Origin of the sequence: Corynebacterium heidelbergense, assembly GCF_028609845.1 — a bacterium.
Lineage (GTDB): Bacteria > Actinomycetota > Actinomycetes > Mycobacteriales > Mycobacteriaceae > Corynebacterium > Corynebacterium heidelbergense.
The window spans coordinates 57,672-173,014 of sequence record NZ_CP063191.1; the positions used below are offsets into that span (position 1 = coordinate 57,672).

Annotated in this window: 88 protein-coding genes and 3 rRNA genes (2 of these 91 cut by a window edge); 54 read left to right on the forward strand and 37 right to left on the reverse strand. The window is 64.5% G+C overall.

Going from position 1 to position 115,343, the window contains the following annotated elements; genetic code table 11:
- From CHEID_RS00250 to CHEID_RS00265, 4 genes are all read left to right on the forward strand, one after another.
- Positions 1-423, forward strand: partial view of a pyridoxal-phosphate dependent enzyme gene (locus tag CHEID_RS00250; protein WP_238599314.1) — the end only. The gene continues 621 nt to the left of window position 1, outside the view; the window shows 423 of its 1,044 coding nt (coding positions 622-1,044); the start codon falls outside the window, past its left edge; the stop codon is at positions 421-423.
- Positions 424-426: 3 nt separating this feature from the next.
- Positions 427-3,687, forward strand: a complete 3,261-nt coding sequence (locus CHEID_RS00255) for an FAD/NAD(P)-binding protein (RefSeq protein WP_238599315.1) — start codon at positions 427-429, stop codon at positions 3,685-3,687.
- 179 nt (positions 3,688-3,866) lie between these two features.
- Positions 3,867-4,568 carry a hypothetical protein gene (locus CHEID_RS00260; protein ID WP_112769471.1) on the forward strand — a complete coding sequence of 234 codons (702 nt, stop codon included), beginning with the start codon at positions 3,867-3,869 and terminating at the stop codon, positions 4,566-4,568.
- A 348-nt stretch (positions 4,569-4,916) separates the two neighbouring features.
- Entirely contained in the window at positions 4,917-5,246 is a 330-nt protein-coding gene (locus tag CHEID_RS00265) for a transglycosylase family protein (RefSeq protein WP_112769462.1), read from the forward strand.
- Between the two features lie 76 nt (positions 5,247-5,322).
- Here CHEID_RS00265 and CHEID_RS00270 read toward each other — a convergent pair whose 3' ends face one another.
- Positions 5,323-6,075 (reverse strand): PaaI family thioesterase, encoded by a 753-nt coding sequence (locus tag CHEID_RS00270; RefSeq protein WP_112769463.1) that lies wholly within the window; start codon positions 6,073-6,075, stop codon positions 5,323-5,325.
- 120 nt (positions 6,076-6,195) lie between these two features.
- Here CHEID_RS00270 and CHEID_RS00275 point away from each other — a divergent pair, with 120 nt between their 5' ends.
- The 4 genes from CHEID_RS00275 to CHEID_RS00290 are packed head-to-tail and all read left to right on the forward strand — an operon-like array spanning position 6,196 to position 11,324.
- The gene (locus CHEID_RS00275) at positions 6,196-7,194 is read left to right on the forward strand and encodes an alpha/beta hydrolase family protein (protein WP_112769464.1); all 999 of its coding nucleotides are present in this window, start codon (positions 6,196-6,198) and stop codon (positions 7,192-7,194) included.
- 10 nt (positions 7,195-7,204) lie between these two features.
- The gene (locus CHEID_RS00280; protein ID WP_238599316.1) at positions 7,205-8,575 is read left to right on the forward strand and encodes a TrkH family potassium uptake protein; all 1,371 of its coding nucleotides are present in this window, start codon (positions 7,205-7,207) and stop codon (positions 8,573-8,575) included.
- Positions 8,568-9,260, forward strand: coding sequence for a potassium channel family protein (locus CHEID_RS00285; RefSeq protein ID WP_112769465.1), 693 nt, complete (start codon positions 8,568-8,570; stop codon positions 9,258-9,260). The genes CHEID_RS00280 and CHEID_RS00285 overlap by 8 nt, the downstream gene beginning before the upstream one ends.
- A gap of 60 nt (positions 9,261-9,320) precedes the next feature.
- Positions 9,321-11,324 (forward strand): glycosyltransferase 87 family protein, encoded by a 2,004-nt coding sequence (locus tag CHEID_RS00290; protein WP_112769466.1) that lies wholly within the window; start codon positions 9,321-9,323, stop codon positions 11,322-11,324.
- A gap of 33 nt (positions 11,325-11,357) precedes the next feature.
- Here the strand turns inward: CHEID_RS00290 and CHEID_RS00295 are convergent, their stop codons facing one another.
- Positions 11,358-13,019: a glycerol-3-phosphate dehydrogenase/oxidase gene (locus CHEID_RS00295; RefSeq protein ID WP_112769467.1), complete on the reverse strand. Its 1,662-nt coding sequence runs from the start codon at positions 13,017-13,019 to the stop codon at positions 11,358-11,360.
- Positions 13,020-13,200: 181 nt separating this feature from the next.
- Between CHEID_RS00295 and CHEID_RS00300 the strand changes: the two genes are divergently transcribed.
- Together CHEID_RS00300 and CHEID_RS00305 are read left to right on the forward strand one after the other, a co-directional pair.
- Positions 13,201-14,895 carry an FAD-binding oxidoreductase gene (locus CHEID_RS00300; RefSeq protein WP_112769473.1) on the forward strand — a complete coding sequence of 565 codons (1,695 nt, stop codon included), beginning with the start codon at positions 13,201-13,203 and terminating at the stop codon, positions 14,893-14,895.
- A gap of 3 nt (positions 14,896-14,898) precedes the next feature.
- Positions 14,899-15,894, forward strand: a complete 996-nt coding sequence (locus CHEID_RS00305) for a diacylglycerol kinase (RefSeq protein WP_112769468.1) — start codon at positions 14,899-14,901, stop codon at positions 15,892-15,894.
- A gap of 42 nt (positions 15,895-15,936) precedes the next feature.
- Here the strand turns inward: CHEID_RS00305 and CHEID_RS00310 are convergent, their stop codons facing one another.
- Positions 15,937-16,236 carry a hypothetical protein gene (locus CHEID_RS00310; RefSeq protein WP_112769469.1) on the reverse strand — a complete coding sequence of 100 codons (300 nt, stop codon included), beginning with the start codon at positions 16,234-16,236 and terminating at the stop codon, positions 15,937-15,939.
- Positions 16,237-16,728: 492 nt separating this feature from the next.
- On the opposite strand from CHEID_RS00310, the gene CHEID_RS00315 reads away from it, so the two are divergent.
- A complete protein-coding gene (locus tag CHEID_RS00315; RefSeq protein WP_337956030.1) occupies positions 16,729-17,295 on the forward strand; it encodes an HNH endonuclease family protein in 567 nt (188 codons plus the stop codon).
- A gap of 83 nt (positions 17,296-17,378) precedes the next feature.
- Here CHEID_RS00315 and CHEID_RS00320 read toward each other — a convergent pair whose 3' ends face one another.
- Positions 17,379-18,014, reverse strand: coding sequence for a DNA-3-methyladenine glycosylase (locus CHEID_RS00320; RefSeq protein ID WP_112770003.1), 636 nt, complete (start codon positions 18,012-18,014; stop codon positions 17,379-17,381).
- A gap of 163 nt (positions 18,015-18,177) precedes the next feature.
- Here CHEID_RS00320 and CHEID_RS00325 point away from each other — a divergent pair, with 163 nt between their 5' ends.
- Positions 18,178-19,329 (forward strand): cystathionine gamma-synthase, encoded by a 1,152-nt coding sequence (locus CHEID_RS00325; protein WP_112770004.1) that lies wholly within the window; start codon positions 18,178-18,180, stop codon positions 19,327-19,329.
- Between the two features lie 26 nt (positions 19,330-19,355).
- On the opposite strand, the gene CHEID_RS00330 is transcribed toward CHEID_RS00325, so the two are convergent.
- The 11 genes from CHEID_RS00330 to CHEID_RS00380 form a co-directional block, all read right to left on the reverse strand.
- Positions 19,356-20,339, reverse strand: coding sequence for a hypothetical protein (locus CHEID_RS00330; RefSeq protein WP_112770005.1), 984 nt, complete (start codon positions 20,337-20,339; stop codon positions 19,356-19,358).
- A 308-nt stretch (positions 20,340-20,647) separates the two neighbouring features.
- The gene (locus tag CHEID_RS10510; protein ID WP_420536379.1) at positions 20,648-20,983 is read right to left on the reverse strand and encodes a hypothetical protein; all 336 of its coding nucleotides are present in this window, start codon (positions 20,981-20,983) and stop codon (positions 20,648-20,650) included.
- A 74-nt stretch (positions 20,984-21,057) separates the two neighbouring features.
- A complete protein-coding gene (locus CHEID_RS00340; protein ID WP_112770006.1) occupies positions 21,058-22,071 on the reverse strand; it encodes a hypothetical protein in 1,014 nt (337 codons plus the stop codon).
- Positions 22,072-22,177: 106 nt separating this feature from the next.
- Positions 22,178-26,725 (reverse strand): AMP-binding protein, encoded by a 4,548-nt coding sequence (locus tag CHEID_RS00345; protein ID WP_112770007.1) that lies wholly within the window; start codon positions 26,723-26,725, stop codon positions 22,178-22,180.
- Positions 26,718-26,948, reverse strand: coding sequence for an acyl carrier protein (locus CHEID_RS00350; protein ID WP_112770008.1), 231 nt, complete (start codon positions 26,946-26,948; stop codon positions 26,718-26,720). The genes CHEID_RS00345 and CHEID_RS00350 overlap by 8 nt, the downstream gene beginning before the upstream one ends.
- Positions 26,945-28,675, reverse strand: a complete 1,731-nt coding sequence (locus CHEID_RS00355) for an AMP-binding protein (protein WP_273661155.1) — start codon at positions 28,673-28,675, stop codon at positions 26,945-26,947. The genes CHEID_RS00350 and CHEID_RS00355 overlap by 4 nt, the downstream gene beginning before the upstream one ends.
- The gene (locus CHEID_RS00360; RefSeq protein ID WP_273661156.1) at positions 28,672-29,394 is read right to left on the reverse strand and encodes an FcoT family thioesterase; all 723 of its coding nucleotides are present in this window, start codon (positions 29,392-29,394) and stop codon (positions 28,672-28,674) included. Before CHEID_RS00360 ends, CHEID_RS00355 begins: the two co-directional genes overlap by 4 nt.
- A complete protein-coding gene (locus tag CHEID_RS00365) occupies positions 29,391-30,317 on the reverse strand; it encodes a TauD/TfdA dioxygenase family protein (protein WP_112770294.1) in 927 nt (308 codons plus the stop codon). Before CHEID_RS00365 ends, CHEID_RS00360 begins: the two co-directional genes overlap by 4 nt.
- 78 nt (positions 30,318-30,395) lie before the next feature.
- Positions 30,396-31,211 (reverse strand): ABC transporter ATP-binding protein, encoded by an 816-nt coding sequence (locus CHEID_RS00370; protein ID WP_112770293.1) that lies wholly within the window; start codon positions 31,209-31,211, stop codon positions 30,396-30,398.
- On the reverse strand, positions 31,208-32,269 hold the full coding sequence (locus CHEID_RS00375) for a FecCD family ABC transporter permease (RefSeq protein ID WP_112770292.1): 1,062 nt from the start codon (positions 32,267-32,269) through the stop codon (positions 31,208-31,210). The genes CHEID_RS00370 and CHEID_RS00375 overlap by 4 nt, the downstream gene beginning before the upstream one ends.
- A 91-nt stretch (positions 32,270-32,360) precedes the next feature.
- Positions 32,361-33,488, reverse strand: a complete 1,128-nt coding sequence (locus CHEID_RS00380) for an ABC transporter substrate-binding protein (RefSeq protein WP_146743858.1) — start codon at positions 33,486-33,488, stop codon at positions 32,361-32,363.
- Positions 33,489-33,620: 132 nt separating this feature from the next.
- Here CHEID_RS00380 and CHEID_RS00385 point away from each other — a divergent pair, with 132 nt between their 5' ends.
- Positions 33,621-34,385, forward strand: a complete 765-nt coding sequence (locus CHEID_RS00385; RefSeq protein WP_112769601.1) for an SDR family oxidoreductase — start codon at positions 33,621-33,623, stop codon at positions 34,383-34,385.
- 15 nt (positions 34,386-34,400) lie between these two features.
- Here the strand turns inward: CHEID_RS00385 and CHEID_RS00390 are convergent, their stop codons facing one another.
- Positions 34,401-36,623, reverse strand: coding sequence for an acyltransferase family protein (locus CHEID_RS00390; RefSeq protein WP_112769600.1), 2,223 nt, complete (start codon positions 36,621-36,623; stop codon positions 34,401-34,403).
- Positions 36,624-36,935: 312 nt separating this feature from the next.
- Here CHEID_RS00390 and CHEID_RS00395 point away from each other — a divergent pair, with 312 nt between their 5' ends.
- The 4 genes from CHEID_RS00395 to CHEID_RS00410 all read left to right on the forward strand — a co-directional run bounded on the left by CHEID_RS00395 (position 36,936) and on the right by CHEID_RS00410 (position 40,238).
- Positions 36,936-37,517 (forward strand): flavodoxin family protein, encoded by a 582-nt coding sequence (locus CHEID_RS00395; protein WP_112769599.1) that lies wholly within the window; start codon positions 36,936-36,938, stop codon positions 37,515-37,517.
- Positions 37,518-37,656: 139 nt separating this feature from the next.
- Positions 37,657-38,700, forward strand: coding sequence for an NAD(P)H-dependent flavin oxidoreductase (locus CHEID_RS00400; protein WP_238599330.1), 1,044 nt, complete (start codon positions 37,657-37,659; stop codon positions 38,698-38,700).
- Between the two features lie 208 nt (positions 38,701-38,908).
- Entirely contained in the window at positions 38,909-39,208 is a 300-nt protein-coding gene (locus tag CHEID_RS00405; RefSeq protein WP_112769597.1) for a GlsB/YeaQ/YmgE family stress response membrane protein, read from the forward strand.
- Positions 39,209-39,551: 343 nt separating this feature from the next.
- Positions 39,552-40,238, forward strand: a complete 687-nt coding sequence (locus tag CHEID_RS00410) for a DNA-3-methyladenine glycosylase I (protein ID WP_112769596.1) — start codon at positions 39,552-39,554, stop codon at positions 40,236-40,238.
- Positions 40,239-40,248: 10 nt separating this feature from the next.
- Here CHEID_RS00410 and CHEID_RS00415 read toward each other — a convergent pair whose 3' ends face one another.
- Complete coding sequence (locus tag CHEID_RS00415; protein WP_112769604.1) at positions 40,249-42,597, reverse strand: NADPH-dependent 2,4-dienoyl-CoA reductase; 2,349 nt, start codon at positions 42,595-42,597, stop codon at positions 40,249-40,251.
- A gap of 402 nt (positions 42,598-42,999) precedes the next feature.
- Here CHEID_RS00415 and gltB point away from each other — a divergent pair, with 402 nt between their 5' ends.
- The 4 genes from gltB (at position 43,000) to CHEID_RS00435 (ending at position 50,594) form a co-directional block, all read left to right on the forward strand.
- Entirely contained in the window at positions 43,000-47,589 is a 4,590-nt protein-coding gene (gltB, locus tag CHEID_RS00420) for a glutamate synthase large subunit (RefSeq protein ID WP_112769595.1), read from the forward strand.
- Positions 47,589-49,127: a glutamate synthase subunit beta gene (locus CHEID_RS00425; protein WP_112769594.1), complete on the forward strand. Its 1,539-nt coding sequence runs from the start codon at positions 47,589-47,591 to the stop codon at positions 49,125-49,127. The genes gltB and CHEID_RS00425 overlap by 1 nt, the downstream gene beginning before the upstream one ends.
- A gap of 301 nt (positions 49,128-49,428) precedes the next feature.
- On the forward strand, positions 49,429-49,767 hold the full coding sequence (locus CHEID_RS00430) for an RNA-binding S4 domain-containing protein (RefSeq protein WP_238599331.1): 339 nt from the start codon (positions 49,429-49,431) through the stop codon (positions 49,765-49,767).
- The gene (locus CHEID_RS00435) at positions 49,767-50,594 is read left to right on the forward strand and encodes a VOC family protein (RefSeq protein WP_112769592.1); all 828 of its coding nucleotides are present in this window, start codon (positions 49,767-49,769) and stop codon (positions 50,592-50,594) included. Before CHEID_RS00430 ends, CHEID_RS00435 begins: the two co-directional genes overlap by 1 nt.
- Before the next feature lie 64 nt (positions 50,595-50,658).
- Here CHEID_RS00435 and CHEID_RS00440 read toward each other — a convergent pair whose 3' ends face one another.
- Entirely contained in the window at positions 50,659-52,734 is a 2,076-nt protein-coding gene (locus tag CHEID_RS00440) for a M13 family metallopeptidase (RefSeq protein ID WP_112769603.1), read from the reverse strand.
- A gap of 108 nt (positions 52,735-52,842) precedes the next feature.
- On the opposite strand from CHEID_RS00440, the gene CHEID_RS00445 reads away from it, so the two are divergent.
- From CHEID_RS00445 to CHEID_RS00455, 3 genes are all read left to right on the forward strand, one after another.
- Positions 52,843-53,775 carry a hypothetical protein gene (locus CHEID_RS00445; RefSeq protein WP_273661158.1) on the forward strand — a complete coding sequence of 311 codons (933 nt, stop codon included), beginning with the start codon at positions 52,843-52,845 and terminating at the stop codon, positions 53,773-53,775.
- Positions 53,772-55,196: a PrsW family intramembrane metalloprotease gene (locus CHEID_RS00450; RefSeq protein WP_112770339.1), complete on the forward strand. Its 1,425-nt coding sequence runs from the start codon at positions 53,772-53,774 to the stop codon at positions 55,194-55,196. The genes CHEID_RS00445 and CHEID_RS00450 overlap by 4 nt, the downstream gene beginning before the upstream one ends.
- 108 nt (positions 55,197-55,304) lie before the next feature.
- Complete coding sequence (locus CHEID_RS00455; protein WP_112770340.1) at positions 55,305-56,753, forward strand: glycoside hydrolase family 25 protein; 1,449 nt, start codon at positions 55,305-55,307, stop codon at positions 56,751-56,753.
- A gap of 283 nt (positions 56,754-57,036) precedes the next feature.
- Here CHEID_RS00455 and CHEID_RS00460 read toward each other — a convergent pair whose 3' ends face one another.
- The 3 genes from CHEID_RS00460 to CHEID_RS00470 form a co-directional block, all read right to left on the reverse strand.
- Complete coding sequence (locus CHEID_RS00460) at positions 57,037-60,576, reverse strand: arabinosyltransferase domain-containing protein (protein ID WP_420536380.1); 3,540 nt, start codon at positions 60,574-60,576, stop codon at positions 57,037-57,039.
- Positions 60,577-60,652: 76 nt separating this feature from the next.
- Complete coding sequence (locus tag CHEID_RS00465) at positions 60,653-62,713, reverse strand: galactan 5-O-arabinofuranosyltransferase (RefSeq protein WP_112770174.1); 2,061 nt, start codon at positions 62,711-62,713, stop codon at positions 60,653-60,655.
- Positions 62,714-62,796: 83 nt separating this feature from the next.
- Positions 62,797-64,200 carry an NYN domain-containing protein gene (locus CHEID_RS00470; protein WP_112770173.1) on the reverse strand — a complete coding sequence of 468 codons (1,404 nt, stop codon included), beginning with the start codon at positions 64,198-64,200 and terminating at the stop codon, positions 62,797-62,799.
- A 251-nt stretch (positions 64,201-64,451) separates the two neighbouring features.
- Between CHEID_RS00470 and CHEID_RS00475 the strand changes: the two genes are divergently transcribed.
- Positions 64,452-64,814 carry a GntR family transcriptional regulator gene (locus tag CHEID_RS00475; RefSeq protein ID WP_112770176.1) on the forward strand — a complete coding sequence of 121 codons (363 nt, stop codon included), beginning with the start codon at positions 64,452-64,454 and terminating at the stop codon, positions 64,812-64,814.
- A 376-nt stretch (positions 64,815-65,190) separates the two neighbouring features.
- On the opposite strand, the gene CHEID_RS00480 is transcribed toward CHEID_RS00475, so the two are convergent.
- The gene (locus CHEID_RS00480) at positions 65,191-65,475 is read right to left on the reverse strand and encodes a hypothetical protein (RefSeq protein WP_273661161.1); all 285 of its coding nucleotides are present in this window, start codon (positions 65,473-65,475) and stop codon (positions 65,191-65,193) included.
- 32 nt (positions 65,476-65,507) lie between these two features.
- Between CHEID_RS00480 and CHEID_RS00485 the strand changes: the two genes are divergently transcribed.
- The 3 genes from CHEID_RS00485 to rrf all read left to right on the forward strand — a co-directional run bounded on the left by CHEID_RS00485 (position 65,508) and on the right by rrf (position 70,869).
- A 16S ribosomal RNA gene (locus CHEID_RS00485) occupies positions 65,508-67,038 on the forward strand.
- Between the two features lie 322 nt (positions 67,039-67,360).
- A 23S ribosomal RNA gene (locus tag CHEID_RS00490) occupies positions 67,361-70,485 on the forward strand.
- Positions 70,486-70,750: 265 nt separating this feature from the next.
- A 5S ribosomal RNA gene (gene rrf, locus CHEID_RS00495) occupies positions 70,751-70,869 on the forward strand.
- Together the 16S, 23S and 5S rRNA genes form the textbook arrangement of a ribosomal RNA operon.
- Before the next feature lie 242 nt (positions 70,870-71,111).
- On the opposite strand, the gene CHEID_RS00500 is transcribed toward rrf, so the two are convergent.
- The gene (locus CHEID_RS00500) at positions 71,112-71,837 is read right to left on the reverse strand and encodes a pseudouridine synthase (RefSeq protein WP_238599408.1); all 726 of its coding nucleotides are present in this window, start codon (positions 71,835-71,837) and stop codon (positions 71,112-71,114) included.
- Between the two features lie 9 nt (positions 71,838-71,846).
- Here CHEID_RS00500 and CHEID_RS00505 point away from each other — a divergent pair, with 9 nt between their 5' ends.
- From CHEID_RS00505 to CHEID_RS00520, 4 genes are all read left to right on the forward strand, one after another.
- The gene (locus tag CHEID_RS00505) at positions 71,847-72,146 is read left to right on the forward strand and encodes a hypothetical protein (RefSeq protein ID WP_238599409.1); all 300 of its coding nucleotides are present in this window, start codon (positions 71,847-71,849) and stop codon (positions 72,144-72,146) included.
- Between the two features lie 29 nt (positions 72,147-72,175).
- Positions 72,176-72,340 (forward strand): hypothetical protein, encoded by a 165-nt coding sequence (locus CHEID_RS00510; protein WP_181645966.1) that lies wholly within the window; start codon positions 72,176-72,178, stop codon positions 72,338-72,340.
- A gap of 165 nt (positions 72,341-72,505) precedes the next feature.
- Positions 72,506-73,441: a universal stress protein gene (locus CHEID_RS00515; protein WP_112770194.1), complete on the forward strand. Its 936-nt coding sequence runs from the start codon at positions 72,506-72,508 to the stop codon at positions 73,439-73,441.
- A gap of 106 nt (positions 73,442-73,547) precedes the next feature.
- On the forward strand, positions 73,548-74,261 hold the full coding sequence (locus CHEID_RS00520; protein WP_112770195.1) for a TetR/AcrR family transcriptional regulator: 714 nt from the start codon (positions 73,548-73,550) through the stop codon (positions 74,259-74,261).
- A 78-nt stretch (positions 74,262-74,339) separates the two neighbouring features.
- On the opposite strand, the gene yidC is transcribed toward CHEID_RS00520, so the two are convergent.
- From yidC to CHEID_RS00540, 4 genes are all read right to left on the reverse strand, one after another.
- Positions 74,340-75,260 (reverse strand): membrane protein insertase YidC, encoded by a 921-nt coding sequence (yidC, locus tag CHEID_RS00525; RefSeq protein WP_112770196.1) that lies wholly within the window; start codon positions 75,258-75,260, stop codon positions 74,340-74,342.
- 102 nt (positions 75,261-75,362) lie between these two features.
- On the reverse strand, positions 75,363-75,707 hold the full coding sequence (locus CHEID_RS00530; RefSeq protein ID WP_112770197.1) for a histone-like nucleoid-structuring protein Lsr2: 345 nt from the start codon (positions 75,705-75,707) through the stop codon (positions 75,363-75,365).
- 223 nt (positions 75,708-75,930) lie between these two features.
- Positions 75,931-77,754 carry an alkaline phosphatase D family protein gene (locus CHEID_RS00535; RefSeq protein WP_273661162.1) on the reverse strand — a complete coding sequence of 608 codons (1,824 nt, stop codon included), beginning with the start codon at positions 77,752-77,754 and terminating at the stop codon, positions 75,931-75,933.
- 112 nt (positions 77,755-77,866) lie between these two features.
- Positions 77,867-78,496: a DUF6474 family protein gene (locus CHEID_RS00540; protein WP_112770199.1), complete on the reverse strand. Its 630-nt coding sequence runs from the start codon at positions 78,494-78,496 to the stop codon at positions 77,867-77,869.
- A 160-nt stretch (positions 78,497-78,656) separates the two neighbouring features.
- Here CHEID_RS00540 and CHEID_RS00545 point away from each other — a divergent pair, with 160 nt between their 5' ends.
- Both CHEID_RS00545 and msrA read left to right on the forward strand, forming a co-directional pair.
- Positions 78,657-80,708 (forward strand): ribonuclease H-like domain-containing protein, encoded by a 2,052-nt coding sequence (locus CHEID_RS00545; protein ID WP_238599402.1) that lies wholly within the window; start codon positions 78,657-78,659, stop codon positions 80,706-80,708.
- A 96-nt stretch (positions 80,709-80,804) separates the two neighbouring features.
- The gene (gene msrA, locus CHEID_RS00550; protein ID WP_112770148.1) at positions 80,805-81,500 is read left to right on the forward strand and encodes a peptide-methionine (S)-S-oxide reductase MsrA; all 696 of its coding nucleotides are present in this window, start codon (positions 80,805-80,807) and stop codon (positions 81,498-81,500) included.
- 21 nt (positions 81,501-81,521) lie between these two features.
- Here the strand turns inward: msrA and CHEID_RS00555 are convergent, their stop codons facing one another.
- Positions 81,522-82,124, reverse strand: a complete 603-nt coding sequence (locus CHEID_RS00555; protein WP_112770149.1) for a superoxide dismutase — start codon at positions 82,122-82,124, stop codon at positions 81,522-81,524.
- A 335-nt stretch (positions 82,125-82,459) separates the two neighbouring features.
- Here CHEID_RS00555 and CHEID_RS00560 point away from each other — a divergent pair, with 335 nt between their 5' ends.
- The gene (locus CHEID_RS00560; protein WP_112770150.1) at positions 82,460-83,410 is read left to right on the forward strand and encodes an L-lactate dehydrogenase; all 951 of its coding nucleotides are present in this window, start codon (positions 82,460-82,462) and stop codon (positions 83,408-83,410) included.
- Between the two features lie 8 nt (positions 83,411-83,418).
- Here the strand turns inward: CHEID_RS00560 and CHEID_RS00565 are convergent, their stop codons facing one another.
- Positions 83,419-84,327, reverse strand: a complete 909-nt coding sequence (locus tag CHEID_RS00565) for a patatin-like phospholipase family protein (protein WP_238599403.1) — start codon at positions 84,325-84,327, stop codon at positions 83,419-83,421.
- A 236-nt stretch (positions 84,328-84,563) separates the two neighbouring features.
- Between CHEID_RS00565 and CHEID_RS00570 the strand changes: the two genes are divergently transcribed.
- Both CHEID_RS00570 and CHEID_RS00575 read left to right on the forward strand, forming a co-directional pair.
- Positions 84,564-85,397, forward strand: coding sequence for a glycerophosphodiester phosphodiesterase (locus CHEID_RS00570; RefSeq protein ID WP_112770152.1), 834 nt, complete (start codon positions 84,564-84,566; stop codon positions 85,395-85,397).
- Positions 85,390-86,304 carry a DUF5926 family protein gene (locus tag CHEID_RS00575; RefSeq protein WP_112770153.1) on the forward strand — a complete coding sequence of 305 codons (915 nt, stop codon included), beginning with the start codon at positions 85,390-85,392 and terminating at the stop codon, positions 86,302-86,304. Before CHEID_RS00570 ends, CHEID_RS00575 begins: the two co-directional genes overlap by 8 nt.
- Before the next feature lie 47 nt (positions 86,305-86,351).
- Here CHEID_RS00575 and CHEID_RS00580 read toward each other — a convergent pair whose 3' ends face one another.
- Positions 86,352-87,878 (reverse strand): LCP family protein, encoded by a 1,527-nt coding sequence (locus CHEID_RS00580; protein ID WP_273661163.1) that lies wholly within the window; start codon positions 87,876-87,878, stop codon positions 86,352-86,354.
- A 21-nt stretch (positions 87,879-87,899) separates the two neighbouring features.
- Positions 87,900-88,718, reverse strand: coding sequence for a CPBP family intramembrane glutamic endopeptidase (locus tag CHEID_RS00585; protein ID WP_112770375.1), 819 nt, complete (start codon positions 88,716-88,718; stop codon positions 87,900-87,902).
- 82 nt (positions 88,719-88,800) lie between these two features.
- Between CHEID_RS00585 and pheA the strand changes: the two genes are divergently transcribed.
- Together pheA and CHEID_RS00595 are read left to right on the forward strand one after the other, a co-directional pair.
- Complete coding sequence (pheA, locus tag CHEID_RS00590; protein ID WP_273661164.1) at positions 88,801-89,778, forward strand: prephenate dehydratase; 978 nt, start codon at positions 88,801-88,803, stop codon at positions 89,776-89,778.
- On the forward strand, positions 89,775-90,764 hold the full coding sequence (locus CHEID_RS00595; RefSeq protein ID WP_112769747.1) for a histidine phosphatase family protein: 990 nt from the start codon (positions 89,775-89,777) through the stop codon (positions 90,762-90,764). Before pheA ends, CHEID_RS00595 begins: the two co-directional genes overlap by 4 nt.
- Here CHEID_RS00595 and CHEID_RS00600 read toward each other — a convergent pair.
- From CHEID_RS00600 to CHEID_RS00610, 3 genes are all read right to left on the reverse strand, one after another.
- Positions 90,758-91,147 carry a DUF1877 family protein gene (locus CHEID_RS00600; protein ID WP_112769748.1) on the reverse strand — a complete coding sequence of 130 codons (390 nt, stop codon included), beginning with the start codon at positions 91,145-91,147 and terminating at the stop codon, positions 90,758-90,760. The two genes, CHEID_RS00595 and CHEID_RS00600, sit on opposite strands and share 7 nt — an antisense overlap.
- A gap of 77 nt (positions 91,148-91,224) precedes the next feature.
- Positions 91,225-91,575: a metallopeptidase family protein gene (locus tag CHEID_RS00605; RefSeq protein ID WP_112769749.1), complete on the reverse strand. Its 351-nt coding sequence runs from the start codon at positions 91,573-91,575 to the stop codon at positions 91,225-91,227.
- A gap of 32 nt (positions 91,576-91,607) precedes the next feature.
- The gene (locus CHEID_RS00610) at positions 91,608-92,591 is read right to left on the reverse strand and encodes a septum formation family protein (RefSeq protein WP_420536387.1); all 984 of its coding nucleotides are present in this window, start codon (positions 92,589-92,591) and stop codon (positions 91,608-91,610) included.
- A 196-nt stretch (positions 92,592-92,787) separates the two neighbouring features.
- Between CHEID_RS00610 and serS the strand changes: the two genes are divergently transcribed.
- The 3 genes from serS (at position 92,788) to CHEID_RS00625 (ending at position 96,001) form a co-directional block, all read left to right on the forward strand.
- Positions 92,788-94,062 carry a serine--tRNA ligase gene (gene serS / locus CHEID_RS00615; protein ID WP_112769751.1) on the forward strand — a complete coding sequence of 425 codons (1,275 nt, stop codon included), beginning with the start codon at positions 92,788-92,790 and terminating at the stop codon, positions 94,060-94,062.
- A 124-nt stretch (positions 94,063-94,186) separates the two neighbouring features.
- Complete coding sequence (locus CHEID_RS00620; protein ID WP_238599349.1) at positions 94,187-95,146, forward strand: lysophospholipid acyltransferase family protein; 960 nt, start codon at positions 94,187-94,189, stop codon at positions 95,144-95,146.
- 6 nt (positions 95,147-95,152) lie between these two features.
- On the forward strand, positions 95,153-96,001 hold the full coding sequence (locus CHEID_RS00625) for an HAD family hydrolase (protein WP_112769752.1): 849 nt from the start codon (positions 95,153-95,155) through the stop codon (positions 95,999-96,001).
- Between the two features lie 77 nt (positions 96,002-96,078).
- On the opposite strand, the gene CHEID_RS00630 is transcribed toward CHEID_RS00625, so the two are convergent.
- Both CHEID_RS00630 and CHEID_RS00635 read right to left on the reverse strand, forming a co-directional pair.
- Positions 96,079-97,158, reverse strand: a complete 1,080-nt coding sequence (locus CHEID_RS00630; RefSeq protein ID WP_112769753.1) for a hypothetical protein — start codon at positions 97,156-97,158, stop codon at positions 96,079-96,081.
- Positions 97,159-97,384: 226 nt separating this feature from the next.
- Positions 97,385-98,296: a flagellar basal body-associated FliL family protein gene (locus CHEID_RS00635; protein WP_112769754.1), complete on the reverse strand. Its 912-nt coding sequence runs from the start codon at positions 98,294-98,296 to the stop codon at positions 97,385-97,387.
- A 213-nt stretch (positions 98,297-98,509) separates the two neighbouring features.
- On the opposite strand from CHEID_RS00635, the gene CHEID_RS00640 reads away from it, so the two are divergent.
- From CHEID_RS00640 to CHEID_RS00670, 7 genes are all read left to right on the forward strand, one after another.
- Positions 98,510-98,983, forward strand: a complete 474-nt coding sequence (locus CHEID_RS00640) for a TIGR02611 family protein (RefSeq protein WP_238599350.1) — start codon at positions 98,510-98,512, stop codon at positions 98,981-98,983.
- Between the two features lie 21 nt (positions 98,984-99,004).
- On the forward strand, positions 99,005-100,174 hold the full coding sequence (gene glf, locus CHEID_RS00645) for a UDP-galactopyranose mutase (protein ID WP_112769755.1): 1,170 nt from the start codon (positions 99,005-99,007) through the stop codon (positions 100,172-100,174).
- Between the two features lie 1,004 nt (positions 100,175-101,178).
- Positions 101,179-102,231, forward strand: a complete 1,053-nt coding sequence (locus tag CHEID_RS00650; RefSeq protein ID WP_146743865.1) for a vWA domain-containing protein — start codon at positions 101,179-101,181, stop codon at positions 102,229-102,231.
- Between the two features lie 102 nt (positions 102,232-102,333).
- Positions 102,334-103,476 (forward strand): hypothetical protein, encoded by a 1,143-nt coding sequence (locus CHEID_RS00655; protein WP_273661167.1) that lies wholly within the window; start codon positions 102,334-102,336, stop codon positions 103,474-103,476.
- Positions 103,477-103,743: 267 nt separating this feature from the next.
- Positions 103,744-105,240, forward strand: coding sequence for a SpaH/EbpB family LPXTG-anchored major pilin (locus tag CHEID_RS00660; protein ID WP_112769758.1), 1,497 nt, complete (start codon positions 103,744-103,746; stop codon positions 105,238-105,240).
- A 127-nt stretch (positions 105,241-105,367) separates the two neighbouring features.
- On the forward strand, positions 105,368-106,402 hold the full coding sequence (locus tag CHEID_RS00665; protein ID WP_238599352.1) for a class C sortase: 1,035 nt from the start codon (positions 105,368-105,370) through the stop codon (positions 106,400-106,402).
- Between the two features lie 2 nt (positions 106,403-106,404).
- Positions 106,405-107,868 carry a SpaH/EbpB family LPXTG-anchored major pilin gene (locus tag CHEID_RS00670; RefSeq protein WP_273661168.1) on the forward strand — a complete coding sequence of 488 codons (1,464 nt, stop codon included), beginning with the start codon at positions 106,405-106,407 and terminating at the stop codon, positions 107,866-107,868.
- Between the two features lie 72 nt (positions 107,869-107,940).
- On the opposite strand, the gene CHEID_RS00675 is transcribed toward CHEID_RS00670, so the two are convergent.
- On the reverse strand, positions 107,941-109,152 hold the full coding sequence (locus CHEID_RS00675; protein WP_238599445.1) for an LssY C-terminal domain-containing protein: 1,212 nt from the start codon (positions 109,150-109,152) through the stop codon (positions 107,941-107,943).
- Positions 109,153-109,556: 404 nt separating this feature from the next.
- Here CHEID_RS00675 and CHEID_RS00680 point away from each other — a divergent pair, with 404 nt between their 5' ends.
- The 5 genes from CHEID_RS00680 to CHEID_RS00700 form a co-directional block, all read left to right on the forward strand.
- Positions 109,557-110,225, forward strand: a complete 669-nt coding sequence (locus tag CHEID_RS00680) for an arsenate-mycothiol transferase ArsC (RefSeq protein WP_112770364.1) — start codon at positions 109,557-109,559, stop codon at positions 110,223-110,225.
- A 125-nt stretch (positions 110,226-110,350) separates the two neighbouring features.
- Positions 110,351-112,492: a glycosyltransferase gene (locus tag CHEID_RS00685; protein WP_112769197.1), complete on the forward strand. Its 2,142-nt coding sequence runs from the start codon at positions 110,351-110,353 to the stop codon at positions 112,490-112,492.
- A gap of 44 nt (positions 112,493-112,536) precedes the next feature.
- Positions 112,537-113,151 (forward strand): phosphatase PAP2 family protein, encoded by a 615-nt coding sequence (locus tag CHEID_RS00690; protein WP_273661435.1) that lies wholly within the window; start codon positions 112,537-112,539, stop codon positions 113,149-113,151.
- A complete protein-coding gene (locus CHEID_RS00695) occupies positions 113,109-114,164 on the forward strand; it encodes a decaprenyl-phosphate phosphoribosyltransferase (RefSeq protein ID WP_112769196.1) in 1,056 nt (351 codons plus the stop codon). Before CHEID_RS00690 ends, CHEID_RS00695 begins: the two co-directional genes overlap by 43 nt.
- Positions 114,165-114,619: 455 nt before the next feature.
- On the forward strand, positions 114,620-115,343 hold the 5' portion of the coding sequence (locus CHEID_RS00700; protein WP_238599277.1) for an alpha/beta hydrolase. It continues 185 nt past the right edge of the window; only the first 724 of its 909 coding nucleotides appear in the window; the start codon lies at positions 114,620-114,622; its stop codon lies off the right edge, out of view.

Below are 115,343 nucleotides of genomic sequence, written 5' to 3' on the forward strand. Positions count from 1 at the left end.
ATCGTCGGGGTGGACGCGGAAGGCTCCGTGCTCTTCGGCGGGAAACGCGGCGATAGGCACCTGCCCGGGTTCGGGGCTGGGGCCGTGCCGGATCTCTCCCTGAGCGTGAAACCCGCCCGGGTGGATCGGATTGACGACGTGTCCAGCGTGGTGGGTGCCCGCGTACTCGCGGCGACCGAGGGCATCCTGCCGGGGGCTTCCGGGGGCGCGGTCATTACCGCGGCTCTGCGGGCGGTCGAGGCAATGGATCCCGGCAGCTCGGCGGTCCTCATCTTCCACGATGCAGGATCCGCTTACTTGGACACCGTCTACAACGACGAGTGGGTGCAAGACACGTTCGGCGTGGCCCCGCAGGAGTTGCAACGCCGTGTCGACACCGTGGTCGCCGAGTGCGCCGGCCCGTCGCAGGTAGTGAGGAATTAGGACATGGAGAAGGCTGCGGAATCGGCAATGGAACGCCACGAGGGAACTACCTTGGGGGAGCCTTCGACCGCCTGGCGGGTGGGCATTATCGGCGGCGGTCCCCGCGCGCTGTGGGCCGTGGAGGAGTTGGTGGGCCAGGCCCGGCGGCGCGGTGTATCGCTGCAGGTGGAGGTGTGGGATCCGTTCCAGCCTGGCGCGGGCCGGGTTTACCGGGAGGAACAGCCGAGCTACTACCGGTTGAACGTGCGCTCTGATGTGGTTTTCTCCGCCCTGGGGACGCTTAACCAGTGGCGGGGCAGCTCCACGTTCTTCCCGCCGCGCCGCGAGGTGGGTGCTTTCCTCAGTGCATCCTTCCGCCATGCCCAGCGCACGGCACCGCCGAATTGCCGCATCGAACACATCCCCGAGTACGTCTCGGATCTCTCCCCCATCCCGGTGGGGCTCGGCGGCCAGACTGCGGCAGCAGAGGGAACACACGAGACCGCCGAGAGGTCGGGGCGCTGGCAGATCACCGGGGCCTCCGGGCAGCGTCGCTATGACGAAGTCTTGTTGTGCACCGGCCATGCCGATCGTTGGCCGGGCGCGTTGAGTCCCGGTGTTGTTGGGGGTCCCGGTCTTCTTGACCTTGGGGACGCCACCTCCCCGATCGTGGGCAGCCCGTATCGCGGGGCCGCAACTGGGGGTGACCCGACGGATTCGGGGGCGCCATCCCAAGTGCCCCTAGAGTTGATCCCCGAGGGCGAAGCGGTGGGCGTTCGCGGCGCCGCCCTGACATTCATCGACACCTGCATGGCCCTAAGCGAGGGTCGCGGGGGAGCGTTCCGCGAACGTGCGGACGGCAGCGGCCTGCTGGACTATCACCGGTCCCCAGATGCCGGTGGGCCCCGGGAACCCAACGTCATCTATCCGGTTAGTCGGGGTGGGCGGTTCATGGAGGTCAAACCGGACCCCAGCGGAAGCCTGAACGGGTTGTGCACCCGCGAGTTAGAGGGCTACAGCCAGCAGATTCGGCAGGCCAAGGGCTTCGCGGATGTTCGGCAGGCCCTGGCGCGGGCGGCCGTGGATCTCCTGTGCGTGGGTCGCCTCGTCAGCCCGCGGGAGGGTGAGCAATTGACCCCCGCCGCGGCCCGCGACCAGGTGGAGGCCGTCCTGAACGGAACGGATACCGATCCGCAGCAGCACAGCCCGCTCGAGGAATTCCGGCGCTCCTACCTGGTGGCCATCGGCAAGGCCCCGGCGTCGGCGGCCTGGGCGGTGGGGGAGGCGCTGCGAAGGCTCTACCCCGCCCTCGTCCAGCGGGCCTCCTACGGGGGTCGCCGCCTCCTGGAGGGCGAGGCCAAGGCCTTCACCGGATTGACCCGGAGGCTCGAGCGGGTGGCTTTTGGCCCGCCACCGCAGACGGCGGGCGCGGTAATTGCACTGGCGGATGCGGGCCTGGTAGATGATCGATTTATGGGTTCTGCGGAGGTGATCGACCACTGGATGGACGGGAAGGCCGAGCCCGGCGAGGGCATCGCGGTCACCGCGCTCGTGGATGCCGTCATCCCCCCGCCGGGCCTCGTGGAGGGCACGCTCACACAGCGGCTGAGCGCCCGTGGGCTGCTCGAAAAGGACGAGCTCACCGGGAGTGTACTCACAAACCCGGATGCCTCCGTCCCCGCCCAGCCCGGCCTTGCGGTGGTCGGGCGCGATGTAGAGGGCACGGTTCTGGGCCACGACACCCTCAACCGCACCATGCACCCAGAAATACCCAGGTGGGCCCATGCTGTCGGCCAGCGCGCCGCTGCACAGACAGGCACGCAGCAGGGCACCTTGGACCGCCGCATGCAGGCCCTCCAGCCGCTGACGGCCCGCCTGGAACCGTGGGCCGAGGATCTGTGCGCGAACCAGGAACTGTGCGCGGAGCTCGTCGAAAAGTGGGGAAGCCCGGTGAACGTGCTGCACCCAGAGGTACTGCCCGCCAACGCCGTGGAACTCGTACAGGCTGGGGCCGATGCCGGGGTTGATGTCCGCATCTTCTTCGCCCGGAAGGCCAATAAGGCCCTGGGGTTTGTGGACGCCGCTCACCGCGCGGGGCATGGCGTGGATGTAGCCAGCCAACGGGAACTCACCCAAGTACTGGACCGGGGTGTCCCGGGGGAGAAGATCATCCTGTCCGCCGCGATTAAGCCGGATGCGCTACTGGATATTGCGATCCGCGCCGGGGCTGTGATCTCCGTGGATAGCGTGGCCGAGCTCCGCCGCATCGAGGAAAGGGCCCGGGCCTTGGCCAAGGGCTCCCCGGAGCTTCGGGCGAAGATTGCCCCACGCGTAGCCCCGGAACCCGACACGCTGCCGCCCACCCGCTTCGGGGAACGCGCCGGGGTCTGGCTCGCGGCCCTGTCCCGCGACGGCCTGGACTCACACGTTTCCCTCGTGGGCGTGCACCTGCACCTGCACGGGTATTCGGAAGGGGACCGGCGCATCGCGCTCGGCCAGGCCCTGGGCCTCATCGACGAGGTGCGTGAGTTGGGCCACCGGCCGGAATTCGTCGACCTCGGCGGAGGCGTGCCCATGAGCTACCTGGATGACGCCAACGAGTGGCATCAGTTCTGCGCCCGCAGGCAGAACCTCCAGGACCGGCTGGACGCCGGGGTGGCCATCCCCGGCGAGGAAGAATTCACGTGGAAGATGGACCCCCTGCGGAACACCTACCCCTTCCACCAAAGCCCGACACGGGGTTCCTGGCTGGTCCAACTGCTGGCCGGCGAGCTGCCCGGTGCCGTGTCGGCAGCCCAGGCGCTGAAAGACCGGGGGCTGCGCCTGCACCTCGAACCAGGTCGCAGCATCCTCGACGGGGGAGGCGTCATCCTGGCCCGCGTGGCCTTCGTCAAGACTCGCAGTGATGGCGTGGGCCTCGTGGGGCTCGAGATGAACCGCACCCAGTGCCGGACCACGGCAGATGACATCTTGGCGGATCCACTCCTCATCGCGCCCGGTGGGGTGGCGTCGCCAAGAAAACGAGACAACATTGGCCTGGAGGCATACCTCGTCGGTGCGTACTGCATCGAAGATGAAGTGATTGTGCGCCGGAAAATGGTCTTCCCCCAAGGGGTCTGCGCGGGGGACATCGTGGCCATCCCCAACACCGCCGGGTACTTCATGCACATCCTGGAAAGCGCCTCCCACCAAATCCCGCTGGCGAAAAACGTGTTGCTGGACGGGCGCGGGACAGCCAGGCTGGACGATATCGACAGGCCAATGGCACACGGTACCGGCAACTGACTAGGTACCCTGGGCTGCACGACCCGATCGACCGCACGATCCGATCGGCTGTGCGGCGCTGTGGATGCGAGCCCACTGGTTTTCGCTCCTTGTTGTTCACCTCCCCCCGGTGTTTGTATCGAGAGGTAGACGCGCCGCCCTCCCCCATCCCAGCCGCGATGATTACGAAGGATGAACCGATGAGCTACCGCAACGGAAATCACGACAATTACGACGATCAAACCCGCCAACTGAACATGAACGACTACCAGGGCGGGCGCAATAGTTACGGCAACTCCGGTGGTGATTTCTACCGGGACGAGGATTACGGGCGTTCCGGGGAATACGGCTCCCGGGACAGCCGCGCCCAGCAGGGTTACCAGAGCTACCAGCAGGGCTATCAACCGGAATACGCCGCACCGGCTGGCAACGCGGCTCCAGCTCCCTCGGCCACCCCGCCTGCGGCGCCGAAGCAGTCCCTCATCGCGGGGCGGTTCGATACCAAGAAGGTCATCGTCAACCTGGTGATGCTCGGCCTGCTGTCCGCCGTGGTGACCTTCGCCCTGGTGTACGTGGTGGACCTTTTGGTCGGCCTGCTGCCGGGCATGGTGTCCCTGGGGATGGGGCCGGCGGTGATGTCCGGGGTGATTGCCGGGGTTCTAGGCGTGGTCGCTGGTCTGCTCTACATCCCCGTCGCCGGAACGGGCAACGAGCACCTCTTCGGCCTGGCCGTCATCGCGCTCGCCGTGGTGGCGATCGTGGTGTGGGTGGTGCTCGGCGGCCTGCTCAACGGGGACTGGCGCACCCTCGTGACGCTCACGGGAATCATCTGCACCGCCGCGACGGCATACGCTACGCCCTCCCGCATCGAGTCCGCTGACGTGCGGGGATACGCCCGCTAGACCCGTCTCCATGGCCCGGGCGCACACCCTGGCCGGAGCGTGAACCTTTCCTGGAAATCCTTTCAGCTACGCGGTCTTGGCTTGACCGCAGTGGGGGAGGCTTGCGTAGGTTGGCGGGCCGTGGGTGGCCACCGGAACTTCCGTGGCCGAGATCTCAGTGCCGGAGTTGGGCGTACCTATCCGCCCAGGCGGATAAAGAAATCCCCCTCCCTGGCACGGCAGACACCTTGTACATCGCCCCAGCTTCGTAGCACTTGCTGCGCTGCGGCCGCACGCGCCGAACCCGACGTTCGAGTCCCGCGAGGGCCGCTTCAAAGCGAAATAAGTACTCGAGCAGGAGTTTCTTTCATGCGTAAGTCCGTTAAGACCACCTTGACCCGCTTTGCCCTGGCCGCCGGAACCGCTGGTGCCGTGGCCGCTGCCGCCCCGGCCGCGAACGCCAGCCAGTGGGATCAGGTCGCAGCCTGCGAGTCCGATGGTAACTGGTCCACGAACACCGGCAACGGCTTCTACGGTGGCCTGCAGTTCACCGCCGAAACCTGGAACGGGTACGGCGGCGGGCAGTACGCCCCGACTGCGGACCAGGCGTCCAGGGAACAGCAGATCGAGATCGCGGAGAAGGTTCTTGCCGGGCAGGGCGCAGGTGCCTGGCCGGTGTGCGGCGGCCCGGTCGCTTAACTCGGTCGACTAAACCGTTCACTTCATCGCCCGCCGAGCCCCCCGGGGGCCACCGCAATCCCGGGCGAACCCAGACCTACTGGGGCAGCAGTTCCTGTGGAATGCCCATCCCCAGTAGGTCTTCGCGCGTCATCTCGGACTTCTCCAACGCAGCGGCGGCCACATGCCGCATCTGCTCCTCCGGCGCAGGGATGCGGCGCTGCTCGCTCATGAGGACCGTCAGGGTCTCCGGGTGATCCCGGAAGGCTTGCCACACCAGGGACGTGGCCAGCGCCTCCAGCACCAGCCCCCGTGGGCGCCGGGCCTGCTCCGGGACGGGGGCTCGCTTCCCGCCGCCGCGGGGGCGCACGTGCAGATCTTGCTGCCCGATTCCAACGACCGAGCCATCGCGGTTACGCACCACGGTGGTGTAGGGGACATTGCAGTAGCCGTCCTTCGCGATGCATTCCTTGATCCAGGCAATGAGCTCATCGCTGACCTCCACCTCCAGGTAGGCGCCGTTGCGCCCGGGCGTGAGGAACTGGAAGGTGCCGGTGCGGGTCCAGGCCTCGAAGTCCTTGCCCATACGGCGGTTGACCAGGGTGCCGAAGAGCACGTCTGTCATGGAGAAGAGCGTGCCGCCGAAGGCAGCCGCGTGCATGTTGAGGTTGAGGAAGTTCAGCCGCAGCTCCAGCCGCCCCCCGGACCAGTCCGGTTCGATGTGGGTGATGCGAATACCGGAGCCGAACAGCGGGGTCCAGGCGCTCATCATGCGGCGGGCTAACTGTGGGGAGGACAGGGCCTGCGCGGCGAGGCGGGAGGGGTGTAGGAGGTTTTTGACGAATCCCATACTGCTGATTGTGTCACAACTCACTTATCGCTCGAGTGCAGATAACTATAAGTGCAGCACTGTCGCCGGAGTCGGCGAAACCGGCGTTCTCCCCGTCCACCTGCCATTACCCTCGAAGCCATGGCGAACACGGAACCGCGCAGCGATGCTCCCCGCACGGAGAAGGTCACCTTCAGTGCTACCGACGGGCACCCCTTGGTCGGTGAGTTGTTTCTTCCGCCCGCACTGGAGGTCCCTGGCGTCCCGAAGAACATGGCGGCGGACCCGACCAAAGCAACGTCCGCGTCTGCACAGTCCCGCATCCCCGCCGCGGCCGCAGTGATCCACCCGGCGACCGGCGTGGACATGAACCTGTACCGCAAATTCGCCGCCTACCTGGCCGAGGAAAAGGGCTGGCCTACCCTCATCTACGACTTCCGGGGGTGCGGCTTCAGCGAGAGCCCGGGGGATCGCGCCGACCCGGACATGGTGATGGCCGATTGGATGCTTAAGGACGTCCCCGCCGCCACCGGGTGGATCCGGCGGCGATTCCCGGACATCCCGATTCTCGCCGTGGGGCACTCGGTGGGGGCGCATGGGCAGGCTGCGGTGGGGCAGCGGGAAGCCCCCGTGGACGCGCAGGTCATGATCGCCAGCCACGCGGGCATCACGAACCTTGTGCGCGGCCGCCGCGAGCGCGTCAAAGTGTGGACCATTTTCAACGTCATCACGCCCCTTACGGCTCGCATTTTGGGCCATGTGCCCGTGGCTCTCTTTGGGATGGGGCGCAACATTCCGCTCGGCGTGATGCGCCAATGGGCGGGGTGGACGAAAAAGCCCGGTTATTTTTTTGACGACGCCACCTACGATTTCGCCGCCCGATACGAACAGCTCCGCGGCCCCGTCCTCAGTGTCGTGTTTAGCGATGATCCGTGGGCTAATCGCCGGGCCGTTGATGTGTTGACGGATCGCATGACCAACGCGGACGTGGAAAAGATGAACGTGCAGGTGGGGCCGAATGGTCAGATCGCCGGCCCGGTGGACCATATGGGTTTCTTCCGGTTGAAGAATAAGCAATTGTGGCCCAAGGTGGGGGATTGGCTGGAGGCGCAGATAGACACATCCCCGCCTCGGTTCTAGTGTGTTGCGGGTGAAAGAACGCAACGGCGCCCCACGGGTAAAGCCGACCCAGTTGGTGACGGGCGGCTTCTTCGGCCTCATCATGGTCGGCGCCTTGCTGTTGAGCCTGCCGGTCGCCTCTGCGTCGGGGGAGGCCACCCCCTTCTTTCACTCCATGTTCACGGCGACCTCCGCAGTGTGCGTGACGGGCCTGGTCGTGGTGGATACGGGCACGCACTGGTCCACATTCGGTCAGGTCATCATCGTGCTGCTCATCCAACTCGGGGGATTCGGCATCATGAGCCTGACCTCCCTGGCGGGCATGCTGCTCACCGGGAAGTTGGGGTTGCGCCAGCAGATGAACGCAGCGGCGGAGGGGCGCAGCGGCAACATCGGGAACGTCCGGCGCACCATCAGCGCCACCCTACGGCTGACGGCCACCGTGGAGTTCATCGTCGCGGTGATCCTCGTTATCCGGTTCAGGCAGGAATACGGGATGAGCCTGGGCCGGGCGATGTGGGAGGGCCTCTTCCACGCCGTATCCGCGTTCAACAACGCGGGGTTCGGGCTGCGCTCGGACAGTCTGGTGCCGTATGTGGGGGATGCCTGGATCATCATCCCCCTGGCCGGGGCGCTCATCATCGGCGGCCTGGGGTTCCCGGTGTTGGCGGAGCTTGTGAGCAAGGTCAAGCGGTCCTGGCGGTTTCGCCGGGTGGGCGGGCACCCCATGCGGCTGAGCGTGACCTCCCGCATCACCCTGTGGTGTACGGCGTTCCTCATCGTCGTTGGCTCCGTGGCGGTGGGGCTGGCGGAGTGGACCCACGCCATGCAGGGGTTGCCGGTGCATACAAAGGTGCTCGCCGCGTTCTTTCAGGGGGTCAGCCCCCGTACCGCCGGGTTCAACTCCTTGGATTACGCCGAGCTGCATCCCGCGACATTGATCATCACCGACATGCTCATGTTCGTGGGTGGGGGGTCCGCCGGAACGGCGGGTGGTGTGAAAATCACCACGGTGGCCATCATGCTGGCGGCGGCGTTCGCCGAATTTCGCGGGGACAATGCCACCACGATCGGCGGCCGGCGGATCGAGGATACGGTGGTTCGCCAGGCCATGACGGTCGCCGCAGCCGGAGTGATTCTCGTGGTGTTTTCCGTGGTCGCAGTGGAGATTATGGATGTTCAGTTCACCAGCGATCAGATTATGTTCGAGGTGATCTCCGCCTTCGGGACAGTGGGGCTGTCCACGGGCATCACCGCCCAGCTCACCGCTGGGTCCCAGGCCGTGTTGATGATGTTGATGTTCCTTGGCAGGGTTGGTCCGATTACGCTGGTGACAGCGCTGGCCAGCCGGAACCGCAAGCGGCGCTACGATCTACCGTCTGAGAGGCCTTTCATTGGGTAACTTCCTTGGCAACGCACTGCGCGGCAAGCGTCAGATCGATATCCCGCCCGTGGCGGTGCTAGGGCTGGGCCGATTCGGCGCCTCCCTCGCCGCTGAGCTGGCAGAGCATGGGGTGGAGGTGCTGGGGGTGGATAGCAGCGACCGCCTGGTGCAGGTGTGCTCGCAGGAGCTCACCCAGACCGCGAAGGCGGATACCACCGACATCGAGGCCCTGCGGCAGTTGGGCGTGGACCAGGTGGAGCGGGTGGTGCTGGCCATCGGCTCGAAGTTGGAGGCCAGCATCCTCACCGCCTCCAACCTCGTGGAGCTGGGCATTCCCCACATTTGGGCGAAGGCCGATTCGAAGGCGCATGCCCGGATTCTTACCCAGGTCGGGGTCCATCACGTCGTCCGCCCGGAGCGCGATACCGGGCGGCGGGTGGCCCACCTCCTCGGCGGACGCTTTCAGGACTTCGCGGAGTTCGACGAGAACCACGGCATGATCAAAATGGCCCCGCCCACGTACTTCACCCGCGCTCGCTTCGACCCGGATCGGCTGATGCGGGATCACGGCGTGTTCGTGGTGTCCGCCCGGCACCCGGATGGCTCCTGGGAGCCCTACACTCGGGAGCTGAACCTCGACGATGTGGACGAGATCATCCTGGCCGGGGCGCCCCAGGACCTGGAGAGCTTCGCCCAGTCTTAGCCTCGCGGGTTGTGGCCCCCGTGTCCGGTGGTTGTCCCGGAGCCGGGATATATTCACCACATGTCCACTGCCGCCCCCACTGGGGTTTCCCGCGATGGGTTTGCCTCGCACGGGTCCCCGACGAGCCTGTTGCAGCCAATCGACCGGCACCACCAACTGACCTTCCCGCCGTTTACCCGGGGACTGTTGACCATAGGGCAGTGGGTGGTTTTCCTGCTTGGCCTGGCGGGCCTGCTGGGTGGGGGGTATTTCGCCGTGCAGCATGCGCAGGAGAAGTACCTGCTGGACGTGGGGGTTTTTCAGGACGCCGGTTCCGCCCTGGTGCACGGGCAGCCGTTGTATTCCGATGCTTTCCCCACCCGCTCGGGTTTCCGGTTCATCTATCCACCCTTTGCCGCGCTGCCCTTCGTGCCGCTGCAGTGGATCCAGGAAAAGCACATGCAGGTGGCCTGGACGCTGCTGACCGTTGCCGCGGTATGGGTGATCCTGGCGATGGTGTGCCGCCGGGTGGGCTTGCGCAACTGGGTGTTGTGGAGCATCGGGTTGGCCGGGTTCGCGATCAACATTGAGCCCGTGCGAACGCACCTCATCTACGGGCAGATCAACGCGTTCCTCATCCTGCTCGTCACGGCGGATGCGCTGGGTTACGTGCCCCGCAAGCTGCGGGGTGTAGGGGTGGGCATCGCCACGGGCATCAAAATCACCCCGGCGGCATACGCTTTGGTGTTCCTCGCCCGCAAGGACTGGTGGTCCGTGGCCCGCTCGGCGGGGTTCTTCTTTCTCACGGCGGCCATCGGTGCGCTTGTGCGCCCGGCGGAGTCCCTCTATTACTGGACGGACGAGTTCTTCAAGTCCGATCGCGGCGGACCCCCGTCGTATCCGCCGAACCAGGCTCTGAGCGGCCTGCTGACCCGCGCAGGACTGTCGGATCACGTGGTGGGGTTGATCATGGTGCCGGGCTTCATCCTCGTCGCTGCGGCGGTGTTGTGGGGGGCTTGGAAGTTGGAGAAAAGCGGGCATCGGGTGGTGTCCCTGTTGCTGGTGGTATTGGGGGTTTGCTTGGCCAACCCGATTGCCGTCACCCACCACTGGACTGGGATTGTGCTCGTTTTCCCGTTGTTAGCGGCGCTGGCGGTGGGCACGGAGCGGTTGCCGCAGCGCCGCGTCTTGGCCGCTGTGATCGTCGTGTTCCTGGCGGCGAACTTGTTCGGCCCGCATTACGTCTACCCGCATGCCGAGCACTACACCTTTCACCTGCAGCAGTGGCTGGTGGGTAATGCGCAGGGGTTGAGCGGTTTCCTACTGTTCCTCGTCTTGCTCGTCGTGGCCGCCCGGTGCACTGCTAGCGTGGTGGCCATGACAGCAAAAAGTGCTGACCAAGCGAGAAAAATGCAGTCTTCGGGGGCCGCCCAGGAGCAGCGGGCCGTTATCTTCCCGGATGCCGATCTGTCCCCCGATAAGCCCCATTTCCAGCGGTTGTTTCTGCAGCAGGAGGCCCTGTTAGGTGTGGACGCCAACCCCGCCGCGTTTGCCGCACTGACCGAGATCGGCGATTACCGGGTCCTGGATCCACGGGGCAAAGTGGGCCTGCAGGTTACGTTGTTCACCGATGGTCAGGCCACCGTCCAGGTACCCCTGGCCTACTGCGAGGCCGACCAGGAGGGCGCCAAACGCCCCGGGTTCTTGGGGGAGATGAGCCACAGCGAGCTGGGCCGACGCCACATCTTTGATGCCCGTCAGCGTCCCGAGTTCGCCGAGGCGATCGGCGCTCTTATTACCTCCGCGGGTCGGGGGCCGGTGAGCGAGAGTGCCAAGGACGGCAGTGTCATCCAACCCAAGGTTCAGGTGCAGGGTACCGGCACGCGATCCGGGCACGGTTCCGTCGAGGTCGAATTCCCCTTGGTGGTGGACCTGCGTGCCTCGGATTCCGCGGCCCAAGCTGCAGCGGAGGAGCCGGGGCTTATGCTGGGAACCTGGCAGCAGCCGTCGCCCACGGCGGCAGCGCCGGAGGCGAAAACTTTAGGCGGGGAGTCGGTCACGGCGATCCTCGCTCAGCTCCGCTAGCCGAACCACCGCTACCGGGGATTTTCTCGCCGGTTACGCCGGGGTGGGGCCGACGCCCTCCACGCGGGCAGCGCGGAGAACTTCTTCTGCGGCTGCGGTCGCGGCGGCGCGGTCCTCCGGGATTAGCCCGATGCGGGTTCTGCGATCCAGAATGTCGCCGACCGTCCGGGCGCCCTCGTGGGTGACAGCGAAGCTCATCCGGGCTCGGGATATGGACGAGCCGGGGAGCGCCGGCTGGCCGGGGTCCGGTATCACGCACTGCTCCGTGTACGCTGCGGAATCCGGAGCGACATCCGGCAGACCGGGGGCGCCTAAAAGAGGGGTCCGCTCTGTCACGCAGGGCCCGTACTTGCCCGTTAGGCGGGAGCCAATGGTCGGATCCGCCAGCACTGCATCCACCGTTTGCTCAGCCATAAGCCGGTATTCCGTGAGCTTGCCGCCCGTGACAGTGACCATGCCGTCCTCCACCAAGATGGCGTGCTCCCGGGACAGGTCGGCGGTGTGCTCTTTGTTCTCCGCCAGCTCGATCAGCGGGCGTAGCCCGGCGAACGCCCCGTCCACGTCGCTGCGGGTTAGCTTCTTGTCCAACGCTTGGTTGATGACGTCCAAAATGAAGTGGATATCGGTCTCGGGGGCCTCCGGTTCGTCGGCGAGCGGCGCTGCTTCGTCCGTAATCCCGACATAACACCGGCCCAGCCCCGTGGGCAGGACGAAGCAGAACCGGTTGGTGGCATGGGGAACCGGGACGGTCAGTGCCCCGGTGGGGTTGCCCAGTTTTTCGGAACGGATGACTAGGTGGGTGCCCCGGCTGGGAGTGACGGTCACGCGCTTATCCAGATCCCCGGCCCACACGCCGGTGGCATTGATCACCCCGGCTGCGGCTACCGTGACTGTGTCCCTGGTATCGGGCCCGAACTGCAAGGTGACGTGGCTCAACCCCTGCTCGGAGGTCACCTGCGTGACGGGGGCGTGGGTCAGCACATCTGCGCCATAGCCCGCCGCGGTGCGGGCCAGGGCTGTGACCAGGGCAGCGTCGTCGGTGAGCTGGCCGTCGTAATTGACGTACCCGAATTTCACTTCGGCGCGATCCACAGCGGGACAGAGCTCGGCGACCTTTCGGGCGCTAATTGTGCGCGATCGTGGGAGGGTCTGTGCGGAGGTGCCGGCAGCAATGCGTAGGGCATCCCCGGCGAGGAAGCCCAGGCGGGGGAGGACGTTGTTGAGCACGCCAAACTTGGCCATGACCGGGACCACCTGCGGCAGCGCCCGGGTGAGGTGGGGGGCCGTGGTCTCCATGAGAATGCCCCGCTCTTTCGCGGAACGCCGCGCGATCCCTACATTTCCACTGGCCAGGTAGCGCAGCCCCCCGTGGGCCAATTTGGAGGACCACCGAGAGGTGCCGAAGGCCAAGTCCACCTTGTCCACCAGCAACACGCGCAGCCCGCGGGTCACGGCATCGAGGGCCACCCCCGCACCCGTCACCCCCGCACCGACGACAATCAGGTCGTAGGGTCCGCCCTTTCGCTGGCCCCCACGCAGTTGGTCAAGTAGATCCGCCCGGCGTTGCGGGGACAGGGCCGCCCGCTCCGCGCGGAAGGCCGGACGGTTAGAAGCCTCCGCCACGTGGTGGGCACTGCGGGTCGTGGCGTTGGCGATGGCGGTGGCGCGATCAATGGCGGAGTTGCGGCGGCTCATGAGTGCGAACTTACTACGGCCGCCGGACATACGGTCGGCGATGCGACAGAATTGCGTGGCGGGCGCAGGTATGCCACATTATCCCGAGAAAGTGTCAGCGGGCGCATATTGTGGGGGTATGACCGATCCCAGTGCGCCTACATCCGCCGCTCTCACCGAAACCGCCATGCCCACCCCTCCGATGGAGTTCAATCTGTGGGGCACGCCAGACGAGGCCAAGGACCTTTCGGCCTCCGTAAAAAAGATGCTGCACAAAATGCTGGGGGTGACGGAACCCAGTCCGCGCCGAGAGCTCTCGGAGGTGCGCCTAAGCCCCATACAGCTCAGTGACGCGGACCTCGCCGAGTTGCAGGGGATCGTCGGGGCCGAGTACGTGTCCACCCAGCAGGAACAGCGAGCCCCGCGGGCCCGCGGGAAGAGCTACCTGGACCTGGTGGATTGGCGCCTGGACCAGGTCATCGCGGCCCCGGATGCGGTGGTGGCCCCCGGCAGCGAAGAGGAGGTGCTGGCGGTTCTGCGGTGGTGTTCCCAACAGTCGGTGGCAGTGGTGCCGTTTGGCGGGGGTACCTCCGTGGTGGGGGGGTTGAGCCCGCTGGCGGGGGATCATCGCGCGGTCCTCAGTGTGGATCTTGCCCGCTTCGATCAATGCGAGGATGTGGATGAGGAATCCGGGCTGGCCACCCTCGGTGCTGGCCTGTCCGGACCCCACGCAGAGATGCTGCTAGCCCAGCACGGCTTGCAAATCGGGCACTTCCCGCAGTCCTTCCCCTATGCCTCGATCGGGGGGTTTGCCGCCACCCGCTCCTCAGGACAGAACTCGGCGGGGTATGGCCGTTTCGATGAGATGGTCCGGGAGCTAACGGTGGTTACCCCCAAGGGGATTCTTCACCCCGGCCAGGCTTCTCCAGCCACTGCTGCGGGACCGCAGCTCAAGCAGCTGTTCTTGGGCTCGGAGGGGCTGTTCGGCATCATCACGAAGGTCCGCCTGCGGGTCCACCCCATCCCGGAGACGAAGCTGTACGAGGCTTTCAGTTTCGCCACCTTCGCCGACGGTGTGCGCGCCCTGCGTACGGTGGAGCAGACGGGGGCGGGACCGACTGTGCTGCGCCTGTCCGATGAGATTGAGTCCAGCGTCAACCTCACGAGCACTGACAAAATCGGCGAGCAGGACGAGTCGGCGCACACCGGGTGCCTTGCCATCACCCTGTTCGAGGGCACCACGCAGCACGCGCAATCCCGCCACCAGGAGACCCGTGCGCTGATGCAGCGGCTGGGCGGCGAGTCCTTGGGGGAGGGCCCGGCGCGCAAGTGGGAGGAGGGCCGGTTCGGCGCGCCCGTGCTGCGCGATTCCCTCATGGACGCCGGGGCCCTGTGCGAAACGCTGGAGACAGCCACGGACTGGTCCAATGTGCCTCGGCTGAAGAAGGCGGTGGGGGAGGCGCTGGCGAAGGCTCTAGTCCACGATGGCACTCCGGCGCTGATCATGTGCCACGTCTCCCACGTCTACGCGGAGGGGTGCAGCCTGTACTTCACGATCGTGGGGGCCGCTGGCCCCCAGCCTCAGGCCCGGTGGCGGGCGGCGAAGCAGGCTGCCACTCAGGCCATTGCGGATAACGGCGGGACAGTCACACATCATCATGCGGTGGGGACGGATCATTTGCCGTGGATGGACGCCGAGATCGGCGCGCTGGGCATTGAGATCCTCCGCGCGGTCAAGAGGGAGGTGGACCCGGAGGGGATTTTGAACCCGGGCAAGACCTTTGATCTTTCCGCGCAATCCCGGGTGGGGGCGGGCAACGGCCCTGCGGTTAGCCCCTCGGGGAGCGCTGCGAGTACCGTCAGCTCCGCTATCGACGAGGGTGGAGAGGGCCAGTAAGCCATGAGTTTTTCAGTGGGAACCGCCCCGATCAGACGCGTGGCCATGCTCACGAACCCGGCTGCGGGCAAGGGGGCCGCGACTCGTATTGCTGATCGAGCCCGGGGGCACCTTAACCAGCTCGGCGTGGACGTGGTGGCGATCCAGGGTTCCAGCGCCGCGGCCTCTCGGGAATTGGCGGCGACCATGGTTGCCGACGATCGCATCGATGCCCTGGTGGTGTGCGGCGGCGACGGCCTTATCTCGTTGGCGCTGCAGGAGCAAGCTCAGTCTGACAAACCCTTGGGAATCATTCCTGCCGGTACGGGTAATGACCACGCCCGGGAATACAACATTCCCACGGATCCCCTCAAGGCAGCCGAGGTGGTGGCGGCGGGATTTTGGACTACCACGGACCTGGGCCGAATGACGCAATGCAAGGCCGGCGCTTTTGGATCGCGCGGGGATATGGCGTCCTTAGATGTATCGGGAATTGACGCCGTTTCGAACTCCTGGTTCGGCACCATCGCCTGTGCTGGTTTTGATTCGCTCGTAAGCGATCGGACGAATAAAATTACCTGGCCAAAGGGGCGAAATCGCTACAACCTGGCCATCGTCATGGAGTTCCTGAACTTCCATTCCATTCCCACTCGGCTGGTGTTGGACCCAGGTATGGATACTCAGCGCGTGTTGGATGGGAGAATTACCCTATGCGCAATGGGGAATACGCGGAGTTATGGTGGAGGAATGAAGATTTGCCCGGACGCGGATCACCACGATGGACTCTTGGATGTCACCATCCTGGGCCAAATGTCCAAACCCAAGGTTGCAACGAAGTTCGGGAAAATCTTCTCCGGCGCTATTCGCGGCGAGGAGGGCATTGATCTGCACCGGGCCCATTCGGTAGCTATCGATATGCCGGGGATCAACGGTTACGCGGACGGCGATCTTTTCGCCCCGCTGCCGATGCTTGTGGAAATCGTGCCCGGCGCCGGGCGGTACATCGTCCCGCGGCCGTAGTGCGTCGCGGGCACGTCGTGGGGGGGATCCTCGCCAGTGGCCCTAACTCTTGCAACTCGCTGCGTCGGTCGGCAATTGTGCGGCCGCCGCCTGGGCATAGGCGATGCCGGAAGTTCGCCCGTTTGCCGGGGCCTTGGGTGCGTAGCGTGGCCCTGGGTTACCGATCGTCACGCCGTAGTGGTGCCGCGCGCCGAGCCCACCGGAGGTGGGCTGGCCGACCTTAGCCGACTGGGATCCGCCGCTAGTTAGTGAGCGGACAATCCTCGCTGCGACCGTAGGGGTGTACACCTGCGGAAAGGTGATGGCCGCGTTTTTAGCCCGGGTGGTTAGGGAGGTCAACATGCGTGGATCCTTTTTTCAGTCCAAGGAGGGGGAGGGGTTGGGAAGCGGTTGGGGTTCATGGTCAGTCTAGGCCACGGTGGGGGTCCAGGTCCCTCGGATCGTTGCGGTACTTTTCGACATGCGTGGCTGTAGGTGAGGGCGCCATGTCCCGCGCGCTAGCTAGCCTGTGAACTCATGAGAACGTACTCCTCCCCGAAGTGTCGAACCCCAACCGCAATTGCTTGGAGCGCGGTGATGGCGAGTTGTGTTCTGATTGGCGCAACTGGGTGTAGTTCCGTCCCGGGGGGTTCTGGGAACTCGCAGGATAGCGCGGTTGGTGAACCGGCGGGTGCGGCACCAGTGGTTGGGGATGGCGGCGACGGAGATGGCGGTGACGGGGATGGCAGCGGCGGGGATGCCACGGGGGCGGGGTCCGCGGAGCAACAGCAACCGCAGGGCCCGGTTCCCCCAGTTCCGGTTCCGGGGGCTCAGGTTCCCGTCCCCTTGGGCCCGGTGCCACTGGGGGCGCCCAATGTCGTCGCAGCTCAGGGGGAGTTGGGCTCCTTGCAGGTCAAGGGGCGTGCCCCGCAGACGGGTTACTCGCGGGAGCAGTTCGGTCAGCGCTGGAAGGACGTGGACCGAAACGGCTGTGACCAGCGCAATGATGTCCTGGGCCGGGACTTGGTTGACGTGCAGCGCAAGGGGCCCTGCAAGGTCACCTCGGGTTTGCTGCACGACCCCTACTCCGGGCGGGATATTCGTTTCGAGCGGGGTCCGCAAACCAGCGAGGCCGTTCAGGTCGACCATGTCGTGGCGCTCGATGATGCGTGGCAGAAAGGGGCGCAGCAGTGGGCTCCGGAACAGCGTGAGGTGTTTGCTAACGACGAGGAAAACCTGTTGGCGGTCGATGGCTCTCTCAATCAGCAGAAGGGGGCGGGCGATACGGCCACGTGGTTACCGCCCAATGAGTCCTATCGCTGCGCGTACGTCGCCCGACAGGTGCATATCAAGGCGAAGTATCAATTGTGGGTGACCCAGGCGGAGCGCGATGCGATGGTGCAGTGGCTCGGGCGATGCTAATCAGCCGGGCCTACCCGGGAGAGGGGGGCGGCCGCTGCAGGCAGGGTCACTCCTCGGGGTCACACGGGCGTTGAGCTGCACCGTTATCGGCGGCGGCTCACCGTTGGGTTGCCCGGGATCCAGAACCGCAGCGGGGCTTCGGCGTTCTTCGTGATTCCGACCCGCGGGCCCGTCTGGTAGGGGATCGGTGAGCCCGGGAGGCTCAGCTCAAAAGCGGTGGATGCTTCATCGCCACTTGGGGCGGGGAGGCCCGTCGTAGTGCTCCCGTACGTGACTTCACTCGGCGCGGCAAGAGCGATGGTGGCACCGTCCAGGTGCAGGTCCAACCCCAGTGCCCGTCCTAGGTTCCCCGGCCCGCGGGCTAGCCCGGCGTCGGGGCATGTGAGGCCGCGCCGGGTGCGGGTGGCGTCGTAACCATCTACCACCTCCCCGGACCGCAACAGCACCGCGCTGGCGGTACCCGCCGGGGAACACACCACATTGCCTGCCCGGTGGATGCCATAGCTCGCGTACACGTACAGGTGGCCGGGTGGACCGAACATCGTTCGGCACCGTGGGGTTGGGCCGTTGGCCGCGTGCGAAGCGGGATCAGCTTCGCCGAGGTAGGCCTCGACTTCGGTGATGCGGATAGCCACCGGACCGTGCCGCAGTACCGCGCCCAGGAGCAGGGGGGCGACGACGTCGGCGGGGGAGTTCCAGTCGAAGGTGGGATTGGGCATGGGGCCTTCACGGACGAGATGGGAAACGGCGAGTTGAGATGCGACGGGACCAGCGGATTAGAGCAGGTCAGTTGGGTACGGGGAGGGGCACCTTCGCCCAAAATGGACAGCTTGGTCTATTCTGGTCCAGTCCACTGAGAACTGTAGACCGCGAGGATCCCCCATGACTACCCCACGCCCCGGCTTCGACACCGCCGCCATCCACGCCGGTTACGAGCCCGACTCGCACCTGGGCTCTATCAACGTCCCCATCTATGCCTCCACCACCTTTGCTCAGGAGGCTCCCGGGCAGCTCCGTGGCGGGTTCGAATACGGGCGAGTAGCAAATCCGACGGTGGCCTCACTGGCGCAGACCATTGCCCACCTGGAGGGTGCCAATTTTGGCAAGGTTTTCGCCTCCGGGATGGCGGCGACGGATTTGCTGCTGCGCGCTCTGTTGCGGCCGGGGGACCATCTCATTTTGGGTAACGACGCCTACGGGGGCACTTACCGCCTCATCGCCTCGGTGTTCGCTGCCTGGGGGGTGCAGTTCAGCGTCGTGGATACTTCCCGGCCCGCTGAGGTCGCAGCCGCTGTTCGCCCAGAGACGAAAGTGGTGTGGCTGGAAACCCCCACCAATCCCATGCTGGCGGTCAGTGATATCGCGGCGATCGCAGCCTGCCTGGATGGCCCCAAGTTGGTGGTGGACAACACCTTTGCTTCCCCCTATCTACAGCGGCCGTTGTCCCTTGGGGCGGATGTGGTTTTGCATTCCACGACGAAGTACCTCGGGGGGCATTCGGATGCCATCGGTGGGGCCGTTGTGACGGACGATGGGCAATTGGATGCGGACCTAAATTTCTTGCTCGGCGGCGTGGGTGCCGTAGCCAGTCCGTTCGACGCCTACCTCACCGCGCGCGGCATCAAGACTCTTGGTGTGCGGATGGAGCGTCATTGCGGCAACGCGCTGCGCGTTGCCGAGCACCTGGAGCAACGTCCAGAGGTTCAGCAGGTCCTCTACCCTGGGTTGGCCAGCCATCCCGGGCACGAGACCGCTCGGCGCCAAATGGATGCATTTGGCGGTATGGTTTCCGTGCGGTTCGCCGAGGAGCGGGTGGCTGCGGACTTCTGCTCGGCCACCCGGTTGATCTGCTTGGCTGAATCCCTGGGTGGGGTGGAGAGCCTGGTGGAGCATCCGGCCACGATGACGCATGTCAGCGTTCAGGGGTCTCAGTTGGAGGTGCCGCGGGATTTGGTGCGCCTGTCCATCGGCATTGAAGACGTCGATGATCTTCTGGCGGACATTGACCGAGCCCTGGATCGTATCGGCAGTTAGATCCAGGGCCAGGGCTGCATTCGGTTTTAGGGTACTTGGTACCCGAGAGAACGGAGGACCGTCTTCGCAGCCTCCTCGCCCCCGGCGACCTTCTCTATCTCCATAGTGTGTCCCGCTGTGGGGTTCACGACATTGAGCCCCCAGTCTCCCGGATCGGTTTCGGCGTAAGCCGCGAAGTCGTCTGGGGTATCGGAGACAATAATTCCCCCTTGAGACTTGAAGAACCCGATGTTGTCGTCGCCGTAAGCTCTGTAGTCGACAAGATCGACTTCCTGGAAGGCAAGGGGGGAACCGGTTTTGCCCGTGCACTGTTGACCGGGCATTTGCTCGTTGGGCTTGTCCGGGCGTTCCCACGTGTAGCGCATGAGGCGGCAGCTCTCGAGATAGCCTGTAACCCCTCGCGGGATGGAGTTGGCAAACTTTGTATCTGGGCTTTGGCCCAGGGGAACAGGGTCCGAGAGCGATGTAGTCGTTTCGTTCGTCTCCAGGGAATCGCTCATGGCTCCAGCACTGGTGGTAGGAGAATTCGATGGGTTCTGGGAAGCCGAATCCTCCTTATCGCGGTTGAGGAGGAAGAAGATCCCACCGACTAGCAGGATCGCCAGAATGAGCGCCCCGATGATCAATAGCGGGGTCTTATTGCCCTTGCCATTGGAGGGGTTGGGGCTGCCGTAGGGGGCCGCTGGACCATTGCCACCTTGCACCCACGGCCCGGGTTGCCCCGGTTGGTTCTGCTGGCCCGGTTGGCCGTAGCCTGCCCCGTACTGGGGGCCTGGTTGCCCGCCTCTGCCGTACTGCTGGCCCTGTTGACCGTAGCTTTGCTGGCCGGGGCCCTGCTGCGGGTAACCCGGCTGCCCATACCCCTGACCATAGCCTTGTTGGTGCGAATGACCGCCGCCGTAACCGGGTCCCCCGCTGTTGGAAGGGTTGTAGGGGGCGTTACCGCCGCCGTAGTTGTGGTTCGGGTAGCCGCCGCCGGGGCTACCGTTGCCGGAGTTGCCAGATGTCATTGCAATTCTCCAATATCCCGGAGGTCGCTACCGTCCAGGGCTGAGCCGACAGGAGTACGAGGAGTCCCGGGCCGGGAAAGGTTTCCCAACCCTAGGCGACACCATAAACTGCCTGGCCGCCTCATGCACGCTAACTGGGCAAACCGTCAGAGCTGGGGTGGGGTTCTTGCCGGGGGGTGGATGGGTGCGGCCCATTCAGTCGCCGACCCTTTCCGAGCGGAAGGTGAAGGTGGAGTTGGAGGCTGCGGATTTTAGAGTGGGCTGCGGGGCCCATCATTAGTGAGGAAATTTAAGCCCTAGGTCGGAGTCTATTTGGATGATTGGGACGTCCGAGGATCGTCTTCACGGCACCGTCTTGACCGAAAGTAGGCAAAGCCATTGGCAGCACGGGCGCTGACCCCAGCCGTCGCGCCGGTGAACACCGACCCCCGGCTGTTCTCTGACCCGGACAGCACATACCCACGCACCCGCCGGGCCATGGTCTGCCGATCGCGCTGCGGGGGCATCTCCGGGCTGCGGTGATCCGCCCCGACCGCCTGAGCCACGTTATAGGCGTACTCGTAGGCGTCGATGATCTTCGCGTCCGTCATCCGCTGGCCGGCCTCCCGTAGCCGGTGGGCGGTCGCCAACGCGTGCCGGAACACCGTCTCTTCACGGGCAGCCCGCCCTACTACTCTTCGTGAGTTTCCCTGGGCCCCGGGCGGGCGTGCCTGTCGATCTAGATATCCAAGTACTCCACCGGGGGGTGGTTGAGGGCACGCTCGGTGGCGGTGACGAAGCTCGCCGGAACTTGGCCCACGTAATCGCCGCCGTTTCCGGACCGGTCCGCAGCAGAGTTGGCTTCCCGGAATGCAGCTTGTCGGAGGGCCTCGGTGTTCTCGAACACTTCCAAGGTGCTGTCTATCAAAGGAACGTGGGTAGCGCGGGGTGGGTGCTGCGCCGAGTCGTCCTGAAGCTGCGGGTCATTTGCTGCATCGGGTGCCGACGTGTCATCGGCTCCGAGACCTTCGGAATCGTCATTGGTGTGATCGATGACGTTGCTGAAGCCCCGACCCTTCCCGGAGGAACCTTCCCCTTCCCGTTGGGCTCGCCCGTCCGCGCCAAAGCCCGATTGTTGGCTGGAGGAAGTTCCGGAGCTGAAGAATCGGTCGAGCTCGTCCAACAACCCACCGAAGTTTGAGGACACCCCACTACTCAACCGGTGCGGGTCGATTCCAAATCGGCGGGCCAGGTCATTGGCGATGTCCACGGTGAATTCCCACTCTGGGGCCGTGGTGAAACTGTTCCGCCGACCGTCGGCGAATCGGTGGTTCGTATTGCCCAGGAAATCCCGCGCAGCGCGTCGGAGGTGTTGAAAGTCATCCCGTTCGGTGGTGCCGCGAATCTCCCCCGGACCAAGGGTTTGTACCAGCCCCAGGAAGTCCTTCTTGTGGGTTCGGACAACGGCAAGGGCTCCCTTGGGGGTGGCGTAGCTATTCCATGTCGTCCGTTGCCCCTTTTCGGAGACCTCTAGGCGTGCGAGCTGTCGGCCGTGGAAGATCCGAGTCGTTGATGCGCCATCGCGATCGTCGCGCACGTGGATTTCTTCGAAGCCCTCGGCTTCGGCATCTCGGCGCGCTACCAGCAGTTTGAGGCCCTCGACGACCGCGGGGGACAGGCCGCCGGAAAGCTCGGCGGCCCGGTCGGCCAGGGGAGCGTCGGCGTCGGAGATGTAGATCGTCTTATTGGGCATACATATAAGTATGCATAGAACAGCGTGGGCGTGCAACGCTCCTAGATGCTGATCGCAGAACAAGGTCCTGACGACAAAGCCCGGGCTCACCGGGGAGGCGGGTTTGCTAAGAACCAACCCCGGCAAGGCGCAGGATGTCCGGAACGCGCAGGTCCGCCCCCACCGGTAGAGACCTCCAACCAGCGTACCCCAGCCGCCGAGCGGGAATACCCGCCCAGGGGCGCCGCTGGAATACCTCCACGAGCGCCACCCATTCATCGAGCAAGCCCCACAATTCCGGTTCCTCTTGAGCAAGCCCACTGCGATCGAGTCTGGACTTCCATTCCCGCAGTTCAACGCAAGCCACGTCGGGGTCGGCAAATTCGCGCACATCATTGGCGCCCTGCCCGTGTAACGCAGAATGCGACGGAAGCATAGGAGCACGAGGTGAAGCATCGGGCAACAGCGCTGGGTGAATGGCGCTGGGCAGGATGTCCCGATAGCTCACTCGCAACCCCCGATGAACCACGAGGGTCGCGCCACCTCCAGGCGCCGACCCTAAGCCCGCTCCAGCCGCCGACTTCAAGGCCCCTCCGGCCAGCTCAGGGCCCCTCACCCCCGCAGGCAGGTCGTCCTCCCCGCCCTCATCGTGCAGTTGACGAACCATTCGCCAAAGCCATTGCGCCACGGCGGAGGCAGTCACAACGTCCTCCTCAATATCCACCTCCGGGTAGCACCCCAAGCGGGAACACACCCGCAGAACGCCCAGTAGCACATCCGCATGCGCACCAGCAGTGGAAGGCAACACCCGCGGCAAGCGCACAACTATTGCGCTCGAATACGAATTCAGCGCGATCTCGCCGATGATTTTGGATTCCGCATAGGCAAAATGGGCCCACCCGGGCTCGGTCACACGGGGCTCCCAAAACTCCTCCGCAACAACCGTGGAGGATAACTGCACCAGCCGGGCTCCGGTCTGTTTGCAGCACTCCGCCAACCAGCGGGGAAGCTCCACATTCACAGCATCCAATTCTGCCCGCCCCGCCGTTGTGCTCACGCTTCCTGCGCAATTGAGCACGGTGGTGATGTGGTGGTCCGCCAATATCTTGAGGACGCCCCCAGCCCCCGCGCTCCATGTACCGCAGCAAGGCAGTAGGACAACGTGCGGGTGTTGCCGCGCCATGGTCCACATGCCCCCTCTCGGGATGTCCCCGCGGAGGGCGACGATCAGCTTTCCGTAGGGCTCAAGCAGCCACCGCTGCAACACGGCCGAGCCCACACTGCCGGTAGCCCCGAGCAGCAGCGTGGCGGGGCCCGCCATCCCAGCGGTCCCGCACACATCGGGGTAGGTGCCGGGCTCGCTGGTCTGCGAAGTGTCGTAGCGCCGACCTGCCTCCAGCACGCTCGCGCCAGTAGTGGAAGTACTCGCGCTGATAGTGGAAGAACTCGAGTGAATAGTGGGAGAAGCAGATAGGTGGATCTCGGACGACTCACCCGCCTGATCCAGGCTCCGGGGTGTGGCCGCGCGGTCCGTGGCACCGCTTGCGGGTTTGAGTCCCGCGAGTGCTTCCGCGCTGTCCGCTGCCAGCAGATCCCGCACCCCCACCGGCCACCCCAGGATGGACCGGGTTTCCGGCAATAGGCGGATGAGCTCAAGGGAGGGCACCGCTTTATCCGTTAGCGAATCCGACGGTGCGATAGCCCAGCCCAACCGTCGTGACCAGGCGGTAGCCAGGCGTGCGGCAACCCCGCCCTCTTCCGTCGCAGGGCCCTGGTGGGCAAGGCCCACCCCGGTCGACTCCGTGGCCTTCTCGTTCACAGGGTGAAGAGGCGCCAGCGATTCCTCTTGTACCCGGCCGCGCTCGTCCCGAGTGATGGGCTTTGCTGTCTGCACGACGGCAGCGGCGGGGATCCGCAGTTCGGCGAGCCGCTCGCGAACCCTTGCTTTCAGGTCGACGTCGATGTTCGCGGCGCCGGAAAACCATACCGATAGTCGGCCCTTCTGCGCCCGGGCGTGGACTTCCGTGACCCCCTCCATTGCCCCGACCTGCTGGCGAAGGTCGAAAAGATCCACCCGCTGGCCGGCGACCTTCGCCACCTCGTCCCACCTGCCCGCGAACACGTACTGACCGCCTGCCTTTTCGCAGCGGACGCGGTCCCGCGTCGCGAAGACCGGAACCCGGGGACCCTCCGGCATTGCGAGTTCCCCAAAGCTCGGCGCTGGTGAGCCGACGTAACCCGGGCCCACCGCAGCCCCCACTAGGAGGAGCTCGCCGAAAGCCACGACGGCGCCACCCCGCAGCAGGGGTTCTCCGACCGCGGTCGCGACAGTGGTGCCCGCCCCCGCCTCGCGGGCCGCATCACCCACCGCCTCCTGGCCCGAAGCGGCAGAATCCCCGATTCCGCCGAGCGTCACCGCTGTGGCCACAACGGTTGCCTCAGTGGGGCCGTAGGTGGACAACAACTCGATCCTGTGGGCGCGGCCCCCATCCCCGTCCCGGCCCTCACCCGCTTGCATCACCGCTTCCCACCGATCAAGCGCTGCCGGATCCACCGCCTCCCCGCCAATGACGAGCTGCCGCAGCCCGCTGGTGCGCAGAGCCTCCAGCAGCAGTGGGTCTGCGGTCATCGCATGCCACACGGAAGTAGGCAGGTCCAGGATGCTCAGGCCCGCGCGCCGGGTGGCGTCCACAAGCTCCCATGGGTCCGCCAAGATGCCGGGGGATAGGGGCACAATCCGGGCCCCGCACACGGTCGCCAGGAAAATCTCCTCCACACTGATATCCGAGGTCAGCGCGGCACACTGCCCCACAACGTCCCCTTCCTGCCATCCGTAGCGGGCCCGCGCCCCGGAAAGGAAGGCAGCGAGGTTGGCGTGGCTGACCCGAACGAGTTTCGGCGCGCCGGTTGTGCCGGATGTCGGCAGCATGTACGCGGTGGGCTCCGTGGAATTGGGCGCGCCTCGGGGCGGGTCAGGATGGTAGATGCGCACATGTGCGGTGGCGGGGTCCAAAGAGTTCATGTGGACGCCAACAAACCCAGCGTTTCTCAGCGCCTCCAGCCGAGCCGCCACCTCCTCCGATCCGGTACAGGGGGTGTACCCGCAGCCGTGGACGTGCGTGGCCAGCAGCAGGTCGACGGGCCGCGCCTCGGAAGTTGGGCTCGGGACAACAACGATGGCTCCGGGTGGTACCTCCGCGCGGTTCATGGCATACAGCCACGCCCGAACGCCGGGGCGCTGGTCTAGCAGGCGGGGAAGGTCGATGAGATTTGGCCAGGTTGCGGCCGGTTCGGGGGCGTGCCCGCCCGGCAGGACGGTCCAATCGTCGGCGAGCTGGGCTGCGGGAGACTTGGGATCCGCGGCGAATGTGCGCAGGTACGCGGCGATCTGCGGTGCTAGCGGCGGGAGAGGGTCGGGCGCGGTGGACGAGTAGCTGGATGCCGTTTCTGCAGGCGAGGCGGGCGTGGGCCATAAGTCAGAGACGTCGGGTTCCCACACCCGGATACTCAATTGTTGTGCCGCCGGATTGTTGATGACCTGAACTGTGGTGCCCTCCACCGGCCCGATGTCGGTGACCTCTGGCATGCCCTCGAGTGCCCAGTCCAGTTCGGGGGCCACCGGTTCCGGCAACACGTTCATCGTGACTGCTAGCCCGTGGCCGCAGGGATGGCGCAGAAGTTCCCGGCGCAACCGCTCCTCCCGCAGCCATAGGCGCCGCCGGGAACGGACGATCCCTCGGTCGCAGGCCCGAGCCAGATCAGCACCGCTGACGAAAGCCGGGAAATCCAGCGGGAACCACAGGGTGTTGACCAGGCAAGTCGCGGCAGCAAGATCCCCGGAGAGGAAGCGGGGGTCCACGGTGTGGAAGACGTGGATGCTTGAGGTTCCGGCCCGCGCGGCGAGAACGGCCGCGGCCGCTGCGGTGGCCATGCTGTCTAGGCCCAGGCCCATGTTCAGGCCCAGGAGGTCCACGTACTCCGCGCCGCTGAAAGATGCCTCGGAGGTCAGCCGACCCCGGCTTGCGCCCGGCCCATCCGTCGCTCCGGCGGCGAAGTTCTGGGGAAGTCGGTCTAGCTCCGTTCGCAGGGCCGCCAGCGCCTGCGGGCCGCCCGCTGCAACACTTGCGGCGCGTTCGGCCTGGTTCGCCGCGGCCAGGGCAGCCGGAGCGTCCTGCGACTCATCCGCCGATGCAGCTTCTTGGTGGTCGCCGCGCGCCCTCTCCTGCAAGGCTGCACCGAGGCTGGCCTCCACTAGGGCCACGGCTCCGCCGTCCAGCGCGACATGATGGGCATGCAACTCCAGGCACACGCGGCTAGTGGCCTTCTCCACGGTGACGGTGAAGCCCACGAGCGGTACCGCCTGCGCTCCGGTCAGGCCGTGGCTTTCCCACCCAGCCAGCAGGTCCTCGCACCGAAGCCCCACCACCCGGGCGGGTTCGAACTCGCGCCGCAGCACATAAGTAGTGCCACCATCAGCACCGGGGACCCGGCGGACTGCGCACAGCACGATGGGATGTTCCCGGCACACCCGGTGCAGCCCCTCGCGAACCGACTCCTCACTGACCCCAGCGGCGAAGTCATAGCGCTTGCCCACCAGGTAGGCCCCCGGATCCTCGCTGGTGAAGGACCCGGCTAGGATGTTCTCCTGCGATGCGCTCAGCGGGATCTCACGCATGGGTTTCGGCCGCCAGCTGCTGCAGCGTCGCAATCGTCGGGGCCGCGGTCATGCGCTCCACAACCCCCGGCCGCTCCGCTAGGCCTAGTTGCTGCAGGATGAGCACAAGGCGCACCGAGTCCAGCCCGAGTTCGCGCAGATCTGTGTGGTCCCCGTTGGCGAGGTCCTCCTCGTCGATGTAGAGGGCCTGGAATACAACGTCGCGGGCAGTCGGGTGGGTCATGGGTCCTCCTGGGTCCCTACCGCCGCGGCCCGTGGTTCGTCGGGGTTGGCGGTGGGAAAAGTCTGTGGTTCGGTAAAGCGGCGCGTCAGCTCGTGGCGCCTGATTTTTCCGGACGCCGTCCTCGACAAAGCGCCAGTGATCACGATGCGCGCGGGCCGTGCCTCAGCGCCGGCCCGGTCGCGGAAAGCTGCGGCGATGCTGCGCTGGAGCCGACGCTGTTGCCGCTCGTCGAGGTTGGGGTCGGCGGGCACGACGGCCAGTCCGACGAGCGCGCCGAAGGTGGCGTCCGGAATAGAAAATGCACCGGCATCCGCAACCCCCGGGACGCTGCGGGCGATGGCGTCCACATCATCGGGGTTGACATTGGCGCCGCCGCAGATGATGAGCTCGCTGACCCGGCCCCGCAGGTACACCAGTACCGGGCCATCTGGGTGGACGGTGCGGACCTCAACGCGATCGCCGGTGTTTAGCCAGCCCTCGTGCAGCACGTCTGCAGTCTGCTGGGGGCGCCCGAAGTAGCCGAGCATGCGGGCGGGGGTGCGGATCCACAAGGTTCCCTCCCGATCGCTGCCGGGGTGAAGGGGTGAGGGGTCGGTGGGTAGGGGGCATGCCTCGGGCAACGGCGCGGGCTTGGCAAGCGGGTCCGCAAGCACACACAACTGCACGCCCGGATAGGGGGTCCCCACACAGGCGGAGTCGATGAGCTCCAGGGAGCTACTGCCGGACCCGGCCATATCGGCGCTGGTCGGCAGGCACAGCGCGGTGCACCCAGTCTCGGAGAGGCCGTAGATTTGGGCCGTCCGCACGCCGGAGGCCTCCACCGCGGCGACATCCTCCCGCACCGCCCGGGATCCCCCGAACACGATGAGGCGCAAGGAGCTGGGGCATCTGGGCGGATTGCCCGCTGTGGCAGTCCGCAGGCTGGCGGCGACCCGTCCCAGCAGCGTGGGAACCATGCACACCGTGGCCACGGACCAGCGGTGCAGGGTGGCCAGCAAATCCTCGTGTCCATTCGCGCCGGTCGCCCCAGCCGTTGCTGCGGGGCCGGTGACCGTGTGACAACCGGAGGCCAGGCCGTTGAGCACCCACCACAAACCGCCGATGTGGCTTGCGGGAAGGGGAGTGTACGTGACCTCCTCCGGGCGCCAGGTGATCCAGTCCACGTTGTGGGCCCGCAGGGTATCGGGGATGGCCAGGAAGGAGCGGGCGGGTAGCACCACAGCCTTGGGAGCTCCCGTCGTGCCGCTGGTGAACAGCATGGCCTGGGGTACCTCCGGCTGGAACGGCGGGGCCTGGAGGTCGCCGCGGGGTGGGTTCATGGGGTCGCCAGTGGCCGTGTCGTTATCGCTGATGGCCGCGACGTCATCACCAGTGGCCCGAAGGACAATGCGGGGACCAATGGTGTCCGCGTAGGCATCCAGCGTCGCTTGCGGTAGGCAGTGATCCGCCACGGCGGGTACAGCCCCTGCCCACATGCAGGCGAGGATGCGAACGTAGGACGCGGCGGAGCTATCGGAGACAACGAGCACGCGATCCCCCGGGTGGAGGGTGCCGCCCGGAGTCAGAGAGTCCAGGCGATCGGCCTCTTGCTCAACCACCTGAACTAGCTGACGGTAGGTGAGGGTGAGCTGGCCATCCGTGCTGGAGAGGGCCGGGGAATCCGGCCGGTGGCGGGCGTGTTCCACCACGCGCTGCAGCACGCCAGTGGGGCTGGGTTGTTCGCTCACCGGGCCCCCTTCGGGCGGTGGGTCGTGGGAGGGGCGGATTCGGAGTCGTCTTCGCGAAGCAGCACGGCGATGGTGACGTTTCCCCGGGCCCTGCCGCGCGCGTCGCTTTCCGGCGCCTCGCCCTCTGCGGGAGCCGCGCCACCCTGGGGTGCCTGTGGGCCCGGGGAACCGTCCCCGCCCCAAAACTCCACCGCCGTGTCCATCTGAACGTACCGGTGCCGCCGGTGTACCAAACGCATCCCCGTCACGCGGATTACCCCGGTGAACTGGCGGGCATCGATCGGTGCGAGGAACTCGCTGTCGTTTCGCTGGATCAGCACGTCCGGTAGTTGTCGGGTGCGCAGGTCCGCCGCCGTCCACCCCAGGAGGGGCGCGATATCCCCGCGTCGCACGGCCTCCGCCAGCAGGCAATAGAACAACTGGTTGTACGCGATGATGAACTCTGCGGCATTGAAGTGCCCCGTGTCCTGAATGTAGGCGGAGGTGGGGATGCCAAAGCGCCCCACCGCGGCCAACTCCGGTCCACCGGCCAGGTAGCAGGCGTGCTGGAGGTACCGGCATCCTTTCGCCGTGTAGGGCTTCAGCGTCCCGGCGACGAGCTTCTCCGGGATGGCCTCCTCGGCATCCGCGATGCCCGTGCGCCCCCCGGCAGTGATCGAAACTGGGGCCCGTAGGCTGTGCCGGTTGGGCTTGCCCCGCCGCGCTGTCACTGCATTCATGCCGGCAGGCCGGGGGTGGGGTGGCCATCGACCATCGTCAGCCGGTGGGTCGTCACGGTGCCCGGGGTGGAGCCGTGCTTGGCCCGGTGGGTGAGCACGCGGTTATCCCACAGCAGGGCATCGCCCACGCCGAAGTGCTGCGTGTGCACCAGGGGGTGGGTCTCGGGGTTGATGTCCGCCGACTGGCCGCTGATGTGCAGCAGCTCGGTGAGAACATCCGGCTTTAGCGGCTCGCCCTTTCCCGCACCGCGCCCCTCGGGGCTGCTGGGGAGTGCATCGGCGGGATCCGGCCGGTAGATGCTTTCGGTGAAGGCCTCGCAGATGTAGAGGTATTCCTCCCCGGTCACGGGGTGCTTCAGAGCCGTGGGCCAGTATTGCGGGGGCGTGACCTCCTCGATTTCCTGCAGCACCTCCCCAATGGGACGGTAGACGTCACTGGGCCGAATCTTCACATAGCGCCGCGGGGAGTTAACGCTGCGGGTGCCGCGCACTCGCTGTTTGAGCTCCTCCGGCACCTGGGCCCATGCCTGGGTGAGATCCACGAAGTAGGTTCCCCGGTCCGTTCCCGGCACGGCGAGGGGCAGTGTCATGGTGAAGGCGAAGGGCTCTGGCATGAATTGGTAATCAATATGCCAAAAGGCGCCGGTTTTGGGTACGCCGCCAGCGGATTGATCATTGGAGGAAACGAAAATCTCCGGGTATTCGGGGTGGTGGTAAATCGGCTCGTAGTATTTGCGGACCTCACCGAGATGGCGCCCAAACGCCAGGAACTGCTCTGGGGTGGGGTTGAAGTCCTTCAGCACTACCAGCTTGTGGCGGTAAATTGCCTCCCGGAGTTCACCGGCGTCAATGCCGGTGGGATTGGCGGGATCGATGCCGTGGATTTCAGCTCCGAGTCCGCTGCCGTGAATATCGAGCATAATGTGAGAGTCCTTTCCTAAGATGTAGGGGAGGGAAATAGGGGGTTCGTTTCCACTTCTCGTGAATGCTGCAGGTAGCCGTCATGGCGGCTCCGCAGTGTCCTGCGGTGGGGTGAACAAAAAGTGGAGCTGGCCAGTGCGGGGGTGTGCCACCACATCCGCGCTGACCTTGAAAAGACGGGAGATCCGCTCGGCCGTCAGTACCTCCGCCGTGGGCCCTTGCGCCGCGACGCCGCCCGCGCTGAGGAGGATTACGTGATCCGCGTAATGACGCGCCAAATTGAGGTCGTGGAGGGCCAGCACGACGGTTTTGTCCAGCCCACCAATGAGCTCCATGATGTTTATTTGGGACGCCAAGTCTAAATGGTTTGTTGGTTCATCCAACACCATGATCGGTGCCTGCTGGGCTAAAGCCCGGGATATGAGCACTCGCTGCTGCTCACCACCCGATAGGGAGGCAAAGTCCCGTTCGGCGGCATACGCAGTTTGCGTAGCGGCGAGGGCTTCCCGAACCTGACGTGAATCAAATTGGCGGGAGAACTCGAAAAGACCCCGGCCCGCGTCGCAGCCCATACGCACGATGTCGTTGACGCTGAATCCGGCCCAGGTGTCGTGCTGCTGGGCCACCACTGAACGCATTCGGGCGAGCTCTCGCATGCTGCGCGAGGTATTTGGCGTCCCAAAGAAAGAAACGGATCCAGACGAAGGAACGAGGGAGTGGGTGATAGCCCCCAAGAGGGTGGATTTACCGGAGCCATTGGGCCCGACGATGGCGGTGACGCGGCCTGCAGGGGCCTCGCAGGTGACTTCGCGGAAGACCTTGCGGCGACCGCGCTGCACCGTGACGCGATCCACGCTCACCGCCGCCTCCGACCGATCGCGATCGGTGCTTATCATCGCCCGAGACCTCCCCGCCGGCCGCGCCGGAGCAACCACAGGAAGAAGGGGCCGCCGACAAGCGCGGTGAAGACGCTCAAGGGGATTTCCTGGCCTCCGGCAATGGTGCGGGAGGCCATGTCGATGGCGACCAATACAGCCGCGCCCCACACCGCGCAGGCCGGCAACAACCAGCGATGATCCGGGCCGATGAGCAGGCGCAGCGCGTGGGGAACGAACAACCCCAGGAAACCGACGGTGCCCGCGAGCCCCACGGCCACGCCGGTGAGCGCGGCGACCGCGAAGACCGCGAAGATCCGCACCCGCGTGGGGCTAAGGCCCAGGGCCAGGGCATCTTCATCCCCGAGCGTCATGACGTTTAAGTCCCGGGCGCGCAGGAACACCGCGGCAAGTGCTGCAGCGACGATGATCGCGGGAATAACGAGCCGACCCGTGGACTCCACCCCGGCCACGCTGCCCAGCAGCCAGAACAAGATGGCGGAGGCCTCAGTGGGGTCCAGCCGCAACTGCACAAAGCTCGTCGCCGCCAGGGCCATCTGCCCCACGGCCACCCCGGCGAGGATGACGCGCGGACCGGACACCATCCGGTCCCCAGCAGCCAGAGCGAGGATGAGGACCAGCGCGGCCAGGGCGCCCAGGATGGGAGGCAGCGGGCCGGAGAGGAACACCCCCGACAGGGATAACGCGCTACCGAAGGCGAGGGCCAGGACCGCGCAGAGCGAGGCCCCGGCGCTTATGCCGAGGATCCCCGGTTCCGCCAGCGGATTGCGCACAACAGCCTGCAACACCGCCCCGGCCGGGGCCAACGCAGCACCCACCAGGGCCGCCGCGAGCGTTCGGGGAAAACGCAATTGCCAAACGATCTGGTCGTAAACGGCCACCTGATCCCGGTTGACCGCAGAAGACGAACCGAATAGGTGGCTGCTGAGCACGTCCACGGCCGCGGGCAAAGGCACCCGGACAAGCCCCAGGGCGATGCTGGCACAGGCGGCCGCGACCAGGGCACAGGCGCCGAAGCCGGTGGCCAGCAGGCCCTTCCGGGCGTGCGAAATGGGCATGGGTGATTCCTGCGTTGGGGGGGTAGAGGGAGGGGGGAGGGGGAGAGGGTAAAGAGTTGGAGGTGGGCGGTGGGGCTTGCTTCGGCGGGCGTTAGCGCTTCGCTGCGTCCGAGATCTTGGCCACCGCGATGTGGTTCAGCGGGCCGTAGTAGGCGCTATCCGAGACGCTGACCCAGCGGTTATGCTTCGCGGCCTCCCATTGGGGGTATTTGGCGAAAAGCTTTTTGGCCTCTTCTGCGGGATTTTCCGCTGGTGAGAATTGCCCGAGGACCAGCACATCCACTTTCGCGGAGGCTAGCTTTTCGGCGTTGAGGGTCTTGGTGGTTTCCGCGTCCCCCTCAATGGAATTCTCCAGCCCGGCCTTGGCGAGAATGTCGTCGTAGATCCCGCCGGTCATCACTGCGGGTAGGCCGTTGGTGTTCATAGCAGCCATTCCGGGATAGGCGATGAGGGCGTGCTTATCGCCCTGGGGTTGGCCGTGCGCAGCGATAGATTCGATGGCTTTGTTCTTGCCTTCGATGTACCCGGCAGCCTTTTGCTGCACATTGAAGATCCGACCAAAATCCATGAGCATATCAAAGGAGTCCTTGATGCCCGTGGGCGAGCCGTCCTTCTTTTTCGCGCTGGCCCCGGGCTGGGCAGAGTCGCATTGTGCGGGGTTGACATAACTGGCGATGCCCTGCTGGGCCAGTTGATCTCTGGTGGGTGCCCCGGCTCCGGGGTCGAAACCACCGGCCCACGTGGAAATGACCATGTCAGGCTTGGCGGCAAGGACTTGCTCTGCGGTGGTGGCTCCGGCGGGGCTCTGCCCGGGGATGGTGGGCAAGGCGCTGATGCGTGGCACCATGCCCCTGTCGTCGGAGACGCCGTAATTTTGCGCATTCCCGATGATTGCCTTGTCCTGGTCTAGAACCAGGAGGCTTTCCACCTCGCCCACGGAAGCGCCGTTGAGAATGAGGACTCGGGACGGGGCTTTAGTGAAAGTCACCTCGCGGCCGCAATTGTTGATCGTCAAGGGGTAGGCACTGTTTTCCGGGCGGGGCACGGTGTAGCTGGAGGATTCCGCCGACTGGTTTTCGGAATTGTCACCACAACCGGTGAGGACGGAACCGGCCGCCAACAGGGCAACAGCCGACACGATGGCGATGGGGGTTTTTGCGGATGTTTCTCGCCGAGCACGGTGGCCGTGTTGATGGCTGGTTCCAAGAGGGGAAGTCACAGTGGTTATGTCTTTCGATTACGCGGGTTTGGCTTAGTAGTCGGATAGGGGAGGCCATGAGTTCCCGGCGGTTTCCCGGACAGCGATTTCCAGACCGGCGGCTCCCGGGACGAGTCACTACTGTGGGGTGCCATGACTGAACCACAAGCACAAAGCGAAAAAGCACAGGGCCGGTGGGCTGTGATCACCGGGGCCTCCGGAGGAATCGGGGAGGCGACGGCAAAGGCCCTCGCCGCCGATGGTTGGCGCGTCCTGCTCGCCGCCCGCAGGGAGGAGCAATTGCGCCGCGTGGCCGGGGAGATCGGAGCGGCCGGAGGCGTGGCGGAGTTCGCGGTGGTGGACGTCAGCGACCCGGCGTCGGTCAGCGACTTCGCGGAGCGCGTCCGCCAGGTGGCCGGGGCGGTGGATCTCCTGGTCAACAACGCCGGCGGGGCACGTGGGCTGGAGCCGATAGTGGAGACTGATCCTGCCGACTGGCGGTGGATGTACGAGGCCAACGTGCTGGGCACCCTCAACACCACCCGTGCGCTCTACAAGCAATTGAAGGCTGCTGCGGCTGGGCAGGTGATCAATGTGGTGTCCATGGCGGGGCGGGCGGCCTATCGCAACGGCGCGGGTTATAACGCGGCGAAATTTGGGCAGACCGCGGTGACCGATGTGATGCGCATGGAATTCGCTGCGGATGGCGTGCGGGTGTGCCAGGTGGATCCGGGGCGCGTGGCCACCGAATTCTCCCTCAACCGCTTCAAGGGGGACCAGCAGCGGGCTGAAGAGGTTTACGCGGACAAGTTGAACCTCGTTGCCGAGGATATCGCGGAGGCCATTCGCTGGATCGCGGACCGGCCGCGGCACATGGATGTGGAATCCATCATGATCAAGCCCCTCGACCAGGTTTAGGCCCGGTACTCTGCCTTAGCCATTCGGGAACATCTGCCGGTCCAGCTCGGGGACCAGCGTGGTGGCAAAGACGTTGGTGAAGTGGTGCGCGTCCCGGTAGGCCACCATATTGCCGATGATGGCCGGGCAGTAGCCGTCCTTGCAGATCGCGTTGGTCAGGTCCACGTGGGTCACGTCCATGCCGGAGTAGGCCTTGATGGCGGGGTTGACGGGTTTCAGGGAGCGGTCCTGCTTCGTACCGCACTCTTCGTTGATCTTGGCGATCTCCTCCTTCGTCACGGAGTTTTTGTCGGCCACGCCCTTGAACTCCCGGCCCCGGGGGGTCATGGTTCGGTGGCCCTCTTCCATTTCCCCCACGCAGGTGCGCATGTCCACGGGGCCCCACGGATGTTGGCTCTCGTCGAACATGTGCCAGGGGTTGTCCCGCACCAGCCAGGAGTGGATGCCCTTGTCGGAAAAGTCCTTGACGAGGTCCACATATTCCTTGGGCACCGTCTCCGGGCCGGTTCCCCAAATGTCGGTGGGGCGGGTGGAGGTCATGAGAATGCCTTCGGTGGGCGGATTTTTATCGATGTAGTCCACCACCTTTTTGGACCACTCCTTGCAGGAGGGATAGGGCTCCCCAGTCCACAGCGGAACCGTGGAGTTCACGGGGCACCCCATCTTCAGCAGCGGGACCACGCGGATGTGGTTGAGCTTGCCCACTTCGTCCATTGCTGGCATGTAGTGCTCGGAGTGAGAACCCCCGATGACGTAAAGGGTCTTCTTGGACCCGCGGTCGCCGTAGGCACACGGGGTATCGGACTTGTTGTAGTTCTGTTTGAGCACCACATCAGAGCCCTCGAAACCTATTTGACAACCATCGGGCTGGGTCGGGGGAAGCAACGCCTCGAAGTCCTCCAGCGGCGGCACCAGCGGCAGATTGCCCCGCGGCACGCGCCCCTCGGTGAAGGCCAGGGCCCCCGGGTACAGCGTGCGGTCCTGGGCCACGGTCCACAGTTGATCGTCATCGAGCTGGTGTTTGCGTTCCACCAACAGTGGGGCACAAACCACAGCACCCGCGATCACCACAATGACCGCTGAGTACACCACCTTCGGCCACTTCGCGAAGCTGGCCCGCAGATACTCCCGGTCGAAGACCACCGTGGACCGCCGGGGCCGACTTTTCTGCCGGAGGGGCCGCTCTACCAGGCGGTTTGTGATCCAGGCTAGAACAACGCTGGCGACGATGACTGCCAATCCGCCCATTACCGCGCGGCTCTGCCACAGCTTCCACTGGCCCGCGAGGATCAGCAGCGGCCAGTGCCATAGGTACAGCGCGTAGGAGATGCCGCCAAGGAACTGCAGCGGCCGGGAATTCAACAACCGGGTGACTCCTACGGTGTGCGCCCCCTGCCCCGCCAGAAGTACGAGGACCGCACCGCTCAGGGGGAGCAGGGTCCAGGGGCCGGGGAAGGTTTGGGCCCCGTTGACCACCCAACCGGTCGCGATGATGAGGGTTAGGCCTGACCATCCGATGACTTGCCGTAGTCGGGGCGGCAAGTCCGGAATGATCGGTGGTAGGCGTTTGCCGTTGTCCGCCCGCCGGGGCAGGATCAGCATCCCGAGGAGCCCACCCAGGCCCACCTCCCAGAACCGGGAGAAAGTGGAGTAGTAATTTACCGACTGGTTAGTACCCGCCATCACCGCGGCGTAGCTGAAGGAGGCGCCCACGAGCGCCATGAGGACTACTGTGAGGGCGCGCCGGGAGTGGCGTCGAAAAAGGAAGGCAAGGACAGCCACCAGTAACAGCGAGGCCACATAAATCTGCATCTGCGCGGACATGGACCACAGGTGCTGGAAAGGGCTCACCGGATTTTGGGCGGTGGTGTATTCCCGGCCGGAGAGCGCCAACTGCCAGTTGATGTAGTAGCCCAGTGCGGCGACGGAATCATCGGCCACGGAGTTGTGCACCAGCGTGCTCATGAAGGCCAGGCTGGCGGCCAGAGTGGAGCCCACCACCACCGCGAGCAGCGGGAAGAGGCGCCGGATGATGCGCAACAGGGACTGCAGGAACGTGAGCCCCTTGGGGTTGCGGGCGTTGCCCAACTGGGAGGAGAAGAAGAACACGCCCCCCAGCAGCAGGAATACGTCCACGCCGGAGGAGACTCGTCCGACGAAAATGTGGAAGACGACAACGAGCGCGATAGCTAAACCGCGCAATCCCTCCACGTCGCGACGAAATCTCGAACTGGCCATAGGGCCGTAATCTTAAAGGGTGGGCCGGACAATGGAAAATGGCCTCCAGCAGGCGATTTGGGTCACACTTTAGGTTTGTTCGGCTAAGTAATTACGGGGGAAAGGCCGGGGGAGGATCGGGAAGCGCCCGCGGATAAGCGGGGATAGGCGGGCATAGGCGGTGGCGACAAGCGGCGGGCCCCCGAAACGGCGGTGAAACAACCCGAGCATTCCTAGCATTGGAAACACCAGGCATTGGGAACACAAGGACAGCGCTCGATCGGCAGGGCGCGTCAACGCAGCAGCATCAACACAACACAGGGGAGAAGAACGATGACCACTCCAGCGCCACAATCGGGAATCACCACGGCCGCTACGAACCCGGGGAAATCCGTCCCAGCTGAGGGGCAAAGCTCCGGCGGCGGAAACAGCTCCGAGGGCGCGGCAAAAACGCTGCTTGTCGTCCATCACAGCCCCACGGAAGTGGGCCAGCGCATCGCAGCGGTTGTGCTGGACGCGGCTCGGGCGGCCCAGCGGGAGATTGCGGAATCCGGGGCTGCATCGGTGCGGATTGTGGAGCGGGATGCTCTTATTCCGGACGCCGATGAGCTCCGCGCGGCCGATGCCGTCATCCTCGGCACACCCGCGAACTTCGGCTACATCTCCGGTGCGCTTAAACACTACTTCGATAGCACCTTCGACCAGGCCAAAGACGATACCCAGGGCCTTCCCGTGAGCTGGTGGATCCGCGGCGGGTACGACACAACCGGCGCGGAAAAGGCGCTGCGCGCAATAACAACCGGGCTGCAATGGGATGTGGCCGTGGAACCGGTCATGTTCACCGGAGATGTCGAACCCCAACGGGAAGTACTACACAACATGGCCCAGGCAATGGTGGGACTTTTGGTGGAGTGAAGGCTGGCCACATGGGGCCCAAGCCACCTAGGGTGGAAACGAACAATCGAATTTCTCGCTTGCATCCGGTCCCGGGTTTGCCGTCAAACGTTGTCGATGGTGCCGGGCGCGGGGCACACAGGACGGAGCTTGCAGGATCGTGACCACTGGCGAACCTCTTCACCAGAACGAACCCCAGTTGGCATCCCGACTGACCACACTATGGGGAATTGACGTACCGATAATCGGCGCCCCGATGGCCGGGCGCTCCGGGGGAGAATTGGCCGCAGCGGTCACCCTGGGCGGGGGGCTGGGCATGTTTGGTGCAGGAGCCAGCAGCAGCCCGGAATGGATTATCGACAATGCCCGGACCGCCGAACGCATCATCGGCGCCGAGTCCCAGCGGGACCCCCGCACGTACGGCATTGGGCTCATGCTGTGGGCCCTGGCGGATCACCCCGAGCAGTGGGAGGCCGTGCTCGAGGCCCGGCCGAAGGTGGCCAGCCTGTCCTTTGGGGATCCGGCGCCCTACGTCGCTGCCGCTCACGAGGCGGGGATCAGCGTGGTGACCAGCGTGAACGACCTAGCCCAACTGCGGCAGGCGCTGGACGCGGATGTGGACGCGATCTGCATCCAGGGCACGGATGCCGGTGGGCATACCGGGCGCATCGGGACGATGCCGCTGATGCAGCTCGCCTTGGATTACCTGGAGGTGCATGCGCCCGGCATCCCCACTGCCGTCGCGGGCGGGATCGGCAGCGGGCGGGGCGTGGCCGCAGCGCTGGCAGCCGGGGCCGACGCGGCCTGGGTGGGTACGGCCCTGCTGGCCAGCCCGGAGGCCACCGGAAGCGCGGAGCTGAAGGCGGCTGCGGTGAAGACCGGGTCCAAGCACACCGTGCTGACGGACATCTATGACCGGGCAGAGCAGGTCCAGTGGGATACGGAGAAATGGCCCACCCGGACGGTGCGTAACGGTTTCGTGGACGCCTATGCCGGGTTGTCTGATAGCGGAGAGGTGAGCGACGCCGAGCTCATCGCCGCCCGCGGGGAGGGTGGAGATTTCGCCGGGGACCTGAAACTGCATGCGGGGCAAGGGATTAGCTTGTTGCGCGCGGAGCTGCCAGCCGCGGAAGTCGTGCGCCAGCTAGCGAGTGAGGCGGAGAAGTTCCTGCAGCGGTTGAGCAACGGCCGCCAGAAGGATTGATGCGGGCACGACGTTTGCCAGAGCGGCTCAAGTGGGGACAACGGCTCTGAGAGTAGCTGAGACAGGCCGCGGTGAGGCGAAAACAACCGCCCAGTCGTGGAACACGACACTGGAGGCGTACAGGGGACTGGCCGCGTTCAACTGCAACTTTAAGCGATAAGTGGGTACTAACTAGCGTAGAACTTTTTAACAAGTCATAATTAGTTCCATGCAAACCCTTATCCTAGCGGCAAATAGCAACATCCCTCCCCTCAGCATTCTGGGCTGGATCATCATCGGTGGTCTCGCCGGCTGGATCGGTTCTAAGATCATGGGAACCGATGCTCAGATGGGCATTATCGCCAACATCGTCGTTGGCGTGATCGGTGGCCTCCTGGGTGGATTCATCCTCGGCTTGATCTTCGACGTCGGCTCCGGTGGCTGGATCTTCTCCTTCCTGACCTGCCTCGTCGGTGCCTGCATCTTCCTGGCGATCGCCAAGGCTTTCATGGGCCGAAGCCGCAAGTAACGGCAATCCACGAGTTGCTCGCCGGGCGGCATTGGTTGCCGATGCCATGGCGACCAGCCTGAAAGATTCGAACACCCCCGGGTAGCTCCCCGTCCCGCCGCTACGGCGGATGACAGGGAGGTTCCACCGGGGATTTTCTCATGCCTATCTCCCCGTTGTGGATAACGGCACTTCTGTGGACAACGAGCGGGTTCGGGTGGCGCCAGCGAGCCGTGTAGTCCCTGCCGTGGTTAGGGTGGGCCCCACACAGCTTCAGCGGGGGCAGCAGACACCGCCTCCGACAACACAACACCACCAGCCGTGAATCACCGGCTCAAGCCAGGAAAGGCCACGGACCCCAGGCATGGACAGCAGCGACCACAGCACCCAGAAGCGCAACGGGCACGGCCCCGAACTCTCCCCCGGCGGCCAAGTCCGCGGCAGCGATGGCCAATTGCGGCCCCCATGGGCGGCGAGTTCCGAGCTCCTCCAGGAGTACTACGACCAGGAATGGGGTCGCTTCGTCATCACCGAGCACGGGCTGCTGGAACGTTTGGTGCTGGAGGGGTTCCAATCCGGCCTGTCCTGGTCCACAATTCTGCGCAAGCGCCGCGTCTTCCGCAGCGCTTTCTTTCTTTTCGACGCCACGCGCATCGTCGCCATGACCGACGAACAGAAGCAGGCGGCTCTCGCGGACGAGGGGATGATCCGCAACCGGTTGAAGCACGAAGCCCTGCACGCCAATGCGCGGGCCACTGTTGCTCTCCGGGAGGACCCAGAGCTGCAAGCGCTGCCAGCCGATAGCCCGGCGCGCACGATCCTGGGCGGGCTAGCTGACCGGCTTCCCGCTGGCCTGCCGGTTCTGCTGTGGTCCTTCGCCCCCGCGGAGCATCAGCAACCCGGCCATGTGGAGGACATCCCCAGCAGTTCGCCTGAGTCGGTGGAGATGGCCAGGGAGCTGCGGCGCCGGGGCTTCCGCTTCGTGGGCCCCACCACCTGCTACGCGCTCATGCAGGCGGTGGGGATGGTCAACGACCGGGTGCCGGACTAACCCAACCCACCTAGATCTGGGCGGCGACCTCCACCGCTTGGCGGATGGCGCGCTTCGCATCGAGTTCGGCGGCAACATCCGCTCCGCCCACGACGTGCACGCGCGGGCGGAGCGCCTCTGCGGCATCCGGGGAGATCTCGTCGGGGCGGACGGACTCCTGGCCGGTGCACAGCACAACCGTGTCCACGCCCAGCGTGCGCTGGACCCGGTTTTCCGCCATATCCCGCTCGATCTGCGCCAGGGCCTCCTTGCGCTCCTCCTTGTTGCGGATGTGTTTCGCGTCCTTCATGGCCTTGTTAATGGCCTTCGGATCCGTAGCCGGAACGGTGATGTGCAGCCCCTCGCTGTCCACCCCCTCGTACCCGGCGCCCACGATCAACTCCGCACCACCCATGACCACGGTGGCCCGGTGCACCCAGCCCGTGGTCCGGTTCAAATTCTTGCCCATCGGGGTGATCTTCCGCTGGACCATGAACACCTCCCGCTGACCGCAGTGGGGATGGGCTGTCGTCAATCCCGCCCGGGCCGCCGGATCCGTCGTCACCCCCCATTGCTCGTTCCAGCTCTTGAGCTCTTGCGGCTTGCCGTCCCGGTAATCCTGCAGGTACTCGGCGACGTCGAAGCCGATGCCCCCGGCACCGACGACCGCCACGGACCGCCCGGCGCGCTTGACCCCGGAGACCAGCTCCGCGTAGGTCATCACCTCCACCCCGTCGATCTTCCCGGCCAAGCCCTCCCGCACACCCGGGAAGTCCGGGATCCGGGGGGTGACCCCGCTGGCCACGACAACCTCGTCGAAGCCAGATTCCAGCAGTTCCTGGGCATTGCGCGGCGAATCCGTGTGGATTTTCACCCCCAGCTTGTCCAGGCGGGCCTGCACACCGACCAGGGAGGACACGAACTCCTCCTTCCCCGGGATCATCATCGCCAGCCGGAACTGCCCGCCGACCTTATCCGCCGCCTCGAAGACCTCCACGGCGTGACCCCGCTGAGCCAGCGCCTCCGCCGCGAACAGGCCGGCGACACCCCCGCCGATCACGCCCACCCGCTTAACGTCGGTGGCGGGCAGCAGCTCTAACTCCGTCTCGTAGCAGGCGCGCGGGTTTACCAGGCAGCTAGCCCGCTGGTTGTCGAAGGTGTGGTCCAGGCAAGCCTGGTTGCAGGCGATACAAATGTTCAGCAGGTTCGCCTCATCCGCCTCCGCGCGCCGGACGAAGTCGGGGTCCGCCAGCAACGGCCGAGCCATGGACACCAGATCCCCCTGGGGGGTGCCCGGGAGGCGCTCGGTGTTGGCGTCGTTATGAGCAAAACCACCCGCAGGGGCCCAGGAACCATCCAGAAGAGACTCGGCGACCTCCGGAGTATTGATGCGGTTGGACACCACCACCGGGATGGACACCCGCTCCCGCAGCGCCGCCGTAGCCCAGGAGAACGCGGCCCGCGGCACAGAGGTGACGATCGTGGGGATTTTCGCCTCGTGCCACCCAATGCCGGAGCTCAACATGTCCGCCCCCGCGGCCTCCAACTTCTCCGCTAGTTGGAGGATTTCCTCCTGGGTCTGGCCGCCCTCCACCAGATCCAGCACGCTGATCCGGTAATCCACGATGAAATCTTCCGGCACCGCGGCGCGGATGGCCTTGACCACCTCCACCGGGAAACGCTGGCGGTTATCCACCGACCCGCCCCAGTCATCGGTTCGCTGATTCACCCGCTCGGCGAGGAACTGGTTGATGAGGTAGCCCTCGGACCCCATGACCTGCACGCCGTCGTAACCTGCCTCGCGCGCGTTCACCGCAGACTGGGCATAGGCGGCGATGGTTGCCTCGATCTCCTCCACCGTCATCTCGCGCGCCGGGAAGGGGCTGATCGGGGACTGGGTATCGGAAGCGCTCACGGCCATGGGGTGATAGCCATAACGACCCGAGTGCAGTAACTGGAGGATGGCCAGCGCCCCGCCCTCGTGGGTGGCATCCGTGACCTGACGGTGGGCCGCAACGGTCTCCTCGTCCGTGAAGGGGTGACCGAAGGGGGTTAGGTTGCCCTCCATGGTCGGGGGGAAGCCGCCAGTGACGATCGCAGCCACGCCCCCCTGCGCACGTCGCTTGAAAAAGGCCGCCAGCTTCGGGGCATCAGCGGGATCATCCTCCAGGCCCGTGTGCATGGAGCCCATGATCACCCGATTGCGCAACTGCCGCTTGCCCACCTGGATGGGGGAAAGGAGCGTGGGATACTTCGGGGGATGGGATTGGTCGGACGTGCGGGATTGGCCGGACGTGTGCGCCGACGCGGCCGTAGCACCCCCCTGGGAGGGCGAAGGGGTGGCCGACGTGGAGGAACCAGGGGCAGCAGTTGTGGTCATAGCCCCCATTGTGGCGCAGATCATGGGCCCTGTACGGCTTTTCGGGGTCAACCCCGCCCCGCAGCGCCGGGGGCTGTGCAGAAAGCAGCAGGGCAACTATCATCGCTGGGGTACGAAAATGTGTTTCAAAAATAACGTTTTCCTGCAGCGCGGGCGGGAGAGAAGAGCCTGGCCGCACCCGTCCACTCACTGCCGCCGATCGGTTAGCTAACCCTAATTTTGCGAGGTCGGTGGGAGTGGGTGAACCTATTAACCCACTGTGAACTCGTAACCCCACCGAACCAGCGAGGGGCGGACCCCCCTGACAAGCGCAACGGTGGGCCCATGGAACCGGACGGACACGGGCACCCCCCCGCCACGCCGGCGAGCCTGACACACTGACGACCTCTAAGGCCACAAATGATGACTAACTATCCTGCCCGCCAGGGTCTCTACGACCCGCAGTTCGAGCACGACGCATGCGGTGTTGCCTTCGTGGCGGACATGCACGGCCGCGTTTCCCGCGACATTGTGGAAAAAGGCATCCAGGCTTTGATCAACCTCGACCACCGCGGCGCGGCTGGTGCGGAGAAGAATACCGGCGACGGCGCCGGCATCCTCATCCAGGTGCCGGACAAGTTCTACCGCGCCGTGCTGCAGGATTCCGATATCAAGCTGCCCGAGGCCGGCCAGTACGCCACGGGCATCGCCTTCCTTCCGAACTCCCGCATGGCCGCGCTGGATGCCATGCACGACGTGGAAAAGATCGTCGAAGAAGAGGGCATGAACATCCTGGGTTGGCGGGAAGTGCCCACCAACAACTCCAGCCTTGGCGCCATCGCCCGCGACGCTGAACCGCTGTTCTACCAGCTTTTCATCAGCGCCGACGGCGACAACGGGGAGCTGCTCAGCGGCATCGAGCTGGACCGGCGGGCGTGGTTCGTGCGCAAACGCGCCGAGCGGGAGCTGGGCTTCAAGGGCTCCGGGGAGGGCTCCGGCGGGGACACAGTGTACTTCCCCTCCCTGTCCAGCCGCACCATGGTGTACAAGGGGATGCTCACCACTCCCCAGCTGCGGGAGTTCTACCTGGACCTGCAGGACCCGCGGGTGGAATCGGCGCTGGCCATCGTGCACTCCCGGTTCTCCACGAACACCTTCCCCTCCTGGCCGCTGGCGCACCCCTACCGGATGCTGGCGCACAACGGCGAGATCAATACGGTGCGCGGCAACGAGAACTGGATGCGCGCGCGTGAATCCCAGATCCGTTCGAAGATCCTGGGCGACATCAACCGGGCCCTGCCGATCTGCGACCCCGCCGGCTCCGATACCGGCCGCTTCGACGAGGCCCTGGAGCTTCTGCACCTCGGCGGCCGCAGCCTGCCGCACGCGGTGCTCATGATGGTGCCCCAGGCATGGGAGCGCAACAGCGCCATCGAACCGGATTTGCAGGCCTTCTACGAGTTCCACTCCACGATGATGGAGGCCTGGGACGGCCCGGCCGCGCTGGCCTTCACCGACGGCACCGTGATCGGTTCCGTGCTGGACCGCAATGGTCTGCGCCCCGGGCGTGTTTGGGTGACGCGGGATGGGCTGGTCGTCATGGCCTCCGAGGCGGGCGTGCTGGACATCCCGGTGGAGGACATAGTGCAGCGCACCCGCGTGGAGCCGGGCAAAATGTTCCTGGTGGACACGGCCCAGGGCCGGATCATCCCCGACGAGGAGATCAAGAGGCAACTGGCCGATCAGCCCTACCGGGAATGGGTGGACGAGCAGCTCGTCCGAGCCGCTGACCTGCCGCAGGCCGAGAAGATCGAGATGAACCACGAGCGCATCGTGCTGCGTCAGCGGGTCTTCGGCTACACCGAGGAGGACCTGGAGACCCTCATCCGCCCCATGGCCGCCGCCGGCGCCGAGGGCATTGGCTCCATGGGCACGGACACTCCCATCGCAGCGCTGTCCGATCGCCCCCGCATGCTGTACGACTTCTTCGCCCAGCGATTTGCCCAGGTGACCAACCCGCCGCTGGACTCGATCCGCGAGAAGATGGTGACCAGCCTGTTCACCCACCTGGGTGCGCAGACGGATGTGTTGAACCCCAGCAAGGAAGCCGCGCACCGGCTGCACCTGGAAACGCCGATCCTGCTGAACTCCGAATTTGCCAACATTGTGGCGGCCGGCCAGCACGAGCAGTACTCCGCCTTCCAGTCCGCGACGATCTCCGGCCTGTACCCGGTAGCCCACGGCGGCCGCGGCATGCAGCAGGCCATCGCCCGTGTGCGGCGCGAGGTTTCCGCAGCCATCGCTGCAGGCAAGACCATCATCGTGCTCACGGACCGGGAGTCCGACGAGCGCAGCGCCCCGATTCCGTCCCTGTTGCTGACCAGCGCAGTGCACCAGCACCTCGTCAATGAAAAGACGCGTACCCGCGCCTCTCTCATCATCGAATCCGGTGATGCGCGCGAGGTGCACCACATGGCCATGTTGATCGGATTTGGTGCGGACGCCATTAACCCGTACATGGCGCTGGAGTCCATCGACGATCTGGCACAGGCCGGTCGGCTGGGGGACATCTCCGGCGCGGACGCGCAGCGCAATTTTGTCAAGGCCTGTGGCAGCTCGCTGCTGAAAATCATGTCGAAGATGGGCATCGCCACCGTCGCCTCCTACAGGGGCGCCCAGTTGGCGGATATCACCGGCCTGCACCAGCAACTGCTGGACGATTACTTCACGGGGGCCTTCAGCCCCATCTCCGGCATCGGCCTGGAGGAGCTCGCGGAGGATGTAGCTGTTCGCCACCGCAGCGCCTTCCTGCCCCGGCCGGAGGAGCAGGCACACCGGGAGCTGGAGATCGGCGGCGAGTACAAGTGGCGCCGCGAGGGCGAATACCACCTGTTCAACCCGGAGACCGTTTTCAAGCTCCAGCATGCTACGCGCACCGGGCAGTACCGCATTTTCAAGGAGTACACGAAGAGAGTTGATGACCAGTCCACCCGACTGGCAACTCTGCGTGGGCTGTTCAGGTTCCACAGCAATCGGCCGGCCATCCCCATCGATGAGGTGGAGCCGGTGAGCGAAATTGTAAAGCGCTTCGCAACGGGCGCGATGTCGTATGGCTCAATCTCGCAAGAGGCGCATGAAACTTTAGCCATTGCCATGAACCGGTTGCGTGGCATGTCGAATTCCGGCGAGGGCGGCGAGGACCCGGCTCGGTATGAGCCGGAGGCCAACGGCGACTGGAAGCGTTCCACCGTTAAGCAGGTGGCCTCCGGACGCTTCGGCGTAACCAGCCACTACCTCAATAACTGCACGGATATCCAGATCAAGATGGCGCAGGGTGCTAAGCCCGGTGAGGGCGGCCAGCTGCCACCGCACAAGGTGTACCCCTGGATTGCGGAGGTCCGGGTGACGACTCCTGGCGTGGGCCTTATTTCCCCACCGCCGCACCATGACATCTACTCGATCGAGGACCTGGCGCAGCTCATCTACGATCTGAAGAACGCCAACCCCGATGCCCGCATCCACGTCAAGCTCGTGGCCGAGCAGGGCGTGGGAACGGTGGCCGCCGGGGTGTCCAAGGCCCACGCCGACGTGGTACTCATCTCCGGCCACGACGGCGGAACGGGTGCCTCCCCGCTGAACTCCCTTAAGCACGCCGGTGGCCCCTGGGAGCTGGGGCTTGCGGAAACCCAGCAGACGCTCCTGATGAACGGTCTGCGCGACCGCATCACCGTGCAATGCGACGGCCAGTTGAAGACGGGTCGCGATGTCATGGTCGCCGCCCTCCTCGGCGCCGAGGAGTTCGGCTTCGCTACCGCACCGCTGGTCGTCTCCGGCTGCATCATGATGCGCGTGTGCCACCTGGACACCTGCCCGGTGGGCATCGCTACGCAGAACCCCAAGCTGCGGGAAAAGTACACCGGCCAGGCCGAGCATGTCGTGAACTTCTTCCAGTTCATCGCCCAGGAGGTGCGGGAATACCTCGCGGAGCTGGGCTTCCGTTCCATCGCGGAGGCCGTGGGACACTCCGAGTGCCTCACCGCCGGGGAGATGGCCGTGCAGCACAAGACCGCTGCGAAGCTGGACCTCAGCCCCATCTTCAAGCGCCCGAACAGCCCGTTCATGTACCAGGACCTGCACCGCACCAAGGCGCAGGACCACGGCCTGAGCAGCGCGCTGGACCAGCAAATCCGCGCGGACGTGGCCGACACGGTGCGCCGGGCCGCCGCGGGCGAGGATGTTGCCATCCAGTTGAGCTATCCCATCAGCAACGTCAACCGCTCCGTGGGCACGATGACCGGTTCCATGATCTCCCGGGCCGCCGGTTTCGAGGGGCTGCCGCAGGACACTCTCCAGTTGGAGTTCACCGGCTCCGCGGGTAACTCCTTCGGCGCCTTTACCACCCGGGGCATGACGATGACCCTCAACGGGGATGCCAACGACTACGTGGGCAAGGGCCTGTCCGGCGGGCGCATCGTCATCCGGCCCGCCGACAACGAGGGCGTGGAGGACCCGGCCAGCGACGTCATCGCCGGTAACGTGCTTGGCTTCGGCGGGGTCCGCGGCGAGATGTTCATCCGCGGCACCGTCGGCGAGCGCTTCTGCGTCCGCAATTCCGGCGTAACCGCGGTTGTGGAAGGCATCGGCAACCACGGCTGCGAATACATGACCGGCGGTCGCGTCGTCGTGCTTGGCAAGGTGGGGCTCAACTTCGCCGCCGGCATGTCCGGGGGCATTGCTTACATCCTGGACGACGGTTCCGGGGTGCGCGATCGCATCAACCCGGAATTGGTTGAGCTGCAGGAGGTGTTAGAAGGCGAGGAGCTGGAGTGGCTAGAGGACATCATCGCCACCCATCGTCGCCTCACCGGCTCCACCGTGGAGGTCAACGCCAAGGACCTCATCAAGGTCATGCCGCGGGACTACGACCGCGTGCTTAAGACCATCCAACAGGCCACCGAACAGGGCCTCGACCGCGATGACATCGCGGCGGCAATTATGGAGGAAGTGAAGTAATGGCTGATCCCAAAGGCTTTATGAAGTATGACCGGCAGGGTGCGGCCACCCGCCCCGTCCGGTTGCGCCTGCTGGATTGGAACGAAGTCTACGAGGAGTTCTCGGATGACAAGGTCCAGGTCCAGGCCAGCCGCTGCATGGACTGCGGCATCCCCTTCTGTCACGATGGGTGCCCACTGGGCAACATCATCCCGGAGTGGAACGACCTGGTCCGTATGGGGCGCTGGAAGGAAGCACACGAGCGCCTGCACGCCACGAACAACTTCCCGGAGTTCACTGGGCGGCTGTGCCCCGCGCCCTGTGAGGGAGCGTGCGTGCTGGGTATCTCCACGGATCCGGTGAACATCAAGACCGTGGAGGTCACCATCGCCGAGCATGCGTGGAAGGAGGGCTGGGTTAAGCCCGTCATGCCGTCCTTCCAGACCGGCCAGAAGGTCGCCATCGTCGGCTCCGGCCCGGCTGGCTTGGCCGCCGCCCAGCAGCTCACCCGCGCGGGCCACGAGGTCACGGTCTTCGAGCGGGCGGACCGCATCGGCGGGCTCATGCGCTACGGGGTGCCCGAGTACAAGATGGAGAAGCGCTGGATCGACCGGCGCCTGGAGCAGATGCGGGCGGAGGGCACGATCTTTAAGACGGAGATCTCGCCGACCGCTGCGGATCTTAAGGGTTTCGACGCCATTGTCCTAGCGATTGGCTCCACGATCGGCCGAGACCTGCCCGTCACCGGGCGGGACCTTAAGGGCGTGTACCAGGCCATGGAGTACCTGCCCGAGGCCAACAGGTACGCCGCTGGGGACTATGAGCTGTCCCCGATCGACGCCCGGGGCAAGAAGGTCGTCATCATCGGCGGCGGTGACACGGGCACGGACTGCTTCGGCACTGCGCTGCGCCAAGGTGCGGCCGAAGTTTCTCAATTCGACATCGGGCCCCGCCCGCCAAAAGAGCGCTCTGAATCGACTCCGTGGCCTACTTACCCGAAGCAATGGCGGGTGGCGTCCGCACATGAGGAGGGCCAATACACGGTGACGGGTGACGAGTCCGCAGATGAGATTGAGAAGCTTGGCCTTGCTACCCGGGAGAAGGGCGCTGAGCTCGGTCACCGGAAGTTCAGCATTAACACCGTCGAACTGCTCGGCAAGGACGGCAAGGTCACGGGCCTGAAGGGTGCCGAATGCCAGAGGGGGGAAAACGGGCTGGAAAATATCGAGGGCTCCGAGTTCGAGATGGAAGCCGACCTAGTGCTCCTCGCCATGGGCTTCGTATCGGTTGAGCAGACTCCGGTTGTGACCGACCTCGGCCTGGAGGTGGACGATCGTGGTCGGCTCGTACGCGATGGCAACTTTCGGGCCACCGCAACGGCTCCGGACTTCGCCGACACGCCCGTGTTCATCGCTGGCGATGCCGGGCGTGGGCAGTCCCTCATCGTGTGGGGCATCTCCGAGGGACGCTCCGCCGCTGCGGAGGTGGATCGCGTGCTCATGGGCGAGACCGCGTTGCCGCGGTCCATTAACCCGACGGACGTGGCCCTGCGCGCCTAGGCCCCCGGGGCCCGGGTGAGCGCTACGTGGGTGGCGTCCCGGGTGAGCGCTACGTGGGTGGCGTGTTGGGTGGTTGGCTTAGGCCCGCAATCCCCGAGTTGTCCGGGCGGCACCATCTCCACGGCGTTGTGCCCACGGCACCGTCCTGCCGGAACCATCTCCACGGCACCGTGTCCGGCGGAAAAGTAGACTGGCGGCCATGGATAAACCCCATGCCAGGCCCGATTCGGCCCACCCTCAGGCCACTCCCTCTGCGGGCTCCCTACCCCCGGATTCCACGGGGGACAATCCCGCCCTCGACGTGAGCGCGCACAGGGTTTCTATCCGGGATGAGGAGATTCGCTTGGGGCAATTTCTGAAGCTCGCCAACCTGGTGGATACCGGGGGGTTAGTGAAGGAGCTCATCGCGGAGGGCGCTGTTCGCGTCAATGGGCAGTTGTGCACCCAGCGGGGCAAGGTCCTGCGCGACGGGGATGTAGCCAGCGTTGTGGATACGGCCACTGGCTCCGTGTTGGGGTCCGCCCGGGTGGTCGCGGGTGACTCCGGTGGAACCCCCGATTCGGAGGATGACCTGGGGGAGTACTTTGATGAGGCCACGGCTAACGATGGCTTCGATCCGGAAAAGTGGAGGAACATGTAATGCCCGCAATCATTGCCGAACCCGGCATGCCCATCTGGGTGGACCTGGCCACCACCGATGTGGCTCGCGTCAAGCCTTTCTACCAGCGGGTTTTTGGTTGGGATTACCGGCAGGAGGGGCCGGGGTACACCGTGGCGTTGCGCGACGGAATGCCGGTGGCGGGCATTGCGGAGGTGCCGGAGGGCAGCTCCCCCATTTGGGGGCTCTCCCTGTACGCACCTGATGTGCAGCAGGCCCACGATGCTGCGGTGGAGCACGGGGCGAATAGCGTGTTGGCTCCGGAGAATTTGGGGGACCGCGGGTCCATGGCCCTCCTGGTGGATCCCGCCGGGGCCGCCGTGGGGTTGAAGTGCCCCCTGGATGAGCACGCGTTGGTAGCCGCCGGGGAGCCGGGAACCCCGGTGTGGTTCGAGCTGCTGGTTGGGTCCAAGTGGGATGAGACGGTGGAGTTCTATCACTTGCTCACCGGCTGGGATATGCGTGTGGTTAGCGATGACGAGGGTTTCCGCTATGTTATCGGCGAGATCGAGGGTGCCGGGGTGGCCGGGTTGTGGGACACGAAGGCCCAATGGGATGAGCACGATCCCTCCACCGACGGACCCGCGATGTGGACGGTGTACCTGGGGGTTCCGGACCTGCAGGAGGCTTTGGAGGCCGTTCGCGAAACCGGGGGTTCCGTGGTGCGGGAGGCCTGGGAGGCCGAGTTTGGTCGGCTGGCCACCGTGGAGGATCCCAGCGGGGCCCTGTTCAATGTGTGCGAGGTTGCGGAGTACGACCCCTCCGCCGACGAGATCCACGAGCCGGATCTCTTAGCCCCGGAGGACTGAACCCGCCGAGGCCCCCGTCGGCTAACCCCGCCGAGGCCGCCGCCGACCGACCACCAGCCACCCATCACCAAATGGTGACGCGATCCGCCTCGTCTAACCACATGGCGTCGTCGGGTGTGACCTCGAAGGCCTCGTAGAACTCGGCGACGTTACTGGCCACCACGTTGCACCGGAACTCCGCGGGGGAGTGGGGGTCGATGGACACATACTGCACGCTCATCTGCGGGCGGATGGCCGTCTGCCACACCCGCGCCCACCGGAGGAACAACCGTTGTAGCGCGGTGTATTCGCCCTCGAGGCCCTCCACGGGAGCCTTCGGTGCGGAGTTGGCGTCCAACCCCTGGTCGGCAAGGTATCGCTGCAGCGCAACCACAGAGATACCCAGGCCACCCAGATCCCCGATGTTTTCCCCCAGGGTGAATTCCCCGTTGACGCTGTGCTCGGTGATGCCCCGCTGGGCCAGGCCGGTTGGGACGAGCCCGGAGTACTGCTCGACCAGCTTGTCCGTCAATGCGGTGAAGGCGGCGCGGTCCTCGTCGGTCCACCAGGAGTTAAGGTTTCCCTCCCCGTCGAACTTGGAGCCTTGGTCGTCGAAGCCATGCCCGATTTCGTGGCCGATGACTGCCCCGATCCCGCCGAAGTTCCCCGCCATGTCCGCCTCCGGGTCGAAGAAGGGGGGGCGGAGGATAGCGGCGGGGAAGGTGATGTCGTTGTTCACCGGGTTGTAGAAGGCATTCACCGTCTGGGGGGTAGCGAACCATTCGTCCAGGTCAGCAGGTTTGTTGAGCTTGGCGATGGCGTAGCGGTGGTTGAAAGCGTTGCCGCGGCGGATGTTGGCAACCAGGTTCTCTCCCGCCGGGGAAAACTCAAGCTGGGAGTAGTCCCGCCACTTGTCGGGGTAGCCGATTTTTGCCCGGAATTGCTCCAGCTTGGTCAGCGCTCTGCCCCGGGTGGCTTCGGTCATCCACGGCAACTGGCTGATGCGCTCGCGGTAGGCCTGGATGAGGTAGTCCACCAGCTGCAGCATCTTGGCCTTGTGCTCCGGCGGGAAATGCTCGGACACGAATGCGCGCCCCACTTCTTCCCCAAGCTGGCTTTCCACCAACCCAACGCCCCGCTTCCAGCGATCCCGCTGTTCCGTGGCACCAGAGAGCGTGCGCCCGTAGAAGTCGAAGTGTCGGTGGTTGAGTCGGCGCGGCAGGGCCGCAGCACGACTGAGCAGTACGCGCCACAGTGCCCACAGTTTCCACGTGTCCAGCTCGACCTCGCCGCTACTCACCAGGTCAGCGACGTGCTGGAGGTAGCTGGGTTGGCTGACGATGATGCTGTCCACCGAGGGATCCACTTCCGTGGCGCGAAGCCAGCGGGCGAAGGGGAACCCATCCGGCAGTTCCTCGACGGCGGTCGAGTTGTAGGTCTTGTCCGCATCGCGGCTGCTGACGTTGTCCCAGTGCCCCTTGGCCAGCCGGGTTTCGAAGTCCAGGATGGCCTGAGCCGCCCGTTGGGGATCCCCCGCGTAGGTCCCGGGCAGTGACTGGCCGCCCTCCTCGCACAGTTCCAACATCTCCCGGGTGAAAACCAGGTAGGCCTCCCGGGTCTGCGCGTGCTGTTCCTGGCGGTAGTAGGCCTCCTCCGGCAAGCCCAGTCCGGATTGGAGGAGGTAGAGGCTCACGCTGCTGCTCTTGGCGTCCTTCTCCACAAAATAACCGACCACACCGCCTACGCCGGTGACATCCAACCGCCCCAGCACCTCGGCTAGCTCGGTGATGTCCCCGGCGGCGCGGATGGGGGCGAGGTCCTCCTCCAGCACGCGCAATCCGGTCTGCTCAATGCCGCGGTCCCCGTCCTGGTCCATAAAGGAGCTGTACAGCGCACCCATCCGCGTGTCCGGACCGGCGGCTTGCACAATGGCGTGCACTTCCTCCTCGGCCTGGTCCCGCAGAGTGTGGAAGGGGCCATCGACGGCGCGATAGGCGGGTATCTCGTGGTTGGCCAGCCAGGGGCCGTTGACGTAGCGGTAAAGATCCTGCGCCGGGGTGGGGCGCGCGGCCGGCCGTTCCGTGATGTTCTCCGGAATGTCCTGCTCATGGCCCTGCGGCTCAGGGTTTTTCGTGGGTTGTTCGGTTCCTTGTTCGGTCATGTGGCCCACCATAGCGAGCGGCCGGGACATCGGTTGGCGCGGTGTCTGCGGACGGCGGCGAAGCGCGCTGAGTCCGTGAGGGGGAGCCCCTTCGTTAAAGTTGACGGGGTGCATCCCTCCCAACCCCCCTCTTGGAATTCGGCGCCGCCGGTGATCTCCCCCTCCCGTCCTGCGGCGATGACAACGCGGCCGGATGGTCCCCCGCCCAGCGCAGACCCGGAAGGGCTGTTCCGGCCAGCGCCCACACAGGGCGGGCGGCGGGTGCGGTACACCGTGCTTGTCCTGGTTCTGGCGGCGGCATTCCTGCTGTTTCCTATTCTTCTGGACGCCATCCTGCCCGAGCGCGAGACCACCAGCCCCGGCCAGGCCGAACTGTACGACAAGAGCCTGTTGAGCTTCGGGGACTGGCCCCTGACGTTCGAGGCCCTCGACGGGTGTACCCCGCCGTCTGGAATCGGCGCGCCGGGTTCGGTGGAGTTCGATTGTGGGGACGTAAAGGCCACCGTCATTGGCATGGCCGGTGTGAATGACCCCGTGCATGCCGTGGAGCGGAGTATCCGGGCGCTGGATCCGATGGGGTGGCGCGGGGTGAAGCCGGAAGACTTTAGCCACAGCGTTGGCGAGATCAAACCCCATCTGATGGACGATATCGGCGCGGAGCGGGTGTACCTCACTGACTACTCGGCGGCCGATCTGGGTGGGTCTACGGATCAACTGCCGCAGGAGGGGCCGGGGAACTTCAACGTATCCGTTGTGGGGAGTGGGGCGAGTGGGCTGAGGGGTGCAGGGGTGGGGCGTGCTGAAATGGGGGTCCGCGCGGGGGCGGCGGTGCAGCACCAGCCGGAGGGCGGCCAGTCGGCGCGTGCGGCGGAGGTTGCCAGTTCGGAGAAAGACAGCCGGATGGTGAGCTTCGTGGACGAGGGTTCGGGGGAGCCGGGCAGTGGCACGGTGGTCTCGGTGCAAGTGAGTGGGCCGGACGCCAGAGGGGTGGAGAACTTCATCTACGAATTGATCGGCGGAGCTCAGGGGAAACCGCAATGACGAAGCCGCTACACATCGGTTCGGGGCCGGAACCGAGCGAAGGGCCGGGCCCAGCTTCCACTTCCGCCGCGACTGGAGGGACCGCTGCGGGTACCGGGCCGTCCGAAGGTGCCGGGGCCGGGAGTGCCGGAGGTGAACGCTACGGGCGCACCGCAGACGGGAAGCACGCCATCTTCCACGTGCCCTTGGGTTATCACGAAAGCTTCCCGCCCGAGTTACGCCCGAAACTGGCCCTGTTCAAGGACGTTTGGTTTGGCATCTTCCTGGTGTTCTGCGTGTTGGCGACATGCGGCACTGCCTTTACCCAGTTGTCTGCCCTGGTGTACGGGGCCGATGCTTGGGCTGCACTGGTCGTGGGGTGGGTAGTTGCGCTGGTTTACATTCTGGTGTTCATGTTCGGCGCGAGGTTCCTGCTCATCGCGAAGAACACGCCCAAGCGGTTGTACATCCTCAGTTTGTGGTGGGGTGCATCAACGGCCGTGATGTTGTCCTTGCTGACCAGTGAAGACGCGGCAACCCGGGTGGCGTACAAACTGGGGGTCCCGGCGCTGGAGATGAGCTTCGCCGGTGGCTGGGTGGAGGAGACCACCAAGGCCCTCGGCGTGTGGTTTTGCCTGTGGATGGGACGTGCCTGGTGGAACAGACCGTGGCACGGACTTGTCGCTGGATTCTTCGTCGGCCTGGGGTTCGAGATCAGCGAGAACGTTCTGTACGCCTCCGCTCAGGGACTGCTGGACGCGCAATCGGACTTCTACGGGGCCCTCTCCACCGCTCTACAGCGGACCGTCCTGGGGTTTGGGCTGCATCCGATGTTGACCTCCATCGCGGGCTTCGGGATCGGGTTGGCCCTGTACGCGGCGCAACGCACCTGGGCCTGGAGGTTGGCCAACATTCTCGGTTTCGGGTTCATCGCGTTCGTCTTTCACGGACTGTGGAACGTGGAGTGGCCCACCAGCTTCGGCGTTATCGTCAACATCGCCGTGTGGGTAGTGCTGTTCATCGTGTGGCTCACGCTGGTGGCGAAGACGACGAAGCAGGCCCGGGAACAGCGCAGTAAGGGGTTGTACCCCGCGGTCACGACTTACTTGAGGATCAGTCAACCGGTGCCAGGGCCCGCATGGCCGGTAGGTGCGCCCGGCGTTTCAGGTGGGGGGTCCGGTTGGCCAGTGGGTGGGCCCGATGGTCCGTTCAATGCTGGGCACCCTGCTGGGTTTGACGCTAGGCCTGGCGTCGTACCCAATTTCCAGACCAATGCACCACAACCGCGCCCTGATTGGCCGACATCGCCGGGTGACGCAAGATCCCAAAACTGGCCGCAGGGTGATGGGCAGAACCGCGCCTGGCCGCAGGGTGATGGGCGGGCGGAGGGCTGGCCGCAGGGTGGAACCGGCCAGAAGGGGGAGTGGCCTCCGCGGGCTTAGCTGGAGTGGTGCCGGGTTCGAGGCGGTGTGGGATGAGGACCCCAACGGGGTGGGATGTGACAAATGTGATAGATGTGAAAATTGTGACTGTTGGGTATGGTGTGACTCATGCTATCCCTCCCCTGGCGCCGTTCTGCGCGCACTACCGGTCCTGCACGCATCACCGCCGCTGCGCTCATCGGTTCTGCAGCAACCGTCGCCGCGCTCGTCGCAACTGACGTGGTACCCGTGCCTTCCTGGGCAATCGACGGCGTCGATGTCTCCTCACATCAACACCCCGACGGTGCCGCCATCGACTGGCAAGCGCTGGCCGCCAGCGGGCAAAAGTTCGCCTTCATCAAAGCCACCGAAGGCACTGGCTACACGAACCCCTACTACTCCACGGACTCCCTCAAGGCGAAGGAAGCCGGCGTGACCCCCGGCAGCTACCACTACGCCCGCCCTGGTGAGGACGCGCGCACCCAAGCGCAGTTCTATGCCGCGTCCTTGGCAACCGGTGCTCAACCGACTTTGCCGCCCGTGTTGGACATGGAAGAGACGGGCGGGCTGGGGCCCGAAGATCTGCAGGCCTGGACTCGGGACTGGGTCAGCGAGATCAAGACCCTCACCGGGCGCGATCCGATCATCTACACCTATTACAACTTCTGGCTCAACGAGATGGGGAACACCACGGAGTTCTCCAACCTGCCGCTGTGGCTGGCCTACTATGACGATTCCCTGCCCAACGAGATTCCGGGCGGGTGGAAGCAAGTGACGTTCTGGCAATACGCCAGTGACGGGGACGTCGACGGTGTGCGCACCAAGGTGGACCTGAACTCCTACTACGGGTCTGACCAGCAGCTTCAGCAGTTGGCCAACTCCATGCCGAACGGGACGCCCGCGGGGGACGCCGCCAATGCGCTGGAGGGGCTGCGCGGCGCTGCGGGTAATGAGGCGAACCTTGTCAACGACATCGAGCACGCCACCGGTGTGAACATTCCTCTGCCCAGCGACTTCCTCATGCTGCTGCTGGGTGTGGCCGGCGGGCGGATCCCCGTGGAAACGCTGCTGACGCAGGGCGCCGCGCAGATTCAGGCGGGGGCCGGGGCCGATGCGGGCAACAACGGATCCAGCCAGGGCGGGGCTCAAGGTTCCTCGGTGAAGCCTGAGGACATCCAGCGCGCCATCACCGCGCTATCCCAGGCCTTCAACGAGCTCAACGCGCAGGGTCAAAAGATCCCCGTGGATCAGCTGATCCAGCAAGTGCAGGCCAACGGCGGGCAGATGGATGTCGTGCAGTTGCTGGGGCTGTTGCAGAAGCTCACCGGTGGGCAGAACTGGGGTGCGAAGCTGCAGAAGGGCCAGGTGCAGGTGGATCCCAACGCTCTGAACGACCTGGCCAAGGCGGCCGAGAAGGCGCAGCCTGCGAATGCGGGCAACGCCGGGGGCGGGAAAGCCGGGCATGGGAACCCGGGTGGGAACGGTGCAGCCGCAACCGCTCCGAATGTGCGAGGAACGGCACCTGCCGGTTCCGCACCTGCGCCGGCGGGCACGGCGGCCAGCGGCACCCGGGGATAATCGGAGGGCACGGCGGTTTAGGACCCCGTTTTATCGGTTTGGTGTTGCGAGTTGGGGGTTTGGCGGCATAAAAGCGGTACAAAGGGAGGCTTCGGTTTTGCTGCCGATGAGGACCGGTGTCGCCGCGGTAGGCGCGAAGTGCCGGTGCTTGGCGGCTGGTCCGCGTTGGTGGTCGGCCAGGGGTGGTGTTTTTACCGGTTTAGTGTCACGGATCGGGGATTTTGCGGCACGAAAGCGTTAAAAACGGGGGAAACGGCGGCGAAGGGGAGGGGGGGAGGGGGCCCTAGTTGCCGTTGTACTTCATCGGGCCGTTGTACCAGAGGCCGGAGCGCGTGATCGTCTCCTCCTGGAGCTGGACCTGCTTCGGCTCCTCGCCCGCCCCATTGCGGTAGGTGCGCAGGCGGTCCAGCACACCCCAGTCCCGCTGCCAGTCATCCTGCAGATAAGTGGGGATCTCGGTGGCCCGGGCCAGCATCTCCGTCATGCCCACGGAACCACCGCCGTAGTAGTCCATCACGGAAGTGTGGATCCACCGCCCGGAGTGGTCCGGGGAGATGCGGAACTGCGGGACCTCCGCCACGCCCGCCCAGTGCGAGTACGGCCGTTGGCAAGGGAACTGGAACGCGGCGGACCAGTCGATTAGCCCCGGATCCTTAGAACCCAGGTAATCGTTCATGGACTGCAGCTTCGGCGCCCGCGGCGGCGTGAACGCCATCCACTGGTCGGGCGTGAGGTTCATATCCACCGCCGCGATCCGAATAGCCGTGGCCTCGGGCGGCACCTTATCCATAGGAATACGCATGTTCCGCCACTCCGGTGCGGTTCCAATGTCCAGCGGCAGGAACTCCCCGATCTTTTCGAACTTGCCGTTCCCGCCCTTGCGCCCGAACTCCACGCGCAGCTCCTGGCCGTATTGGAACACCCCGTTCATATCGAAGTGCGCCACTTCCCCGGCAGCGCTGAACACGATCAGCGGCCGGTCAGCCGAACGCTCGGGCAGGGTGAACCACTTCGTCGTGGTCTGGGCCGGGCGCTGCAACCCCTCGGTAAAGGAGCCAACCACGGGCACCTTCGCGCTGTCCAACCCGAAGGGGAGCAAAGCGTAAGAACCGTTGATACCCGGCTCGCTCAGCAAGCCACCGGTGTTACCGGAATCCCCCAGTTCGTTGGAGCCGGTGGGCTCATTTTTCGGTTTGGCGGCGTTGTCCGTCTTCGTGCCGTTTGTGTTGGAACCGGAGTTCCCCGTGTTCCCCGTGCCGCCCCCGGTCGGGTCGTCCGCAGAGACGAATTGCTGGTTGGACACACTCGTCTGCGGCATGGAAGAGGAAGACTGATTTCCCCCGGTGCGTGGGTTAATCCGGGTGGGAATGTTATTCGGCTCGAACCCACGGCTATCCGGCGCGACCAGGGAATCCTTCAGTCCACTGCCATCGGCGGCCTGCAGGAAGGAATCGTTGGTATCCCGCTCCACCCGCACGTCGGAGGCCAGCTCACACGTCTTGCCCGCCAGACTCATGAGGTTGCCCTTGCCCACGGAGTACGCGGGCCACTGGGAGAGCATCCCCTTGCCCATGGAAGCCAAGCTGAACACCACAACGAAGGCTGTGATCACTCCAATCGGGGCCGCTGCCACCCCAGCGAAGCGCTTCGTCCGCTTGCGCTCAGCCCGGTTGATGTCCTCCAACTCCTGGCTGGTCTCGGCGCGCGCGGTCTTGGCGTCCGAAAGAAATCCAATGACCACACCCCACACGAGCACCAGCAGGGACAGCACCAACATGACCGTAGATGCCTCGATACCCGCGAACTGGATGGTCTTATCCCACCACGGCACGCCGAAACTGGAGATGTACCACCAGCCATTGGTCCCGGACAGGGTGAACGCGAACAACAGCAACGTGGCCCCGGTGAATAGCACCCGGTTCCGCCGCGAACGCAACGCCATATGGGAAGCCGCCACCGCGGCCAAGCCCGCTAGCGCGCCGCCGATCCCGGCATACACGCCGAAGTGGTGCGTCCACTTCGTCGGGGTGAACGTCATGAAGAACATCGTGCCCAGGATGACTAGGACAAGCCGCGTGGACGGCCCCTTCGCAGCCCCCGGCACCCGCCCCCGGTTGTGCAGCATGGAGGCAATGACCACGCCGAAGCAGAAGAACATCATCAGTACGGTGAACCGGCGCGCGAAAGAGCCATCCGCCGTCTGCTCCAGTAGCGCGGTGTAGCGGTAGTACTCCTCGTACCAGGACATCGCGGGCCCCCGGTCGCTGCGCACGGCGATGGCCTCGGAAACGGTCCGGAGGGTCTGATCACCGAACACGGCGGTGAGAATCGCCGTGCCCGCGGCCAAGAACGGCGCAATCTGCGCCAACACGGCGGTCGCGATCGCCAATTTGGAGGAGCCCTTCGGCGCATCCAGGGCGGGCAGGCGCCGGATGACGATCCGGATCAGCACACCCAGGGAAGCCAGCATGGCGGCGACGGCGATCAGCCCCGTGGGTCCGGCCCCCAGCGCAAGCGCGGCGAGGATGGTACCCACCGCGGCGGGCAGCAGCCGGCGGGTGGCGATGGCGCGTTCGAAAGAAACCCAGGTCAAGATAGCGAACACGGCGATGACGGGCTCGGGCCGGGTGCCGTTGTTGTACACCATCCAGAACAGCACGAACATCGCCGCGGTGGTCCAGTGCGCCACCTGCCGATTGTTGATCTTCACGCCCAGCCGCGGCAGCACCTCCCGGGACAGGATCAGCCACGTAACTAAGCCCGCAATCAACCCCGGCAATCGCATCCACGTAGAGGCGGCGGTGACGTTGACCATGAGCCCCAGCAGGTCGTAATAGGGCGCGCCGAAGGGCGATTCGGGCACCCCGAACCACCGGTAGTAGTTGGCCATGTACCCCGAGTCGTGGGAGGCCTTGGCCATCGTCAGCAGGTATCCATCATCGGCCGTGTTGGCGCCGATGATGTACCACACGAGCAGCACAAAACCGACGGCCGCGTCGATCCAGCGGGGCTTCCACCAGCCCTTCGCCAGCATCCGCCCGCGTCCAGGCCGGCCGTCCAGCATGTCGATCCGGTGCAGCGCCCACAGGGAGATGAGGGTCAGCAGCCCGCCGACCCACATCGCGGCGTACTTCACCATGCTCGGCGAGGAGGTGTAGCGCGAATCCACCTTGACGTTGACCTGCAGCCCGGCGTCCTGGGCCTTTTGGGTGTTCTCCGGGCTGTCCACCAGCTCGGAGTAGATCCCGGTGAGCATGGGCCGGTTATCCCCGCCGATAGAACCGTCCATCGGCGTCCCGTCGGCGCGTTTGGCGTCCGGGATCCACACGCGGGTGCCCTGGTAGTCGGAGGTGATGCGCAGAACGGCGTTATCGGGCAGCTTGGCCAGCTCCGACTTGTTCACGGACAGAGGCACCACGTTGCGGACGACCACGTCCAGGCCGTCGTTGGTGGAGCGCACGAACATGCCGCGCAAGGTGGATTGCTTGGAATCCGTCGGCACGGTGGACAGCACCGTGGTCTTGCCGGGGTTGAGGTCCTTCACCTCGGAGAGCGGCAGCGTGACGCTGATATTTTCCGGGGAGTAGGAGACCAGCGGGGCGGTGACGCTGTTGAGGTTGCCGCCCTGGGGCCAGGAGAAGGAGGACTGGACCTGGTTTACCGGCAGGAAGGGGGTCGCGCAGAACAGAAGAAACCCGATGAGGCCGGTGACGACCGAAAGGGCCTTAATTCGTGAGCGTCCCTGCCGCGTATCGGTGTTGAACAACCCTTTCGACTTCTGGGTTGGAACCGATCTCCGCTGCTGCTTTTGGACGTGTGACACGGGTGTTTATCCTACGTCACTACTGCCCCAAACACCGCACGGCAGCGCAGCCCACCTGCACACCCTGGGCAAATTCTCAGCCGCGATCCCGCTCGCGAACAGCCACCACAAACGGGCCGATTTGGCCCAGGTCCCACCCGCTGGCAAACGCTTCGGTGTGGAAGTTCACGGTACGGAAGCGCACGTTTGGTTGGTTAGGGTAGATATCGTCGGCGATGAGGTAGCTGAACCGCTCCTTGGGGATGACCTTGCCCTTGGATAGCTGGCCGCGCAGGACGATCGCGTCCGGGCTATGCCAGCCGTTGTCTGCCTGCGCTTTGTCCATGGCGTCCAACATCTTTTGTGGGTCCTTGATATCCGTCCACGATTCGATCTCGTCGTTGCGCTTTTCGAACTGGCCCAGGGGGTTGGCGTAGTGGGCGGTGAGCGCCTGGTAGCCGTGGTAGGGGTAGTAGGCCAAGAAGCTCTTCTCGTCGGTGAGGATCACGCTTCCCGCGCGGGTTTTCAAGCGTTGGGAGAGGAAGGTATCGATCTTCGCGTAGTACTGGGTGGCGTCCGCGGGGAAACGGTCGCCGCGATGGGCTTCGCCGTCGCTGTCCGTGTAGGCCAGGTCGATGCGGTCGCGCTGGTTGATGGGGATGGTGCAGGCGTAGTTAAGGCAACCGAGGGCCAGGACGATCGCCATGATGCGGGTGGCGATCCGGCTCCATTCGGGTTTCACGGTTTGGGGGTAGAGCCGGCGCACTCCCACGATGCGGATGTCCGCGAGGGCCAGCACCCCCGCCGCGGCGAGCATCAGGGAAATGGGTAGGTCCAATCGGAAGCCCAGCAGGGTGGTTCCGACCAGCGCCATGATCATGGACGCCACCACCCAGGCGTAGCAACAGCTCAGGCCAACGACGAGGGCCCTCGCGTCTCCGCGCTTAGAGCGCATGATCAGCCAGATCAGGCCAAGGAGTGTCAGCGCCCCTAGCGCCGTGGCCTGGAAGAAGGGGGTGGGAACGAAGGTGCCGGCGTCCGGCAGGTAGTGCTGCGCTTTGCCGGTGGGGCCGTGGGGGCGGGTGGCCAGGGCCAGCAGGTACGGGCCCCAGCCGATCGCGGCGATGGTCATGGAGGCGATTCCGGCGGCACCGAGGCGCAGGATGGGGCGGATGGTTTTGCCCGCGGCGGCGGCGGAGATGGCCAGGGCGATCGTGATGATCGCGGTAAGCCCGGTGTAGAGGGTGTAGAGATTTGCGGAGAGGCCGAGGAAGACGATGAGCCCCAGCAGGGAGCCGTGTCCCCCGCGCATGGCGCGCCGGGCGAGGACAACGGCCGCGGGCATCCCCATGGCCACGATCGCGGCATAGGGTTCCTCGGCCGCGATGGCGAGGGTCACGGCGGTGGAGACCAGCGCAACGGCGACCGCGATGACCAGGGATCCGGTGATGCGGCGCCAGACGGGGACAAGCATGGAGGCGGTGGCGGACAGGGTGACCAGCGCCCACGGTTTGTATGCCGCCCAACCGGCCATCCCGGTGAGTTTGGCGAACAGTCCCCCGCTGAAGAACCACAGCCCCGGGTAGAAGCTGGGCTGGTCCAGGTAGGCCATGTCCGCCCAGCCGAGGTGGTCGGTCATGCGGGTGAGGTATTGGGTGCGGAATGCCTGGTCCACGCTGATGCCGTCCAGGTACAGGCTGGTGGCGGCCAGGGGGATGGCGAGCGTGGTGACGACGAGCCCGGCGGGCACGAGGTAGAGCGCCGCGGTGAGGAGGTAGCGGCGCTTGGCGGGCCGGTTGGTCAGCCACACCAAGCAGGCGCCCGCAGCCGCGCCGATCACGATGACGGTCGCCGCAGTGGAGAGGGCCTTGGTGACGAAGCTGCTGTTGAAGGAGGGCAGGTTCGTTGCCCCCAGCGCGAACCAGCAGGCGAGGGTGATGACTGCGGCTGCCCCGCCGGCGAGGAGCATGTGAGCAAGGGTCGTTCGCAGATCCACGGCATCCTTAGTGAAGGGTTTGCCGAGGTTGCCGATCGCCGGGGCTTGGGCGCCCGTGGTGTGGCTCGCGGGGATTGCTGGGGCGTTATCGGCGGTATCGGCGGGTGCGGCCGTGGGGTTGCTTCCGGGCGTGCCGGCGGAGCGGGGTCGCGGTCGAATCATGGGTCTATATTCACACACCGCCCGCCCCGCAGAACCGGGGATGGTCGGGGTGTGGACCCGGGATGGGTCCCCCCCCGGGGGTGTTACTTCAATGAGCCCAGCATGATCTCCCGGATCCCGGTGTGAAATCCGTCGCGCAGCTCCACGCGTTGGAATTCGGACAGCGTGTATTCGTGCAGCACATCGCACGCGAATCGAAGCAGGGGGTGGTCGATCTCGGAGGGCAGCACGCCCCCGGTGAGCAGGTGGGCCTCGTTGCGCTGGGTTTCCGAGGCACCGTTTTTGAACCACCACACCGCGTACTGCTGGCCGATCTCGAAGGGGTTTTGCGTGCCGGAGGAGGTCCACACCTCGTTGGGCACGGGCACGTAGCGGCTGCGCAGCTTCCGCCTGGGGGCCATCATGGACGGATTCGGGGCCACTTTCGGCAGGCTGTTGGGGGTTGGGCGCTGGTTGGTCCGTTCGGCCTGTCCGCCGTTGTGTCCCGCTGTGCTCGGGGCCTGTGCCTGAGTGTTTGGCGCCTCGCCGTTCTCGGTGCTTGTGGACGCCCGTCCCCGCGCGTCGGGCGACGAACCCGTTCCGGGGGTGCCAGTGGCGCCCGGCGTAGAGGGGGCGGGTGTGCCCTGTTTGCCCTGCCTGGGCGGGGTGCTGCTGGTAGCCTGCGCGACCTGAGCTGCCTGCACCGCGTCCACGGTTCCCTGCAGGGGGGAGGGTTGGGCCGCGTCCTCCGAGAGGTCTCGGTCTCTGTTGTCTTCGTTGTCTTCACCGTGACCGTTGGTCGTGCCGGACGCGGCTGCGGAGGTCGCCGGGGAGGGGGCAGGGGACCTGGCCTCGCTGGGGTCCGCAGTGGCGGGAGCGCCGGGGTCCGTGTTGGAGTTATTGCTGAAGGCGCTGGGTGGATTGGCGTCCACAGATCCGGGAACGGAGGGGGCGATGGGACCCTCCAGGATTTGCAACCGCATGGTGTCCCGGAAGTCCTCGCGAGGGTCCAGGATCGTGGTGGTGTCGCAGGCGAAGCGAAGGGGTTTGGACATCGAATCCAGGCTGAAGCCGTAGAGGTGCACGCGAATTCCTGCGTTGACGGCCTCCTCTACCCCGGGGAGCATGTCCGCATCTCCGGAAACCAGGATGATGTCCGAGACCAGGCCCCGCAGCGCGGCCGCAACCATGTCCGCAACTAGGCGGGTATCGACCGCTTTCTGGGTGCGGCGATCTCCTAATTCAATGAGCTGACCTGCGCGTAGTTGTACTCCTGGTTCGTATCGAAGGGCTCGCTGGTAACGGTGGGGGCCAGATTCCGGGATGCCGTCGTACCAGAACTGGCGGTGGACGGGTTGCTTAAGTTGTTCGGTGGCCATCCGGTCCAAGATGGCGACAACTTCCGGCAGGTCTAAGTCCAGTTGCGGGCGCGCGCCGTCGTCCCAGGAGTTGTAAAAGCTGGCCAGGAGGTAAGAGGTATCCACGTAGATCTGCGTGCGTTCCATCATGAAGGGTCATATCCGTTTCATTTCTCTAAGTGTTGTCACGTGCCCTTCCAGCATGCCTCAAAGTCCGGTGGTACGGTTAGCTAACCCAGTAACTAACCCGGGACTCCATCGGAGTGGTTTTTCGGCCCTGCGAGAGCGGGCCCGTAGCGGCACGCTAGGGCTTTGGCGGGCAATACGTCGGCCGGGGATCCGGAAGTCTCGTTGCCCACGGAGTACTTGAGGAGGTCCGGTACTGATGTATGACGGTTTTCATGGATGAGGGCGGACCACCGCTATTTCGCCAAATCGCGGCGATTGTCGCGGATGCCATCCTGGAGGGGACGCTTGTCGAAGATGGGCGTGCCTACTCGACAAACGAGCTCGCTGAGGCACATCGCATCAATCCGGCCACCGCACGAAAAGGCCTCAATCTGCTGGCGCAGCAGGGTGTGCTGGAAAAGCGGCGCGGCTTAGGGATGTTCGTGTGTTCCGGGGCGCGGGGGAGAGTACGCGAATTGCGGCGCGCTGAATTAGAGGCAGCGTACGTCGGCCCACTGATTCGGGAAGGTCGCAAGCTCGGGCTCACCCGGGCGGAGGTGGAGGCCATTTTGAGGCGGGCTTGGCCGCGGCCCTGAGGCGCGATTGGGTCTGGCATGAAGGGCGGGTGGGTTCGGCCCCGAGAAGCGATTAGGTCTGGCGGGAGAGCACTGCGAGAGCGTCCAGAAAGTGCGTGTTTACAGCGTGTGACCTGAGCAGTTGTGCATCAACCTCAGCGTGTGTAGATTCGTCCCGGTCAGCGCGGCAGAAAACGTGTCGCGCACTCCCCCCTCTAGTCGAGGGGCGTGGTCACTGGGGGATTCGATCCGCTAGTGATGGAGATGCGCACGCTGTAGCGTCGGCTGACTGCTAGACAAGTTTGTGCTGGTCGCACGCTTCGGTTCACCCGGAGTTTGCAAACAAGTTGCCAGCTTGTTACAGTCTAGGTCTTGTGCGCCGAAGCATCGGAACTTCCTATGGGGTTGCCGATATTGGTGCGTGTGGTGTTTGAGAACTCAATAGCGTTGACGATGCATTTTTTGTTTGTTTGGCATTGCTGTGCGTGTGCTCTTTTTGTGGGTGTGCGTGTGGTGGTGTGTGGTCTGCACTGGCTGCTGCTTGCGTGTTGTAGGTGGTGGTTGTGGTGTGGTCTGGTTGCGTGGTGCCTGCCAGCGCGGCGCTGTTGATGGTCTTCTTCCTTGTGTGGAGGGGGTTGTTGGTGGTGTGAAGTGGTGGGTGGCTAGTTTTTTGTTGTGCCATGGTTTGGGCTTTTCATGGGCCTGTTTGTGGTTTTTATGGAGAGTTTGATCCTGGCTCAGGACGAACGCTGGCGGCGTGCTTAACACATGCAAGTCGAACGGAAAGGCCGAAGCTTGCTTCGGTACTCGAGTGGCGAACGGGTGAGTAACACGTGGGTGATCTGCCTCGTACTTCAGGATAAGCCTGGGAAACTGGGTCTAATACTGGATAGGACCATGTTTTAGTGTGCATGGTGGAAAGTTTTGTCGGTATGAGATGAGCCCGCGGCCTATCAGCTTGTTGGTGGGGTAATGGCCTACCAAGGCGACGACGGGTAGCCGGCCTGAGAGGGTGGACGGCCACATTGGGACTGAGACACGGCCCAAACTCCTACGGGAGGCAGCAGTGGGGAATCTTGCACAATGGGCGCAAGCCTGATGCAGCGACGCCGCGTGGGGGATGACGGCCTTCGGGTTGTAAACCCCTTTCGCTAGGGAAGAAGCCACTCTTTGTGGGTGGTGACGGTACCTGGATAAGAAGCACCGGCTAACTACGTGCCAGCAGCCGCGGTAATACGTAGGGTGCGAGCGTTGTCCGGAATTACTGGGCGTAAAGAGCTCGTAGGTGGTTTGTCGCGTCGTCTGTGAAATCCCGGTGCTTAACGCTGGGCGGGCAGGCGATACGGGCATAACTGGAGTGCTGTAGGGGAGACTGGAATTCCTGGTGTAGCGGTGGAATGCGCAGATATCAGGAGGAACACCGATGGCGAAGGCAGGTCTCTGGGCAGTAACTGACGCTGAGGAGCGAAAGCATGGGTAGCGAACAGGATTAGATACCCTGGTAGTCCATGCTGTAAACGGTGGGCGCTAGGTGTGGGGGTTTTTCACGATTCCCGTGCCGTAGCTAACGCATTAAGCGCCCCGCCTGGGGAGTACGGTCGCAAGGCTAAAACTCAAAGGAATTGACGGGGGCCCGCACAAGCGGCGGAGCATGTGGATTAATTCGATGCAACGCGAAGAACCTTACCTGGGCTTGACATATGCAGGATCGCCGCAGAGATGTGGTTTCCCTTGTGGTCTGTATACAGGTGGTGCATGGTTGTCGTCAGCTCGTGTCGTGAGATGTTGGGTTAAGTCCCGCAACGAGCGCAACCCTTGTCTTGTGTTGCCAGCACGTGGTGGTGGGGACTTGCAAGAGACTGCCGGGGTTAACTCGGAGGAAGGTGGGGACGACGTCAAATCATCATGCCCCTTATGTCCAGGGCTTCACACATGCTACAATGGTTGGTACAGTGAGCAGCGATCCCGTGAGGGGGAGCGAATCTCTTGAAAGCCAGCCTCAGTTCGGATTGGAGTCTGCAACTCGACTCCATGAAGTCGGAGTCGCTAGTAATCGCAGATCAGCAACGCTGCGGTGAATACGTTCCCGGGCCTTGTACACACCGCCCGTCACGTCATGAAAGTTGGTAACACCCGAAGCCAGTGGCCCAAACTCGTTAGGGAGCTGTCGAAGGTGGGATCGGCGATTGGGACGAAGTCGTAACAAGGTAGCCGTACCGGAAGGTGCGGCTGGATCACCTCCTTTCTAAGGAGTTTTTAATATTTTTGGTTGAAATCCAGTGTGAACATGTCACGGCACGCCCCTTCGGTGGGGTGTGTGGGTGTGGACCGGTTGAAGCAGGCAAGTGGGTGTGTCGTTGATTGCTGTTGGGTGTCTGGAACGCTGACACGTGTGTGTGGTGTTCTTGTGGCTGCGCTTTGTGCGCGCGCGCTGGTTGTGCGTGTGTGTGGGGTGTGGTTGTGGTGTGTGAGAACTGTATAGTGGACGCGAGTAATCTTCTTTATTCTTGTTGTGTGCATCGCATCCCTGCTGTGTGTGGGGGTGTGTTGTGTGTCTTAGTGTTGTGTGTGTTGTTTTTGAGGCACACGGTGGATGCCTGGGTACATCAAGCCGATGAAGGACGTGTCAGGCTGCGTTAAGCCTCGGGGAGTTGCCAAGAAAGCGTTGATCCGAGGGTGTCCGAATGGGGAAACCCGGCCGTGGTTGTGTGCGGTCACCCGCTGCTGAATGAAATAGGTGGTGTGGAGGGTACGCGGGGAAGTGAAACATCTTAGTACCCGTAGGAGAAGAAAATAATAATGATTCTGCTAGTAGCGGCGAGCGAACGTGGATTGTTGGCTAAACCATGCGCGTGTGATACTTGGTAGGGGTTGCGTGTGTGGTGTTGTGGGGTGTGTGTTGTTCGTGGTTCTACCAGGCTGCGGCGTGATGTGTGGGTGTTAGCGGAAGTGGTTTGGAATGGCCTGCCGTAGACGGTGAGAGTCCGGTACGTGAAAGCACCTGTCGTGTTGCGTGGATGTGCGCCCCGAGTAGCAGCGGGCTCGTGGAATCTGCTGTGAATCTGCCGGGACCACCCGGTAAGCCTGAATACTTGATGTGACCGATAGCGGATTAGTACCGTGAGGGAATGGTGAAAAGTACCCCGGGAGGGGAGTGAAAGAGTACCTGAAACCGTGTGCTGACAAGCCGTCAGAGCCCTGTGGGGTGATGGCGTGCCTTTTGAAGAATGAGCCTGCGAGTCAGCGGCATGTCGCGAGGTTAACCCTGTGGTGGGGTAGTCGTAGCGAAAGCGAATACTAACGAGTGTGTTTAGTGGCATGTCCTGGACCCGAAGCGGGGTGATCTACCCATGGCCAGTGTGAAGCAGCTGTAAGAGGTTGTGGAGGCGCGAACCCACTTAGGTTGAAAACTGAGGGGATGAGTTGTGGGTAGGGGTGAAAGGCCAATCAAACTCCGTGATAGCTGGTTCTCCCCGAAATGCATTTAGGTGCAGCGTTGTGTGTTTCTTCCTGGAGGTAGAGCTACTGGTTGGTTTAGCGGGACTATCATCTTAGCGACATCAGCCAAACTCCGAATGCCGGTGAAGGTTTAGAGCATGGCAGTGAGACTGCGGGGGATAAGCTTCGTAGTCGAGAGGGAAACAGCCCAGATCGCCGGTTAAGGCCCCTAAGAGTGTGCTAAGTGGAAAAGGATGTGGGATCGCGAAGACAGCCAGGAGGTTGGCTTAGAAGCAGCCATCCTTGAAAGAGTGCGTAATAGCTCACTGGTCGAGTGGTTCTGCGCCGACAATGTAGTGGGGCTTAAGCACACCGCCGAAACCGCGGAGCCTGCCCTGTTGTGGGGTGGGTTGGTAGGGGAGCGTCGTGCGTTGGTGGAAGCTGCCGGGTGACCGTGTGGTGGACGGCGTGCGAGTGAGAATGCAGGCATGAGTAGCGAATGATGAGTGGGAAACTCATCCGCCGGATGACTAAGGGTTCCTGGGTCAAGCTAATCTTCCCAGGGTGAGTCGGGGCCTAAGGCGAGGCCGACAGGCGTAGTCGATGGATAACGGGTTGATATTCCCGTACCCGTGTGTATGCGACCAATGGTGAAACGCGGAGACTAACACGCGTATCATGCGCATGCTGCTGTTATGGCTGCCTGCCTCCTTGTGGGGTGGGTGGTTGGTGGTGTGTGTGGGTGTGTGTGGACCTGATGTGGTAGTAGCTAAGCGATGGGGTGACGCAGGAAGGTAGCCACGCCGTGTGGTGGATGTTCACGGTGTAAGCGTGTGGCCCGCGTGGTTGGTAAATCCGCCGCGCATGATGGGTGAGGCGTGATGCGTACCCTACTTTTGTGGGGGATGGTGGTGATCCTATGCTGTCGAGAAAAGCCTCTAGTGAGTGTGCGCACGGCCCGTACCGTAAACCGACACAGGTGGTCAGGTAGAGAATACTAAGGCGATCGGGTGAACTGTGGTTAAGGAACTCGGCAAATTACCCCCGTAACTTCGGGAGAAGGGGGGCCACTGCTGGTGACAGACTGGTTTTGAGCTGGTGGTGGTCGCAGAGAATAGAGGGAAGCGACTGTTTACTAAAAACACAGGTCCGTGCGAAGACGGTGAAGTCGATGTATACGGACTGACGCCTGCCCGGTGCTGGAAGGTTAAGAGGACCTGTTAGAACCCCTTTGTTGGGTTCGACGCGGAGAATTTAAGCCCCAGTAAACGGCGGTGGTAACTATAACCATCCTAAGGTAGCGAAATTCCTTGTCGGGTAAGTTCCGACCTGCACGAATGGCGTAACGACTTCCCTGCTGTCTCAACCACAGGCCCGGCGAAATTGCAGTACGAGTAAAGATGCTCGTTACGCGCGGCAGGACGAAAAGACCCCGGGACCTTCACTATAGCTTGGTATTGGTGTCTGGTTCGGTTTGTGTAGGATAGGTGGGAGACGTTGAAGCGGCCACGCTAGTGGTTGTGGAGTCGTTGGTGAAATACCACTCTGATCGGATTGGGCATCTTCAACCTCGGCCCATGATCTGGGTTAGGGACAGTGCCTGGTGGGTAGTTTAACTGGGGCGGTTGCCTCCTAAAGAGTAACGGAGGCGCCCAAAGGTTCCCTCAGCCTGGGTGGCAATCAGGTGGTGAGTGTAAGTGCACAAGGGAGCTTGACTGTGAGACTGACAGGTCGAGCAGGTACGAAAGTAGGGACTAGTGATCCGGCACCGGCTTGTGGAAGCGGTGTCGCTCAACGGATAAAAGGTACCCCGGGGATAACAGGCTGATCTTCCCCAAGAGTCCATATCGACGGGATGGTTTGGCACCTCGATGTCGGCTCGTCGCATCCTGGGGCTGGAGTAGGTCCCAAGGGTTGGGCTGTTCGCCCATTAAAGCGGCACGCGAGCTGGGTTTAGAACGTCGTGAGACAGTTCGGTCTCTATCCGCCGCGCGCGTGGAAACTTGAAGAAGGCTGTCCCTAGTACGAGAGGACCGGGACGGACATACCTCTGGTGGGCCAGTTGTCACGCCCGTGGCATGGCTGGTTGGCTACGTATGGGAGGGATAACCGCTGAAAGCATCTAAGCGGGAAGCCTGTTTTGAGATGAGGTTTCTGTTGAGGTTCCCTAAAGATGATGGGGTTGATAGGCCGGATCTGGACGCACCGTGAGGTGTGGAGGTGACCGGTACTAATGAACCGACGACAACACAAAACATGCACCACCCCGGGGTGATACCGGGGGTTGGTGTGCCGCGCATCCCCGTGTGGTGGTGCGTGGTGAGTACTGAAGACGAACAAGAGGATGATGGTGTGCTGTGTGCTGCCGTGACCGCTGTGGTGGTGGTGTGGTGGTGTGTGGTGGGTTGCTCGCGTTGACTGTGCAGTGTCTGGCATGCCACAGCAGCCCTTGTGGTGCCCCGCCTTTTTGTGTGGGGTGCGTGTGGGGGTTGGCATGTTAACAAAAGAAAATTGAGTGTGTCGGTGGTTGTTAGCGGCGGGGGTCACGCCCGGTCCCGTTCCGAACCCGGAAGCTAAGCCTGCCAGCGCCGATGGTACTGCACCTGGGAGGGTGTGGGAGAGTAGGTCACTGCCGGCCATAAACACAGAAAAGTAAGCAGGGAAGACAAATCCCCACATGGACGCGGATACAACCGCGTCCCGGGGGGATTGTCTTCCCTGCTTTCCTCATGCCCACACAACGGGGATACGCCACAGCCCGGAACGCACGTGCTCTATGTTGCGCTGGCGGTGACGAGAATAATCGCTGCGCTTGCTGAATCATTCCGGGCGGGTTCCTTACCCGCCTGTTTCTACGGGGGGTCTTCGCACTGGTGTTTTTTACCGTTGTGGGGCGTCTTCTCCGCTGCGGCGGGAAGTGAAGACCCGTGTGCGCCCGGTGATGGGGTCGGTAAACCGGAGTTGACTGGCGCATAATTGCAGCGGGCGGGAGAAGTCCTCGTCCTCTACCGTCGGGGGAGACGGCAGGGCGGCCTGCGGGTCGTATAACGCGGTGTGCGTTAGGTGTTCGTACAGGACGTCGTTGAAAATTGGCAGGCCGAGGGTGCGTAGCGCCAGTCGCAGTTGGTGGGTCTTCCCGGTCAGCGGCCGCAGCACCCACTCGAGTGCGGCCTGGCCCGCGTATTGCGTTTCCCGTACTCCGAGTACTTGCGTGTCGGCGTTTGGTGGGCCGTCTACCTCGAGGTGGGCGGCGAGTCGGCCCCGGATCTTGATCATGCGGTGGCTGAGAGTCCACGGGGTCTCCGGGGTGGGGTCGGGCCATGTTTGCCAGTCGGCGAATTGCGCAATGGGGTGGTGATGGGACGCTGGGGGAATTGGCGTCCTCGCCTGATAAATCTTTTCCGGAATCCGCCGCTCAAACATCGCCTGATACAGGCCCCGGACCTGCCGACGAGCCGTGAACATCAGCACCCCGCTGGTCAGCCGGTCCAGGCGGTGGGCGGGGGATAATTCCGGATTGCCTAATTGGTTGCGCAGCTTCACGGTAGCTGTCTGCGCGATGTGCTGCCCCCGCGGCATCGTCGCCAAAAAAGGCGGCTTATCCACCACGACTAAATGATCGTCCTGGTGAAGGACGGGGATCACACCGGGGACCTCTCGCTCAATGGCCGGGCGTCGGTAGAAATTAACAAACTGCCCCGGACGCAGAAGGTCGCTGGGAGCGAAGGGGCGGCCGTGATCGTCTCGCACAAGCCCATCGGCGAAGCGCTGCTCTATAGCGGCATCATCGTCGTCGGGGTGCCGATGGCGCTGCTCGTGAATCAATCGCGAGACAAACTGCAGTGCGCTCACGGGCTCTGCGGAATCGGCATGCAGGCACGCGCGCGTTGGATTCAAGCCCGCACGGATTGGTAACGGTTTGATCAACGCCTTATACTTTCCCCATGGATATCAACGGAATTGTGCATGCAGCGGCCGATTTCTTCGCCACGGATTTCGGACGAATCGTCTACCAAGCCCTCAACGCAATCTACACGTTCCTCTTCCCGTCCAATGTCCCCGGTGCGCAAGACGTGTCGCTGCCCTCGCCCAAGCCCCCGGCAGCCTAGGGGCAGCGCGCGTCCCCTCCCAGTGAGCCCCTCACTCGGGTGTTCCCTTCGCGACATTTTTGATAGGTAGCTGACACCGCCCCCGACAGGTTGCCATAATTAAAAGAGAGCAAGAACACGCTACGAACACGCTATAAACGCGAAGGAAATGAAAGGGACGCCACCATGGCACAGCCTGGAGGACAGTCGAACACCACCGCCGTCGGCGATGCCCACCCCAAGTGCATCGTCGTCGCGGTAGACGGTTCGGAAGCTAGCAACATCGCCGTCGAATGGGCCGCCAACGCCGCCGTGAAACGAGGCCAGCCATTGAAGCTGGCCTCTGCCTATTCGATGCCCCAGTTCATGTACGCCGACGGCATGGTCCCCCCGCAAGAGCTCTACGACGAGCTAGAGGGGGAGGCCAACGACAAGATCGACAACGCCCGCGCGATCGCCCAAGGCTTCAGCGCGGACCTGCAGATTTCTCACGAGGTCAGGGAATCGTCGCCGATCGACTTCCTGCTGGAGCTCTCCAGCGGTGCTGAGATGATCGTCATGGGCTCCCGTGGCCTCGGCGGCCTGTCCGGGCTGGTCATGGGATCGGTATCCGCTGCCGTCGTCTCCCACGCGGACTGCCCCGTCGTCGTCGTGCGGAAAGACACGCAGGTCACCGAGGAGAACAAATACGGCCCGGTCGTCGTGGGCGTGGACGGATCCACCGTCTCCCGCCAGGCGATGGACATGGCGTTCCGGGAGGCGCAGGCCCGCAAAGCCGTCCTCCGCGCCGTCTTTGCCTGGAGCGATATGCACGTCCACGCGAGCTACGCCGGCCTGGCCGAAAGCCAGGAGCAGTTCGATTCCCTCGTCGAGGGCTACCAGGACCTTCTGGCGGAGGAGCTCAAGCCGCTGGTGGACAGGTACCCGGACGTGGAGGTCGTGGAGATCGTCGAGCGCGATCGCCCCATCCACGCGCTGAAGGACGCCGCCCGCGACGCGCAGCTACTCGTCCTCGGATCCCATGGCCGCGGCGGGTTCAAGGGCATGCTGCTGGGATCCACCTCCCGCGCCCTGCTGCAGTACGCACCATGCCCGATGATGGTGGTGCGGCCGCGCGATTAGGTGGGGCCCCCGGGTAAAGTAGTGGGGAAAAGCGCGGCGCGAGGCCCGCTTTCGCGCCCTTCCCCCGATTCCCCCTCGCACCTATTCGCACAAACGTGGAGATTTGATGGCGACCGAACGTGGTACCGGCGCCGCTTCCGGCCGTGGCACCGGCACGGGTAGCGGCAAAGCGGAGAGCAGATCCGTCGGCAAGCCCAGTCGCAGCACGAAGGTCGCCTCCGCCTCTCGCCGTCGCAACCGCCCGGGCCCGCGGCAGCGCCTCCTGGCCGGCGCCACCCACCTGTTCACCACGGAAGGCATCCGCGTCATCGGCATCGATCGGATACTGCGCGAGGCGGATGTGGCCAAGGCCTCCCTCTATTCCCTTTTCGGCTCCAAAGACAATCTCGTGGTCGCCTATCTTCAGGAGTTGGACGCCAATTGGCGGCGCGACTGGCATGAACTTGCCGATCCCAGGCCCAACCCGGAAGACCGCATCATTGCGTTTTTTGACCTCTGCATCAAGGAGGAGCCGAAGAACAACTTCCGCGGGTCCCACTTTCAAAATGCCGCCGGGGAATACCCGCGCCCAGAGACGGAGAGCGAGGAGCGGATTCGCACCGCCGCGATGGAACATCGGCGGTGGTGTAGGGATACGATGGCTTGCCTGCTCACGGAGCGTTTCGGTTACGCCTCCCGGACACTCGCGGATCAGCTCATGGTGTTCATCGACGGCGGCCTGGCCGGGACGAAGATGTGCCGAACCACGGTTCCGCTGGAAACGGCCCGGGATATGGCCCGCCAGCTTTTGCTTACCGCACCCATGAGCTACAGCATCTAGCGCGCTGCCCCGGCCTAGCGCGCTGCCCTAGCCTATGGCACCGCCTCGGCCGACGGCGCTGCATCACCCCACCGGTATCTACTTTCGGTGTTTCCCCTGCTTCTTATGCTTCTTCTGCTTCAACTCAGCTTTCTGCTGCGCGGTGAACTCCCAGAACTCTTGGGAGTAGGGGGTGGTGCGGTTGAGGTAGGCCTGGATGGCCTGCGATGAAGTTAGCGTCCACAAGTTATTGACCACCCAGTACATGAGGATGGCCACCGGCGCGGCCCCAACGAGCGCAAACGAGATGGGGAAAATCAGTACGAACGGACCAAACAGGAACATGGAGCGGGTAATCACGCGGGAGGGGGCGGAGCCATAATCCATCGTCTTCACGCTGCGCCGCATGGACAACACGAAGTTGAGCGTGGTGAAAAGGGACGCGCAAATCGCCAGGGGAAGGGCCAGATGGAGGACGTCCGGGCGAACCGTCCCCAAGTAGGCCAACTTATCCGCGGTCATGGACACATAGGCGGGCACTGGCACGCCGAAGATGTGGGCGTTGAGGAATGTGGAAACATCGTCGCCGGAAAGGGGGCCCACGGCGGAATGCTGGGTGGCTTCCAAGCCTTCCGGGGGACGGGCCACGCGCAATAACAGGCGGTACAGGCCGATAATGACGGGTATTTGGATCAACGCGGGTAGACAGCCATCCGCTGCGCTGTATTCCCCCTCGCGGCGTATCTCTTTGGATTTCTGCCGCATCAGCGCGCGGGACTCTGCGTCCTTCTTATCAGCGAATTCCCGCTCCAGGGCCCGCAATTGGGGGCGGAGATTAGCCAGGTGCCGGCTAGAGCGCATTTGCCGGATATAGAGGGGAATCAGCAGGCCGCGGAGGGTAAAGACCAGGAAGACGATGGAAATAACCCACGCGGAGGAAGTATCCATGCCCAGCGCGTGGCTAAACAGCCAGTGCCAGCCCTTGAGGACCAGTGCCACTGGGTATTCCAAAAACATCATGGTTGCAGCGTACCGCCCACTGCTCCCCGGGGCTCACCGTGGTGCGCGGTGGAATGGCAAAAACCCCCGGGGAAGTGACACCCGGGGGTTTTCGGCTGGCTGTTAGCCCTGGGCCTTGCGGTAGGCCTCAACCACATCAGCGGAGATGCGGCCGCGGGAGGAAACCTCTACGCCATTCTTGCGAGCCCACTCGCGGATCTTGCGGTTGCGCTCAGCGGAGTTGGTGTCCCGCTGCGTGGTGGAGCGGCGGTTGCCGCCACGGCCCTTGCGCCGGGCCACGTTGACGAAGGGGCCGACCGCGTCCTGGAACTTCTGCTGGTTTTCGGTGGACAGGTCCATGGTGTAGTCCACACCATTGACGGAGAAGTCCACGACGTTGACTTCGTTTTCGTTCAGGGGCGAGTTGTCCATATCGTCGTAGTACTGCGTTACTTCGCGACGTGCCATAGATGTATCTCCTTTTGCTGTTGATCGGTTAAGTGCAACTAAGTGGAGTATATCGCAAGGTGACGCGTGTGGGTTAAAGCCTTAGGTCACAAAGGTGGTTAAACCGTTTTTGCGGTTTGTGGGTGCTGCCTCATCGTAAGTTCTCCCGGCGCGTGATGGGCGAGGAGGAAGGGGAAACGGCGAGCACCCCTTCTTCTCCTGGCACCACAGTGCGCGGGACTTTCTATCTTCCTGAGTGGGTGGTGGGATCCACCTGGCTATTCAGCATTTGGATGCCGGGTTTGCCGTGGTAACTCCGGGCCGACGTGGCGTAATACATGCTCGAATTGGGGCTGAGTTTCCCGTCGGGGGCGATGTAAATCCAGTCGGTGTGCACAAAATCGGGCGTTACCTGCACCACGTTGTATCCGTGGGAGTCGTATTCCAAGTAACGCACGTGGTGGTTGAGGTTGGTAAATGCGGCCTCGGCTGTCAGCGTCAGGCCGTTGTTTTCCGGCAGCTTGAGAATGTCGTCCAGGTTGGAGGAGGTCACGGAGGTGCACACGAACTCCACTGCCGCCACGCCGTCTTGCGGGTAGGCTGCGGGCTCCACGGGCACGTCGCAGGCCCATCCGGAGTGGATGTCCCCGGTGAGCCACACGGTGTTGTCGATGCCTTTCTCCCGGAGGAAACGCACGAGGCGACGGCGTTCTGCCGCGTAGCCGTCCCACTGGTCGAAGTTGTACGGCATGCCCTGCTCTGGCAGTCCCAGAAGCTGGGTGACGGCGGAGCTGGTCTGGGGATCCAGCGGCGGGATGAGCACGGGGGTGAACATCACGGAGTTGCCGATGAAGTTCCACCGAGCGGTGGAGGATTGCAGCTTGCCGGTGAGCCAGGTGAACTGCTCGGATCCCATCATGGTCCGGTTCTCGTCGTCCACCTCACGGGCGGTGGTGAAGCTCGGCTGCTTGTTGCGGTAGGTCCGCAGGTCCAGCATGTTCAATTCCACGAGCGAGCCGAAGGCCAGGTTGCGGTAGAGATGCCCACCCTGGGAAAACGGCGTGGCCCGCACGGGCAACCACTCCAGGTAAGCCTGGATGGCGGCGTCTCGGCGGGCAACCCAATCGCCCTCATTGGGCTGGTGATTTTCGGCGCCGCCGCTCCATGCGTCGTTGGCCGTCTCGTGGTCGTCCCACGTCACGATCCAGGGGCAGGCGGCATGGGCGGCCTGCAGGTTCACGTCGGTGTGGTACTGGCCGTAGCGCTCGCGGTAGTCGGCGAGGGTGAGGATTTCGTTGGCGGGATCGTGGTCTCGCACGGGGCCGCTCTTACCGGTGTAGTTGCCGCGCTCGTACTCGTAGATGTAATCGCCGACGTGGAGGGCGTAGTCGATATCCCCGCGGTGGGCCATGTCCCCGTAGGCGTGAAAGAAGCCGGCTTCCCAGTTGGAGCAGCTAAAGAGGGCGAACCGCAGTTCCTGGACGTCCGCACCGGCCGCCGGGGCCGTGCGGGTGCGGCCGACGGGGGAGACGTGGCCGGTGTAGTCGCCGTCCGTGATGGTGAAGCGGTAGTAGTAGTCGGTGCCGGGGTTCAGGCCCGCGGCCTCTGGCTTCACGGTCATGTCCGTGTCTGGTGTGGCGGTGATGTTTCCGGACGCCACGACGGCGCGAAACTGCGGGTCCTGCGCCACTTCCCACTTGACCTTGGTGGGGGTGCCTCGATTCTTGCCGGGCAGGTCCCCGGGGTGGGAAGTGATGCGGGTCCACAGCAGGACGCTGCCGGGCAGGGGATCACCGGATGCAACGCCGTGCACAAAGGCAGGGCTGGGGCCGCCGGGCTTTTGGCCCTGTGGTGCCGGGGGTGCGGAAGGGGCGTGGGCGGCGGCGGTGCCGGGCAGGGCGCTGGCAACGGCCACGCCGGCGGTGGCGACTGCGGAGCCTTGTAGAACTCGTCGGCGAGTGATGCCGCGGTCGGGGGTAGTGCCGCCCGCACAGGTGTTGGCGTGGGGCTGACCGTTGGGCGAGTCACCCGTTTTCGGGCGCGCGGAATTGGCGGGGTTCGAAGTCATACAGAGATTCGATCATAAGCGAACCGCTTTTTCCTGTCGGCCGGGAGGATTTCACCTCCCGTTTGCCTTGGGCTCGGCGCGGTTACCTATCGGGAGGTTGCCACTCGCGCGGTTAGGTGCGCTTTGCCGCGATCTGCCGCTCGACGAGGCCCAGTTCCTTCTCGATGGACTTCAAAACCCGCTTGGTTTGATCCTCGTTCATGGTGGAGGTGTTATCGATGGCGTCGTCCAACACGTCCATCCGGTCCTTGACGTCCTTAGCAAAACCGCTAGGCACCCCGTGATCGTCCAGGGACTTGCGGACCTTCTTGATGCGGGCCTTGTGGGCTGCGCCGTCCTGGCTGTACTCCACCATGTCCTCGCGGTCCACCCCGGCGCGGTAGGCCATAGAGCCCTCCGAGGCAGAGCGGGCCTGGTTGAGCGCCCGGTACAGCAGCGGCAGGGCAACGGGGGCGGCGACGCGGGTGGCGGTGGCGTAGCGCATGATCGTCTTGGAGTTCAGGCTGCCCTGCTTGATTTGCTCCACGGCGGCCTTGGCCATCTTCTCTTCGTGCTTCCGGCGCTGCTTGAGCTCCTTGGCCTCGTACTTGCGCACCTGCTTGGCGGTCTTGCGCAGGTAGGCTTCCTTGCGCTGTTCCAGCTTGGTGGATGCTTTGGCCTCCGCCTTGGCCCTGACCTTCGCGGCTCGGTACGCGGCCTTGCGCTCCTGGCGGCGCTTGCGCATCTTCTTGAGAAGTCCCATGTGTGTCTCTCGCGTCTTTCCTCGAACGATCGTTGCCCCCGGCGGGTGTACGTTGGTCTACTTTAGCTAATGGCCGCCACCCTCGGGGGCCACTAGCCGCTAGTTGCCGCTGAACCGGGGGTCTGCGGGCGGGCTGGGGGCCGATAGACTTGCGACTATTGTGCCTGCTTTACATACGCCGCTGGGCCCGCCCCCGCTGGGCCAGCTTTCTACCAACCCGCTCCCCGGCGCAGCGCCGTTGCTCGCCCCGGGGTGGGACTCCCCTGTCAGCGGCCCCGGGTTGGTGCCGCCCATCACGCCTTTCGACCTCTACGGTTGCCGCCACCGCGCGGTGCTGCGCCGGGCCCAGGCTGCGGCGGAACGGGGGCACCGGGCCCAGGCTGACGAGCAACGGGAGCGACGGAATCGTGGAGCCGGCAATAGTGGGGAAACCCCCGGACCGGGCAGGTCCGGTGGCACCACCCCGGGCATGTCGACACCCCCGGCAATGTTCACACCGGCGGATGTGGATCGAGACATGGAGGCGTGGTCCCGGAGCATCACCGCGGTCAGTCGAAAGGGCGCGGTGTGGGCCCAGTTGCCGACGCGGCGGCGGATAGGGGAGAAACTCGTCCCCACCCGCGTGGATATCGCCGCTGGGCCCACCGCCGTGGAGGACACGCTGGAGGCCATTGCATCCGGGGCGCGGTTGATCACCAATGCGCATTTGGCGGCGGGGCCCTTCGCGGCCGTGGCCGACATTTTGGTCCGTGCGGATTCGGGTGTGGGATTTGATGCGAATACCGCCTACTTTCCGGTCGTTATTAGCGGGCATTCCGTGGCAAAGTCCCTCGCGGCGCGGGGTGGAAAAACGTCCAGCGGTAACATGTCCAGTAACGAGGCACAGCGCGGCAAGGCAGTGGCAGCCGGAAGCAGCTCGGTGAAGGGGTGCCGGGCGGTGGACATTGGGGCGCTTTCTCTGGGGCGCCCCGTGGAGGTGCCGTGGCGGGTCAAGACCGTCGGCGCCGATTCCCAACGCGCGGCCATCGCCCACCTCATTGTGGAGCAATGGGGTTGTGCCAGCGGTTCGGTGGGTTTTATTGGTCTGGCCGCCGGGGGGCCGCGGTGGTGCTTTCTTGTGGACGCCTCCACCCTCCTGCCCGGGTTATCCGCCGCGCTTTCCGAACCCATCCCGGCAATACCCTCCAGGGTGAAGGAGTGCCGCAGTTGCGAATTCCATAACCACTGCCGGGCTCAGTTGGTTCAACGGGAGGACATTTCCCTCCTGCTGCCCGGTGATCGCAACCGGCAACTGCGCGATGACGGGATCAGGACCCTTGGCCAGTTAGAGGCCGCGGGCCGGGGCGAGCTCTCCGAGCTGGCTGGTGCGTGGCTGCATGGGGAGGTGGCCTTGCGCCGACCCCATCGCCGCTGGTGGGGGGATCCAAAGTTGTGGGCCGGGGCGGAGCGCGACCAGAGCCGCGAACCCCTGCCGGGCGTGGTGGAGGTGGACGTGGACATGGAAGCCCACCCGGAACGGGGGACTTTCCTGTGGGGAGCGTTCGACGGGCAGCGCTACCTGGCTTTCGCCGATTTCAGCCCGCAGGGCGACGAGGGGCAGCACGTCGCGGAGTTCTGGTACTGGCTGCAGCAGCAGCGCAAGCGGGCCGACCAGGCGGGTAAGACCTTTGTGGCCTGGGTGTATGCCGCGCAGGGGGAGAACTACTGGCTGCGGTTCTACGCCCGGCGTTACGGCGGCAAGGCTTATCGGGTCCCCCGCGTTACCGAGGCCGAGCGAGACGAGGCGCCAGAAACTATTGCTGAGGCACAGGACCGGGGGTCCGCCGTGGGGCAGCGGCAAAGGCCCGCTGAGGTAGAGGTGCGCATGCCCACCGTGGAGGAGGTGGAGGCATTCATCGCCTCCGATCGATGGGCGGACGTGTTCGCCCAGGTCCGCCGGGCTTTGGTGGGGACGGAATCCCTAGGGCTCAAGGCGGTCGCGCCGTTGGCCGGGTTCACCTTCAGCCAGCAGGATGTGGACGGGCGCGCGGCCATCGGCCTGTTCGAGCAGGCGGTCCGCTCCGCCGAATCGGAGCCCCAGGCCGCTGTGCGCAGCATCGCGCGGAAGAAATTGGAGCGCTACAACGCTGATGACTGTGTCGCTTCGCGCCGGGTGCGCGAATGGTTACGCCGCGGGGCCCCGGGAATCCGGGGGCTGCAGGGTGCAGATTGACCTGCGGCTCACCCGGACACCACCGCGACCACGATCACAACACCGCGACTATGTACACAGCACCGTCCACAACACCGCGAAGGAGAACAATTTCCTATGAGTAGCTTCTTGGAACGCATCAAGGCCCTCAACACCCCCGGACCCCATCGGGGCCATCGGGTTACTCGGGAGGAGGCCCTGTCCGGCGGGCGCCACCCAGTGTTGCCCAATCCGCAACCGAACGCCGTGCTCGGCACGCCGCTGACCGGCCCGTGGGAGGACGGCCAGCAGGCCATCATCTTCGGCTTGGGCTGCTTCTGGGGGGCGGAGAAGCTCTTCTGGGGGGTCCGCGGAGTGCTGGGCACGTCCGTGGGTTATGCCGGGGGCTTCACCCCGAACCCCACTTACCGGGAGGTGTGCACCGGGCGGACCGGGCACGCCGAGGTCACCCGCATCGTGTTCGACCCGAGCGTGGTGACGGTGGAAGAGCTGCTAAGCATCGCTTTCGAAAATCACAACCCCACGCAGGGGGACCGGCAGGGCAATGATGTCGGAACCCAGTACCGCTCGGCGGTGTATGCCACGGATACTGAGCAGCTAGGGAAGGTGGAGGAGGCGCTAGGTCGTTGGCGTCCTAAATTTGAGGACGCCGGGTACGGCGCGTTGACCACCGAGGTGGCGCTATTGGAGGAGATGGGGGACGGGCAGTACTACTTGGCCGAGGAGGAGCACCAGCAGTACTTACACGAAAACCCCGGGGGCTACTGCAATCACGGCCCAAATGGGGTGACGTGCCAGACCGGGGTGCTGTGAGGGGAGGTACCGCAGGTTGCGTTACTTGGCGGCGTAGGCGTAGCGCTGGGCGACGTCCTCCCAGTTGAAGACGTTCCACACGGCCTTAACGTAATCCGGCTTCACGTTCTTGTACTGCAGGTAGAAGGCGTGCTCCCACATGTCCAGCATGAGCAGCGGGGTGAAGTTCACGGACATGTTGCCCTGCTGGTCAGTCATCTGCTGGATGACGAGGCACTCGCCGATGTGGTCGTAACCCAGGACGGCCCACCCGGAACCCTGCAGGCCGAGGGCTGCGGAGGAGAAGTGATCCTTGAACTTCTCGAAGGAACCGAAGTCCCGGTTGATGGCCTCCGCCAGCTCGCCGGTGGGCTCCCCGCCGCCGTTGGGGGAGAGGTTCTTCCAGAAGATGGAGTGGTTGGTGTGACCACCGAGGTTGAAGGCGAGGTTTTTGGACAGGGCGCGGATCTGATCCGGGTTGGTGCCCTCCTCGCGGGCCTTCTCCAAGGCCTCCAGTGCGGAGTTGGCGCCAGCGACGTACGTGGCGTGGTGCTTGGTGTGGTGCAGCTCCATGATCTCGGCGGAGATGTGGGGCTCCAGTGCGTCGTAGGCGTAATCCAGTTCCGGCAGTTCGTACTTAGCCATAGCGGTGAAAAAGCTCCTGTCTCGATTTTCGTTGAGCGGCGCGTGCGGAGGAGCGTTGCATCCGTCTGCTGGGCGCAGCCCCCGTCTACTGGGCGCGCCGCCTTTTGCTAACTCCAGTGTGGTGAAAATCGGGAGTGGCTGCAAGGAAAAGTTGTGCAGAAGGTCACAGTACCGCGGGCTTGCGGGCCGGTTGTGTGCGCGATAATGGGCGCTAGCTGGGGAGTGTGCATGCAAAAAGAATAAATTTCGGAACGTTGAATTTTGCAGCACGGTGGAGCATCCCCGGTGCGTCGCTCGCCGAGCGGTCGCTCCAGCACCGTCGTAGGATGGCGCACATGGCGCCCACAACAGGAAACAAGATCGTTCTTATCGGGGCCGGGGACGTTGGCGTGGCCTACGCGTACGCGCTGGTGAACCAAGGCCTGTGTGACCATCTGGCCATCATTGACATCGACGAACGCAAGACCTGGGGCCACGTTCAGGACCTCAACCACGCCATTCCCTGGGCCGGACACTCCACCCGCATCACCGTGGGCAGCTTTGCGGACTGCGCGGATGCGGCGATGGTGGTGATCTGCGCCGGTGTGGCCCAGAAACCAGGGGAGACCCGCCTGGACCTCGTGGCCCGCAACGTAGAAATCTTCCGCGGGATCGTGGGCAAGGTGATGGAGGCCAACTTCGCTGGAATCTTCCTGGTTGCTACGAACCCCGTGGATATTCTGAGCTACGCCACCTGGAAGCTATCCGGACTCCCCAGCGCCCAGGTGATCGGCTCCGGCACAGTGCTGGATACCGCCCGATTCCGCTACTCCCTGGGGCAGTACTTCGGGGTGTCCTCCACCTCCGTCCACGCGTACGTCATCGGGGAACACGGCGATACTGAATTGCCCGTGCTGTCCGCAGGATCGGTGGCCGGGGTGCCGCTGGCCAAGCGGCTGCGAGAAAAGGCCGAGGTTGCCGAGGACGTGAGCAAGATCTTCCGGGAGACCCGGGACGCGGCCTACGAGATCATTCAGGCCAAGGGTTCCACCAGCTATGGCATCGGCATGGGGCTGGCCCGGATCACCCGCGGTGTCCTCCACAACGCCGACGTGGCCCTGCCGGTCTCCGCGCTCCTGCAGGGGGAGTACGGGTTTGAGGACATCTACATCGGCACCCCGGCCGTGCTCAACCGGTCCGGGATCCGGCAGGTCATCGAGCTGGATCTGGACGAAACCGAGGCAGGGCAGTTCCGCCACTCCGCCAGCGTGCTCACGGACGTCATGGCAAAGGCCGGGTTGAAGTAGCCGCCCGTTTAGAGGACGTGCGGTTCCAGTCCCAAAAAAGCCCGAATTCGGGGCATCTCCCGGCGGGCCTGGGCCAGGCCCGCCTCGTACGCCCGCATAAGGGGGCGGGTTCGGCGGTTGCCGTTGGTGATGCTGATGCGCTCCGGGGCCCACACGTAGGCGGAGCCCTCCCGTTCCATTTGAAAGATGCGCTCGCGGGTCTCGTTGTAGCGGGTGTGGCGGGTAATGAAGGATTCCACCAGCGCCGGGTATTTCGACAAAGCCCGGCGTAGATACCACCCCGAGCGCGCAGAGCCCTTGCGGTAGCCCCGGGTGCGGGTCATGACGAACACGAAGCGGTCGAAGCCCTCTTGCTCGGCGGAATCAAGGGGGATACCACCGGTGGGGCCGAAGGCCCCATCGAACCACGTCTGGCCATCGATGTGGACCGGGGACATAATGACGGGCAGCGTGGAACTGGCCCGGGCCCGCAGCAAATAATCCTGGGCGGAGTGGATGTGCTCCCGGCCCCAATGCACCGTCTCCCCAGTCACCCCCTCGAATGCGGAGATGCGGTAGTTCACCGGGGAGGCGGCAAACGTCTCCCAATCCATCGCCAGGGGGTGATCTGGCAAATGGGCCTGGTCGTAGATGTAATCCGCGTTGAAGAAGCCCTGCCCCCGCAGGTAGGTGCCCCAGCCGCCGAACTCCGGATGGGAGGGGAATTCCGTGAATGCGTGGCGCATCCGGCGGATATCGCGCGAAACATAGTTGGCCACGTGAGCAGTGGACGCAGAATTGCCACACACGAAGCTGAAGTTCACATTCGCTTCGATAAGGGCTTCGACCATTGCAGCGGAATAGACCGCCCGCATGGCGCCGCCCTCGAACACCAGGGCTGTGCGGGTCACATTGGGTTCCGGACTGCTGGTCTGCACCACAACAGCATATATTGCTTGCCTGGGTCCCAGGGCCAGCCCCAAAAGCCCGCCGGGGCGAGGCGCTGAGCGGGGGTTGCGGCGCGGCCGGCCCGGACGGCGGGTTAAGCCCGGGTGGCGCGCGATTAGCGCCGAGTTAACGTGGCGGAAAACTGCAGAAGAAAGGTTGATAACTGTGGGCGTGAGGGCCGGTTTGGGGATGCCGAACCCCATGTCGCCAACTACTACTGGGCGGTATGAAAATTGTCGCGCACCGGGGAGCTTCCGGGGAACGTCCGGAGCACACCTTGGCCGCATTCGAGCTGGCGGCCGAACGGGGTGCCGATGGCTACGAGTGTGATATCCGCCTGACCCGCGACGGCGAACTGGTTTGCATGCACGACCGCACGGTGGACCGGGTGAGCGATCGCAGCGGGGTAGTCAGCGAGATGACGCTCGCCGAAATGGGTGAGTTGAACATTGGCACGCCCGAAGAACCGGCGCGGGTGCTCACCCTCCGTGAACTTCTGGAGTTCTTCCAAGATGTGCGCCACTCGGCGCGCGTGGCGCTCACGGCGTCCGGAAATGCCCCCGAGATTTTCATCGAGACCAAGCACCCCAATCGCTTCGGACCGCGGGTGGAATACGCCCTGGACCAGGAGCTTCGGCGGGCCCACCTGGAGTCCAGCGCGGCGGTGCACCTCATCTCCTTCTCTCCGCAATCTCTTGTGCGCTTCCGCATGATTAACCCCGCCATCCACCGCATTCTGCTGCGTCGGGAGTACCAGCGGATGCTCAACCCCACCCTGCAGGCGCTGCAGGTGATCGATGCCCACGGACTGTCCGTCACCCGCGCTAAGGTGCGCCCGGACATCATCGGGCGCTACGGGGACGGCACCTACCTGTGGACGGCGGACCGCGAGGAGGATGTGCGCTGGGCCGCCCGCCGGGGCGTGACCTGGCTGGCCACCAACTACCCCGGACGCGCCCGGATGTGGCGCGATGACGAGCTGGGGCTCACCGGCCAGGGAGATGCCGCAGCAGCAGACAGTGGGCGCCAACTGGCCACTACACTGTCCAACCGTGGCTAAAAAGAAGAAGAACCAAGACAACCTGCCGGAAGGCATGAGCCGCCGCCAGGCCAAGCTCGCCGCCCGCGCCGCCGAACGGGCCAAGTTGGAAAAGGACCCCCGCCCCTATGGGGGTTACGCCATGGAGGCCGACCTGGTGGCGCTGCAGGAGTTCGTTCCCTCCGCGCACTTCGCGGCTTCCGTGGAGGGCATAGCGGCGCCGGTGCACATCGTCACCGTGCTCCCCGGGGCCGTAGCCGGACTGCGCCGCAGCGCGGAAGACGGCGGGGAATGCTTCGCTGCCCTGCAAACGAACAATCGGGGCAACAACCCCAACCGCGACCTGGCCTTCACCCTGAACTGGTTGCGCTCGGCAGAACCCGGGCAATCCCTGGACGTGGGTGTGGCGGACGGCAGCGAGCCGCAACTGCGGGACCTTCTACCGCCCGAGACCTCCGCAGAGATCGCCGTGGCCCAGGACTTCAACTGGTGGCTCACCGAAGCTCACCGCGAAAACCCACAGGTCCTGGCGACGCTCAACCAAGCCAACGAGTCCGTCTTGCCCTCGGAGCGCGTGGGCGCCCAGATCACCGGGGCCGCGTGGTGGATCGACCCGGGGGAGCGAGGGCACATCCGCTGGGTCCACACCGCAGAGGAGGGCGCGCTGCTGGACGCCCTGGCCCGCGTCCACGCCGCAGGCAAGCTGCACCTGGGGGAGGGGTCCAAGTTCGCCGGTGCCTTCCGTACCCATGGAATCCTCGTGCCCGTGTGGGATGTGGACAACACCCAGCCCGCGCAGCACTGGAAGGCCGGGCTGGAGACGGTGGAGGGCCTGCTGGCCGCCGCCCTCGAAGAGGAGGGGCAGCTCACCGGGGAGGAGCACAAGGCCAAGCAGACGATCATCTCCCGCGAGGTGACCATCCGCTAGCCCCCGGCCCCGACCGAAACCCCGGCCCCGACCGAAGCCCCAGGCCCCTACCGCATGCTGTCGAACAACTGCTTAGCCCCCGCCTCATCCCACAGCACGGCGTTGCCGGCGAAGGTGTCCTCGAATCCCGCGACGGGCACGGTCACCTGATCTGCCCCGCGGGTCATGGCCAGCGCCAGCCACCCAAGGCTCCACACATGGTCGTGCTTGTCCACGGTGAGGGACTTGGACAGGGCGTTGGTCACCGGCAGCGCCCGGAAGGGGTTAAGCAGGGTCCCCGGCGAACTGATCTTGTCGCTCAGGGCGCTTAAGAACTTGCGCTGGCGCTCGACGCGGTCCAGGTCGCCGTTGTCGGAGGTGTAGCGGGTGCGCACGTAGCCCAGGGCCGTGGGGCCGTTCATCTTCTGGCAGCCCTGGGGGAGGTTGATCCCGGCCATGGGGTCGTTGATGGGCTGGTCCAGGCAGAGGTCGATGCCGCCAACGGAGTCCACCACATTGGCGAAGCCTCCGAATCCGATCTCGGCGTAGTGGTCCACCCGCAGGCCCGTGTTCTGCTCGATGGTCTTCTGCAGAAGCTGGGGTCCACCGATGGCGAAGGCCTGGTTGATTTTGTTCTTGCCCTCCCCGGGGATGTCCACGAAACTGTCGCGGGGGAAGGAGACCATCTTGGGTTTCCCGCCGCCGGTGGGGATGTGCACGAGCATGATGGTGTCCGTGCGGCCGGTGGAATCGTTGAGTTCCCCCGCGGTCAGGCGGCTGCCGTCGGCATCGCTGAGGCCCGCGCGGGAATCCGAGCCGACGAGCAGCCAGTTCGTGCCCGAGGAGCTGGGGCGCTCCGGGTATTGCGCCAGCGCATCGGTGCGCTGCAGGTTGCTGTCCACCCACAGCCCCATGCCCACGATCAGCGCGAGAACTGCCGCCAGCAGCAAGCCGAGAATCTTCAACGGTCCGAAGCGACGGGCCCGGCGACCAGCGGCTAGGGTGCCCGCAGCCACAGCCCGGCCGAAGCTGCGGGAGCGGCTGCGCCCTGCCTCCGGGCCGGCGGTGTTCCGGCGAGAAGCACCCGGCCGGGGGCTGTCCGGGCGGGAGGGAGCCATGACGCTGGCGTTGCGCAGGTCGCGGCGAGGAGCGGGCCGCCCGGCGGGATCCCGGTAGCGGTCCGGGCCGCTACGCCGGTCGGCCGCGGGGGGAGGGTTGGGGGCCCCGCGCTGGGTGGAGTTGGCGTCCGGAAGCGGGGAACGGACGTACCGCGGCGGGCGGGGACGGGGCTGGGCGGCGTTCGGCGCGGGCCGACCGGACCGGCGTGTGCGGGTGGGGGGAATGTCACCCCGCCGCTGCGCTCGGTCGGGCCGGTAACCGGGTGCGGGCCTGGGCGTGAGATCGGGCCTGGGGCGGGAGGTATCGGGGGTGCGGCCGCGCTGTGTTCCCCGGCGATCGGGCGGGGTTCCTTCGTTGCGATGACGCCCCGAACCGGCAGGCGGCGGCACGGGTGAGCGCCGGTGAACGGGCCGCCCGTAGCGGTCCGTGAGGGGTCTGCCGTGGCGGTCGCGGGCGAAATCGTCGCGAGAATCCATGGGCTTATACTAACGGCCTGCCTACCCCCCAACCGGCCCCAGCAGGCCGGACCCAGCGAATGCCACCGTATCTATCAGCCCATGCGCAACGATGAGCGGCCACACCCTCCCGGTGCGCCGATACCACCAGACAAACACCAGCCCCATCACAACGTTGCCCACCCCCGCAGAGGGCCCCTGATACAGGTGATAGCTGCCGCGCAGCACCGCGGAGGCGGCGAAGACCCATCCCCAGGGGACCCGCAGTTGGCGCATCCGGGTGCATAGCCACGCGACTACCACGAGTTCCTCGGCGAAACCGTTGGCCCAGGCGTTGAGGATCACGAGCGGCAGGGTGTACCAGTGCCCGCCGGGGCCGGATCCGAGGGCTGCGCTGATGCCGGCGGCGTCCACGTGCTTGCTGAGCCCCAGGTGGAGGGAGGCGAGGTAGAAGGCCAGGCCGGGAAGCCCGATGGCGGCGGCGAGGAGGATGCCGGGGAGGATGTCGGCGCGCCGGGGCCGCAGGGGGTGGCGACGGATTGGGGTTCCGGCGGGCGACGGCCGCAGGGGAGCAACGGCGGCGGGCACGTGCCGGAGCAGCAGGAACATGGCCAGGCCACCCCAGGCGCAGAGGACCCCGGTGGAGATGAGTTGGAAGGCGGGGTCGAGCCACCAGAGGGCGCTCTGCGCACCGTTGAGGGTGGTGGTTTGGCGGTCCAACCGTTCCGGGCGGGCCAGCGCCTCGATCAGCCGTAGTGCGGCCCGCGCTCCGGAGGCGCCAAAGGTGATGGCTAGGACAAGCAGGATTTCCCACCGCAGGGCTCGGCGTTCGGCGGCGGTGGTGGCCGGGCTGGCGGGCATGGGGTTAGCTTACCGCCGCGGTAGGCGGGCGCTTTTGCCGTCGTCGCGTCGGCTGCTCTTGTGCGGCGGTAGGGTGACAATTATGCATGTTGAACCGGCGACCACGGTTGCGTATCTCGGCCCCCGGGGCACTTTCACGGAGCAGGCCCTGCAGGAGTTTGTGGCGGCTGGGCAGGTGCCGGCGGATGCGCGGTTGGTTCCGGTGGATAGCCCGGGGGCGGCGCTGCAGGCGGTGCGGCGGGGGGAGGCGCAGTTGGCGTGCGTGGCGCTGGAGAACAGCGTGGACGGGCCGGTTTCGCAAACCTTCGATGCGCTGGCGCAGGCGATGTGGGAGCCGGAGGCCGGGGGTTTGCGGATTATCCGGGAACGGGACGTGCCGGTGGAGTTTTCCATCGTGGTGCGCCCAGGCACGCGCCGGGAGGATGTTCGCACCTTTGTTACCCACCCCGTGGCGATGGCGCAGGTGCGCTCGTGGTTGTCGGCGGAGTTGCCGGGGGTGCCGTTCGTGGCGGCGACGTCTAATGGTGCGGCTGCTGCGGCGGTGGCGGCGGGGGAGGTGGATGCGGCGGCCGCTCCGGCGCGGGCGGGGGAGATTCACGGTTTGGAGCCACTGGCCACGGGGGTTGCAGATGTGAAGGGGGCCAATACACGCTTTGTATTGGTAGGCAATGCGCAGGCGAGTAGCGAGCGGACGGGCCAGGATCGCACCGCCATCGTGTTCACCTTGCCCAATCGTCCGGCAGCGTTGTGGACGGCGTTGAGCGAGCTGGCGGTCCGCTCCGTGGATATGTCCCGGATTGAATCCCGTCCGACGCGCACGGGGATGGGGGCGTATGTGTTCCATATGGAGCTAATCGGGCACATTGAGGACGAGGCCGTGGCGGAGGCGCTGGCCGGCCTTCACCGCCGGACGGAGCGGTTGACCTTTTTGGGGTCCTGGCCGCAGGAAACTCCGGTGGGCAATCCGCCGCCGCCGTATTCGGATTCTCGGGGTTGGGTGCGGGGGTTGATGCCCGGATCATTTGAGGACGCCAACAACCACGCGCGGGAGCAACGATGACTCAGGGGGATACAGCAGCGGCCGACGGGAGATTGTTCCTCGTTCGGCACGGGCAGACGACGTCCAATACGATTCATGCCCTGGACACGGCGCTGCCGGGGGCGGATCTTACGGAGCTGGGGCGCGAGCAGGCGGTGGCCTGCGGAAGGGGCCTGGCGGAGCTGCTGGGGCAGGGGGCCGGGGTAGAGGAGAGACCGCGGCTGCTGGTGGTCTCCTCATTGGCGGCGCGAGCCCAACAGACCGCGGCGCTGCTGGCCTGTGGGTTTGAGCAGTCCGGAGGGGAGCTGGTGAGCTCGGCCCCAGGCTCCGCGTTTGCGCAGGTCTATGGCGCAAGCCGCGAGGATGTGGCGGGGACGAGTGGGCTTGGCGGCGAGCCGAGATGCGCGGTACCGCCTATGGAGGCACCCACTGACCGGATAGCGCGGCGGGATGGTGCCGCCTATCCGTTGGGGGCGCTGCCCGGCCTGTCGGAGATCGCGGCAGGCGACATGGAGATGCGCAACGACGAGGATTCGCACGCCATCTATCACGGGTTCCTGGGCCAGTGGATGCACGGGGATCTGGACACGGCGGTACCGGGAGGTTTCAGCGGACGGGAGATTCTGGAGCGGTATGTGCCGACGCTCGTCCGGTTGTGGGCGGCTACGCAGGCAATGGGGGCGCAGGACGCGCTGGGGGAGGATCATGGGGCAGCAGCTAGCAGAGGGGCGCAGAATTCATCGGTGTTATCGGCCCCGCATGTGGCGATCGTGAGCCACGGGGCAGTAATCCGTTTGGTGGCGCAATGGTTGGGCGCGGTGGATCCGGAGTTCGCCTTCGCTAGTTACCTTGCCAATACGCAGTTCGTGGAGCTGGTGCCGCGCGGAGGCGCGCTAGCCGGGGTTGGGCAAGGCCCTGTGGGCGAATTCCGTGCGCAGCGGTGGCATGGGGCTTTCGATATCGTCAGTTGGGGTCAGGCAAAGTTTTTCGAAGGGTTGGGTCAATGACGGACGTTAATGGTCGCGCGGAATACGCATTCGGCTTTGATAACGAGGTCATCCCCCTCGGTATCTTCGCTCGCCCGGTCCATACGTTCAGCTTCCCGCTTATGAACGTCAACCGCGGCCAGCTCTTCTGCCAGTTGGGCAACCTCCTGCGGACTGAACACAAAAACCTGCTCGTCCTCATCCAGTGGGTCGACCCCAAACGCTCGGGTCACTGCCGGTTCATCGGCGAAGATCTCCTTCGCGTCCATCCATTGTTTGTCAAAATCTGTTGTCTCTTCATCGCCCTCTTCCGCGACCTCCCACGCAAGGTCAGCCGGGTCCTCGGAGGACCTCAACTGTTCCACCGTGGCCTCGTCGATTTCGTAGAGATTCAGCACCAACATGCTGGCTGTCTTCCTTCCCTCAATCGTGCGTCAAGTCCGCGTCCAGTTTGCGTCCACGGCCCCTGCCGGGATTCGCCTCAAGCCCAGCCCAGCTCGTGTAACCGGGCATCGCTGATGCCGAAGTGGTGCGCCAATTCGTGAATCACCGTCACCGCGACCTGCTCCACCAGATCCTCTTCGCTATCCACGTAACCTGCTAGCGCTTCGCGGTAAATAGTGATCTTGTCCGGCAGCACGCCAGTGTACTCACTTGTCCGCTCCGTTAGAGCCACGCCTTCGTAAAGCCCCAGAATGAACGGCGAATCAGGGTTGTAATCCTCGATCACCAGCGCCACGTTGTTAACGTGCTGCAATAAGTCCCGGGGAATGCGCCGGAGGGCGGCGTCCACAAGATCTTCAAAATCCTCCGGACTTACAGAGATCGGCATTGCAACCTACCCCAACAGCATCCGCGGCTCTTCTAGCGCCCCGGCTGGCGGACCGGATTGCGCGGCGGCATCGGCGCAGGTGGCTGACCATCGATGGTGAACTTCTGCCGTACATCCCCATTCAACGCCGCAAAACCACCCCCGTTATGCCCAAAGGTCAAAGCGCAATTCACCGTGCGGGAGCCCGCATCCCAGGAGACCTGGCTAAGGGTTGTCCAGAACGGAGTAAGCGTGGAGTAATACAACTGGTCATCCCCACCCAGGTAATTACGGGCCGCGTCCGTGCACACCTTATCTAGGAACTCATTCTGCGCCTGGATTGGTGGCCACCCATTCGGGAAATTTTCCCCTAGATTCACCGTGGAGACCACCTGCCAGGAATGGTTTTGATCGCACGGCACCTGCCGACTGCTGCCCTCCTCCACAGCCACGCACGTGTCCGGGGCGAAAGCCCGTGCCTGATCCTGCTGAGAGGCTAAACCAGTCACCTCCACACTTCGACCGGTATCGTCCTGCACCATCACACCGCACAACATCGTGCGGTCCCCCTTCTCCCATGCGGACGCCGGGGGCAGAATCGGGGATATACGGTAGCGGCCCTGCGGATCCAATTTCCCGTTGAGGTATTGCATCGTGGGCCCCACGCACAATTCATCCGTCAACTGCTGCTGGCGGGCCAAATCCGGTTGCGCCGCCTTGGGGCCAAACTCGCTGGTCGGATAGGTCGACAAATCCTGCCGTGCGGAGACCTCGAATCGGTGCGGTTGGGCGCAATCCACCGTCTCAAAATCAGTGTTCACGCCATTTTGACCCGGCCTCCACGTCACGCAATTCCCCCGGTCTGCCTCCGAAAAAGCGGCCGCCTTAACCGCGGGCTGAGCCGCCGGCCCCGAACGAGGAGTCGGCGTAACGGGGGTTGAACCTTCCGGGGCAGCATAAGTAAAGGCGCCGGCGCCCACGCCGCCGCACAAAGCGGCAACAATTGCCACCATCGTGCTGCGTCGTCGCCGACGCATGGCCTGAGGACTCGGGGGGGAAGGGTGTCGGTTCATAGCGGCTTTCCGGCGCATTCGAAGATCAAGGAGGGCTGACAGGTCAAACAAGTGCGAACACGGGATGACAAACAGATGGGTGTAAGGGTACTGCAAACGGCACTTCCAGTTACCCCGCGCACCCACCCAGCAGGTCGACGCGACCGCTAAAGTGATGGGCATGATCGATCTGAAGTTCCTGCGCGAACAGCCCGAGGTGGTACGAGACTCCCAGCGCACCCGCGGGGAAGACCCGGACCTGGTGGACCAGCTCCTCCGCGCCGACCAACGCCGACGCGACACCATCGTCGCCGCAGACGCCGCCCGGGCCGAGCAGAAGAACTTCAGCAAAAGCATGGGCCGGGCCATGGCCACCGCCACGGATGCCGAAAAGACCGCATTGCGCGAACAGGGACGCGAAAAGGCCGCCGCCGTCAAGCGCTTGGAAGAGGAGCAAACTGCGACCGCGGCCGACGTAGAAGCTCTCCAAATGAAGCTTTCCAACGTGGTGGAAGAAGGAGCACCGGCCGGTGGGGAAGAGGACTACGTTGTCCTCGATCACGTCGGCACCCCCCGCGAATTCGACTTCGAACCCAAGGACCACCTGGAGCTCGGCGAATCCCTGGGCCTCATCGACATGAAGCGCGGCACCAAAGTTTCCGGGGCCCGCTTCTACTTCCTCACCGGCGACGGTGCGTTGCTACAGCTAGCCATGCTGCAGCTCGCCGCCCGCACCGCGGTGCAGCACGGCTTCACGATGATGATCCCGCCCGTGCTGGTCAGGCCCGAGATCATGAAGGGCACCGGATTCCTCGGCGCCCACGCCGATGAGGTTTATCGGTTGGAGGCCGATGACCTCTACCTCGTCGGCACCTCCGAGGTGGCCCTGGCCGGTTACCACGCCGAGGAAATTATCGACCTGTCTGGCGGGCCGCTGCGCTACGCCGGGTGGTCTTCCTGCTTCCGCCGCGAAGCCGGCAGCTACGGGAAGGACACCCGGGGGATCATCCGAGTCCACCAGTTCGACAAGGTGGAGATGTTCGTCTACTGCGCACCCGAGGATGCCCGCGAACAACATCAAAAGCTGCTGGAGATGGAGCGCGAGATGCTCGCCGCCATCGACGTCCCCTACCGCGTCATCGACATCGCCGGCGGGGACCTGGGCTCCAGTGCGGCCCGGAAGTTCGATACGGAGGGGTGGATCCCAACGCAAAACTGCTATCGAGAGCTGACCAGCACCTCCAACTGCACCACGTTTCAGGCACGTCGGTTGAAAACCCGCTACCGGGATGTCGCAGGTAAAACGCATATCGCAGCCACCCTTAACGGCACGCTAGCGACAACCCGGTGGCTCAGCGCCATTCTGGAAAATCACCAACAAGCAGATGGATCCGTAGTGGTGCCCCAGGCGCTCCAACCTTTCATCGGCAAGGACGTCCTCAAACCCCTGACCTAACATGGCGTCCGAACCGCCCGTCCCCGGGAACCTACTTCGGCCACACGTTGACCTCTCCCACAACATGACCACCTCGCGCCAATCGCTGTAAGGCGCGAGTGACATAGAGAAAGAGCCCACCCGCGTGTTTGACAAGCACTTCCACGTTCCTGATTCCTTCGAAGAACCGGCTAAGCACCCCGAATCCCGCGAGCTGTTCTACGGCCGCATCATTATCCCCTCAGCTAAGGCCTGGATGGCCCTCGTGCAGCGCTTGCAGGTGCACGTCTATCACCCCGAACGGATCCCCGTAAACGGCGGCGGTGTAATCGCCGTGAACCACACGGGCTACTGGGACTTCGTGTACGGGGGGATTCCTGCCTTTGCTCAGGGAGGCCGGCTTGTGAGGTTCATGGCAAAGAAAGAAATTTTCGACGTCCGCGGTGTAGGTGCCGTGATGCGGGCAATGAAACATATCCCCGTGGACCGGGCTGCGGGGGCCGAAAGTATGGCGGAGGCCATTCGCAGGGTGCGCAAAGGACAGCTAGTCGGTATCTTCCCGGAAGCCACCATCTCCCGTTCCTTTGAAATCAAGGAAGTTAAACAAGGCGCGGCGAAGATCGCGTACGAGGGCAGTGTTCCGCTGATCCCCCTGGCCATCTGGGGCTCCCAGCGGGTCTGGACCAAGGGACGCAAGCCCGTGTGGCGCCCCCGGGGAGTAAACCTGGTCATGGCCGTGGGGGAGCCGGTAGAGGTTAGCGCCAACTCCGCTGAGACCACCGAACGCCTGCACGCCGCCATGCAGAAAACGCTCAAAGAGGTGCAGGAACGGTTTGTAGGCCTCTACGGAGAAATGCCCAAAGGGGAATTCTGGGTTCCCGCCAGCATGGGGGGCTCCGCTCCGACGCTGGAGGCCGCAACAGTGGAGGACCGCGAAGCCCAGGAAAAGCGAAAGCGAGATCGTGCCGAAGCTGCCCGCCGCGCAGCTGAACTGCAAGTTCAAAGGGACGCTGCCGACCGTGCGGAGCGTGAGAACGCCAAGGGGCCAATAGCTCGGTTGACGCTTCCCCTGCGACAGTGGTTCCGGGCCCGGCGCGCACGATAGCGGACCATGAACTCCGGCAACCCACTGGATCGCCCGGCACCCCTTCTCGTCGTCAGCGATGTGGACGGCACCCTGCTCAACAGCCATGACCGTGTGACCCCGCGCATCCGCGCGGCCGTAGCGAATATGCGCCACGCGGGTACGGTCTTCACCATGGCGACGGGGCGCCCGGCCCGTTGGGTTCTACCCGTGCTAGACCAACTGTCCGTGCGCCCCTTGTGCGTCTGCGCAAACGGGGCGGTGGTCTATGACTCGGCTGCCGATAAGGTTGTCCGCGCGGCAGCCCTGGAACCGTTGGTGCTAGATCGTGTTGTTGAACAGGTCACCCGGGTTGGTAGAAGAATTGGGGGAGTGGGCTTCGCGGTCGAGCGGGTCGGACGCAGCGCATTCGACCGCGCCGATGAACTTTTCGCCGTCGAGCAGAACTACGATCACGCCTGGCTCAGCGAAGAGCACAACGTCCAGCCGCTCGACGAGCTTATCGGTGAGCCAGCGGTGAAACTCCTCGTCCGTGGGGGCGGATTGAGTTCGAGCGAGCTGTTCGACCTCATCAATCCGTGCATCGACCCAGGCATCGCCCATGTCACCTACTCCTGGGATGGAGGGCTGGTGGAAATCGCTGCCCCAGGTGTGAGCAAACGCTCGGCCCTGGAATGGGTTGCCGAACAGATCGGCGTGGATGGGGAAGAGACGGTCGCTTTTGGGGACATGCCGAACGACCTTGAAATGCTTACCTGGGCTGGCCTGGGGGTAGCCATGGGAAACGCGGCGGAAAAGGTCAAACGAGCCGCAGACTTCATCACCGCCGACAACGATAGCGACGGGGTGGCTCAGGTCCTGGAGCAGTGGTTCTAGCCAGTGGAGGGGAGAGAAGGGCCGGGACCAGGGCAGGGGAGCCAGCCGCCTCACGCCGTCACCTCCACCCGGCCGACTCAGCAGGGATCCGTGAAGTCCCCGGCGGTGTTGAGCGTTCGGCCGTTGCCGCCGGAGCTGGCCTTCATCTGACACATCGCTTGGCGGTCCGAGCCGAAGTCGTAGTAGACGGGGTAGATGTCCTCACCATTAATCTGCGCACGCAATGATGGGCACTGCCCAGGGTAGGTGAATTGGGTGCCATGGACCTGGTTGAGCGCCATCCCCAGCTTGGATTGAATAGCGCCCCGGTTGTTTCCCGCAGCGTGCACCGAGCGCATGATGAGAATGTTGCGCCCGTCGCAGGCGGGGCTTGCGATCTCGAAGGGCCGTTGCTCCCCCAACCCGGCGGTGGTGACGTATCGACCGCCCCGGTCCCCACTTGTGCCCGCGCCACCATCACCCGCACCATCACCCGCACCGCCACTGCCCCCGCCACTGTTGTCTTCGGACCCGCGCGCCGATGCCGCGTTCGCCGCCACCGTCTTCTCGCAGATGCCGAGCTTGGCCCGCACCTGTTCGGGTACCCCCATCTGGTCGATGGTCTGCTGCCGGTAGCAGGTGTTTCCCGTCTGCGCGTAGGTCCCGTCGCGGCGCACGGTTTCCCATTGCTGCCCGCTCCAGCGGTAGAGCGAGACCACGTCCGAGCCCATCATCCCCGCGTACATGAAGTTGCCCTCGCAAGCGACGATGGCGTTGGCTTCAGCGTGCTGCCCGTTCGTGTGCAGCGACTCCAAGGTGCATTCCGGTGTGGCCCCGCCTTGAGCTCCCGACCCGCCGTGTGCTCCGGAGGCGGCACCGGCACCGCTATTGCCGTCGCTGCCATTGCCGGCCGATGGAGCTGCCCCCGCCGTTCCAGCTGCCGAGGAGCTGCTGGTCGCCTCCGCCTGGAAGTTCGCGGCGCGTTGGTCCGCCTTTCCGGACTGGTCCCACCAGTACCATCCCCCGCCTGCGGCGATCCCCAATGCGGCGATCATCCCCACCGCCAGCAGGATCGGCCCCCGACCCTGCGCTTTCATCCGACCCTGCGCCGTCACCTGCCCGTGGGCCTGCCCCTCGCCCTCCGAGTTGGGTACGGGCTGTTCTCCCCATTGCTGCATGATCCCCGGTGGTCCTCTCCGCGCCGCTGTGTTCCTGGTCCCTTACTTCTTCCGGACGCCATCTCTACCTAGCGCCCGGAAAACAGGTTCCCAGCTGGGAGGAGGACAGCACCACGGTTGTGGGGACTGGTCCCCACGCTGCTCGCACGTGCTGCCACGCCTTCGGCTGTCACACCCCTCGACCGGCCGCCCCGGAAGGAGGCGAGGGAGGCAATTGGGCACAGTGCTAGCAGGGATCCGTGAAGTCTCCAGCGGTGTTGAGGGTGCGGGCGTTCCCGCCTTGGCGGCCCTTGGCTTCACACATGGCCTGCCGGTCGGAGCCAAAATCGTAGTAGACGGGGTAAATGTCCTGCCCATCAATCTGTGCCCGCAGGGAGGGGCACTGGCCCGGGTAGGTGAACTGGCTGCCATGATATCTGTTCAGGGCGATCCCCAGTTGGGTCATGATGCCCCCGCGATCGTTGCCGGGGACATGCACGGATTCCACGATGAGGATGTTGCGCCCGTCGCAGGCGGGGCTGGAGACATTCCACGGGCTTTGCTCGCCCAGCCCTGCCTGGGTGACGTACCTGCTGTTGGCGTTGCTGCTGTCGGCGCCATCAGCTGCTGCGGAGCTGCGGCAGACCGTGATGCCCTCCCGGACATTCTGGGGGACACCGGCGTTGTCCAATTGGCTCTGGGTATGACACGGGAAGCCCGAGTCGGACGTTCGGCTATCGGTGGGTAAAGTCTCCCACTGGCTTCCGGTCCACCGCAGGATCCGGGAATCATCGCTACCCCGCTTCCCCGCGTGCATGAAGTTGCCCTCGCAAACTGTGATGACGTTCAAGGAAGACAGCGCTGCATTCTGGTGGACAGCCTCCAAGGTGCACGGTGCGCCACCACCTTGGGGGTTCTGGGTGTTGGCCGAGGGGGAGGGCAGCGCGCTACCGGAGGCGCTGGTCTGCGGGGTCTGCGACGTCGCCTGAAATTGCGGGTCGGCCTGTGGCGTGTCCTCGCTGCGGGTGAACCAGACAACACCGCCGATGACGGCGACGAGGATGGCGACACCGGCGATGGCGATCGGCAAGACCAGGCGATTGTTCTTCTTCGCGGGGTCGCCCCAGCCCTGCTCGTTATGCGTGCCCCACTGGTCCATCCTGTTCCCTTCGCGTCGAGGTCTCGGTGCGCGCCGTTCCTGGCGTCCGGAACGAAATTCTAGAACATCAACACCGCAGCGGTGACGATGACGACCTGGCCTTATCCGAAAAGGTGTGCTCAGTGTGATGACGTAGAAGGTGGATTTGGCGGCACCGGAGGTGGGCACCGCCTGGGCGGCCAGACGGGGCAGATCCTTAGGATGAGAGGCACTATGCCCACCACCCCAGACGCCGCCGACCGCGGAGACATGAGCATGCGGGACAGGGTCTTCGAAAAAGTGGAGGCCCTCCGCCGCCACCACGAGGGGCTGAAGGACAGGAAGCACGGTTACCTCGTCCGCCCCCTGACCCTCCTCCTCGGCTGGCTCATCGTCATCGTGGGGCTTATCACCATCCCCTTTCCAGGGCCCGGGTGGTTCACCGTCTTCATCGGCTTCGGTGTGCTGTCGCTGGAACTCCACTGGTCGCACCGCCTGCTGACCTGGGCAGTGCAGCAATACGACAAGCTGGAAGGCTGGTACAAGTCGGCGTCCACCCCCGTGCGCGCGGCAATGGCGGCCGCCACGCTCGTGCTGATCTGGATCGTTTTCGCCCTCATCGCCTACATCATGTGGCGCTTCGAACTGGCCGGCTGGGCAATGCCGCTCTTGGACCGCCTCGCGAGTTGGACCGGACTGCACAAATAACCCCGGGTAACCTCAGGGGCCATGAGCGAAAACGCGCACTTTGACCTGATCGTTGTTGGCAGTGGCTTCTTTGGATTGACCGTCGCAGAACGCGCGGCCACCCAGAAGGGGGCCCGGGTACTCGTTGTAGAACGCCGCTCCCACATCGGCGGAAACGCCTACTCGGAGGCCGAGCCGGAAACCGGCATTGAGATCCACAAGTACGGGGCCCACCTCTTCCACACCTCCAACAAACGCGTGTGGGACTACGTCAACCAATTCACGGACTTCACCAACTACCAGCACCGCGTCTTCGCCATGCACAAGGGCACGGCCTACCAGTTCCCGATGGGCCTGGGGCTGATCAACCAGTTCTTCGGCAAGTACTACAGCCCGCAGGAAGCGCGGAAACTCATCGAGGAGCAAACGGACGGACTGGACCCCGCGCAGGCGCAGAACCTGGAGGAGAAGGGCATCGCCCTCATCGGCCGTCCCCTCTATGAGGCCTTCGTGCGGGACTACACCGCCAAGCAATGGCAGACCGATCCGAAGAACCTACCGGCGAGCAACATCTCCCGCCTGCCCGTGCGCTACACCTTCAACAACCGCTACTTCAACGACACCTACGAGGGTCTGCCAGTTGAGGGGTATGCGAAGTGGTTGGACAACATGGCGGACCACGAGAACATCAGCGTCATGATCAACACGGACTGGTTCGACGTGTGCGATTCCTTGCGGGAGGAAAACCCGCAGGCACCCGTTGTATACACCGGGCCGCTAGACCACTACTTCAACTACTCGGAGGGGCAACTGGGGTGGCGCACCTTGGACTTTGAAACAGAGGTGCTGGAGACCGGGGACTTCCAGGGCACGCCGGTGATGAACTACAACGACGCGGACGTCCCCTACACCCGCATCCACGAGTTCCGGCACTTCCATCCGGAGCGGGCGGATCGCTACCCCCAAGACAAGACGGTAATCATGAAGGAGTACTCCCGCTTCGCTGAGGACACCGACGAGCCCTACTACCCAATCAACACCCCAGACGATAGGGAGATGCTCCTGCGGTACCGGGAGCTAGCAGACGCAGAGACGCAGAAGAACAAGGTCTTCTTTGGCGGTAGGTTGGGGACCTATCAGTACCTAGACATGCACATGGCTATTGGTTCTGCGTTAAGTATGTTCGATAACAAACTCGAAACTCTCTTGTAGCCCCCACGGGCAGCTACACCGCACTCGTCGCAATTATTCGAGATCCCCCATATGGGGGAGTGGCTTGCCTCCGTGGCTTCCCACACGAAGGTGCAGTCAGACAGCAGCCATTAACCTTTTGGCAATCTCGTCGTTCCTGACTTGTTCCATTTTCGGCTACGTTCATCGATCTCCAATCCTTAGTCGGACTTGAATCTGCGTCAGACATCCTTCTAGTGGGGACGAGACTGCCAACAGGTCAGTCGGACATGGTTGAATTGCCTCATCTCGGCTTCGGCCAGGTTGCGAGCGTTCCGAAGGGGTCTCCCGCCAGCGAATTCACCGCGGCGGTTCCGTTCCGGAGGAGTCGCATGTGGTCGTGGTGCTGGTGTCCGTCGTACTACAGAGATGTTTCGAAAGTGTTTCTGCTACGAGCCCGGCGTCAATTATTGATCTCGCGTGAAGCTAGATGTCTGCCTTGTGACACTTAGACAAATTTCATCCCAGCTTCACCCCTCCTTGGGTCCGTTTTGCCCCGTAACATACATTTCTCGGTACAAGTATTGCGTGACTAACTGACGTCGCTGTAACGTCCGGTTTTACTGACAGTCTTCGTAGCCGGGGTCGAGTTCACTAGCGCCCCGTTCAGTAACGCCTGAGTAGGAATGCGTATGTCACGTCAAGGCAGGCTTTCGGGAATCTGGTCTATCCTAGCTTTCGCCACCGTGTGGTTCGTGGCCTCTGCAATGGCGCTCGCCTCTGCGCAACCGAGCACCGCGCAAACGACGACCTCGGCCCCTGTTACGACAACCACCACGGCGCCGACGACTACCGCCCTAGCACCTAATACCGCGACTGCTACATCTCAGCCATCGACAAGCAGTTCGGTACTTGCACCGTCTCAGGCAACCCCAAGCACTACATCCGCACCCGCCCCAACCCCCGGAGCCCAAACTCAAGGAACGAGTACTGGTGCGGCTGGATCGTTTCAGGATCCTCGCTTCGTCTGTGGAACAAAGGTGGGGTTGCTCTTTGATGCTTCCTACACCACACAAGGGCAAACCGCGCAGATGCAGGACGCGGCGCGGCAGGTCATCAACGCTCTTAAAAATACGGGGAGCTCTTTCGGTATCCACACCTTTTCTGATAGCTCCCCGAGCACCGCCCTGTATCCGAACTTTGGGCCCGTCCTGTTGGACGCCGCCGGAGTAACCCAGGCGACAAATGCTGTGAACAATCTGCCAAATGCGTGGTCCACCACGGCGCGCGCCTCCAATCTTGCTGCGGGGTTCAACTCGATGGCGGGCAAGGGATACGACGCCGTCATCGTCATCACCGACGGAAAACCGTACAAGGCCAACAGACGAGGGCCCGGTTTCCCAACTCAAACCTCGTGGGAGGACCTGACCAAGTCCAGCGCCGCAGCCCAGGATCTCGCATCCAAAGGAACGGGCATATTTTCGCTGGTGGTCGGCAGTCTGTCCTTCCCTGTTTATAACCACCTTGAGACCACAGGAACTCGGCAACCCTACTTTCTCTACAGTGAGACACCCCCAGCCGGCGTGCAGCGGGACACGACGAAGGTGAACTGGAGGTACGACTTCAATGGCCAGCTGACCCCCGTGAAGGCCAGCGACACGATCACAAACGATGCGAATGGGATTCCGTACTACGACAGAAGCGGAAGGCTGTACCCTATCCGCACGACGTGGGCGATGACGGACACCTTGGCTTACATGAGTTCATTCTCCGTCAAGGCCGACCGGATGGGGTCCTACGCCGATCTTCAGAACTACATCCGCGGCCTTATCACCGGTTGCTTCGGCACGGTCATCGTGAACAAGCAGATCGTGGACGACAGCGGAAAGGTAATCCAACAGGGCAACGCCGCGACCTCCGGCTTCACCTTCCAGGCGGACCGGGCCCAGGTCAACGGCCAGACCCAGTCCAACGTCTCCCAGAACACGGACAACGCGGGCAAAACCAGCTTCAATTACCCGATCACAACCGGTCCCGGCAGCATCCGCATCCAGGAGACCCCCATGCGTTCCGGTTTCGCCCTAGCCCCGCAAAATTAGGGGGGAATGCCCGTTGCTGCTACCTGCACCGCGCGGGATGCAGCCGGCCTAAGTCGCCCGATCGGATATGGCAGTGGCTCATCTATCGTGGTCACTTCAGACTTGCCTAATAATGCGTTCACCCTCACTGGCCTTGGCAAGGATGACCGTGTGGAATGTGTCGTGCAGAACAAAGCCCAGGTCGCTAACTTCGCGTTGTCCAAGAAACCCTACCCGCCGGCTCAACCCAGGATTGTCGGAAAGCAAAACGGGCAGCGGCTGAACTCCGAGTATCTGGTGGAGGTTACGAACCCCTCCACCACCGCTGGCGCCCCCACCGAACTGCGGGAGCTGCCCAGCACGCCACCCGGGTTCACGGTGGACTCCGTCACGGTCGTCCCAGATGGACCAACCCCGCTGGTGACCTCCGCCCAGGAGATGACGCGCTCGAACAACACGTGGACCCTCGGGGCCCCGGCGTTGCAACCCGTCCCCGCCGGACAAACTTCTCGGGCGAAAGTGGTGGTGGTCTACCGCGTGACCGATCCCACCGTTGTTAACGACCAAGCCCTCACCTGCTCTGGGTCGGATGCCACCAAGGGCTTCTACAACAACGCGCAACTGGCTTTCGGTAGCAACAAGACCTCAGACAGCGCTGCCTGCGTCAGCGGTCTTACCGTGGGCTTCTCCGTGACAAAGAAAATCGCCGGTACAGATGCGAACACAAAGGACCAAGCCGCCGCGATTCTCGAAGGCGCCGGAACTTTCCCCATCACCTACGAGATCAAAAACACCGGCAAGGCCCCCGTGACAAGCGTCCGGCTTAACGACCAACGCCTCAACATCAGCACCGGGCAGCCCGGAGCAGCGCTCCCCATAACGGGGCTGACGTGCAACGCTGCCAACCGCATGACCGCGATCACTGATGGGGTAGAGGTCACCCCGCAGACCCCACTCGCCACCGGCCAGACCCTCATCTGCCAATGGAACGCCCCGGCTAGCCTCATGCCCAACTACGGCGACTATCACGCGGACCGGATCCAGGTGACCAGCCAATACGCCCCGCCCGCCGGACAAGTCGCGGCAAGCCAAGACCCCCCAATCGCCCTGCAAGCCGTTGACCCCGCCTGGGCCGTCAGGATTCCCGTTGCCGTGGGGACCCTGCCCAAGTCCGGCGGACGCGGCGCCACCGGCTACCTGCTCCTCGGGCTCGCTGTCGTCGGTATCGGAGCGATAAGCCTAACCAGAACCCACCGAACCACCTAAGGACGAAAGGACCCCTCACCATCCAACGCGCCGCTGAGGGCGTCCTTAAGAAAAAGAATCCACAACGACACAACCACCGAAAGACAAATGAAAGAGGTCAAGGCCATGAGATCGCACCCCAAGGGTTGTCGAGACGGATGACTGCTTCCAACCGCCGCAACACCACCACATCGAAAACACCATCCAAGGCACCGCCACCCCGGTATCGCCCGTAGGCACATCCCCGGACCCATAGGCGGAACAACCGTTTGGACTGAAAGGACCTACATGAAATCCCTCAAGCGCACCCTCGCCATCGCGGCGGCCGCAGGAATGCTGTCCACCGCCGGGATGACCGGCATCGCCACGGCCCAGAGCGCGACTCCTGCGGCCCCGCCGTCAACCATCAGCGCCAACCAGCAAGCCAGCTTGCACATCCACAAGTTCCAGAACGACACCCCCGGTCCCGCCGGGAACGGCACCCCCATCGGGGACACCTCCGGGCTGGGCAAGCCGCTGGCCGGCGCCGTGTTCAAGGTGGAACAGGTCAACGGTGTGGACCTCACGAAGAACGAGGGCTGGGTACAGGCCGCAGACATCGCCAAGGGCACGACACAGCCGAGCGGGTTCGGCACAGCAAAGAACGTCACCACCAACGCCCAGGGGCAGGCGGATGTCGCGGGACTACCTATCGGCCTCTACCGCGTCACGGAGACCTCGGCGCCGGCAGGCAACCAGATCACCACCGAGCCCTTCTACGTCACGCTGCCGATGACCAATCCGCAGGACCGGTCCAGCTGGATGTACGACGTCCACGTCTACCCCAAGAACCAGAAGCAGACCGACGTGATCTCCAAGAAGGTCATCGACGAAAGTGCGGTGATCGAGGGCCGCAACATCCAGTACGACGTGACGGGCAAGCTGCCTAGCTCCCAGAAGCTGGCCCGGGCCGAGCTCGTGGACGTCTACCCCGCCGACCGCCTGGGCACCCCACAGGTCACCAAGGTCACCTACGGCGACGGCACGCAAGCCAACCCATCCGACTACACACTCGATACCAGCACCCCCGGCCAAGCCAAGGTCAAGTTCACCCAATCCGGCCTGGCCAAGCTGGACACCCTCCAAGGGGATAACCGCAAGGCCACCGCGACGTTCAGCTTCCCGGTGACGAAGAGCCAAGGAACCGGGCCGCTCAACCCGATCGAGAACCGCGCCCTCGTGATCGCCAAGGGTGAAGGGGACAATACCCCGGACCCGGATCCTGACAACCCCGATGACCCCAGCGTGATCCCCCCGGGCAAGGGCCCCGAAAGCTACTTCGGCAACGTCAAGGTCTCCAAGACCGACGAGAACAACACCCTGCTCAATGGCGTGGGCTTCGATCTGTACCGCTGCGCCGACAAGGACAACCTCGGCGAGAAATTGGCGGAGAATTTGACCACCCAGAACGGTTCACTGACCATTAACGGCCTGCACGTCAACGACTTCGTCAACGGCGCCGCCGGGCAAACGGATCCGTCCGGTTACTGCCTGGTGGAGGTGAAGGCCGCCGAGGGCCACTCCCTGCTCGCGGAACCCGCCTACTTCCAAGTGCTGCGCAGCGGTGAAGGCCCCGTGAACCTGACCAGCGTGGACCTGAAGAACGTCAAGGACAACGCCGGATTCAACCTGCCGCTGACCGGTGGCAAGGGCGTGACCCTGCTGCTCGTGCTCGGCGGGCTGATCATCGTCATCGGCGCGGGCTACGCCTACATGAGCAGCCGCAAGGACCGCGGCGAAAGCTAGGCGTCACCGGGGCGCGCGTCGGCAACGCTCCGGCCGATTGCGCCCCTGTCCGGTCCGGGGGGCCCAGGCACCCCGGACAACGCACCTACCCCCTACAAAGACACACTCGGTGAAGTGAGGAATTGCGGTGACCCAACAACTAGCCACCTCGCCGTCTCCCAATGCCGGGCCGCACGCGGATAAGAAGCGCCGGCGTGGGGCGAAGCGTGGGTCCAAGCGGGGCGCGAACCGTGTTGTCGCGATCCTCATCATGCTCGCCGGGGTGTGCCTGCTGCTCTACCCCGTCGCCGCCACCTGGATCCAGAACAAGATGCAGTCCAACGCGGCGCAGTCCTACACCCAGCAGATCCAGGACAACACCACGGCCGAGCAGCGGCGGGAATCGCTCGAGCGCGCCCACCAGTGGAACACCGACCACGCCCAGGGGCCCATCCTGGACCCCTGGCTGGCCCGCGTAGATAAGAGCAACACCGAGTACGCTCAGTACCTCAAGCAGTTGGACCTGCAAGACGTCATGGCCCGCGTGAAAATCCCGAGCATCAACTCGGATTTGCCGGTCTATCACGGAACCGACCAGGAGACCCTCAGCCGAGGCGTAGGCCACCTCTTCGGCAGCTCCCTACCCGTCGGCGGCGACGGCACCCACGCCGTGCTCACGGGACATACCGGCCTGGCCAACGCCACGCTGTGGGACAACCTCACCAAGGTGAAAAAGGGCGATGCCTTCTACATCAACGTCTCCGGGGAAACCCTGAAGTACCAGGTGGACGATATCCGGGTGGTCCTGCCCGAACAGACCGACAACCTGCGCCCCGTCCCCGGCCAGGACCTCATCACGCTCATCACCTGCACCCCCTATGGGGTCAATTCCCACCGCCTGCTCGTTACCGGCAAGCGGGTACCCATGGACCCGAAGGAGGCCGAGGACGTTCTCAATAGCGGATCCGTGCCCCTGCAATGGTGGCAGAAGCTAGCGATCGCCGCTGCGGCAGTGGTGCTGCTGGTGTTGCTGTGGTGGATGCTGCGGGCGCGTAAGAAGCGCTCCCAGGCTGCCCAGGCGGTCGGGAAGGGTGAGGACGCCACCACCCTGGAAACCGCCACCACCCCCCGCACCGGCGGCAAGCATCGCCCGGAAAATACCCGAGGTAAGGCGGGTCGATGACCATGCCCACGAGGCCCCCTCTCGCCCCTGCCCTCCTGCGTGCCATGGCGCTCGCGCTCGCGGCAGTGCTGGTCCTGGCCGTCGCGCCGGGCCTGCGGCCCGGTTCCCGGGCTGGCCTGCCCGGCGGCTGGAACCCGCTGGGGACCGCCGCCGCCCAAGGTGGGCAGGCGCCGGCATACCCCTCGACCATCGACGGGGCCCGGACCGGATCCCTCAGCATCCACAAATCCGCAGGGGACCCCCTCAAGCAATTCGGGGACCCCACCAACCCGATCGCTGAACGCGGGCTCCGGCCCATGCTGGGGATCGCTTTCACCATCCGCAAGGTGGACGACGTGGACCTGCGGACGAACTCCGGCTGGGAGAAGCTGGCCAAGACTCGTATCGCCGACTACTACGTCGGGGGTTCGCGGGCGGGCTCCTTGGGCGCGCCGCTGGTGGCGTCCACAAACGCAGAAGGAACCGCAACCTTCCCCAACCTGCCCGTCGGCGCCTACTACGTGGAAGAAGACCACGCCTCTGCGCAGAAAGCGGCCGCGAGCGTAGTCACCCCCTTCATCGTCACCATCCCCCAGACTGATCACCGCGACGGTGCGGCCCCGGACTCCTGGATTTACGACGTGGAAGTGTTCGCCAAGGACCAGCACCTGGATGTCAACAAGTCAGCCTCCCGGACCTGCGCGAACGCCAAAGACAGATTCGACTACGGCGTGAGCGCCGCCCTGTCGGCCCCGGACGCGGCGGACAGCATCAAGCGCATGGAACTGGCCGACCCCCTGCCCGACCAGGTGCGCCTCGTGGAGGGTAGCTCCAAGGTCTACCTGACTAGCGGCCGAGACAAGGGCGTGAAGCAGGAACTCGCCGAGGGGACGGACTACACCGTGCGCACCGCACCGGGGAACGTGGCCAGCGTGGTGCTCACCGCCAGCGGGCTGAAAAAGGCTGCCAAGGAGCGGCGTGGTCGACCCGATGCCGCCATCACCTGGACCTTCACCGTGGAGGTGCTCAGCGGTACTGACAAACAGCCAGGCGGGCAACAGACCGGGGTCGACTCCGCAGATAACCGCGCCTACCTTTTAGTTGACGGCTACCCGGAGTTCACCACCACCGAGACCCCAGGGGTGCCCAGCAACAAGGTGCGGGTAAAGATCGGGGGCTGCAGCCCCACCGCGCCCGTCACCCCCATCCCCATTCCGGTGCAGAACCCCGACCTCCCCGGAGGCGGGCCCGGAAGCCCCGTCGGCGAAAGCGGCGGCCCGGGCGGGGACGGTGGGATTAGCCCGGGCGGGGAGACCGCGGCGAACCCGGATCAGCCCGGGGCGAACGGAACCCAAACCGATGCCGGGCGCTTCGGCGGGTTGGCCATGACGGGTGCCAACATCCTCATCCTGGTGCTGGTCGGTGCGGGGCTGATCGGGGTTGGGGTGCTGCTGACTAGGCGGAACAAACGAAACCAGGAGGAGTAGCATTTGCCCGCCGGCGCGGTTAGGGGAGGCGCGGGCAGGAGGAGGCGCCGCAGGCAGGGGGAGGCGGCGGGGTTAACCCAAGGACCGCCCGCGGCTCCACGCGCTGGCGCTCGGGGTGGTGAGCGTGAGCAGGATGACCACGGCGGCCAGGAGGTTGATGTAGCTCACGGCCGGCCATCCGCTCTCCGATAAGCCCGTCCACTGGACGACCTCATCGGTCCCGACGATTAGGGCGGTGACGAACATCAGCCACACCCGGGGCTTGGACCGGCCCCGGTAGGTCAGCACCGCCAGCAGGACGATGCAGAGGTAGGCCGCGACCAACGTGGCGATGAACACCGTGGACTCCCGGGAGGACCCGGGGGACAGGGCCGGGTCCACGGCGGCCTCCAGTAGCGCAATGTTGGTCAGCAACTCCACCCACGCATACAGCGACATCGCCGCAGCGCAGATACAGGCAACGGTAATGGCGACGGGGCGCTGGCGGCCGAGGAGTCGGTCCAGTTGAGTTCTGGCGTCGGGGAGGTCCGTCGGCGAATCCGGATCCGGTGCAGCTACGCCCCCTTCATCGGTGGGAATGGGGTAACCCAGTCCGGCCCGAATGACCGGGAGGGGCAACTGCTCGGCCGCCTGCGCGGCTGATTCCGGGGTGCGGGGTGCTGCCCCGGCGGGGGTAATCGCGGTGAGATCGAGAACGGGCAGATCGCCATCGGTTCGGATGACGTCGCCCCCGCCGTTGCGGTGGTGGTAGCCGGTGGAGAAGTCCTTGAGCATCCCCAGCCGGACCTCCGGGTTGGCGCCCTGCAGCGAGCTGACGATGTAATCCCGCTCAATATCGATGTTTGCATCGATCTTGTGGGTGACCTGAAGGGTGAACAGGGAGAGTCCCACGGACTTGTCGTAGGTCCCTGCGCCGAGCCACTGCACCCGCCGACCGCCGGGGAGAAGCCACCCGTCGGGGCAACGCCAAAAGCGAACGTGGTGGCGTTGGGAGGCGTTGCCGCTGACCTCCTGTTGGTAGGCCAGGCACTGCCGCCGGCCGAAGAGCATCAGCGGGCTTACAGGCGCGTGGCTGTAGGAGCGCTTGAACACGGAAGAGACGATGATCGCCCAGGATGAGCGCACAGTGACGTCGTCGGCGAGGATCCATCCCGCCTTGGTCATCGCCGCGTGGATCTGCCGCGACGTCCCATTCAATGCGAGGTTCACTGGGTCCCCGAGCAGGTCGTCGGAGGTGCGCGTTCGGCCGATGAAATACGGGGGCACGTAGATCTGGGTGAGCAAGGTGTGGATGCGGGGGCAGGGGGAGGTAGGCGACGACCGCCCAGAAGGCTGCGATGACGAGGACGTGGACCCCGCTGTAGCGCCAGGCGTCCGAGGCGAAGCGGACCGCGAGCCAGGCAATGGCCACTGTGGTGAACAGGAAGAAGCTCACGTCCGTGATGATCCCGGGGCGGCGCCGGGCCTCGTCGTCGCGGAGCTTCGTCGGGGCGCTGAATCTTCCAGGGGGTGCCGTGTCCAGCGGTTCGTCCATGGTGCGCGGGGGCCTGCGTTCCATTCGCTTAGGTTAGCGCCTACCCAGGTGAGCCACGGAAAGACAATAAAACCAAACGAAAAGGTTAACAAAAGGTAAACTAGGGGCGTCCATAAGAGGTCCATAAGAGAATGACGAGAAAGAAGGTGCACCGATGACCGGGAAGGACACCGACCACACCACGACCGCGGACAACACCGCCGCCCGCCACGCGCTGGTCTTCGGCAACATCCGCCGCGACCTGCATCGACGCTACGGGGCGCAGCTCGATGAGGGCAGCATTGACGATATCCTCGATAAGACCATCGCCGAACAAACCGCCACCGCCCGAATCACCACCTTCCTGCCGGTCATTGTTGAACGCGAGGCCGCCAACAACATCGAACGCCACATCGAGCAAGCCGGAATCCACGTCGATCCCCGCCAGGAGATCCTCTACGTCTGCGAGCACAACGCCGGCCGCTCCCAACTGGCCGCGAGCATCACCCACCACCTCGCCCACGATGACGTGGTCGTGCGCTCCGTCGGGCTGAAAACCGAAGAACAGATCTACCCGCAGGTCATCGAGGTGCTCGACGAAGCTGGGCTGCCCACCGACGTGCTGTACCAAAAGCAGCTCGTGCCCCGCACCGTGCACCGGGCCAACGTGGTGGTGTTACTCGGCGTTCAGGACGTACCGGGGGTGCCTGCGGACCGCTACGTGCGCTGGGATATCCCGGACCCCAAGGGCAAGACCGCCGAGCAGGTCCGGGCTATCCGGGACGATCTGGAAAGCAAGATCCGCGCTCTTCTGCAAGGGATGGGGGCGACGGCCCGCGCGTAGGCCACCACATCTCCCCGCCGCCCAGCCCGCCCGGCGCGCCTGACCCCCGCCGCCCCCCATCGTGGATAATGATGGACGCACAACTGTCCACGAGCGTGTCTACACGGAGGTCGGCGCACCCAACCATGTCCGCAACCAGCAGCTTAGATAACCAGTTTGACCCCACCCGTCTAACCCGCATCATCCTGCCGAAGAGCGGCGAACCCCGAGATGTGCGCTCCCTCTACATCGTGGAAAACGAGCAAGCTACCCCCGGCCGCGTCACCGCGCTCTCGCGTACCGAGGCAAAGATCCCGGCGGGCACGGAGATTAGTTTCGAAACCTACTTCAACGCCTTCCCCGCCTCCTACTGGCGCCGCTGGAGCCAGCTCAGCGAGGTGCAGCTGCGCGTGGACCTCACCGGGGATGCCCGCATCGACATCTACCGTTCGAAAATCGATGGTTCCCGTATCGCCGTGACCGGGGGCAACGTGGACGTGGACAGCAGCGGCCGGGGGCTTGCGGAATTCACCGTCTCCCTGGCCCCCTTCGAGGACGGCGGCTGGATCTGGTTCGACATCACCTGCGAATCCGAGACCACCATTCACTCCGCCGGTTGGTACGCAACCCGACCCGCGCAAGGCCAGGTCCTGTGTTCCGAAGTGCAGATTTGGGACGCCACCACCAACGCGTACGCCACACTGTCCGCCGGGGAGCAGCTTCCTCCGGCCGAACCGCGCATCACCGTGGGCATCCCGACTTTTAACCGCCCGGCCGATGCCGTCGCCGCCCTGGAAGCCCTGTCTAGCGACCCGGAAGTAGACCGCGTGATCGATGCCGTGATCATGCCGGACCAGGGCACCAAGCACCCCGCCGACGAGCCCGGTTTCCCCGCCGTCGCCGAACACTACGGGCAGCGGCTGCGCATCGTGCCGCAGGGCAACCTCGGCGGATCCGGCGGGTACTCCCGCATCATGTACGAGGCCCGGGACCCGCAGCGCGGCACCGACAGCCCCTACATCCTCTACATGGATGATGACATCGCCATCGAGCCGGACTCCGTCCTGCGCGCCCTCGCCGCCAGCCGGTACGCCCGCAACCCCATGCTCGTCGGCGGGCAGATGCTCAACCTGCAGGAGCGCAGCCACCTGCACACCATGGGGGAGGTCATCGACCGCAGCCGCTTCATGTGGACCGCGGCTCCTCACACCCACTACGACCACGACTTCTACCGCCACCCCCTGCGGGATCGCGGCACCTACGGGCGCAACGCCTCTGGGGAGCACATCGACTCGAAGGACCTGCACCGCCGAATCGACGTGGACTACAACGGCTGGTGGATGTGCATGATCCCGCGCGTTGTCGCGGACACCATCGGCCAACCCCTACCGCTGTTCATCAAGTGGGACGACGGCGAGTTCGGGCTGCGGGCGCGAGACCACGGGTTCCCCACTGCCTCCTGGCCCGGCATTGCGATCTGGCACATGGCATGGTCCGACAAGGACGATGCCATCGACTGGCAGGCCTACTTCCACCTGCGCAACCGCCTGATCGTCGCCGCGCTGCAGCACGAGGGCTCCCCGAACAGCATCGTCGCATCCATGGCGAAGGCCACCACGAAGCACCTGCTGTGCCTGGAGTACTCCACGGTCGCCATCCAGAACCAGGCGATGAAGGACTTCCTGGCCGGGCCGGATCACCTTTTCGACATCCTGGAGACGGCCCTGCCCCGCATCAACAAGATGCGCAAGAACTACTCCGACGCGGTGGTCGTGCCCTCCGCGGCGGACCTGCCCCCGGCCAGCGGGGGACCCGCCAACCTCACCCGCATCCCCCTGAGCGCTGGGGCCAAAGTGAAAACTCTCGCCCGCGCACTCTACAACAACGCCAAGCCGGCGGACGCCCGCCATCACCACGCCCCCCAGGTGAACCTGCCCCCCATCGAGGCCCGCTGGTTCAGCCTGTCCCGCGTGGATGGAGCCACCGTGACCACGGCGGATGGGCGCGGCGTGGTTTACCGCAAGCGGGATCGCGGGCAAATGCTCGCGCTGGCCAAGGAGTCCGCCCAGTTGCAGCGGGAAGTGGCCCGCCGCTTCGATGAACTGCGCACCACCTACCGGGCGGCCCACCCCTACCTGACCAGCCGGGAGGCCTGGGCCCAGGTCTTCGAGCCCGGATCGGATTTGGCCCGGAGCGGCGCCCAGGTGCCCGGGGCCCCTGCGCAGCGGGAACCTGTGCGTGGTGAGACTGCGCGTGGTGAGACTGCGCGAGGGGAGTCCGCCCAGTGACCGGCAGCGCCGCGGCCAAGGACGGCCGCATTGCCGGGGATCCCCTGGGGGAAACCCGCGTGCTCCTCGGCATCCAACGCGCGCTTGCCGACCGCCCCGGCGTACTGCCCACTGCGCGGCTCATGAGCCACTTCGGGGAACACGCCCTCGGCTGGATGGGCACCGCAGCCCTCGGCTACACCCTGGACCGCCGAAACCGCGAGCAATGGCTGGCCATGGGGGTTAGCGCGTTTGCCGCGCACGCCGCCAGCGTGATCCTCAAGCGCATCATCCGCCGCCCCCGGCCACACGACCCCCGCATCAACATCGGCGTGACAACGCCCTCCAAGCTGAGCTTCCCCTCCTCCCACGCCACCAGCTCCACAGCCGGCCTCGTAGGACTTTCCCGGGCGCTGTCGGCGCGGTGGCCGCTGGTGGGCATCCCCGCCATGGGGCTGTCCCGCATGGTGCTGGGTGTGCATTACCCCACAGATGTAGCGCTCGGTGCGGGCCTCGGGTTGGTAACTGAGGTGGCGCTAGGTAAAAGTGGCGTCCTGAAGAAATTCGCTTCCCCGCACCATGCCCGGCGGCCCCACCCGGCCCCAGGCGGCAACACCGGTGGGGCACAACCCCGCCGATGGCTACGGGGAGCATCGCACAACAAGGAGGACAGACGGTGACCGAGCGAACCGAGCCGCTACTGGGTTCCGAACCCCACACCTCGGGGTTGGACTCCCGGCGCGGCCGCGAGACCCGCACCACCATGGCCACATCCGGCCCCCGGGCTCCCCGCAACCTGCCCGAGGCGATGGTCAAGGCCATGCGACCCAAGCAGTGGGTCAAAAACGTGCTGGTCGTCGCCGCCCCCGCCGCGGCGGGCGGGCACCTGCTGTTCCAGGGTCGGGTGCTGCTGGATATCCTCATCGCGTTCGTGGTGTTCTGTCTGGCCGCGTCCTCCATCTACCTCATCAACGACGCCAGGGACGTGGACGCCGACCGCGCGCACCCGACGAAGCGATTCCGACCCATCGCGGCTGGAGTGCTCCCCGTATCCATGGCCTACGTCATGGCCGTAGTGCTCATCCTCGCGGCCGTCGGCGGATCCTTCCTGGCAAGCTCTGGGCCGGGACTAGCGATCGTCGTGGCCGTGTACATCGGGCTGCAACTGGGGTACTGCTTCGGGTGGAAGCACCAGCCGGTGATTGACATCGCCTTGGTGAGCTCCGGGTTTATGCTGCGCGCCATGGCCGGGGGCGTGGCCGCCGGAGTGGTGCTGAGCCAGTGGTTTTTGCTGGTGGCGGCGTTTGGGTCCCTGTTCATGGCCGCAGGGAAGCGCTACGCGGAGCTGAAGCTCTCGCTGCGGTCCGGGGCCAAGATCCGCAAGTCCCTGGAAAGCTACACGCCGACGTACCTGCGGTTCGTGTGGACTTTGGCCGCAACCGCCGTGGTGTTGAGCTACGCGCTGTGGGGTTTCGATCTTTCCCAGCAAGTCAGCGGGCACGCGGCGGTGTGGTACCAGGTGTCCATGGTGCCTTTCACCGTGGCCATCTTGCGGTACGCGGCGGACGTGGACCGGGGGGACGGGGGAGCCCCGGACGAGATCGCGCTGCGGGACCGGACCCTGCAGCTGCTGGCGGTAGCGTGGCTTGTGACGATTGGTATCGCGGTGTACGTCATTCCCATGATGGGTTGAGGCCGATGACGAAACTCTCGTAACACCACTGGAGTGGACCTCGTTTGAATGACTTGTTGGCTGAGTTGCCGCCGCTCGAACTTCGACGCTAAAGGACTGGGGCGTGGTTAGCCTCAGCGAGCTATCTATCGTTAGCTCGCCGCAGGTTGGGTACTTGGCTGTTTGAATTACGTTTTGGTAACATCTGCCCGCAGACAGTTACCTTTGAGGAGAAAAGTTTCATGCATCTTCGGCACCTAGGCAAGCGACGGAACAGTTCGCACAGCCCACGAACTGGGTCAGCCCTGAAAAAGAGGGTCGGCGCAGCCGTAGTCGCCGCGGCTTCGGTGCTGGGAGTGGGGACCGCAGTCGCTCCGGTAGCCTCCGCGCAGGATAACCGGACTATCCTTCGAGCGGGTTGCTCTATCTCCGACTATGAATCTTGGCTCCAGGATTGCAACGTTCGTTCCGAGGCGATGGGTCAAGATATTAAGGTCCAGATCAAGCCTGCTGCTCAAGGTGGCGACGCCGGTCTGTACCTCCTCGATGGCATGCGCGCCAATGACGATTGGAGCGGGTGGACGAAGCTAGGCCACGGTGTCGATTTATTTGCCGACGATAATGTAACGGTAGTAATGCCCGTTGGTGGAGCTGCCCAGTTTTACACGGACTGGCAACAACCCTTCAGCGGGTCTAACGGTCCCAAGAACCCCAAGTGGGAGACTTTCCTGACACAGGAACTGCCTGCATACCTCAAGCAAAACTTCCAGGTTTCCCCGGCGAACAATGCCGTGGCCGGAATCTCGATGGGCGGCACTGCGGCGATGAACCTGGCAGCGTGGCACCGGAACCAATTCAAGCAAGCAACCTCTATCTCCGGTTACCTCAACCCGACCTGGCCTGGGATGTACACCGGTCTCCAGATCGCCATGAATGACACTTCGCCTGGTGCCCGGGTGGGGGATATGTGGGGGTCCCCGATTGATCCGGCTCGATTCCGCAACGACCCGATGTGGCACGCGCCCAATTTCGCCGGGATGCCCCTGTACCTTTCCGCCGCTACCGGAATACCCACCACCCGGGAAGACTTCATCCAGGACCCCCTAGGGGTGACTGTAGGCGTGAACCTGGAATGGATGTCCCACAACTCCACAACTCGCTTCGAGGTTGCCAGCCGTCTGGCGGGCGCCAGTGTTACTA

Excerpts from the sequence above, each read along its gene's own strand:
- CHEID_RS00255 (WP_238599315.1), top strand. The coding sequence starts at position 427 with ATGGAGAAGGCTGCGGAATCGGCAATGGAACGCCACGAGGGAACTACC.
- CHEID_RS00260 (WP_112769471.1), top strand. The coding sequence starts at position 3,867 with ATGAGCTACCGCAACGGAAATCACGACAATTACGACGATCAAACCCGC.
- CHEID_RS00265 (WP_112769462.1), top strand. The coding sequence starts at position 4,917 with ATGCGTAAGTCCGTTAAGACCACCTTGACCCGCTTTGCCCTGGCCGCC.
- CHEID_RS00270 (WP_112769463.1), bottom strand. The coding sequence starts at position 6,075 with ATGGGATTCGTCAAAAACCTCCTACACCCCTCCCGCCTCGCCGCGCAG.
- CHEID_RS00275 (WP_112769464.1), top strand. The coding sequence starts at position 6,196 with ATGGCGAACACGGAACCGCGCAGCGATGCTCCCCGCACGGAGAAGGTC.
- CHEID_RS00290 (WP_112769466.1), top strand. The coding sequence starts at position 9,321 with ATGTCCACTGCCGCCCCCACTGGGGTTTCCCGCGATGGGTTTGCCTCG.
- CHEID_RS00295 (WP_112769467.1), bottom strand. The coding sequence starts at position 13,019 with ATGAGCCGCCGCAACTCCGCCATTGATCGCGCCACCGCCATCGCCAAC.
- CHEID_RS00300 (WP_112769473.1), top strand. The coding sequence starts at position 13,201 with ATGGAGTTCAATCTGTGGGGCACGCCAGACGAGGCCAAGGACCTTTCG.
- CHEID_RS00305 (WP_112769468.1), top strand. The coding sequence starts at position 14,899 with ATGAGTTTTTCAGTGGGAACCGCCCCGATCAGACGCGTGGCCATGCTC.
- CHEID_RS00310 (WP_112769469.1), bottom strand. The coding sequence starts at position 16,236 with ATGTTGACCTCCCTAACCACCCGGGCTAAAAACGCGGCCATCACCTTT.
- CHEID_RS00320 (WP_112770003.1), bottom strand. The coding sequence starts at position 18,014 with ATGCCCAATCCCACCTTCGACTGGAACTCCCCCGCCGACGTCGTCGCC.
- CHEID_RS00325 (WP_112770004.1), top strand. The coding sequence starts at position 18,178 with ATGACTACCCCACGCCCCGGCTTCGACACCGCCGCCATCCACGCCGGT.
- CHEID_RS00330 (WP_112770005.1), bottom strand. The coding sequence starts at position 20,339 with ATGACATCTGGCAACTCCGGCAACGGTAGCCCCGGCGGCGGCTACCCG.
- CHEID_RS00340 (WP_112770006.1), bottom strand. The coding sequence starts at position 22,071 with ATGCCCAATAAGACGATCTACATCTCCGACGCCGACGCTCCCCTGGCC.
- CHEID_RS00345 (WP_112770007.1), bottom strand. The coding sequence starts at position 26,725 with ATGCGTGAGATCCCGCTGAGCGCATCGCAGGAGAACATCCTAGCCGGG.
- CHEID_RS00350 (WP_112770008.1), bottom strand. The coding sequence starts at position 26,948 with ATGACCCACCCGACTGCCCGCGACGTTGTATTCCAGGCCCTCTACATC.
- CHEID_RS00360 (WP_273661156.1), bottom strand. The coding sequence starts at position 29,394 with ATGAATGCAGTGACAGCGCGGCGGGGCAAGCCCAACCGGCACAGCCTA.
- CHEID_RS00370 (WP_112770293.1), bottom strand. The coding sequence starts at position 31,211 with ATGATAAGCACCGATCGCGATCGGTCGGAGGCGGCGGTGAGCGTGGAT.
- CHEID_RS00375 (WP_112770292.1), bottom strand. The coding sequence starts at position 32,269 with ATGCCCATTTCGCACGCCCGGAAGGGCCTGCTGGCCACCGGCTTCGGC.
- CHEID_RS00385 (WP_112769601.1), top strand. The coding sequence starts at position 33,621 with ATGACTGAACCACAAGCACAAAGCGAAAAAGCACAGGGCCGGTGGGCT.
- CHEID_RS00390 (WP_112769600.1), bottom strand. The coding sequence starts at position 36,623 with ATGGCCAGTTCGAGATTTCGTCGCGACGTGGAGGGATTGCGCGGTTTA.
- CHEID_RS00395 (WP_112769599.1), top strand. The coding sequence starts at position 36,936 with ATGACCACTCCAGCGCCACAATCGGGAATCACCACGGCCGCTACGAAC.
- CHEID_RS00405 (WP_112769597.1), top strand. The coding sequence starts at position 38,909 with ATGCAAACCCTTATCCTAGCGGCAAATAGCAACATCCCTCCCCTCAGC.
- CHEID_RS00410 (WP_112769596.1), top strand. The coding sequence starts at position 39,552 with ATGGACAGCAGCGACCACAGCACCCAGAAGCGCAACGGGCACGGCCCC.
- CHEID_RS00415 (WP_112769604.1), bottom strand. The coding sequence starts at position 42,597 with ATGACCACAACTGCTGCCCCTGGTTCCTCCACGTCGGCCACCCCTTCG.
- gltB (WP_112769595.1), top strand. The coding sequence starts at position 43,000 with ATGACTAACTATCCTGCCCGCCAGGGTCTCTACGACCCGCAGTTCGAG.
- CHEID_RS00425 (WP_112769594.1), top strand. The coding sequence starts at position 47,589 with ATGGCTGATCCCAAAGGCTTTATGAAGTATGACCGGCAGGGTGCGGCC.
- CHEID_RS00435 (WP_112769592.1), top strand. The coding sequence starts at position 49,767 with ATGCCCGCAATCATTGCCGAACCCGGCATGCCCATCTGGGTGGACCTG.
- CHEID_RS00440 (WP_112769603.1), bottom strand. The coding sequence starts at position 52,734 with ATGACCGAACAAGGAACCGAACAACCCACGAAAAACCCTGAGCCGCAG.
- CHEID_RS00450 (WP_112770339.1), top strand. The coding sequence starts at position 53,772 with ATGACGAAGCCGCTACACATCGGTTCGGGGCCGGAACCGAGCGAAGGG.
- CHEID_RS00455 (WP_112770340.1), top strand. The coding sequence starts at position 55,305 with ATGCTATCCCTCCCCTGGCGCCGTTCTGCGCGCACTACCGGTCCTGCA.
- CHEID_RS00465 (WP_112770174.1), bottom strand. The coding sequence starts at position 62,713 with ATGATTCGACCGCGACCCCGCTCCGCCGGCACGCCCGGAAGCAACCCC.
- CHEID_RS00470 (WP_112770173.1), bottom strand. The coding sequence starts at position 64,200 with ATGATGGAACGCACGCAGATCTACGTGGATACCTCTTACCTCCTGGCC.
- CHEID_RS00475 (WP_112770176.1), top strand. The coding sequence starts at position 64,452 with ATGGATGAGGGCGGACCACCGCTATTTCGCCAAATCGCGGCGATTGTC.
- CHEID_RS00480 (WP_273661161.1), bottom strand. The coding sequence starts at position 65,475 with ATGGCACAACAAAAAACTAGCCACCCACCACTTCACACCACCAACAAC.
- CHEID_RS00505 (WP_238599409.1), top strand. The coding sequence starts at position 71,847 with ATGATCGTCCTGGTGAAGGACGGGGATCACACCGGGGACCTCTCGCTC.
- CHEID_RS00510 (WP_181645966.1), top strand. The coding sequence starts at position 72,176 with ATGGATATCAACGGAATTGTGCATGCAGCGGCCGATTTCTTCGCCACG.
- CHEID_RS00515 (WP_112770194.1), top strand. The coding sequence starts at position 72,506 with ATGGCACAGCCTGGAGGACAGTCGAACACCACCGCCGTCGGCGATGCC.
- CHEID_RS00520 (WP_112770195.1), top strand. The coding sequence starts at position 73,548 with ATGGCGACCGAACGTGGTACCGGCGCCGCTTCCGGCCGTGGCACCGGC.
- yidC (WP_112770196.1), bottom strand. The coding sequence starts at position 75,260 with ATGATGTTTTTGGAATACCCAGTGGCACTGGTCCTCAAGGGCTGGCAC.
- CHEID_RS00530 (WP_112770197.1), bottom strand. The coding sequence starts at position 75,707 with ATGGCACGTCGCGAAGTAACGCAGTACTACGACGATATGGACAACTCG.
- CHEID_RS00535 (WP_273661162.1), bottom strand. The coding sequence starts at position 77,754 with ATGACTTCGAACCCCGCCAATTCCGCGCGCCCGAAAACGGGTGACTCG.
- CHEID_RS00540 (WP_112770199.1), bottom strand. The coding sequence starts at position 78,496 with ATGGGACTTCTCAAGAAGATGCGCAAGCGCCGCCAGGAGCGCAAGGCC.
- msrA (WP_112770148.1), top strand. The coding sequence starts at position 80,805 with ATGAGTAGCTTCTTGGAACGCATCAAGGCCCTCAACACCCCCGGACCC.
- CHEID_RS00555 (WP_112770149.1), bottom strand. The coding sequence starts at position 82,124 with ATGGCTAAGTACGAACTGCCGGAACTGGATTACGCCTACGACGCACTG.
- CHEID_RS00560 (WP_112770150.1), top strand. The coding sequence starts at position 82,460 with ATGGCGCCCACAACAGGAAACAAGATCGTTCTTATCGGGGCCGGGGAC.
- CHEID_RS00570 (WP_112770152.1), top strand. The coding sequence starts at position 84,564 with ATGAAAATTGTCGCGCACCGGGGAGCTTCCGGGGAACGTCCGGAGCAC.
- CHEID_RS00580 (WP_273661163.1), bottom strand. The coding sequence starts at position 87,878 with ATGGATTCTCGCGACGATTTCGCCCGCGACCGCCACGGCAGACCCCTC.
- CHEID_RS00585 (WP_112770375.1), bottom strand. The coding sequence starts at position 88,718 with ATGCCCGCCAGCCCGGCCACCACCGCCGCCGAACGCCGAGCCCTGCGG.
- pheA (WP_273661164.1), top strand. The coding sequence starts at position 88,801 with ATGCATGTTGAACCGGCGACCACGGTTGCGTATCTCGGCCCCCGGGGC.
- CHEID_RS00595 (WP_112769747.1), top strand. The coding sequence starts at position 89,775 with ATGACTCAGGGGGATACAGCAGCGGCCGACGGGAGATTGTTCCTCGTT.
- CHEID_RS00600 (WP_112769748.1), bottom strand. The coding sequence starts at position 91,147 with ATGTTGGTGCTGAATCTCTACGAAATCGACGAGGCCACGGTGGAACAG.
- CHEID_RS00605 (WP_112769749.1), bottom strand. The coding sequence starts at position 91,575 with ATGCCGATCTCTGTAAGTCCGGAGGATTTTGAAGATCTTGTGGACGCC.
- CHEID_RS00610 (WP_420536387.1), bottom strand. The coding sequence starts at position 92,591 with ATGCGTCGGCGACGACGCAGCACGATGGTGGCAATTGTTGCCGCTTTG.
- serS (WP_112769751.1), top strand. The coding sequence starts at position 92,788 with ATGATCGATCTGAAGTTCCTGCGCGAACAGCCCGAGGTGGTACGAGAC.
- CHEID_RS00625 (WP_112769752.1), top strand. The coding sequence starts at position 95,153 with ATGAACTCCGGCAACCCACTGGATCGCCCGGCACCCCTTCTCGTCGTC.
- CHEID_RS00630 (WP_112769753.1), bottom strand. The coding sequence starts at position 97,158 with ATGCAGCAATGGGGAGAACAGCCCGTACCCAACTCGGAGGGCGAGGGG.
- CHEID_RS00635 (WP_112769754.1), bottom strand. The coding sequence starts at position 98,296 with ATGGACCAGTGGGGCACGCATAACGAGCAGGGCTGGGGCGACCCCGCG.
- CHEID_RS00640 (WP_238599350.1), top strand. The coding sequence starts at position 98,510 with ATGCCCACCACCCCAGACGCCGCCGACCGCGGAGACATGAGCATGCGG.
- glf (WP_112769755.1), top strand. The coding sequence starts at position 99,005 with ATGAGCGAAAACGCGCACTTTGACCTGATCGTTGTTGGCAGTGGCTTC.
- CHEID_RS00660 (WP_112769758.1), top strand. The coding sequence starts at position 103,744 with ATGAAATCCCTCAAGCGCACCCTCGCCATCGCGGCGGCCGCAGGAATG.
- CHEID_RS00670 (WP_273661168.1), top strand. The coding sequence starts at position 106,405 with ATGCCCACGAGGCCCCCTCTCGCCCCTGCCCTCCTGCGTGCCATGGCG.
- CHEID_RS00680 (WP_112770364.1), top strand. The coding sequence starts at position 109,557 with ATGACCGGGAAGGACACCGACCACACCACGACCGCGGACAACACCGCC.
- CHEID_RS00685 (WP_112769197.1), top strand. The coding sequence starts at position 110,351 with ATGTCCGCAACCAGCAGCTTAGATAACCAGTTTGACCCCACCCGTCTA.
- CHEID_RS00695 (WP_112769196.1), top strand. The coding sequence starts at position 113,109 with ATGGCTACGGGGAGCATCGCACAACAAGGAGGACAGACGGTGACCGAG.